The 115343-nt window shown below is 44.5% G+C and carries 120 protein-coding genes, 2 pseudogenes and 2 riboswitches (2 of these 124 running past the window's edge); of the genes and pseudogenes, 84 read left to right on the top strand and 38 right to left on the bottom strand.

Annotated features, from left to right (window positions below; translation table 11 throughout):
* On the top strand, positions 1–1109 hold the 3' portion of the coding sequence (locus MHB63_03495; protein ID MEK3805652.1) for a putative glycoside hydrolase. The gene continues 49 nt to the left of window position 1, outside the view; 1109 of the gene's 1158 nt are visible here — the last part of the coding sequence; its start codon lies beyond the left edge, outside the window; it ends in the stop codon at positions 1107–1109.
* 505 nt (positions 1110–1614) lie between these two features.
* Here MHB63_03495 and MHB63_03490 read toward each other — a convergent pair.
* Positions 1615–1800 carry a hypothetical protein gene (locus MHB63_03490; GenBank protein MEK3805651.1) on the bottom strand — a complete coding sequence of 62 codons (186 nt, stop codon included), beginning with the start codon at positions 1798–1800 and terminating at the stop codon, positions 1615–1617.
* Between the two features lie 119 nt (positions 1801–1919).
* On the opposite strand from MHB63_03490, the gene MHB63_03485 reads away from it, so the two are divergent.
* Positions 1920–2498, top strand: a complete 579-nt coding sequence (locus MHB63_03485) for a GNAT family N-acetyltransferase (GenBank protein MEK3805650.1) — start codon at positions 1920–1922, stop codon at positions 2496–2498.
* A gap of 260 nt (positions 2499–2758) precedes the next feature.
* On the top strand, positions 2759–3154 hold the full coding sequence (gene spxA, locus MHB63_03480) for a transcriptional regulator SpxA (GenBank protein ID MEK3805649.1): 396 nt from the start codon (positions 2759–2761) through the stop codon (positions 3152–3154).
* A 24-nt stretch (positions 3155–3178) separates the two neighbouring features.
* Here the strand turns inward: spxA and MHB63_03475 are convergent, their stop codons facing one another.
* Positions 3179–3853 carry a TerC family protein gene (locus MHB63_03475; GenBank protein ID MEK3805648.1) on the bottom strand — a complete coding sequence of 225 codons (675 nt, stop codon included), beginning with the start codon at positions 3851–3853 and terminating at the stop codon, positions 3179–3181.
* 322 nt (positions 3854–4175) lie between these two features.
* Between MHB63_03475 and mecA the strand changes: the two genes are divergently transcribed.
* The 5 genes from mecA (at position 4176) to pepF (ending at position 9842) form a co-directional block, all read left to right on the top strand.
* Positions 4176–4847: an adaptor protein MecA gene (gene mecA / locus MHB63_03470; protein MEK3805647.1), complete on the top strand. Its 672-nt coding sequence runs from the start codon at positions 4176–4178 to the stop codon at positions 4845–4847.
* An 86-nt stretch (positions 4848–4933) separates the two neighbouring features.
* Complete coding sequence (cls, locus tag MHB63_03465) at positions 4934–6457, top strand: cardiolipin synthase (protein MEK3805646.1); 1524 nt, start codon at positions 4934–4936, stop codon at positions 6455–6457.
* Between the two features lie 94 nt (positions 6458–6551).
* Positions 6552–7727 carry a competence protein CoiA family protein gene (locus MHB63_03460; GenBank protein ID MEK3805645.1) on the top strand — a complete coding sequence of 392 codons (1176 nt, stop codon included), beginning with the start codon at positions 6552–6554 and terminating at the stop codon, positions 7725–7727.
* Between the two features lie 63 nt (positions 7728–7790).
* Positions 7791–7943: a hypothetical protein gene (locus tag MHB63_03455; protein MEK3805644.1), complete on the top strand. Its 153-nt coding sequence runs from the start codon at positions 7791–7793 to the stop codon at positions 7941–7943.
* A gap of 81 nt (positions 7944–8024) precedes the next feature.
* The gene (gene pepF, locus MHB63_03450; protein MEK3805643.1) at positions 8025–9842 is read left to right on the top strand and encodes an oligoendopeptidase F; all 1818 of its coding nucleotides are present in this window, start codon (positions 8025–8027) and stop codon (positions 9840–9842) included.
* A 45-nt stretch (positions 9843–9887) separates the two neighbouring features.
* Here pepF and MHB63_03445 read toward each other — a convergent pair whose 3' ends face one another.
* The 5 genes from MHB63_03445 to MHB63_03425 all read right to left on the bottom strand — a co-directional run bounded on the left by MHB63_03445 (position 9888) and on the right by MHB63_03425 (position 13164).
* Entirely contained in the window at positions 9888–10064 is a 177-nt protein-coding gene (locus MHB63_03445) for a hypothetical protein (protein MEK3805642.1), read from the bottom strand.
* A 376-nt stretch (positions 10065–10440) separates the two neighbouring features.
* A complete protein-coding gene (locus MHB63_03440) occupies positions 10441–11313 on the bottom strand; it encodes a ClpXP adapter SpxH family protein (GenBank protein MEK3805641.1) in 873 nt (290 codons plus the stop codon).
* The gene (locus MHB63_03435) at positions 11313–11723 is read right to left on the bottom strand and encodes a hypothetical protein (protein MEK3805640.1); all 411 of its coding nucleotides are present in this window, start codon (positions 11721–11723) and stop codon (positions 11313–11315) included. The genes MHB63_03440 and MHB63_03435 overlap by 1 nt, the downstream gene beginning before the upstream one ends.
* 197 nt (positions 11724–11920) lie before the next feature.
* Entirely contained in the window at positions 11921–12559 is a 639-nt protein-coding gene (locus MHB63_03430; GenBank protein ID MEK3805639.1) for a lytic transglycosylase domain-containing protein, read from the bottom strand.
* A gap of 14 nt (positions 12560–12573) precedes the next feature.
* Positions 12574–13164, bottom strand: coding sequence for a CYTH domain-containing protein (locus MHB63_03425; protein MEK3805638.1), 591 nt, complete (start codon positions 13162–13164; stop codon positions 12574–12576).
* Positions 13165–13295: 131 nt separating this feature from the next.
* On the opposite strand from MHB63_03425, the gene MHB63_03420 reads away from it, so the two are divergent.
* The 4 genes from MHB63_03420 (at position 13296) to MHB63_03405 (ending at position 16107) form a co-directional block, all read left to right on the top strand.
* Positions 13296–13679, top strand: coding sequence for a hypothetical protein (locus MHB63_03420; GenBank protein MEK3805637.1), 384 nt, complete (start codon positions 13296–13298; stop codon positions 13677–13679).
* Between the two features lie 81 nt (positions 13680–13760).
* A complete protein-coding gene (locus MHB63_03415) occupies positions 13761–14393 on the top strand; it encodes a GTP pyrophosphokinase family protein (GenBank protein ID MEK3805636.1) in 633 nt (210 codons plus the stop codon).
* Between the two features lie 21 nt (positions 14394–14414).
* The gene (locus tag MHB63_03410; GenBank protein MEK3805635.1) at positions 14415–15209 is read left to right on the top strand and encodes an NAD kinase; all 795 of its coding nucleotides are present in this window, start codon (positions 14415–14417) and stop codon (positions 15207–15209) included.
* A 1-nt stretch (position 15210) separates the two neighbouring features.
* The gene (locus MHB63_03405; protein ID MEK3805634.1) at positions 15211–16107 is read left to right on the top strand and encodes an RluA family pseudouridine synthase; all 897 of its coding nucleotides are present in this window, start codon (positions 15211–15213) and stop codon (positions 16105–16107) included.
* Between the two features lie 636 nt (positions 16108–16743).
* On the opposite strand, the gene prpE is transcribed toward MHB63_03405, so the two are convergent.
* Together prpE and MHB63_03395 are read right to left on the bottom strand one after the other, a co-directional pair.
* Entirely contained in the window at positions 16744–17487 is a 744-nt protein-coding gene (gene prpE, locus MHB63_03400) for a bis(5'-nucleosyl)-tetraphosphatase PrpE (protein MEK3805633.1), read from the bottom strand.
* 121 nt (positions 17488–17608) lie between these two features.
* Complete coding sequence (locus MHB63_03395) at positions 17609–18784, bottom strand: FtsW/RodA/SpoVE family cell cycle protein (GenBank protein ID MEK3805632.1); 1176 nt, start codon at positions 18782–18784, stop codon at positions 17609–17611.
* Positions 18785–19063: 279 nt separating this feature from the next.
* Between MHB63_03395 and mgtE the strand changes: the two genes are divergently transcribed.
* The 13 genes from mgtE to MHB63_03330 all read left to right on the top strand — a co-directional run bounded on the left by mgtE (position 19064) and on the right by MHB63_03330 (position 30019).
* Positions 19064–20428 (top strand): magnesium transporter, encoded by a 1365-nt coding sequence (gene mgtE, locus MHB63_03390; GenBank protein MEK3805631.1) that lies wholly within the window; start codon positions 19064–19066, stop codon positions 20426–20428.
* A 22-nt stretch (positions 20429–20450) separates the two neighbouring features.
* Positions 20451–22304, top strand: a complete 1854-nt coding sequence (locus tag MHB63_03385) for a monovalent cation:proton antiporter family protein (GenBank protein ID MEK3805630.1) — start codon at positions 20451–20453, stop codon at positions 22302–22304.
* 82 nt (positions 22305–22386) lie between these two features.
* A riboswitch (TPP riboswitch) is annotated at positions 22387–22495 on the top strand.
* A gap of 68 nt (positions 22496–22563) precedes the next feature.
* Complete coding sequence (gene tenA / locus MHB63_03380; GenBank protein MEK3805629.1) at positions 22564–23250, top strand: thiaminase II; 687 nt, start codon at positions 22564–22566, stop codon at positions 23248–23250.
* Positions 23247–23867 carry a thiamine phosphate synthase gene (locus MHB63_03375; protein ID MEK3805628.1) on the top strand — a complete coding sequence of 207 codons (621 nt, stop codon included), beginning with the start codon at positions 23247–23249 and terminating at the stop codon, positions 23865–23867. The genes tenA and MHB63_03375 overlap by 4 nt, the downstream gene beginning before the upstream one ends.
* On the top strand, positions 23851–24966 hold the full coding sequence (thiO, locus tag MHB63_03370; protein ID MEK3805627.1) for a glycine oxidase ThiO: 1116 nt from the start codon (positions 23851–23853) through the stop codon (positions 24964–24966). The genes MHB63_03375 and thiO overlap by 17 nt, the downstream gene beginning before the upstream one ends.
* Positions 24963–25166, top strand: a complete 204-nt coding sequence (thiS, locus tag MHB63_03365; protein MEK3805626.1) for a sulfur carrier protein ThiS — start codon at positions 24963–24965, stop codon at positions 25164–25166. Before thiO ends, thiS begins: the two co-directional genes overlap by 4 nt.
* Before the next feature lie 3 nt (positions 25167–25169).
* Entirely contained in the window at positions 25170–25937 is a 768-nt protein-coding gene (locus tag MHB63_03360) for a thiazole synthase (GenBank protein ID MEK3805625.1), read from the top strand.
* Complete coding sequence (locus tag MHB63_03355; protein ID MEK3805624.1) at positions 25938–26954, top strand: thiazole biosynthesis adenylyltransferase ThiF; 1017 nt, start codon at positions 25938–25940, stop codon at positions 26952–26954.
* Positions 26955–27041: 87 nt separating this feature from the next.
* Positions 27042–27815: an enoyl-ACP reductase FabI gene (gene fabI, locus MHB63_03350; GenBank protein ID MEK3805623.1), complete on the top strand. Its 774-nt coding sequence runs from the start codon at positions 27042–27044 to the stop codon at positions 27813–27815.
* Positions 27816–27983: 168 nt separating this feature from the next.
* Entirely contained in the window at positions 27984–28433 is a 450-nt protein-coding gene (locus MHB63_03345; protein ID MEK3805622.1) for a GNAT family N-acetyltransferase, read from the top strand.
* 26 nt (positions 28434–28459) lie between these two features.
* A complete protein-coding gene (locus MHB63_03340; protein MEK3805621.1) occupies positions 28460–29047 on the top strand; it encodes a putative glycolipid-binding domain-containing protein in 588 nt (195 codons plus the stop codon).
* Positions 29048–29071: 24 nt separating this feature from the next.
* On the top strand, positions 29072–29521 hold the full coding sequence (locus MHB63_03335; protein ID MEK3805620.1) for an SRPBCC family protein: 450 nt from the start codon (positions 29072–29074) through the stop codon (positions 29519–29521).
* Between the two features lie 78 nt (positions 29522–29599).
* Positions 29600–30019: a CotO family spore coat protein gene (locus MHB63_03330; GenBank protein ID MEK3805619.1), complete on the top strand. Its 420-nt coding sequence runs from the start codon at positions 29600–29602 to the stop codon at positions 30017–30019.
* 66 nt (positions 30020–30085) lie between these two features.
* Here MHB63_03330 and MHB63_03325 read toward each other — a convergent pair whose 3' ends face one another.
* Positions 30086–31108, bottom strand: coding sequence for a CotS family spore coat protein (locus MHB63_03325; protein ID MEK3805618.1), 1023 nt, complete (start codon positions 31106–31108; stop codon positions 30086–30088).
* A gap of 679 nt (positions 31109–31787) precedes the next feature.
* Here MHB63_03325 and MHB63_03320 point away from each other — a divergent pair.
* From MHB63_03320 to MHB63_03310, 3 genes are read left to right on the top strand one after another with little or no spacing between them, the layout of a single operon-like run.
* Positions 31788–32921 carry a glycosyltransferase family 4 protein gene (locus tag MHB63_03320; protein MEK3805617.1) on the top strand — a complete coding sequence of 378 codons (1134 nt, stop codon included), beginning with the start codon at positions 31788–31790 and terminating at the stop codon, positions 32919–32921.
* A 15-nt stretch (positions 32922–32936) separates the two neighbouring features.
* A complete protein-coding gene (locus MHB63_03315; GenBank protein ID MEK3805616.1) occupies positions 32937–34037 on the top strand; it encodes a CotS family spore coat protein in 1101 nt (366 codons plus the stop codon).
* 13 nt (positions 34038–34050) lie between these two features.
* Positions 34051–34704 (top strand): hypothetical protein, encoded by a 654-nt coding sequence (locus MHB63_03310; GenBank protein ID MEK3805615.1) that lies wholly within the window; start codon positions 34051–34053, stop codon positions 34702–34704.
* 109 nt (positions 34705–34813) lie between these two features.
* On the opposite strand, the gene MHB63_03305 is transcribed toward MHB63_03310, so the two are convergent.
* The 3 genes and pseudogenes from MHB63_03305 to MHB63_03295 form a co-directional block, all read right to left on the bottom strand.
* Positions 34814–35956 carry a glycosyltransferase family 4 protein gene (locus tag MHB63_03305; GenBank protein ID MEK3805614.1) on the bottom strand — a complete coding sequence of 381 codons (1143 nt, stop codon included), beginning with the start codon at positions 35954–35956 and terminating at the stop codon, positions 34814–34816.
* Positions 35953–36909: an NAD-dependent epimerase/dehydratase family protein gene (locus tag MHB63_03300; protein MEK3805613.1), complete on the bottom strand. Its 957-nt coding sequence runs from the start codon at positions 36907–36909 to the stop codon at positions 35953–35955. The genes MHB63_03305 and MHB63_03300 overlap by 4 nt, the downstream gene beginning before the upstream one ends.
* Positions 36906–38195: pseudogene (locus MHB63_03295) on the bottom strand (UDP-glucose/GDP-mannose dehydrogenase family protein). The gene MHB63_03300 and the pseudogene MHB63_03295 overlap by 4 nt, the downstream one beginning before the upstream one ends.
* A 202-nt stretch (positions 38196–38397) precedes the next feature.
* Here MHB63_03295 and MHB63_03290 point away from each other — a divergent pair.
* Complete coding sequence (locus MHB63_03290; protein MEK3805612.1) at positions 38398–39480, top strand: glycosyltransferase; 1083 nt, start codon at positions 38398–38400, stop codon at positions 39478–39480.
* Between the two features lie 42 nt (positions 39481–39522).
* On the opposite strand, the gene MHB63_03285 is transcribed toward MHB63_03290, so the two are convergent.
* Together MHB63_03285 and MHB63_03280 are read right to left on the bottom strand one after the other, a co-directional pair.
* Entirely contained in the window at positions 39523–40299 is a 777-nt protein-coding gene (locus MHB63_03285; protein ID MEK3805611.1) for a HipA family kinase, read from the bottom strand.
* A gap of 20 nt (positions 40300–40319) precedes the next feature.
* Positions 40320–40595: a hypothetical protein gene (locus MHB63_03280; protein ID MEK3805610.1), complete on the bottom strand. Its 276-nt coding sequence runs from the start codon at positions 40593–40595 to the stop codon at positions 40320–40322.
* 152 nt (positions 40596–40747) lie between these two features.
* On the opposite strand from MHB63_03280, the gene MHB63_03275 reads away from it, so the two are divergent.
* Positions 40748–41098, top strand: coding sequence for a DUF1360 domain-containing protein (locus tag MHB63_03275; protein ID MEK3805609.1), 351 nt, complete (start codon positions 40748–40750; stop codon positions 41096–41098).
* Positions 41099–41190: 92 nt separating this feature from the next.
* On the opposite strand, the gene MHB63_03270 is transcribed toward MHB63_03275, so the two are convergent.
* Both MHB63_03270 and MHB63_03265 read right to left on the bottom strand, forming a co-directional pair.
* Positions 41191–41988: a hypothetical protein gene (locus MHB63_03270; GenBank protein ID MEK3805608.1), complete on the bottom strand. Its 798-nt coding sequence runs from the start codon at positions 41986–41988 to the stop codon at positions 41191–41193.
* A 105-nt stretch (positions 41989–42093) separates the two neighbouring features.
* Entirely contained in the window at positions 42094–42807 is a 714-nt protein-coding gene (locus MHB63_03265; GenBank protein MEK3805607.1) for a hypothetical protein, read from the bottom strand.
* A 212-nt stretch (positions 42808–43019) separates the two neighbouring features.
* On the opposite strand from MHB63_03265, the gene MHB63_03260 reads away from it, so the two are divergent.
* From MHB63_03260 to MHB63_03240, 5 genes are all read left to right on the top strand, one after another.
* On the top strand, positions 43020–43343 hold the full coding sequence (locus tag MHB63_03260; GenBank protein ID MEK3805606.1) for a hypothetical protein: 324 nt from the start codon (positions 43020–43022) through the stop codon (positions 43341–43343).
* Between the two features lie 88 nt (positions 43344–43431).
* The gene (locus MHB63_03255; GenBank protein ID MEK3805605.1) at positions 43432–43575 is read left to right on the top strand and encodes a hypothetical protein; all 144 of its coding nucleotides are present in this window, start codon (positions 43432–43434) and stop codon (positions 43573–43575) included.
* 45 nt (positions 43576–43620) lie between these two features.
* A complete protein-coding gene (locus MHB63_03250) occupies positions 43621–43902 on the top strand; it encodes a hypothetical protein (GenBank protein ID MEK3805604.1) in 282 nt (93 codons plus the stop codon).
* Positions 43903–43993: 91 nt separating this feature from the next.
* A complete protein-coding gene (locus tag MHB63_03245) occupies positions 43994–44128 on the top strand; it encodes a YjcZ family sporulation protein (protein ID MEK3805603.1) in 135 nt (44 codons plus the stop codon).
* Positions 44129–44269: 141 nt separating this feature from the next.
* Positions 44270–44524: a stage VI sporulation protein F gene (locus MHB63_03240; protein ID MEK3805602.1), complete on the top strand. Its 255-nt coding sequence runs from the start codon at positions 44270–44272 to the stop codon at positions 44522–44524.
* Positions 44525–44561: 37 nt separating this feature from the next.
* Here MHB63_03240 and MHB63_03235 read toward each other — a convergent pair whose 3' ends face one another.
* The gene (locus MHB63_03235) at positions 44562–46820 is read right to left on the bottom strand and encodes an ATP-dependent helicase (GenBank protein ID MEK3805601.1); all 2259 of its coding nucleotides are present in this window, start codon (positions 46818–46820) and stop codon (positions 44562–44564) included.
* A gap of 154 nt (positions 46821–46974) precedes the next feature.
* On the opposite strand from MHB63_03235, the gene MHB63_03230 reads away from it, so the two are divergent.
* Both MHB63_03230 and MHB63_03225 read left to right on the top strand, forming a co-directional pair.
* Positions 46975–47202 (top strand): hypothetical protein, encoded by a 228-nt coding sequence (locus MHB63_03230; protein ID MEK3805600.1) that lies wholly within the window; start codon positions 46975–46977, stop codon positions 47200–47202.
* Between the two features lie 24 nt (positions 47203–47226).
* Positions 47227–48120, top strand: coding sequence for an MBL fold metallo-hydrolase (locus MHB63_03225; GenBank protein MEK3805599.1), 894 nt, complete (start codon positions 47227–47229; stop codon positions 48118–48120).
* Here MHB63_03225 and MHB63_03220 read toward each other — a convergent pair.
* The 5 genes from MHB63_03220 to MHB63_03200 all read right to left on the bottom strand — a co-directional run bounded on the left by MHB63_03220 (position 48117) and on the right by MHB63_03200 (position 52116).
* A complete protein-coding gene (locus MHB63_03220; protein MEK3805598.1) occupies positions 48117–48803 on the bottom strand; it encodes a DUF421 domain-containing protein in 687 nt (228 codons plus the stop codon). The genes MHB63_03225 and MHB63_03220 overlap by 4 nt on opposite strands.
* A gap of 407 nt (positions 48804–49210) precedes the next feature.
* On the bottom strand, positions 49211–49639 hold the full coding sequence (locus MHB63_03215) for a GNAT family N-acetyltransferase (protein MEK3805597.1): 429 nt from the start codon (positions 49637–49639) through the stop codon (positions 49211–49213).
* Positions 49640–50161: a YjcG family protein gene (locus MHB63_03210; GenBank protein MEK3805596.1), complete on the bottom strand. Its 522-nt coding sequence runs from the start codon at positions 50159–50161 to the stop codon at positions 49640–49642.
* Positions 50162–50233: 72 nt separating this feature from the next.
* Complete coding sequence (locus MHB63_03205; protein MEK3805595.1) at positions 50234–50956, bottom strand: esterase family protein; 723 nt, start codon at positions 50954–50956, stop codon at positions 50234–50236.
* A 104-nt stretch (positions 50957–51060) separates the two neighbouring features.
* Positions 51061–52116, bottom strand: coding sequence for a hypothetical protein (locus MHB63_03200; GenBank protein ID MEK3805594.1), 1056 nt, complete (start codon positions 52114–52116; stop codon positions 51061–51063).
* Between the two features lie 156 nt (positions 52117–52272).
* On the opposite strand from MHB63_03200, the gene MHB63_03195 reads away from it, so the two are divergent.
* From MHB63_03195 to MHB63_03145, 11 genes and pseudogenes are all read left to right on the top strand, one after another.
* Positions 52273–53163 (top strand): DMT family transporter, encoded by an 891-nt coding sequence (locus tag MHB63_03195; protein ID MEK3805593.1) that lies wholly within the window; start codon positions 52273–52275, stop codon positions 53161–53163.
* Between the two features lie 294 nt (positions 53164–53457).
* Positions 53458–54534 carry an FMNH2-dependent alkanesulfonate monooxygenase gene (gene ssuD / locus MHB63_03190; protein ID MEK3805592.1) on the top strand — a complete coding sequence of 359 codons (1077 nt, stop codon included), beginning with the start codon at positions 53458–53460 and terminating at the stop codon, positions 54532–54534.
* A 1-nt stretch (position 54535) separates the two neighbouring features.
* Complete coding sequence (locus tag MHB63_03185; GenBank protein MEK3805591.1) at positions 54536–55789, top strand: extracellular solute-binding protein; 1254 nt, start codon at positions 54536–54538, stop codon at positions 55787–55789.
* Positions 55790–55848: 59 nt separating this feature from the next.
* Complete coding sequence (locus tag MHB63_03180; protein MEK3805590.1) at positions 55849–56724, top strand: sugar ABC transporter permease; 876 nt, start codon at positions 55849–55851, stop codon at positions 56722–56724.
* 17 nt (positions 56725–56741) lie between these two features.
* Positions 56742–57551, top strand: coding sequence for a carbohydrate ABC transporter permease (locus MHB63_03175; protein MEK3805589.1), 810 nt, complete (start codon positions 56742–56744; stop codon positions 57549–57551).
* A gap of 79 nt (positions 57552–57630) precedes the next feature.
* A riboswitch (SAM riboswitch) is annotated at positions 57631–57754 on the top strand.
* Positions 57755–57886: 132 nt separating this feature from the next.
* Complete coding sequence (locus tag MHB63_03170) at positions 57887–59011, top strand: methionine biosynthesis PLP-dependent protein (protein MEK3805588.1); 1125 nt, start codon at positions 57887–57889, stop codon at positions 59009–59011.
* Positions 58998–60185 (top strand): cystathionine beta-lyase, encoded by a 1188-nt coding sequence (gene metC, locus MHB63_03165; protein ID MEK3805587.1) that lies wholly within the window; start codon positions 58998–59000, stop codon positions 60183–60185. The genes MHB63_03170 and metC overlap by 14 nt, the downstream gene beginning before the upstream one ends.
* Positions 60186–60329: 144 nt before the next feature.
* Positions 60330–60662, top strand: a complete 333-nt coding sequence (locus tag MHB63_03160; protein MEK3805586.1) for a hypothetical protein — start codon at positions 60330–60332, stop codon at positions 60660–60662.
* A gap of 92 nt (positions 60663–60754) precedes the next feature.
* The gene (locus MHB63_03155) at positions 60755–61969 is read left to right on the top strand and encodes a threonine synthase (protein ID MEK3805585.1); all 1215 of its coding nucleotides are present in this window, start codon (positions 60755–60757) and stop codon (positions 61967–61969) included.
* Positions 61970–62049: 80 nt separating this feature from the next.
* Positions 62050–62424, top strand: a complete 375-nt coding sequence (locus MHB63_03150; protein MEK3805584.1) for a DUF948 domain-containing protein — start codon at positions 62050–62052, stop codon at positions 62422–62424.
* A 194-nt stretch (positions 62425–62618) separates the two neighbouring features.
* A pseudogene (locus tag MHB63_03145) lies at positions 62619–62996 on the top strand (peptidase E).
* Between the two features lie 228 nt (positions 62997–63224).
* Here MHB63_03145 and MHB63_03140 read toward each other — a convergent pair.
* From MHB63_03140 to MHB63_03130, 3 genes are all read right to left on the bottom strand, one after another.
* On the bottom strand, positions 63225–63857 hold the full coding sequence (locus tag MHB63_03140; protein ID MEK3805583.1) for a type 1 glutamine amidotransferase family protein: 633 nt from the start codon (positions 63855–63857) through the stop codon (positions 63225–63227).
* Positions 63858–63931: 74 nt separating this feature from the next.
* Positions 63932–64894, bottom strand: coding sequence for a WYL domain-containing protein (locus tag MHB63_03135; protein MEK3805582.1), 963 nt, complete (start codon positions 64892–64894; stop codon positions 63932–63934).
* A 68-nt stretch (positions 64895–64962) separates the two neighbouring features.
* Positions 64963–65166, bottom strand: coding sequence for a DUF1272 domain-containing protein (locus MHB63_03130; protein MEK3805581.1), 204 nt, complete (start codon positions 65164–65166; stop codon positions 64963–64965).
* 146 nt (positions 65167–65312) lie between these two features.
* Here MHB63_03130 and MHB63_03125 point away from each other — a divergent pair, with 146 nt between their 5' ends.
* A complete protein-coding gene (locus tag MHB63_03125; protein ID MEK3805580.1) occupies positions 65313–65732 on the top strand; it encodes an Lrp/AsnC family transcriptional regulator in 420 nt (139 codons plus the stop codon).
* Between the two features lie 110 nt (positions 65733–65842).
* Here the strand turns inward: MHB63_03125 and MHB63_03120 are convergent, their stop codons facing one another.
* Positions 65843–66784, bottom strand: coding sequence for a YafY family protein (locus MHB63_03120; protein MEK3805579.1), 942 nt, complete (start codon positions 66782–66784; stop codon positions 65843–65845).
* Positions 66785–66872: 88 nt separating this feature from the next.
* Here MHB63_03120 and MHB63_03115 point away from each other — a divergent pair, with 88 nt between their 5' ends.
* From MHB63_03115 to MHB63_03100, 4 genes are all read left to right on the top strand, one after another.
* A complete protein-coding gene (locus MHB63_03115) occupies positions 66873–67394 on the top strand; it encodes a dihydrofolate reductase family protein (protein MEK3805578.1) in 522 nt (173 codons plus the stop codon).
* A gap of 283 nt (positions 67395–67677) precedes the next feature.
* Complete coding sequence (locus MHB63_03110) at positions 67678–68955, top strand: glycosyltransferase (GenBank protein MEK3805577.1); 1278 nt, start codon at positions 67678–67680, stop codon at positions 68953–68955.
* 8 nt (positions 68956–68963) lie between these two features.
* A complete protein-coding gene (locus MHB63_03105) occupies positions 68964–69608 on the top strand; it encodes a TetR/AcrR family transcriptional regulator (GenBank protein MEK3805576.1) in 645 nt (214 codons plus the stop codon).
* Positions 69605–70882 carry an MFS transporter gene (locus MHB63_03100; GenBank protein ID MEK3805575.1) on the top strand — a complete coding sequence of 426 codons (1278 nt, stop codon included), beginning with the start codon at positions 69605–69607 and terminating at the stop codon, positions 70880–70882. The genes MHB63_03105 and MHB63_03100 overlap by 4 nt, the downstream gene beginning before the upstream one ends.
* Before the next feature lie 397 nt (positions 70883–71279).
* Here MHB63_03100 and MHB63_03095 read toward each other — a convergent pair whose 3' ends face one another.
* Complete coding sequence (locus MHB63_03095) at positions 71280–72509, bottom strand: AraC family transcriptional regulator (protein ID MEK3805574.1); 1230 nt, start codon at positions 72507–72509, stop codon at positions 71280–71282.
* 168 nt (positions 72510–72677) lie between these two features.
* Here MHB63_03095 and MHB63_03090 point away from each other — a divergent pair, with 168 nt between their 5' ends.
* From MHB63_03090 to MHB63_03080, 3 genes are all read left to right on the top strand, one after another.
* On the top strand, positions 72678–73043 hold the full coding sequence (locus tag MHB63_03090) for a hypothetical protein (protein MEK3805573.1): 366 nt from the start codon (positions 72678–72680) through the stop codon (positions 73041–73043).
* Complete coding sequence (locus tag MHB63_03085) at positions 73040–74608, top strand: cation acetate symporter (GenBank protein MEK3805572.1); 1569 nt, start codon at positions 73040–73042, stop codon at positions 74606–74608. The genes MHB63_03090 and MHB63_03085 overlap by 4 nt, the downstream gene beginning before the upstream one ends.
* A gap of 216 nt (positions 74609–74824) precedes the next feature.
* The gene (locus MHB63_03080; GenBank protein ID MEK3805571.1) at positions 74825–76216 is read left to right on the top strand and encodes a M28 family peptidase; all 1392 of its coding nucleotides are present in this window, start codon (positions 74825–74827) and stop codon (positions 76214–76216) included.
* 57 nt (positions 76217–76273) lie between these two features.
* On the opposite strand, the gene MHB63_03075 is transcribed toward MHB63_03080, so the two are convergent.
* From MHB63_03075 to MHB63_03065, 3 genes are read right to left on the bottom strand one after another with little or no spacing between them, the layout of a single operon-like run.
* Positions 76274–77845, bottom strand: coding sequence for a YndJ family protein (locus MHB63_03075; protein MEK3805570.1), 1572 nt, complete (start codon positions 77843–77845; stop codon positions 76274–76276).
* Positions 77832–78434: a DUF4166 domain-containing protein gene (locus tag MHB63_03070; GenBank protein ID MEK3805569.1), complete on the bottom strand. Its 603-nt coding sequence runs from the start codon at positions 78432–78434 to the stop codon at positions 77832–77834. The genes MHB63_03075 and MHB63_03070 overlap by 14 nt, the downstream gene beginning before the upstream one ends.
* A gap of 10 nt (positions 78435–78444) precedes the next feature.
* On the bottom strand, positions 78445–79350 hold the full coding sequence (locus tag MHB63_03065) for a DoxX-like family protein (protein ID MEK3805568.1): 906 nt from the start codon (positions 79348–79350) through the stop codon (positions 78445–78447).
* 95 nt (positions 79351–79445) lie between these two features.
* On the opposite strand from MHB63_03065, the gene MHB63_03060 reads away from it, so the two are divergent.
* The 4 genes from MHB63_03060 (at position 79446) to MHB63_03045 (ending at position 82852) form a co-directional block, all read left to right on the top strand.
* Positions 79446–80018, top strand: coding sequence for a histidine phosphatase family protein (locus tag MHB63_03060; GenBank protein ID MEK3805567.1), 573 nt, complete (start codon positions 79446–79448; stop codon positions 80016–80018).
* Between the two features lie 75 nt (positions 80019–80093).
* Complete coding sequence (locus MHB63_03055; GenBank protein MEK3805566.1) at positions 80094–80951, top strand: AraC family transcriptional regulator; 858 nt, start codon at positions 80094–80096, stop codon at positions 80949–80951.
* A 68-nt stretch (positions 80952–81019) separates the two neighbouring features.
* Positions 81020–81967: an STAS domain-containing protein gene (locus MHB63_03050; GenBank protein ID MEK3805565.1), complete on the top strand. Its 948-nt coding sequence runs from the start codon at positions 81020–81022 to the stop codon at positions 81965–81967.
* A gap of 267 nt (positions 81968–82234) precedes the next feature.
* Positions 82235–82852 (top strand): DedA family protein, encoded by a 618-nt coding sequence (locus tag MHB63_03045; protein ID MEK3805564.1) that lies wholly within the window; start codon positions 82235–82237, stop codon positions 82850–82852.
* Positions 82853–83045: 193 nt separating this feature from the next.
* Here the strand turns inward: MHB63_03045 and ftsW are convergent, their stop codons facing one another.
* Positions 83046–84221 (bottom strand): putative lipid II flippase FtsW, encoded by a 1176-nt coding sequence (gene ftsW / locus MHB63_03040; protein ID MEK3805563.1) that lies wholly within the window; start codon positions 84219–84221, stop codon positions 83046–83048.
* 294 nt (positions 84222–84515) lie between these two features.
* Here ftsW and MHB63_03035 point away from each other — a divergent pair, with 294 nt between their 5' ends.
* From MHB63_03035 to MHB63_02995, 9 genes are all read left to right on the top strand, one after another.
* Positions 84516–86105, top strand: a complete 1590-nt coding sequence (locus MHB63_03035; GenBank protein ID MEK3805562.1) for a long-chain-fatty-acid--CoA ligase — start codon at positions 84516–84518, stop codon at positions 86103–86105.
* A gap of 47 nt (positions 86106–86152) precedes the next feature.
* Positions 86153–86902, top strand: coding sequence for a hypothetical protein (locus MHB63_03030; protein ID MEK3805561.1), 750 nt, complete (start codon positions 86153–86155; stop codon positions 86900–86902).
* Entirely contained in the window at positions 86902–87534 is a 633-nt protein-coding gene (locus MHB63_03025) for an NUDIX domain-containing protein (GenBank protein ID MEK3805560.1), read from the top strand. The genes MHB63_03030 and MHB63_03025 overlap by 1 nt, the downstream gene beginning before the upstream one ends.
* A 49-nt stretch (positions 87535–87583) precedes the next feature.
* On the top strand, positions 87584–87784 hold the full coding sequence (locus tag MHB63_03020) for a hypothetical protein (protein MEK3805559.1): 201 nt from the start codon (positions 87584–87586) through the stop codon (positions 87782–87784).
* A gap of 41 nt (positions 87785–87825) precedes the next feature.
* Positions 87826–88980 carry an FtsW/RodA/SpoVE family cell cycle protein gene (locus MHB63_03015; protein MEK3805558.1) on the top strand — a complete coding sequence of 385 codons (1155 nt, stop codon included), beginning with the start codon at positions 87826–87828 and terminating at the stop codon, positions 88978–88980.
* A gap of 20 nt (positions 88981–89000) precedes the next feature.
* A complete protein-coding gene (locus MHB63_03010; protein ID MEK3805557.1) occupies positions 89001–89396 on the top strand; it encodes a hypothetical protein in 396 nt (131 codons plus the stop codon).
* A 256-nt stretch (positions 89397–89652) separates the two neighbouring features.
* Entirely contained in the window at positions 89653–90303 is a 651-nt protein-coding gene (gene sigH / locus MHB63_03005; GenBank protein ID MEK3805556.1) for an RNA polymerase sporulation sigma factor SigH, read from the top strand.
* Between the two features lie 226 nt (positions 90304–90529).
* A complete protein-coding gene (locus MHB63_03000; protein MEK3805555.1) occupies positions 90530–91378 on the top strand; it encodes a VOC family protein in 849 nt (282 codons plus the stop codon).
* A gap of 273 nt (positions 91379–91651) precedes the next feature.
* Positions 91652–92152 carry a DoxX family protein gene (locus tag MHB63_02995; protein ID MEK3805554.1) on the top strand — a complete coding sequence of 167 codons (501 nt, stop codon included), beginning with the start codon at positions 91652–91654 and terminating at the stop codon, positions 92150–92152.
* Between the two features lie 354 nt (positions 92153–92506).
* On the opposite strand, the gene MHB63_02990 is transcribed toward MHB63_02995, so the two are convergent.
* Positions 92507–92995 (bottom strand): DinB family protein, encoded by a 489-nt coding sequence (locus tag MHB63_02990; protein MEK3805553.1) that lies wholly within the window; start codon positions 92993–92995, stop codon positions 92507–92509.
* Between the two features lie 227 nt (positions 92996–93222).
* On the opposite strand from MHB63_02990, the gene MHB63_02985 reads away from it, so the two are divergent.
* The 3 genes from MHB63_02985 (at position 93223) to MHB63_02975 (ending at position 96082) form a co-directional block, all read left to right on the top strand.
* Entirely contained in the window at positions 93223–94242 is a 1020-nt protein-coding gene (locus tag MHB63_02985; GenBank protein ID MEK3805552.1) for a fatty acid desaturase, read from the top strand.
* Positions 94243–94361: 119 nt separating this feature from the next.
* Positions 94362–95486, top strand: coding sequence for a sensor histidine kinase (locus MHB63_02980; GenBank protein ID MEK3805551.1), 1125 nt, complete (start codon positions 94362–94364; stop codon positions 95484–95486).
* On the top strand, positions 95483–96082 hold the full coding sequence (locus tag MHB63_02975) for a response regulator transcription factor (GenBank protein ID MEK3805550.1): 600 nt from the start codon (positions 95483–95485) through the stop codon (positions 96080–96082). Before MHB63_02980 ends, MHB63_02975 begins: the two co-directional genes overlap by 4 nt.
* Before the next feature lie 646 nt (positions 96083–96728).
* Here the strand turns inward: MHB63_02975 and MHB63_02970 are convergent.
* Positions 96729–97214 carry a DinB family protein gene (locus MHB63_02970; GenBank protein MEK3805549.1) on the bottom strand — a complete coding sequence of 162 codons (486 nt, stop codon included), beginning with the start codon at positions 97212–97214 and terminating at the stop codon, positions 96729–96731.
* A gap of 127 nt (positions 97215–97341) precedes the next feature.
* On the opposite strand from MHB63_02970, the gene MHB63_02965 reads away from it, so the two are divergent.
* The 10 genes from MHB63_02965 (at position 97342) to MHB63_02920 (ending at position 111099) form a co-directional block, all read left to right on the top strand.
* The gene (locus tag MHB63_02965) at positions 97342–98073 is read left to right on the top strand and encodes a GNAT family N-acetyltransferase (GenBank protein ID MEK3805548.1); all 732 of its coding nucleotides are present in this window, start codon (positions 97342–97344) and stop codon (positions 98071–98073) included.
* 103 nt (positions 98074–98176) lie between these two features.
* Complete coding sequence (locus tag MHB63_02960) at positions 98177–98716, top strand: DinB family protein (GenBank protein MEK3805547.1); 540 nt, start codon at positions 98177–98179, stop codon at positions 98714–98716.
* Positions 98717–98814: 98 nt separating this feature from the next.
* The gene (locus MHB63_02955) at positions 98815–100674 is read left to right on the top strand and encodes a histidine kinase (protein ID MEK3805546.1); all 1860 of its coding nucleotides are present in this window, start codon (positions 98815–98817) and stop codon (positions 100672–100674) included.
* Positions 100675–100690: 16 nt separating this feature from the next.
* Positions 100691–102232, top strand: a complete 1542-nt coding sequence (locus MHB63_02950; GenBank protein ID MEK3805545.1) for a response regulator — start codon at positions 100691–100693, stop codon at positions 102230–102232.
* A gap of 120 nt (positions 102233–102352) precedes the next feature.
* Entirely contained in the window at positions 102353–103705 is a 1353-nt protein-coding gene (locus MHB63_02945; GenBank protein ID MEK3805544.1) for an extracellular solute-binding protein, read from the top strand.
* 176 nt (positions 103706–103881) lie between these two features.
* Entirely contained in the window at positions 103882–104880 is a 999-nt protein-coding gene (locus MHB63_02940) for a sugar ABC transporter permease (protein ID MEK3805543.1), read from the top strand.
* A gap of 12 nt (positions 104881–104892) precedes the next feature.
* The gene (locus MHB63_02935) at positions 104893–106212 is read left to right on the top strand and encodes a carbohydrate ABC transporter permease (GenBank protein MEK3805542.1); all 1320 of its coding nucleotides are present in this window, start codon (positions 104893–104895) and stop codon (positions 106210–106212) included.
* A gap of 37 nt (positions 106213–106249) precedes the next feature.
* Positions 106250–107350 carry a Gfo/Idh/MocA family oxidoreductase gene (locus MHB63_02930; GenBank protein MEK3805541.1) on the top strand — a complete coding sequence of 367 codons (1101 nt, stop codon included), beginning with the start codon at positions 106250–106252 and terminating at the stop codon, positions 107348–107350.
* Positions 107351–107462: 112 nt separating this feature from the next.
* Positions 107463–110465, top strand: a complete 3003-nt coding sequence (locus tag MHB63_02925; protein ID MEK3805540.1) for a glycoside hydrolase family 2 TIM barrel-domain containing protein — start codon at positions 107463–107465, stop codon at positions 110463–110465.
* Between the two features lie 142 nt (positions 110466–110607).
* Positions 110608–111099: a GNAT family N-acetyltransferase gene (locus MHB63_02920; GenBank protein MEK3805539.1), complete on the top strand. Its 492-nt coding sequence runs from the start codon at positions 110608–110610 to the stop codon at positions 111097–111099.
* Positions 111100–111130: 31 nt separating this feature from the next.
* Here the strand turns inward: MHB63_02920 and MHB63_02915 are convergent, their stop codons facing one another.
* The 3 genes from MHB63_02915 to MHB63_02905 form a co-directional block, all read right to left on the bottom strand.
* On the bottom strand, positions 111131–111391 hold the full coding sequence (locus tag MHB63_02915; GenBank protein MEK3805538.1) for a hypothetical protein: 261 nt from the start codon (positions 111389–111391) through the stop codon (positions 111131–111133).
* 36 nt (positions 111392–111427) lie between these two features.
* A complete protein-coding gene (locus tag MHB63_02910; protein MEK3805537.1) occupies positions 111428–111646 on the bottom strand; it encodes a hypothetical protein in 219 nt (72 codons plus the stop codon).
* Between the two features lie 391 nt (positions 111647–112037).
* The gene (locus tag MHB63_02905) at positions 112038–112793 is read right to left on the bottom strand and encodes an alpha/beta fold hydrolase (GenBank protein ID MEK3805536.1); all 756 of its coding nucleotides are present in this window, start codon (positions 112791–112793) and stop codon (positions 112038–112040) included.
* A 158-nt stretch (positions 112794–112951) separates the two neighbouring features.
* Between MHB63_02905 and MHB63_02900 the strand changes: the two genes are divergently transcribed.
* Both MHB63_02900 and MHB63_02895 read left to right on the top strand, forming a co-directional pair.
* Entirely contained in the window at positions 112952–114184 is a 1233-nt protein-coding gene (locus MHB63_02900; GenBank protein MEK3805535.1) for an MFS transporter, read from the top strand.
* 64 nt (positions 114185–114248) lie between these two features.
* The gene (locus MHB63_02895; GenBank protein ID MEK3805534.1) at positions 114249–114797 is read left to right on the top strand and encodes a hypothetical protein; all 549 of its coding nucleotides are present in this window, start codon (positions 114249–114251) and stop codon (positions 114795–114797) included.
* Positions 114798–114820: 23 nt separating this feature from the next.
* On the opposite strand, the gene MHB63_02890 is transcribed toward MHB63_02895, so the two are convergent.
* Positions 114821–115343, bottom strand: partial view of a TIGR02206 family membrane protein gene (locus MHB63_02890; protein MEK3805533.1) — the 3' portion only. The gene runs 71 nt beyond the window's last position; the window shows 523 of its 594 coding nt (coding positions 72–594); its start codon lies beyond the right edge, outside the window; the stop codon is at positions 114821–114823.

Below are 115343 nucleotides of genomic sequence, written 5' to 3'. Positions count from 1 at the left end.
CCGCATCCGTTCATGAGTCTAAAGAAATCGTTCATCAGCTGAAAGAGCTTCCGGAAGAAATGCCCCGTTTTCTGTTTGATTCAGGCCTCGTGTTTCAGTACCCTGATGCAATTAGAGGGATTTATGTGACAGGCCATTCAGCAGGAGGCAGCAAGTTCAGCCAGCTCACAGACCTGATTGATAAGACAGATTTAAATGCTATGGTTATCGATGTGAAAGATGATTTTGGAAACCTGACCTATATGCCTGAAAAAAAGTCGCCTTATTTCGGGATCAGTAAACAATACATAAAAGATCCGCGGGCCATACTTGAACAGCTTCAGAAGAAGAACATTTATCCGATTGCGAGAGTCGTTGTATTTAAAGATTCTGTACTTGCGCAGCAGAAGCCCGAGTGGTCGTTTCAGGACGGCAGCAGCGTATGGAAAAACGGCAGGGGCGAATCATTTGTTAATCCTTTTATGAAGGAAGTATGGGACTATAATGTGAATATCGCCATTGAGGCAGCTAAATTAGGCTTCCAGGAAATACAGTTTGATTATGTCCGGTTTCCGGAAGGGTTTGAAAACAAAGATGCAGCCCTTACGTACAGCCAGGGAAAATATGGTCAGTTAAAACAGGATAATGTTCAAAAAAGGGTAACAGCGGTAACGGACTTTGTAGCCTATGCAAAAGAAAAGCTGAAGCCATATGGCGTCAAGGTTTCTGTTGATATTTTCGGATATACAGCAACCCTTCCGGAAGCGCCGGGCATCGGGCAGAACTTCTCGAAAATTTCAAGCCATGTAGATGTCATCTCCTCTATGATTTATCCGAGCCACTGGACGGCCTATTTCGGCATAGAAAAACCCGATCTGAAACCTTATGAGCTGATTACAGAATATGCGAAGCTCGAAAAGAAAAAGCTGGCAGAGCTGAAAAACAGTCCCGTCTCAAGGCCTTGGCTTCAGGACTTTACCGCCTCGTGGCTTGGCTCCGGCAACTATAAAAAGTACGGAAAAGAAGACGTGGAAGCCCAGATCAGGGCGCTTCAGGATCAGGGAATCGATGAATATCTCATATGGAACGCAGGGAACAATTATACAAAGGGCGTTGATTATACTCCGTAAAAAAGAGGCTGGGACGTAGCTGTTTTTTAGTCATGAAAAAACCGAACCAGGTCTTTAGCCGGTTCGGGTTTTTTAAGTTTAAAAGACTAGGTATAGATCCTAATGTGTGTTGTGATATTACGAGTGCAGCCGCTTTTACCGCAGGCGGTTCCTCGATTGTGGCGTCATTCGTTGCAGTGCTGCCACTTTTACCGAAGGTGGTTCCTCGATTGTGGCGTCATTCGTTGCAGTGCAGCCACTTTTACCGTAGGTGGTTCCTCTTTGTGGCGTCATTCTCGTTAGTGCTGCCACTTTTACCGGAGGAGGTCCTCATTTGTGGCGTCATTCGTGGTAGAGCAGCCACTTTTACCGTAGGTAGGCCCTCGTTTGTGGCGCCATTCGCATTAGTGCAGCCACTTTTATTGGAGATGGCTCTTGTCCGTTCCCCTCTAACAGCAGCACTTTGTTTCGTCCATTAAACTAAGTAAGTGTTCTAATCCGCTTTTAACCTCACTTTGCCTTTAACCTATTTCTTCCGTCCGCCGACTTTTCTCCAGCCGGCCTGTGTTTTCAGGGTGTGATCCACGTTTTCATTCTTCTTTTTTCCGGCAAAGATGGTTTCTCCAATTCCATTTGCCATAACTCCCATAAAGGCGGTAATTCCGATAACGAGTGCTGCCACAATCAGAAAATCTATTGCATATTCAGCCAAATCCATCACCATCCCATTATTTACTATATTTTTATAGTAGCTCATGTTTAACACTAAGGAAAGAGGGTATATCTAATTTAGAGAGAAACGAACGTTAACGAACAGCAAGGAGCGGGTCAATGAACTGGTATGAGAAGCTTAATCAGTACTTTCCTGTTGAGGAAATGAAATCAAAAGAACATATGGAAACTCTTCTGAAAGAGCGGGGTGATATTTATCATAAAGATGAAGGGGAACATCACGTTCTCATGTATGCCGAGCTTGATGATTTTATCTTCATTGATTACTTATTTGTTGCCAAGTCAGCAAGAGGCCAGGGACTGGGCCATAAGCTGATTGCGAAACTGAAAGAACTCGGAAAACCAATACTTTTAGAGGTGGAACCTGTGGATGAAGATGTACTTGATACAGGCAAGCGGCTGAAATTTTACCAGAGAGAAGGCTTTCAGCATGCAAAAGCGATTGGATACAGAAGAAAATCCCTCGCAACGAATGAAGTCAATCCAATGGAAATTCTGTACTGGTCACCTGATGATGCAAGCGAAGAGAAGATCTATGAAGCGATGAAAAAGACGTATTTGCTTATTCATACTTACAAAGACAAAGAATTCTACGGGAAAAAATATCAGGATGTTCAGGATGTCCTGTCGATAAACGACCGGGATGATTCAAAAGACATTTTTGATAATCTGAATTAATTGAGAATCCTGCTGTCCACTTGCGAATGACAAAACCTGCAGAACGCAGGAATTGGCAAGTGTAAAGGGAGTTTTCCCGCCACTTTACGGAATTGTAACTGTTTTGTCAAACATTTGTATTTAAAAAGTGTATACTTACTTACTTTTCTATAGTATAATCCTTTATAGATATTACTTAATTAAAGTAATTTCAATCTAAATACAATTCATCTTACTTATATAGCAGTATGCTCATTTACACATAAAGGAGTGAAAGGTTTATGGTAACGTTATATACATCACCAAGCTGTACTTCTTGTCGTAAAGCTAAAGCATGGTTGGAAGAACATGAAATTCCTTATACAGAGCGCAATATTTTCTCAGAGCCTTTGTCGGTAGACGAAATTAAAGAAATTCTGCGCATGACAGAGGACGGAACGGATGAAATCATTTCAACGCGTTCTAAGATTTTCCAGAAATTGAACGTTAACGTTGAAACGATGCCTCTTCAAGATCTGTATGATCTGATTCAGGAGCATCCTGGTCTTTTGAGACGCCCGATCATTATTGATGAAAAGCGTCTGCAGGTCGGATACAATGAAGATGAAATCAGACGATTCCTTCCAAGAAAAGTACGCACATACCAGCTGCGCGAAGCACAGCGTTTAGTTAATTAACTGACAGAAAACCTTCCTTATCATTTAAGGAAGGTTTTCTTTTTTTTCCATGCGCTGATAGATAAAGCCCGCTGCTGTCAGGAAGAGGATAAGCAAGTACGGAAGCAGCGTACCCATGCTCGGGTGGGTATGGAAGATTGGTGCAAGCTTATGCTCATGGATAATCATTTTGCCGGCTGTATAGGCAAGCATGCCTCCCCCGATGTAGACGAGAGCGGGATATTTGTCCAACAGCTTTAAAATCAAATTGCTCCCCCAGATCATAATAGGAATGGAGATTAAGAGCCCGATGACGACAAGCACCGTTTTCCCTCCCGCAGCACCTGCAACGGCAATGACATTGTCCATGCCCATCAGCATATCCGCCGCCACAATCGTCTGCACGGCTTTTCTCAGTGACTGGTGGCTTTTAATTTCTCCTTCCTTCTCTTCTGACCCGACAATAAGATGATAGGCGATATAGAGAAGAAGAATTCCGCCGATCAGCTGTACGAATGGAATTTGAAACAAATAGACCGCGACTGTTGTAAGCAGAATCCGGACGACAATGGCAAAAACCGTCCCGAGCACCACAGCTTTTTTCCTCTGCTTTGGCGGAAGGTTGCGGCTTGCCATTGCAATGACAATCGCATTGTCCCCGCCGAGCAGAAGATCAATGCCGATAATCATAACTAAAGACATGAGAAATTCCTGTTCCATTCAAGTACCTCTTTCTGTGTATTAGACTGCTCGTACCAAGTATATGAACGAAAAGATGAATTATGAGCTTATCCTTCTGGGCAAATAACTGTTTTTGTAAATCCTGAGGTTTTTTTATTTCATTCAGAGCAGTTTTATCATAAAATAGGAGTACAAGAAGCTTGAAAGGCAAGTCTCATTTTCAAGACAAGTTTTAAACGCCTGCGAAGCGCTGCGCTGACGATTAAATAGGTGCTGATTTGGGTAAAGTGTAAAAAAGTGCAACTTATTTAGGGGTTTAGTTGTCCCTTCAACATCATATAAAGAAGGGAAGGTTGTAAAGATGGAGATAGAGCGTATTAATGAATATACCGTAAAGTTTTATATTTCATATCTTGATATAGAAGAGCGCGGTTTTGACAGAGATGAAATCTGGTACAACCGCGAAAGAAGCGAAGAGCTTTTTTGGGAAATGATGGACGAAGTGCATGACGAAGAAGATTTTATGGTCGAAGGACCGCTCTGGATTCAGGTTCAGGCGCTCGACAAAGGGCTAGAAGTAATCGTGACAAGAGCCCAGCTTTCAAAAGACGGCCAGAAAATCGAGCTTCCCCTGTCTGAAGATAAAGTAAAAGAACTGCCTATGGATGAAAATATTGAATCCATCCTCGATCATCATTTCAGCGATGACCTTGATGAAAAATCAGACAGCTCGCAGGATGAGGAGGAACAGCAGCTTGAGTTCCTTGTGAAGTTCAATGATTTTGAACACCTTATTTCCTTGTCAAAAGTACAGCTCAGCGGGTTTACAAACGCGCTTTATTCCATGGAGAACCGGTATTACCTCTTTGTGGAATTCAACGATGAGCACTCAGACGAAGACATTGAAAATATGCTCAGTGTTATACTCGAGTATGGACAAGAATCACGCATGACGGTTCACCGCGTTGCCGAATACGGCAAACAAATTATTGCCGAAAACGCATTGAGTGTTATTAAGCAGCATTTCAGCTGAAGATCTAAAAGCCGATTTCATTCTGATTGAAGTCGGTTTTTTTTAGCCAATAGCGGCCATCACCTTTATAGAGTCAGGGGAATCACATGAAGAATACAGTCCGTGTTTTTTTATTTACAGCATTAATAGGAATAGGCATCTACCTTCTTCAAAACGTGACAGGCAGTATTTCAAGCGAATGGCTTCTGACGGCTGTGACCGTTTTGTTTACATTTTCGATTATCTTCATCGGCTTTGTTATCTTTCTTGAAAACCGCAAGCCATCGCAGACGATTACATGGCTCGTTGTCCTTGGAAGCTTTCCGCTGATTGGTTTTTTGTTCTACCTTGTGTTTGGAAGGAATGTAAGGAAGCGGAAACTGTTTGACAGAAAGGCGCTTGTTGATGAAAAAATCATGTTTGAAATTGAAGGGAATCAGCGCTCTTATGAAGATAAGATCGACTTAATGGGAGACCACCAGCAAATGCTTTTTAATCTGGCCCACAGGCTCGGCCATACACCGATTTCATTTGCAACGCGGTCAAAAACATTAACGAACGGGAAAGAAACGTTCGACCATATCTTCAGCGAAATCGAAAAAGCCGAGCATCATGTCCACTTGGAATACTATATTGTCAGACACGATGAAGTAGGCTGCAAGCTTAAAGATCTCCTGATCAAAAAAGCGAAGCAGGGTGTTGAAGTCCGCTTCTTATTTGATTCAGTCGGCAGCTGGAAGCTGTCTAAATCCTACATAAAAGAAATGCGCGCGGCAGGCATCGATGTGGTCTCTTTTTTGCCTGTTAAAATGCCGTTTTTAAATAATAAAGTTAACTTCCGCAATCACAGAAAAATCGTCGTTATAGATGGAACTGCAGGATTTGTCGGCGGGCTGAATGTCGGAGATGAATACCTGGGGAAAGATGCGTACTTCGGCTTCTGGAGGGATACGCACTTAATGGTGCGCGGAGAAGCCGTCCGCACACTTCAAATGATTTTTCTGCAGGACTGGTACTATATGACCGGAGAAAACCTTGTGAAAAAGGAGTACATGACACCGACTGTGCAACTGGAAGAACATGAAGGCGGAGTACAGATTATTGCAGGAGGGCCCGATAATAAATGGGAAGTCATCAAAAACCTGTTCTTCTCCATGATTATCTCTGCCAAAGATTCCATCTGGATTGCATCACCTTATTTTGTTCCGGATGAGGATATTCTATCTGCGCTTAAGGTAGCAGCCTTAAGCGGTGTGGATGTCAGACTCCTCGTGCCGCGCCGTCCCGATAAAAAAATTGTCTTTTACGCATCAAGGTCGTATTTCCTTGAACTGCTTGAAGCAGGAGTAAAGATCTACGAATATAAGGAAGGCTTCATGCACAGCAAAATTGTCATCGTCGATTATGAGCTTGCCTCAATCGGAACGGCAAATATGGATATGAGAAGCTTTCATCTGAACTTTGAAGTCAACGCTTTCCTGTACAGAACACGAAGCACACAGAAGCTGGTCAATGACTATGAAAAAGATATCTTGGACTCTCATGAGATTATCATGGATGAATTTGAAAAACGGCCGTTCAAACAGAAATTGTTTGAATCCATGTCAAGGCTGCTTTCGCCATTGTTGTAGGGCATACCTAAAGAGGTGTGTCTTTTTTTGTGCTTTCTTTCTCCTGTATATTGTATAATGGAAAAGAATTCTAAATAGGAGCTGATAGATAAACATGCTGATAGCCAAAGATGCTGATGGCAGACTGATCAATCTGACATCGATAAGGAACGGTCATTCAGATCTGCATCGTATGCGCGGAAAAACGCATTACTGTCCCGTGTGTGAACATCCCCTTGACCTGAAAGCGGGCAGCATTAACATTCCTCATTTTGCCCATCAGAAACTGAAATCCTGCCTCATCGACCACGAGCCTGAATCAGACTATCACCTGAACGGTAAGATCCAGCTGTACGAGTGGCTGAAAAGTCAAAACATGGTCCAAACAGAAATGGAACGCTATTTTCCTGAGATTATGCAGAGGCCGGACGTTTATGCAGACACAGGGCAAAGAAAAATTGCCGTCGAATTTCAGTGTTCAGCCATACCTGCCGCCCAGTTTTATAAACGAACTTCGCAGTATAAGCAGGCAAATATTGAACCGCTCTGGATTCTTGGAGCAAAAAACGCGGTAAGATTAAGCAGCAGCACCTTTCGCATCTCTCCGTTTCAATGGCTTTTTGCAAAACAGGGGCCTGATATTCTTGGTCCACCATATCTCCTGTCTTATTGTTCGTCCCTTCAGGCTTTTCTTCTCATCGAACACCTCATCCCATTTTCCAAGCAAGTGTTCACATCCATTCCCTCAGTCAAACCCATCCGTCATATCTCCCTTCACGATGTAACTCCGCAGGCAGCGCCATCGCCAAAAAATTGGACACAGTGGCTGAACCTCGTCAAAATGCACCGGCTTAAGCCGCACATCCACTTATCAGAAGAACTGAAATCCCTTCAGCAAACTCTCTATGAAAAAAAGCAAATTCCGCTGTCATGTCTTCCTTCAGAAGCCTTCATTCCTGTCGCGACTGGATATCTTTTTCATACAGCTGTTTACGTTTGGCAGACAAAGATCCTGCTTTTTATAGACTCTTTATCTGTGCGTTCAGTCTTTCAGCTGCAAGATGCAGGAAATGAAATAAAGCGTGACCGCCAGATTGGAAGACGTGATATCAGCCATTTGAAGCACGTATCCATCGGAGCACCTGTCCGGGCTTACCTTGAGGCGCTGACTCAAACAGGATTGATCGCGAAGGAAACCACCTATTCATACAGAAAAACGGCAGAGCTGAACTGGACTCATAATCAGGAGGAGCTTTTAAAAAGAGACAATGAGCTTTTAAACAAAAGATAAATGAGTATGAACAGGGGGGAGATGCAGCAACCTAAGGACAAAACGAAAAATGGAGGAATGAGTATGTTTTATAAGAAGAAAAAGAAAGCGACTTTATTTGATTTTACTGTAACAGCAGCAAGCACGGGAGCCATTGCCTACATCCTTGCAAAATCGATGCAGAAACACGGGGGAGAAAATGACGGACCCCGTCGGGAAATGTCTGATGTTGAGTGAAAATAGCAAGACTCTTCAATTGATTTGATAGAAAATATAGAATATTATTGGAGTAATCATGTTTAAAAGGGGGATATTTCCATGACAGAACAAACAGCTGCAAAAACGCTGCCGAAACGGTCTGAAATTGCTGTAGAAGACACGTGGAGACTTGAAGATATTTTTAAAGACGACGAGGCATGGGAAGCGGAATTTAAAGAAGTAAAAGCAGCCCTGCCGAAAATGGAAGAGTTTAAAGGAAAGCTTGGAGATTCTGCAGATGCCTTTCTTGAGGCCTTAACGTATCAGGATTCAGTAATGGAGAGACTTGGCAAGCTTTATACATACGCGCACATGAGATACGATCAGGATACAGGGAACTCCCACTATCAGGGACTGAACGACCGCGCCGCAAACCTCTATACGCAGGCAAGCAGCGTGTCATCCTACATGATACCGGAAATACTTGAAATGGATGAAGCGAAGATCAAAGAATTCCTTCAGGAAAAAGAAGAACTGAAGGTGTACGGACATACACTGGATGAAATTAACCGCCAGCGCCCGCACGTGCTTTCAGCCGAGCAGGAAGCCATGCTTGCTCAGGCATCGGATGTTCTCAGTTCTTCAGGCAATACATTCGGCATGCTGAACAACGCAGATCTTGAATTTCCGTCCATCAAGGATGAAGACGGCGAAGAAGTGGAAGTCACCCACGGCCGCTATATCCGCTTTCTTGAAAGCGAAGACCGCAGGGTAAGAGAAGATGCATTCAAAGCTGTATACGGCACGTATGACAAATACAAGAATACATTCGCAAGCACGTTAAGCGGAGCCGTTAAAAAAGATAATTTCTACGCAACAGTAAGAAACTATTCTTCTGCGCGCGAAGCGGCACTCAGCAACAACAACATTCCGGAAGAAGTATACGAAAACCTTGTGAAAACGGTGAATGACAACCTTCACCTGCTGCACAAGTACATCGAACTCCGTAAAAAAGTGCTGGGACTTGAAGAGCTGCACATGTATGATCTGTTCACACCGCTCGTAAAAGAAGTGAAGATGAAGGTGCCGTACGCAGAAGCAAAGGATTACCTTTTAAAAGGCCTTGCTCCTCTTGGAGATGAGTACATCGCTATATTAAACGAAGGGTTTGAAAACCGCTGGGTTGATGTTCATGAAAACAAAGGAAAACGAAGCGGCGCCTATTCATCAGGCACATACGGAACAAATCCTTATATCCTTATGAACTGGCAGGATAACGTAAATAATCTCTTTACACTTGCACATGAATTCGGGCACTCTGTGCACAGCTACTACACACGCAATTCACAGCCTTATCAGTACGGGCACTATTCAATCTTTGTGGCAGAGGTGGCATCTACCTGCAACGAAGCACTATTGAATGATTACCTGCTGAAAACAATCGATGATAAGAAGAAACAGCTGTATCTTTTAAATCATTACCTTGAAGGATTCAGAGGCACGGTCTTCCGCCAGACGATGTTTGCGGAATATGAGCATGCCATTCATAAAAAAGCACAGGACGGAGAGCCGCTGACTCCTGATCTTCTGACTGAACTGTACTATGATCTGAATAAAAAATACTTCGGAGAACATTTGACTGTAGATGAAGAAATCGGGCTTGAGTGGGCAAGAATTCCTCATTTCTACTACAACTACTATGTCTATCAATATGCAACAGGGTTCAGTGCAGCTACGGCGCTCAGCAAACAGATCCTTGAAGAAGGGGAGCCTGCCGTTAAACGATACATTGAGTTCCTCAAATCAGGAAGCTCTGACTACCCGATTGAAGTCCTCAAAAAAGCCGGCGTAGACATGACTTCAAAAGAGCCGATTGAAGAGGCGCTGAAGGTGTTTGAAGAGAAACTGAACGAAATGGAACAGCTTCTGTCTGAATAAAAGAAAAACCTGCAGCGATCATTGCTGCAGGTTTTCTGCTTTCATCTAAAACCCTTTAAACGTATTCCGGTGATTCACAAAGTACAGAGTTACAAAAATGGAAACAAACAAAAGCGGCGAAGAAATCAGCAGCGGGAACATTTCCATCAGCCCAAGAACGTTCAGGAAAAAGCTGATAAGCAGGATTACGACGCTGATAAGCAAGGGGATGCGGTTATTCATAATCTCCTCCCGGATTGTCCTTTTTAAAAAACTATGAAGTGCCGGGCATTTTTATGTTTGTGACAAATTTGTGAAATGAAGATCAATGGGTTGTCATAAGTCGACAGAATCTGATATATTATAGATGTGAAATTAATCACAAACAAACATTTACCCCTTTGTTTGACCGTGAAAAATTTCTCCCATCCCCTTTGTTGTCGTTAAGACATACAGAAGACTCCGTATTACCCGTGCGGAGTCTTTTTAATGTTTATATTGTAAGCGCTTTCTATCTAAGGTGACGCTGAACTCTTTTTGGATCCTGCACATCATCTGGTTTTTTAAAGGTGTCCAAAGGGAATAAGAAAAAAGACCCGTACATATGTACAGGGTCCGTTCATTTGATATATCTCCAGAAAGTGCCGTGTTTGAGCGGGACACGTTCTGCTTTTTGAGCAAGCATGTACTTTTTCATTTCCCTATCCGCATCTTCATGGGTCAAATTGTAGACAGCGGCAATTTCGGCTGTGGCTACAAAACGGTAATAGCTCAGAAAGATTTCAAGAGGGGGAGCGACAGATTTTTTCGGCAGGTCCCCGATCATTTCAGACAGGATGCCTACATACATTTCGTAAGGATAGATTCCGCTTATCTTCAGTCCTTCTTCATCCACATTCTGATTGAAGAACGTAAGAGTGGGATTTTCCTGAACCTCCATCTCGGAAGAAATTTTCAAATCGCATTGAAGTGCTTTCGCGGCGCTTGGCGAATGAAGATCTCTTATGAATTCATCTTCGTCCAGTCCTACTTCTTTTGCAATCTCCAGGAGTACTCTTTCTTCTGAAATATTTCTCGTTTCAAGAAACAGAACTTCCTGAAGCTTCCGCAAATATTTGATTCCGGCTTTTCTTCCCTGAAGCTCGGCAGCTTTAACCGCCAGGGATGCTGCAAAAGGTGCTGAAATGTTGCTTTCTGACTTAAGGATGCCGTCGCAGGACATGCCGGTCAGACTGGCCGTTTTTTCCCATGCTTTTGACTGATTGACGGGTGTCCTCTTTTTGAATTGATTAAGCGTGTTGATACGGCCGCTGATAATGTGTTTCAAAGTGAAAAAACGCCCGTATTCAATCTGAAGTTTTTTAATAATCGGCTCAAGAGCCCAGCATTCAGGACATAAAGGATCGATAAACATGTAAATCTCAAGCGGTTTTTTTGAGTTTCCCTGGCAGTGAGAGAAAAAAGGTGCCGTATTCTCACTGTGGCTTATCATCATTGGTGTATCCCTTTCTCTTGCAGCTCTTTGTCAGGTGTGTTCACCATATGCCGGGCCGTCAGCTCCAGCCGTTCAAAAAACCATGCTTGAAATCGTTCATCCAGATCCAGTTCATCCATTGCTTCTTCCATGCAGGACAGCCACGCGCGTGCTCTCTCAGGCGTTATTTCAAATGGCAAATGCCTGGCGCGAAGCATGGGATGTCCGTGTTCTTCTGTATATAAAGACGGTCCGCCCAAGTATTGCGTTAAAAATTGTTTTTGTTTTCTGGCTGTTTCCGATAAATCATCCGGAAAAATCGGAGAGAGCAGAGGATGCTTATGCACTCTTAGGTAAAAGGCATCAACCAGCTGCGAAAGTGCATCTGCTCCGATCGCCTCGTACGGTGTTGCAAATTGATCAGCCATTCCAGTGATCTCCTTTATTTCGTAATAAGCTTATTGTAACAACTGACTTGCCATTGCTCAAACAAACTGCTCTGAGTGTCTTTAGTTCTTTCTCATTATATAAGGAATTATGCTTTTAGGCGACAGGGATTTTTCTGGTCTGTCCTGTATTTGAAACAGCATAAAAAAAAAGCCGATTCATTGGAATCAGCTCTTCATCAGGCGTAATAGGCATCTGTAATTTTTTGAACGTAGCTGCGTGTTTCTTTAAAAGGGGGAATTCCGCCGTATTTATCCACATTCCCCGGCCCTGCATTATAGGCAGCGAGAGCAAGCGATACGTTTCCGCTGTATTTCGTGAGCATTTGCTTCAGGTATTTCGTGCCGCCTTCCACATTCTGAACCGGGTCAAAAGCGTTGTATACGCCAAGTGACCTGGCGGTGGCAGGCATGAGCTGCATGAGTCCTGCCGCCCCCGCATGACTGACCGCATCCGGATTGAAGTTTGATTCCTGTCTGATGACTGAACGGATCAATTTCTCGTCCACACCATATTTGGCTGCCATTTCAGAAATAATGCCGTCAATATGTGAGGTTCTATTTTCCGGCATAGGCTTTGGAGCACTCTCTATTTGAACGTGATCATTCAGTAAAGGCGCTGGCTGAGTCAGCTGGACCGGCAGTCCAATTGGCGTACGGACAGCAACGGAATCGTTTTTCTGATCCTCATTGATAAAAGACTGAAAAACATCCTTGAAATAAGAATGGGAGGACAGGGGGGAAACCGTTGTTTCTTCTCCTGAAAGACTCCGCAATGCCTGCAGCTGCAGGGCTGATTTGAGATGGGCGATATCCATTTGCTTTTTACTCCTTACTTGTTTTCCGTCAGAAGTTTTTGGTCGTAAAAACGTTTGATTTTATTAGGGGTTTTGCGAACCGGAATATGGTGAGAGGCAAGCAGGTTCTGAAAAGAACGATATCCCTCTTCCGCATTTGTCACTTCAACCTCAATTTCGTAATCCTCTTTATTTAAATATCGGCTGTGATCAAGCACAATTAAGCCTTCATCTGTGTTTTTTTCAGCCCGTGAGGTGGACAGCGTCCCGAAAAACCTCAAGTCACCTGAATTTACTCCGAGGTTTTGGAGCTGTTTTGTAATGGCTCCCTCTCTCAGCCGTTCATTCGAAAACAAAAGCCCTTCCGCTTCTTCTTTGTGCAGCTGCTGGTGTGTTTCAAGCAGTCCGATCTCTGCAGGCTCTTTCAGTGTAAGCACATAGCTTCCATTTTTAAACCGGATGCGCAGGGCAGCATTTGAGGCTTTCAGCTGAAAATCAGGCGTGTCAAAGTAATGGTTTTCCTGAAGGCTGAATGCATCTTTTGTAAAGCCGAAAAAATCGGTCAATCTGTCAAATTCCTGTTTTGTAAGCAGGTTCTTATATTCAATTTCAATTTCCTGGTTCATATACGATGTTCCTTTCCGTTCTGACACTATCTTCTTCCATTATCGCAATTAAAAAACGGGTTTTCAATGTTTATCATGTAAAGGGGGAATATGTTAGAATAGACGTGGAATTGATTTGGAAGGAGATTGCTATGAAACAGAGAATTGAAGTAACAGGGGCAGTACGCGAAAATGACCGGATGATCTTTCAGGCACAGCCTTTTGAAGAGTCAGACCTTGCAGGACTTACTGCAGTGGGCCAGGTGCTTGCAGATTCGGATCAGCTTTCATTTATATACATATTGGATTATCAAGAAGAATTTATCTACGCTAATCTTCCTTCAAAGGTTTGGCCGGAGCTTAAAGAAACACTCGACAGCAGCATACCGGCATATTTGACGGTCAATGGGCTGACGATTGAGCTTAAGGATCTTCATGATGAATTATCAGCCCTGCTTGAAAACATAAAAGGAAATGCAAACTACGGGGAAGAAATGGAAAGAAAAGCAGTAGAAACGTTCGGTTTGGAAGATTGATACATAAGGAATTTTCTTAAAAAGAGATCAAATGCAGTGCACGCTGCAGCTTCGTTTTTTTACAAAAGGGGGAAGGTTATGATCGGAAGAAACTGGGAAGTGTTTTTAGCTCCGTACCGCCAGGCGGTGGATGAGCTGAAAGTAAAGCTGAGAGGAACCAGATCTCAGTATGAATTAGAAGGGACGCATTCCCCAATTGAATTTGTTACCGGCAGGGTGAAGCCAATCGCGAGCATTCTGGATAAAGCGAAGAGAAAAGAAATTCCGCTTGACGCTCTGGAACGCGATATGCAGGACATTGCAGGCATCCGCATGATGTGCCAGTTTGTTGATGATATTAAAATTGTAGTGGAGATGCTCAGGAAGCGGAACGATTTTAAAATCATTGAAGAACGGGATTACATTACACAGAAAAAAGCAAGCGGATACCGCTCCTATCACGTGGTGGCAGAGTATCCTGTCCAGACGGTTTCAGGGGAGAAGAGCATCCTTGTGGAGATTCAGATCCGGACGCTTGCGATGAACTTCTGGGCTACCGTTGAGCATTCCCTGAATTACAAATACAGCGGGAATTTTCCGGAGGACATTAAAATCAGGCTGAAAAGCTCTGCGGAGGCAGCATTTCTGCTCGATGAAGAGATGTCTAAAATCCGCGGGGAGATACGAGATGCACAAGTCATTTTTTCAAGGAAAACGGACAAGAATGATAAATGATGAAAAAAGGGGCATGCTGCTATGAAATTTGCAGTAACATCTAAAGGTGACACGGTATCAAATACTTTGATGCATAAAATGAAAGCCTACTTGATGGACTTTCAGCTTGAGTATGACGAGGACAAGCCTGATATTGTGATTTCTGTAGGAGGAGACGGAACGCTCCTGTATGCGTTTCACAGATACCGAAGCAGACTTGATAAAACGGCTTTTGTAGGGGTGCATACGGGACATCTCGGGTTCTATGCAGACTGGGTCCCTGATGAAATTGAAAAGCTTGTGATCGCCATTGCCAAAACGCCTTATCAGGTAGTGGAATACCCGCTGCTTGAGGTCATCATCAGACATAATGACGGCGGACGCGAAGCAAGATACCTTGCTCTCAATGAATGCACCGTAAAGGCCATTGAAGGCTCTCTTGTTATGGATGTAGAAATCAAAGGCCAGCTTTTTGAAACGTTCAGAGGAGACGGGCTATGCATGTCAACGCCATCCGGCTCGACAGCCTATAATAAAGCCCTTGGAGGAGCCATTCTCCATCCCTCTATCCCTGCCATTCAAGTGGCTGAAATGGCTTCCATCAACAACAGAGTGTTCAGAACGGTAGGCTCGCCGCTTGTGCTGCCGGACCATCACACATGCCTGCTGAAACCGGTTAATGATGTGGATTTTCAAATTACAATCGATCACTTAACACTTCTCCACAAAGATGTAAAATCGATTCAGTGCAGGGTAGCCAATGAAAAAATCAGATTTGCGCGGTTCAGACCGTTTCCATTCTGGAAGCGTGTCCGCGATTCATTCATATCGGAGTGACATGCCTGTGGACGCGTTTTTATTATCATGGACGATTCCTTCTGAAGACGAAGGAAAAACCATCAAAGACTATCTGAAAGAGAAAAAAATTTCAAAGCGTGCCTTAACCGACATCAAGTTTGCAGGCGGAAGCATTCTGCTGAACGGGGAACATGCAACAGTCCGTGCAGCGCTCTCTGCCGGAGATGACCTGAAGGTGACGTTTCCGCCTGAAGAGCCAAGCGCAGGGATTGTTCCGGAAAAAATGGATTTGGATATTGTGTATGAAGATGAATGGTGCCTTGTGATCAACAAACCTCCGTTTGTACCCACAATCCCGTCCAGAGAACACCCGGGCGGAACCCTTGCAAACGGCCTGCTGGACTATTACCGGGAAAACGGAATCGCTGCAACCATTCATGCTGTGAACCGCCTGGATAAAGATACTTCGGGACTCATGCTTGTCGCGAAGCACCGTTTTGCCCATTCGCTCTTTTCTTCCATGCAAAAGCAGGGAAGCATTAAGCGGACATATGCCGCTTTAGTAGAAGGGGCTTTGACCGAGGAGAGCGGAATCATTGATGCACCAATCGGACGCAAAGAGGAAAGCATCATCGAACGGACTGTGCGGGAAGACGGACAGGATGCAGTCACGCAATATCAGGTGATGTCTTCTGCGGAAAAGTACACCCTTGTAACTCTCAGGCTCGAAACCGGCCGCACTCATCAGATCCGGGTTCATATGGCTTATATCGGGCACCCGCTTTGCGGAGACAGCCTTTACGGAGGAAGCAGGGACCTGATTGGGAGACAGGCACTGCACAGCAGAGTACTCTCCTTTTTTCACCCGCTTCTTGAGAAGGAAATGACGTTTGAAGCGGAGATTCCAGCAGATATGCAGGCAGTGCTGAAAGGCTGATAATTGAAAGAAGACCGCCGTCGATTATGCCGGCGGTTTTTGATAGTTGGATTCTATAGAGTCAATTGGCAGAAATGCTGGTTTAAAGAGGGTTGGTAGTAAAACAAGGAAAGTTGGTAGTTATGCATGGATAGTTAGTTGTAAATCGGATGAAGCTGGTTGTGTTGGGCGGATTGTCGGCAGTAATGCATCCTGCCCAGAAGAGCGGATCTGCACCAGCCCAAGATTTAGCTGACTTGCATCATTCAGGGACGCAAATCAACTCAAAAATGCCCAAGATCTTGCTAGAAAAAGAGGTAGTTAGTGTGCCTGAAAAGAGTTTGGATAGCTGAAATGAAACCCTATTGAAATGCGCCCTCCGGAATATAGGGAAGTAAAACATGAAAATGCAACCCTATAAATAGCTCCCTCAGAAATATAGGGCAGCAAAACATGAAAATGCAACCCTATAAAATGCTCCATCTGAAAAATAGGCCAACAAAACCCTAAAATGCTGCCCTATAAAAGATTGCCGCAAAAATATAAGACACCATTACACCAATACGAAACCCTATAATTCGCCGCATCCAAAATAAAGGGCACCATTTTCATAGAAATGATACCCTTTCACAACAATATACTTCCACCTTCATCCCCTCACTCCGTCCCGTCCAGCTCCCTGAAACGTGTTTCAACGTAAGGCATGGAAGAGGGCACAGTCACCGTCTCTTTTTCCGGGTACCTGAGGGCTGTCAGCATTCCGCCAAATACTGCTCCGGTGTCAATGTTGACTGTGTTCCCGACGAATCTGGCTTTGCGCACCGGCGTATGTCCGTACACGATAAAGGGTTTTCCGCGGTACAGCTTGGCCCAGTCTCGTCTGACAGGGGTGCCGTCCGGATTCGTTTGGCCCGTAATATCTCCGTACAGAACAAATTCTTTGACCTTTTTGTTCGTTTTTCCTATGTAATCTGCCCGGATCCCGGCGTGGGCAATGACCAGTGCACCACCGTCAACCACCTGATAGAGAGGAGCCTGTTCGTACAGGTTCATGAAGCTTGCATAGATCTGTTTTCGTTCTTCTTCTTCCAGGGACTCAAGCTCTGCTGCGGTAGTTTCGAGTCCGTGGGCGACCTGGACTTTGTTCCCGAGCATGTAACGGTACAGTTTATTGCAGTGATTGCCGGGCACATAATAGGCTGCATTGTTCTCTATTAAAGCCACAACGGTTGCAATAACCTTGAGCGACTTTGGTCCTCTGTCAGCAAGATCACCTACAAACGCAAGCTTCCGGTCAGGGTGGAGCGGAAATCCGCCGGCCCAGTCGTACCCAAGCTTTTCCGTCAAGCTTTTAAACTCATCAAAACATCCGTGTATATCTCCGATAATATCGAGCTTCACACCTGCCACTTCCTTACTTTTCTCTTTTCTTCATCTTATCAAAAAAAGCATCTGGATTTATTCTTCCATTAAATGCACAATTGCATCCCATTATAAAGAAAAACCCGCTCACGTAAGCGGGTTAATCAAACATATACTTTCTCGTTCTTGAGCGGACATTCAGCACAATTCCAATGGCAATCATGTAAGTGGCAAGCGAGCTTCCTCCGTAGCTGATGAACGGGAGCGGAAGTCCTGTAATCGGCAGGAGGCCGACGGTCATGCCGACATTCTGGAAAACCTGGAATGTGATCATGCCGATTACGCCCGTGCAAAGAAAGCTGCCGAACGGGTCGTTGCTTTCAAGTGCGATGTGAACCATCCGGTAGATCAGAAGGAAAAACAGGGAAATGACAATACTTCCACCGATGAAGCCGAACTGTTCACTGATAATCGCAAAGATGAAGTCCGTATGTCCTTCAGGCAGGTATACTTCCAGCTGCTGATAGCCTTTGCCGTATAATTCTCCGGAGCCGATGGCAAGGAGCGATTTAATCAGCTGAAATCCGATATCGTTAGAGTATTCATAAGGGTTCAGCCAGCCGTAAATCCGGTCCAGCTTGTACGAGTTCGTATCAAGAATATACGTGTTGAAAAAACTCGGGAAGGCAAAATAGATGCCGACTCCCATGGCAAAAACGGCAGCACCTGAAAAAACGAAGCCGAGAATGATTTTCCATTTCACGCCAGAAACGAGGATCAGTGATCCGATGATGGCGCAAAAAACCATCGTCATCCCTGTATCCGGCTGTCTCATCAGCAGGAGTATGGGAGGTGCGGCTGCTGCAAATACTTTACCTAATAGGAGCAAGTCGTCTCTCACAGTATTGGTTGCGTATTTCTCCCTGTGATCTGCTATAATTCTGCTGAGCACAATAATCATGAAGATCTTCATTAATTCAGAAGGCTGGAAGTTTCCGATTCCGGGCAGTGTGTACCAGCTTGTCGCGCCTTTGATCGGCTCTACAATCGGCGGCGGAAGAATTTCAAGGCCGATGAGCAAAAGCATCCCGAATCCATATAAATACCATGAGAGCTGCTTGAAGCGGTCAAAGTCGATAATCATCGTTCCAATGACGGCGATAATACCGATGATGTACCATCTGAGCTGCAGAAACGCAAAGTTTATATTCTGCAATTTTTCGGGTAAAGTAGGCTGGGCACTGCTTATGGCGACGGCACTGGTCAGTGCCATTAAAAACATAATAAAAATCAGCGTGTAATCTAATTGCTGCTGTGGGGATTTATCTGTGTTCATACGGGATCCCTTTCTTGTACTTTCAGTCATTATATGGTTTGTGCTTAGCTTGCAAGCGAAAATCATCTTTTTCAATCTTAGCGAAAATTGACGGTTTTGCAAAGGATTCATTTGTAAATCAGTCAAAAACATGATACCTTATCACAATGAAAAAACGGTTGTGAAGACTGCAGAATGCCGTACCGGCGCATGTTTACAGCGAATAGACGATTTGTATCACAATTTCATGACATTTTGATTTCCCGGTGATTTAGCGACAGGGAGAGGAGGAGATTCTTTATGTCAGAAGAAAAAGAAAAAGTTGTCATTGAGACAGAAGCGCTCGTGACAGCATTAGAGAATGAAGACTTTGACGGTTTTCGCTCGCTGTTTTTGGAGCAGCATCCATATGACCAGGCAAAAATGTTCGTAAAGCTCGAACAGGAAGAGCGTTCAAGGGTCTATCAGTATTTGTCTCCTGAAGAGATGGCTGCCCTGTTTGAAAATATCGAAGATGAAGAATACAACTACGAAATGTATCTGTCAGAAATGGATCCAAGGTTTGCTTCGCAAATGCTTGAGCACATGTATGCGGATGATGCGGTAGATGTTCTGAATGAGCTCAACAAAGATCAGGTTGCAAGCTACCTGACCATTATGGACGATGAAGCAGCGAAGGAAATCCGCGAGCTCCTTCATTATGAAGAGTTTACAGCAGGAAGTATCATGACGACGGAATTTATCGCGATTCAGGCGAATCAAACCGTCAAATCGGCGATGCATATCCTTAAGCATGAGGCTCCTGATGCTGAAACCATCTATTATCTGTATGTCATTGATGAAGATAAGCACCTGGCGGGAGTTATCTCTCTCAGAGATTTAATCGTGAGTGACGACGATGTGATGATTGGCGAAATCATGAGTGAGCGTGTGTTTTCCGTCAGTGTTGGGGAAGACCAGGAAGAAGTTGCCCGGAAAATGCGGGATTACAACTTTCTTGCGCTGCCAGTTGTTGATTTTCAAAATCACCTTCTTGGAATTATTACGGTTGATGATATCGTGGACGTTATTGATGAAGAAGCATCTGATGACTATTCCAAGCTCGCAGGGGTTTCGGATGTGGACTCTATTGACAGAGGTCCTCTTTCCGCTGCTAAAAAAAGACTGCCATGGCTCGTGATTCTTTTATTTCTCGGGATGCTGACGGCCAATCTGATCGGGCAGTTTGAAGAGACCCTTGATAAGGTAGCAATTCTTGCTGTCTTCATTCCATTAATTGCCGGAATGGCCGGAAATACAGGCACGCAGGCACTGGCAGTTGCCGTCCGCCGAATTGCCATGGGGGATGAAGAAGGCGGAAACTTCAAAATCATTGCCCGTGAAGCGGGAACCGGCTTAATTAATGGTGCTGTCTGCGGAGTTCTTGTAACGGGCGTCGTGTACTTCTGGAAACAGGATCTGTATCTTGGTCTGCTTGTCGGTGTATCCATTCTTGCCACGCTGACTGTCGCGACAATTGCCGGAGCGTTTGTGCCTCTTATCATGCACAGGCTGAAGGTCGACCCGGCCGTTGCATCCGGCCCGTTTATTACAACGATTAATGACATTATTTCCATCCTTATTTATTTCGGAATGGCCACAATGTTTATGCAGTACTTAATCTAACTACAGAAATGAGGGAAAAACCTTGCACGGAGCTTCTTTTTCATCACTTGTTATTGTCCTGCTCGCAGCTTTTATCACTCCGCTCATACTGCACCGCTTCAAAATAAAAGTGATGCCGGTCGTCGTAGCAGAAATAATTATGGGTATTGTGATCGGCAAAAGCGGGTTTGACCTTGTTCAGCAAGATATGTGGCTCGAAACGCTGTCTATGCTCGGATTTATTTTTCTCATGTTTCTGAGCGGTCTTGAAATTGATTTCACAGCATTTATCGGGGGCAGGAAAAAAGAGGTGCTGCCATCCGGAAAAGAGGCGCCGAATACGTTCCTTGTCTCTTTTCTTGTTTTTGTCGGCATTTTTATTCTTTCCCTGCTGCTCTCTTATCTGTTTGTTCTGATCGGATTTATTGAAAATGCGTTCCTGATGACGCTGATCATCTCGACCATCTCACTCGGGGTGGTCGTGCCGACGCTTAAGGATGCAGGTATCATGAAGTCGAACATCGGACAGATTATTCTTCTTGTCGCCGTCATTGCCGATTTGGTGACGATGATTCTGCTTGCTGTATTTGCGTCTATTTATGGCGGGGAAAATACGAATATGTGGCTGATGCTCATTTTGTTCGGAGCTGGTGTTGCCCTTTATTTTATCGGCAAAACCTTTCAGAGCAGATCGTTTATCGAGACGCTTTCTAAAGGCACGATTCAAATTGGGACAAGAGCTGTTTTTACGCTGATTATTGTGCTTGTTGCGCTTTCAGAAACGATCGGTGCAGAAAACATTCTCGGCGCCTTTTTAGCAGGCGTGCTCGTATCTCTTCTTTCCCCGAACAAGGAAATGGTTCAGAAAATGGATTCGTTCGGGTACGGCTTTCTGATTCCGATATTCTTTGTCATGGTTGGAGTGGACCTTGATATTTGGTCGCTGTTTAAAGAACCTAAAATTCTTATGCTGATTCCGCTGTTGTTTATCGCACTGCTGATATCAAAAGTTGTTCCGATTTATCTTTTAAAAAGATGGTACGATACGAAAACGACGCTTGCTGCTGGATTTTTGCTTACATCCACATTGTCGCTTGTTATCGCCGCAGCGACGATTGGAGAACGGGTGAATGTCATTGACTCGCAGATGTCCGGGGCGCTCATTCTGACGGCCGTTCTGACAAGCATCTTTACGCCGATTGGATTTAAAAAGCTTTTCCCTGAAAAGCTCGGTTCCAAGAAAAGACTGAAGGTTGCGTTCATAGGGGCCAACCAAATGACGCTGCCTGTTACAAGAGAACTGAATCCGAATCTGTATGAAACAATCATCTATCATACGCATGTTGATAAAAACGAACAGCAGATTGCCGAATCTCTTTTTCAAATCGAAGAGGTTGAAGATTATTCGATTGAGACGCTTCAGGAAAAAGGGGTATTTGAATCGGATATTCTGATTGCAGCAACAGGCGATGAGGATGCGAATGCGGAAATAGCCCTGATGGCAAAAGAGCTTGAAGTCGACAGGGTCATTGCAAGTATTGCTTCGCCCCTGCTTGATGAGCAGCTGAAAGCAAAGAACATTGATGTGTTCTCTGTTCTGCTCTCGACCAAAACGCTGCTCAGAGCCCTGATCGAAGCGCCGGGCATCATGAAAATCCTGACGCACAGCGAATCTGCCCTTTATCAGATCAAAATGAACAACAGACGTTACGACGGCATGGTCCTCAGGAGCTTCCCGTTCACGGGAGACGTCATTTTTGTCCGGATTTTCCGGGAGAATGAGTCCATTGTTCCTCACGGCGATACGGAGCTGAAACGGGGAGATCTTCTGATTTTGACGGGATCATCCGAGTATATCGATGAACTGAGGCAGGAGCTCGAGTTTCACAAAAATTAAGCAGAAATTTCCTGAAAAAGCCTTGAAAGATATTTTTATCGTGGTATGATGGGCATGTAAAACATTCAGAAAATTTTATACGATAAACCGCTAGGGGAGCCCTTCAGAAGGGCTGAGATCGGAGTTTGCCACCGAGACCCTCAGAACCTGATCTGGTTAACACCAGCGTAGGGAAGTGGTGTAAGGGTCTATTTCATACACCACTTTTCTATGCGAAAAGTGGTTTTTTGCTGTTTAAAAAAGAAATGGAGGAGACGTCATGCTATTTTCAAAAGAATGCAGGGAGTACGCAAACGAGTGGTGGGAAGGGAGCTTTCACCATCCTTTCGTAAAAGGAATCGGTGACGGGACGCTGTCGAAAGAAAAGTTCAAATTTTATGTGATGCAGGATTCGTATTACTTGACCCACTTTGCCAAAGTGCAGGCGTTTGCCGGTGCAATGGCCCCGGATCTGCATACGACGTTCAGAATGTCCGTTCATTCTCAGGGAACTTATGAAGCAGAGCTTTCCCTTCATCAGCAGTTTTCAAAAATGCTCGGAATTACGGAAAAAGAACGCGCGGAATTTAAGCCTGCGCCGACAGCATATGCTTATACGTCTCATATGTACCGCGCAGTCGCGACCGGAAATCTCGGTGAAATCATAGCTGCGCTGCTGCCATGCTACTGGCTTTATTACGAAGTGGGAGAGCGTCTGAAGGATTGTGAGCCTGATGATGCCGTCTATGAAAAATGGATTGAGACCTATCATGGCGACTGGTTTAAAGAGCTTGTCCTTGAACAGGTGAACCGTTTTGATGAACTGGCCGAAAAAGCAAGCGCGCATGAGCGCATGATGATGAAAGAACACTTCCTGATCAGCTCCATGTATGAATACCGCTTCTGGGATATGGCTGAAAACCTCGAAGCGTGGGGCCGTGCAGACTCGCTGCAGCTTCAAAAGTGAAGCTTCATTTTGTAACGGATGGAAGGCATTCTTCAGAAATATTGGTTTCCATCATCACAGACGTACATAAATTTGCGGATGCCATCCACATAAGAGAGAAAGACAAGTCAGCAGAAGACCTGGTGGAGCTGGTTGAGCTTCTTGCGCGCAGCGGGGTTCCAAAATCAAAACTGATCATGAACGGCAGGGTGGATGCAGCGGTGAGGTCGGGACTGGCAAAAGTCCAGCTTCCGTCACATGGGCTGCCTGTGAAGTTTGTTAAAGAGCACTACCCTTACCTCGGGGCGGGATGTTCAGTTCATTCAGCAAAAGAGGCAATCGAGAGGGAGAAAGAAGGAGCAGACTGGTTGATTGCCGGACATATTTTTCAGACAAATTCAAAAAACGGTCTTGAGCCAAGAGGAATTTCTTTTCTTCAAACAGTCTGCGAATCTGTATCCATCCCTGTCTATGCAATTGGAGGAATCACTCCTGGTGTGCTGCCGGAACTGAAAAAGCTGAGAATCGCAGGAGCAGCAGCCATGTCTTATGTGTTTTCAGCAGACAAACCCGTGGAGGCGGCAAAAGAGCTTGCACGAAAGCTGAAAGGAGGAACGGCGGTTGAGGACATTTTATGATGCTGGAATTGTCGGGGGAGGAGTCATCGGCCTGATGTCTGCCTATTTTCTGTCAAAGGCAGGTATGAAAGTAGCTGTATTTGAAAAAGGGAAGATCGGCTGCGGGGCATCATCCGCTGCAGCAGGCATGCTTGGGGCTCATACAGAAACGGAAAGGGCAGATGTCTTTTTCCGTTTTGCCGAAGAGAGCGCGGCTCTTTATCCTAGGCTTGCAGCCGAATTACTTGAGGAAACAGGCATAGATATTCAGCTTGTTTACAATGGGATGCTGAAACTTGCCATGACGGCTGAGGAAGCTGCTTCCCTTAGGGATAGAGCAGGGAAAGAACCGGATGTTGAGTGGCTCTCAAGGGATTCTGTCCTAAAGAAAGAAAGCAACCTGACAGAGGATCTTCAAGGCGGCCTGTTCATTGCAAAAGACGGCCAGGTCTCCCCTTCCGCTCTTTGCCGGTCTCTGGCAAGGGCGGTACAAATAAACGGAGGAACCATCCTTGAAGGAGCTGCAGCGGGACGTATACAGCGGGCAGAGCCTTCTCACTATGAAGTTTCAGCTGCAGGAGAGATTCATTATTGTGAAGTACTTGTGATTACGGGCGGGACATGGAGCGGCCAGCTGTTTAAGGAATTAGGCATCTCAGCTCCTGTTCATCCTGTTAAAGGCGAATGTCTTTCCATCATGCCGGATGGGTTCCGTTTAGCGTCAACGGTCTTTCATGACAGCTGCTATCTTGTCCCAAAATCTGACGGGAGCATCATCATCGGCGCGACGATGGATGAGGGGAATTGGAAGGCAGAGCCTACAATTCAGGGGATGGCTTCCTTAATGGAGAAAGCTGTTTCCATTATGCCGTGCATAAAAAAGGGTGTTTTCCAAAAAGCATGGGCAGGACTGAGACCGGGAATACAGGATGAAAAACCTTATATTTTTAAGCATGAAGGAATGAAAAATCTTTATGCGGCAACAGGACATTACCGGAACGGCATTCTGCTGGCTCCGAAAACAGGCGAAATGGTAAGGGATTTGTTTTTGAATCGCCCGGTCAAGGAAGAGTATGAAAGAGAGTTTGGATTAAACCGGCGGACAGAGGTGAAATCATGAAAATCAAATTGAACGGCAGCACAGCTGAACTGGATTCGCACATAAAGACAGTTGAAGATCTTCTGGCATTTTATCAGCTGAGCCATAAAACGGTCATGATTGAACATAATGAAACAATCCTTGATAAGGAATGCTATCATCGCGCAATTTTAAGTGACGGTGATGTTCTTGAAATGGTTCATTTTGTAGGAGGAGGATGACACATGTTAAAAATTGCAGGGAAAGCGTTTAAATCACGGCTCTTGCTTGGAACAGGGAAATATCCGTCTTTTGACATTCAAAAGAAAGCGGCAGAAGTGTCAGAAGCGGAGATCCTGACGTTTGCTGTCCGCAGGATGAATGTATTCGAGCCGTCTCAGCCAGACTTGCTTGAGAAGCTTGATTTGACCGCATATACACTGCTTCCCAATACGGCAGGCGCCAAAACGGCCGGGGAAGCCGTCCGGATTGCAAAGCTCGCTAAAGCTTCAGGTCTGTGTGATATGATAAAAGTAGAAGTGATTGGGTGTCAGAAAACACTCCTGCCGGATCCGGTGGAAACGCTTAAAGCAAGCGAAGAACTCGTAAAAGAAGGATTTATCGTTCTTCCTTATACTTCTGATGACGTTGTACTTGCCAGAAGACTTGAAGAGACAGGCGTCCACGCCATCATGCCCGGGGCATCCCCAATTGGATCAGGGCAGGGAATCATCAATCCACTCAATCTCACATTTATTATCGAACAGACTGACTTGCCGGTTATTGTGGATGCAGGAATCGGATCTGCCGCTGATGCAGCGAAAGCGATGGAACTTGGTGCTGACGGCGTGCTGCTGAACACGGCTGTCTCCGGAGCAGCAGATCCCGTGAAAATGGCCAAAGCCATGAAGTTTGCGGTCGAAGCGGGACGGCTGAGTTATGAAGCAGGCCGTATCCCTGTTAAATCCTATGCTGTTGCAAGCAGTCCTGAAGAAGGAATGATCACAACGTAAATGGAACGGTACTCAAGACAGCAACTATTCGCCCCTATTGGGGAAAAAGGCCAGAAAGAAATCATAAACAGTCATGTGCTCGTCATTGGAGCCGGTGCACTCGGCACAGCCAGCTCTGAAATGCTTGTCAGGGGAGGCGTTGGCCGAATCACAATCGTTGACCGTGACTACGTCGAGTGGAGCAACCTTCAGCGCCAGCAGCTCTATACAGAGCAGGATGCAAAAGAACGGATGCCGAAATCAGCAGCTGCTGAACGGAGACTTGCCTCCATCAACAGTGAGGTGAAAATCAGGGGCGTTATTGATGATGTGACGGCGGATTCCATCTTTGATTACTGCCATGATGCGGATATGATTTTGGATGCGACGGATAATTTTGAAACCCGCATGCTGATCAACGATGCTGCTTTGAAGCAGGGAATTCCCTGGGTTTACGGGGCATGTGTCGGAAGCTACGGGCTGACCTATACAGTTATACCGGGGGAGGGTCCCTGCCTGAGCTGTCTGATTAAGCAGATTCCGATGGAAGGCCAGACGTGCGATACGGCGGGAATTATCAGTCCTGCCGTTCAAATTACGGCTTCTTACCAGACGGCAGAGGTGTTGAAGTGGCTGACAGGAGAAAAATCAGCGATGAGAAGAGAGCTTCTTTCCTTTGATGTCTGGCGTAATCAATTCAGCAAAATCAGCGTTGCCAAAGTGAAAAGTCCATCGTGTCCTTCGTGCGGAGAAGATCCTCTCTATCCATATCTGACCTGGGACAAGAGCGCAAAAGCATCCGTTCTATGCGGAAGGGATACAGTTCAGATCAGGCCCGCAGAAGCCCGAAGCCTTGATTTTCAAAGTCTCGCCAAACAGCTGGAACGTGCGGCCCAAAAGATAACGGCCAATCCGTATCTGCTCTCTTTTCAGGCAGGTGAAAACCGGGTGGTTGTTTTTCGTGACGGCCGGGCGCTTATTCACGGCACAAAAGACCCGGCTGAAGCAAGGAAGATTTATCAGAAGTATTTGGGTTAGAAAGCAACGCGAGATTGTTCCCGCTTCAATTACATGCTATAATTATAACCAGGTACTAATAACATGTATTAATCGGGAGGATTCCAAATGAACTTATCATTAGCTGGACGCAATGTTGTCGTAATGGGCGTCGCAAATAAACGAAGCATTGCCTGGGGAATTGCACGTTCTCTTCACGAAGCGGGAGCGCGTCTTATTTTTACATATGCAGGGGAACGTCTTGAAAAATCAGTTCGTGATCTCGTTGAGACGCTTGACCGCAGCGATTCGATCGTTCTGCCGTGCGATGTGACAGACGATGCGGAGATTGAAACATGTTTTGAAGCGATTAAAAATGAAGTCGGCGTTATTCATGGCATTGCGCACTGTATCGCGTTTGCCCATAAAGAAGAATTAAGCGGAGAATACATGAATACGACTCGTGACGGATTTCTGCTTGCCCACAACATCAGCTCCTATTCCCTCACGGCTGTTGCAAAAGCGGCAAGAGGCCTGATGACAGAAGGCGGCAGCATCGTCACACTTACGTATCTTGGAGGAGAAAGAGTTCTTCCGAATTACAATGTAATGGGTGTGGCAAAGGCGTCGCTTGATGCAAGCGTGCGCTACCTTGCAAGCGACCTTGGAAAAGACGGCATCCGCGTGAATTCCATTTCAGCGGGACCAATCCGCACTCTTTCAGCAAAAGGCATCAGCGACTTCAACTCAATCCTTAAGGACATTGAAGAGCGTGCCCCGCTCCGCCGCACAACGACTCCTGAAGAAGTCGGCGACACTGCGCTGTTTTTGTTCAGTGACCTTGCACGCGGCATGACCGGAGAAAACCTTCATGTTGATTCAGGCTATCATATTCTTGGATAAAAGATCAGAGCTTCCTGCATGTGTGCGGGAGGCTTTTTTTGTGTCCTTTTTTATAACATGAGCGTTCGGTACAAACAATTTCGCTTAATCCGGCAGCATGACCTTTGCTAATGGGGAATTGTGATAAAATGGAAACAGCCGAGCTAATTAATTGAATGGGTGATAGACATGATTATAAAAATGGATATAACAGATAAAAAAACAGCTGAAGAAGTTTTAACGATTCAAATCCCTTCTTATAAAGTTGAGGCAAAATTAATTGGCTCTTATGACATACCTCCATTAAAAGATACAATTGATACCCTGCAGCGATGCGGAGAATGCTTCTATGGCTATTTTTCAGAAAATAAGCTATGCGGGGCACTAGCTATGAAAATAGAAAATGAAGAAATGGATATCCATCGTTTGATTGTAGACCCTGACTACTTTCGAAAAGGAATTGCCCAGAGCCTGCTGAATTATGCTGAAAGACAGGAAGGGATTAAAAGAATCAACGTTTCGACTGGTTCAAAAAATACGCCGGCAGTAAGATTTTACGAAAAGAATGGATTTCAGAAAGTGAAAGAAGTCATTGTAAATGAACAGATCTCCTTAACGTTTTTTGAAAAGAATGTATAAATGAATAACTGCAGAGGGGGAAGAACATGCAGCAGCAAGCTGTTAGTTGGAACAAGATAGACTCGTCTGGGACAGAGCATTTCAGTTTGGCTCGCGAAGGCGGGCTTTTTCGCGGATATGGAAAAGTTACTTATGAAGAGGGAAATGTCCTTTTTTATGTCAATTATGCTGTAGAACTGGACTCAAATTGGCGGACAAGGAATGTGAAAATAGCGGCTTCCGGCGCAGGAGAACTCGAGATCCTTTCAGACGGTGAAGGACGCTGGTTTCGGCCTGATGGAAAGGAAATAGGGGAGTTAAACGGTGCAATCGATGTAGATCTTTCCGTCACACCTTTTACTAATTCTCTCCCGATTAACCGGAATGAGTGGGAGCCTGGCCAGAAAAGGAATTTTGAAATGGTCTATGTGGATGTTCCCCAATTGCGCTTATTTAAAGTATCACAAACGTACACGTTTCTTGAACAGATAGACAGTACGAGAACATTTGCCTATCAGTGCCGGGATTTTGAGTCTTTGATTTATGTAGACACTGAGGGTTTTGTACTTGAATATCCGGATTTATTTATACGCAAGTCAGACATCCCAGCAGGAGAGTTTGATAGAATAAGATAAAAACCCGCATAGAAAGGACAAACAATGAGCGCATTTCATGATGAAGTAACCGTTGAAGCCCCAATTGAAGAAGCATTTGCATTCGCAGCAAATCCGGAGAATGCTCTGCAGTTTATGGAAAACGTGATAAAAGTTGAAAAGCTGACAGACGGGCCTGCTGCAAAAGGAACACAGTACAGGGAAACGCGGGAAATAAGAGGAAGACAGGCATCTGCTGTTATTGAATTTACAGAATACGTACCCAGTGCAAAATTTTCCGTAAAAAGTGAAATGAACGGAATGGAAACCGAGTATCACTACACATTTACCAAGGCGGGAAATCAGACTGTCATCCGCTTTGTGTGCGAAATCACTGCAAAGACGTTCAAAATGAAACTGATCAAGCCTGTCTTTGCGAAAATCATGATAAAAGAAGACGGCGATCATTTGAAACATCTGAAAAAAGCGATAGAAGCACAAAAGCAAAGCGAATAGTCAGCCCCTTTATAATCATAAACCCTGGTACCCCGCATATACTTTCTTGTAAAGCATTTAAACCGGGAGGGAAGCCTGTTGAAAAAACATCAATCTGTGAAAAATCCCCCGCTGCTGTATATTGTTCAGCCGGAATTTGAGCCAGTGCTAACGTCCATGCAGAAAACCTATGTGATGAGAAAAAATCCGCCGGCCGAAGCGGCTGCTCCTGTGCCTGCAGAGCCTGCAGCGAATGAGGCAGCAAAAAAAGATGCGCCGGTTCAAAAAGAGCAAAAACTCTCAAAGCCCCTGCATTCCTTCAATGACTTATCAAACGAGGAAAAACTGCAGCTGCTTCTTCATTTGCCGGAACGCTTATCGGGACTAAACTGCAGCATCTCCACCAATAAGCAGACCTATATAGGCAAGGTAACAGATTTTAAAGATAACTGCGCAACAATAAACGGTGAAAAAGTAAAGCTTGAAGACATTCAGTCTATTACGCTGAAAGGCTTATAAAAGTGTCCTGCCGGGACGCTTTTTTTATTGCAAAAAAGAGCGCCGTTTCCGGCGCCCTTTGCCATGCTATTGTCCTGACTTAATCATGGAATTCAAATGTGCTTCCTTAATTCTTTCGTACTCAAATGCCTGAGCAAGTTCTTCCGGCAGCATATCTGTTTTTCTGACAAACTTTTCCCGGGCAATGTCGTACATTTCATACGGGAAAAGCATGTCGATATACATAACCTCTTTCTGTTCGTCAGTCAGCGGGTTGACGCTTTCATATGCATTCATCATCAGCTGAAATCTCGCTTCATCCCACTCGCCTGTTGTATCGAGGAGAGGGATAATCATTTTGCGCAAGTCGCGGATCGGCAGGTCATATGAGACTGTATCAAGGTCAATTACCCATATTTTACCATCATTTCCGAGCACCGTATTGCCTGCCCCGTAATCCTGGTGGCACAGAGTAGGGTTAGCGGACTGCTGTTCAATCCACGGAACATACTTGGAGTTCATCAGACGGTCAAGCGTTTCCCGTCCCTGCTGGATAAAGTAATCAATCTCCTGAAGATACAGCTGGGAAAAAGGATTGTCTGGAGTGCTTTGTGCGATGAGCTTCCATGACTCAAGCTGCTGGCACCTTTTAATGTAATGGTTCGGCCAGCGTCCGAGCTTCTTAAAGACAGGGATCCCTTCAGGCGGATGATAGCCTTCTGACCAAAGATGAAATTCAGCAAGACCCTTCATGACCACTTCAAGGTCCGGATCAACGGCTAAATCAAATACTCCGCCTTCAATCCAGTCATACAAAACAAACAAAAACGGCCCCTGTTTAGTAAAAAGCACATCGTTTTTGTTTCGGATAATGCCGGGAACCCTTCCGCCTTTTTCTGCTAAGTAGTTTTGAGCATTGATGGAAAAAAGAGCTTTTTTCTCCGGGCGGTGAATTCTCTTAAGACAGACGGGTCCATTTGGAGTATGAATTTTCCATACGAGGGCCATTTGGCCGCCTTGAATAACTTCTATCCGGTCGACAGACACGTCCCAGCTTGTGATAATATATTCAGCGAGTTTAACAAGCTTTGCTTCCTCTTCAGGAGACATCACATACACGTCTTCTTCTTCTTTTTCTTCCTTGTTCTCCGCTTTTATTTTCTTGGGTTCCATTACGGTTTTACTTTTAGCCGCCTCAAGCGGAAAAGCGTTTTTTTTCTTTTTTTCTTTTTTTTGCTTTGGTTTTTCCTCTGTTGCAGGGGAGACGTTCTCTGCAGTCATGCTGCTCTTTTGCATAGATTCCTTCTGAACTTCAGCCTTTGGTACATCTTCTTCTGACTCTGGAGAAAACTGCAGCATGGCGTTCTTTCTGGATTTGCTTTTTCCTTTGTTTTTCTGTCCTTTTCTTTTTCTCTCGGTCATCAGCTGCTCTTCCTCAACACCAGGTTCCGCCTTTTCTTCTGGAGTTACCGTCCGCTGCGGAGTGTTTTTACGGTCAATGAGTGAAAAAACATTGACCGTTCCCTCTGAAGACTTCGAGAATCTTGTGTTTTTGTTTTCCTCCAATATGGTCACCATCCCATCCTTTTATTTCATAGACTATGAAACAAAGCCGGTTTTTGTCATGGGGTAAATGCCGGCGTTTTATTGATGAGCTGTCCTTTTTTAAAAATGATTCAGCTTAATAGGGATTCCGCCTTTTTTAAAATAGTTCCACAGAGAAAGGCACACAGCCTCCTGTGTTTCCGTATTTTAGGATAAGGGCTTACTAGATGAATGGAGGTAACGTATGAAGATTGCATTAATCGCAACAGAAAAACTTCCTGTTCCCGCGATAAAAGGGGGAGCGATACAGATTTATCTGGATGCCATTGCTCCTCTTATTGCTCAAAGGCATGACGTGACTATACTTTCCATTACTCATCAGGATCTTCCTGATCAGGAAACACGGAACGGGGTTCAATACATCCGATTTGCTGAAGGCGAGTATTTATCTTCGCTTGGCGCGCACTTGAAAAATGTGAAGTATGATGTGATTCACTTATGCAACAGGCCGGCGTGGGTACCTGTTTTGCAGGCAGCAGCACCAAACGCGCGCTGGATCTTAAGCGTACACAACGAGATGTTCGCTGTTGAAAAAATGTCTGATGAAGAAGGAAAAGCTTGTATTGCAGCTGTGTCGCAGATTGTGACGGTAAGCGACTATATCGGACGAACGATTACAGACCGTTTTCCACAGGCAAAAGGCAAGGTGAAAACCGTTTACTCCGGAGTGGATTTAAAGACTTATTTTCCGGACTGGACGACTGAAGGGCGCAGGCTGAAAGAAAAAGTCCGCTCTGAGCTGAATTTGAAAAACCAGAAAGTGATTTTGTTTGTAGGAAGGCTGAGCAAGGTAAAAGGCCCTCATATTCTTCTGCAGGCCATGCCTGAAATCTTAAAGAAGCATCCGGACACAGTGATGGTTTTTATCGGATCAAAATGGTTCGGGGATAATGAAGTAAATAACTATGTAAGGCATTTGTATACGCTTGGCGCCATGTATCCTGAAAATGTTCAGTTTATTCAGTTTGTGCAGCCGAAAAACATTCCGACTCTTTACGCCATGTCCGATATTTTTGTCTGCTCTTCGCAGTGGCAGGAGCCGCTTGCACGTGTCCACTATGAAGCAATGGCATGTGGTTTGCCGATTATTACGAGCAACCGGGGAGGAAATCCTGAAGTGATCGATGAGGGCAGAAACGGCAATGTTATTAAGGATTTTGAAAATCCCGATGCTTACGCACAAGCCATTATTTCTCTTCTGGACAGTCAGGGCAAGCGGAATGACATGGGGAAATACGGCCGTTCAAAAGTGGAGCGGGATTTCAGCTGGAGCAATGTATCAGGCAATTTGCTCAGTGTATATGAGAATAGAAGATAGAGAGGGGGAAGCATTTTGGATACAGAAGTCAATCAGCATGAACTGCAAATGAACATTATGAATTTATACCCGTTTGAGGTGGAGTCGATCACCCTGCTGACAAATAAAAGCGGAAGAACAACGTGGAAGGTTGAAACCGCCCAGGGTGTAAAAATTTTAAAACGCGTTGTGATGAAGCCTGCAAGAATGCTGCTTATTGCAGAAGCACATGAACATCTGCAGGAAAAAGGACTGCCGATCGCCCGAATTCACCGGACCAGAGCGGGTGCCATTTGTGTTGGCGCCGGAAAATCCGCCTATGTCCTTTATGACCTGCAGCAGGGAAAAGAAGTACTTTACTATGATAAAGCGCAGATGCTTAATATTATGGAGTTTATTGGAACGTTCCACCATACGTCACAAGGATATATGCCGGATGAGATGAGCAAAAAGAGAAGCAGACTAGGCAAATGGCATAAGCTTTTCAGATGGAAGCTCCAGGAGCTTGAAGGCAATAAAATGCTTGCTCTTAAATCCGACCAGGAAAATAATCTGCCGGCGCCTGCTGTAATTGATCCGGATGCAGAACAGACATGGCTGCAGGATCCTTTTTCAAAAATGGTTATTGAGACAATCGATGACATGATTTTGCGGGGAAAACAGGCACTCCAGGAACTTGATGCAGGCCAGTACGATCAATGGACGCTTGAATGCATTGAATCAAGAATGTTCTGCCAGCAGGATTTTACGCTTGCCAGGTTCATTGAAACAGAAGACGGCCTTTCGATGAAAGAACTGCACTCGATTACATCTGATCTGCCGTCAAGAGATCTGAGAGTCATCTTAAATAAAATGATGAAAAAGATGTCAGTCTGGGATTCAGAACTTGTCATTGAACTTTTGAGAACCTATGACAGCATTCATCCTTTGACGAAAGATCAGTACAAAGTGCTGTGGACCGATTTGAAGTTCCCTCATCTCTATTGTTCTATTGTCCATAAATATTTTCTTGGACAAAAGACTTCATGGTCGGATGAAAAATATATCTGGGCCCTGCAGAACATCGTTTCTGTTGAACAGTCCAAACAGGCATTTCTATCTAACTTTGAAGAATTCTATTCTAAGATAAAGGCGTAGGGAGGGTGATACAATGAGTACAAATGAATTTCAGGAGATTCCTAAAGTCGAGCTTGTAAACTTCTCTTTTTCTCCTCCCGGGCCGATGGGATGGAGTGCTGCAGAGTATGAAACGATGCTCGAAGATCCGGAAACGTTTCTTTCGCAGAATAAGTACCGCAAAGCAGAGCCGCCAACGGGAGACGTTGAACTGATCGAACTTCCCATAAAGACGAGAAAGCCGCAGGAAGCATACGTCTTGGCACGTTCAGAAACGGACTTGGCCGCAGCAGCCGTTCAGGAAGAAATGCCGGAAGCAGAAACAGCCGTTCCTATAGCAGCTATGCAGAAAGAAACACCTGAAGCAGAAGCAGCCGTTCCTATAGCAGCTATGCAGAATGAAACACCTGAAGCAGAAGCAGCCGTTCCTATAGCAGCTATGCAGAAAGAAACACTGGAATCAGCAGCAGACATCATTTCAATGTCAGATACTGTTTTACAAGATCAAATGGAAAAAGTTCAGAACACAATCAATACCTCCATGAGTCTAATTGAGATGTTCAGCGCGGTCAATAAGAAGGAGCATTTCAGCAGCGAGCTTGATGATAAGCAGGAGTCACGGTTCAGATCAAAGAGAAAATCAAAACACCGCAGCTCAACGAGAAAAAATAGAGTGTTATTTATGTAAGAAGAACGATTTCAAAAAAAGCACATCATCATGGTGTGCTTTTTTTCTTAGTTGTGTTGATGTCCTGGTGGAAAAGCAGTTGAAAATGGATGCAAAAAAAAAACGGCTCTCAGCCGAATTTCTGCGCGTTCACATAGATGGTTTCAAGTTTTGCCGCAGTATGCTGAAACGTAAAGTTCTTCTCAGCATACTGCCTTCCGTTTTTCCCTAGAGAAACGGCGGCGGTGCTGTCAGCAAGCAGCTGCGAGATAGCTTCAGCAAACGCATTTGTCTGGTCGTATTCTTGGATGATGAGGCCGTTCACATGATGATTGATCACTTCCGCATTGCCTCCGCGGTCGGTTGTAATGATCGGAAGGCCTGCTGCCATGGCTTCGTAATGAATCCGGGCAAGCGGTTCATGCCATTGTGAGCTGCAGACGAGAAGGTCACCCATGAGCAGGATGTTTGGAATGTCTTCGGATGGAATGTATTTTGTAAACAGTACATGCTCGCCTAATTTGGCTGCTTCATCGTACAGGAACTGAACATAGTCGTTGATTCCGTCTTCGCTGAACCATTTGCCTCCAACGATGACAAGAACGGAATCGGGGTGTTCCCGGATCACTTGCTTCATCGCTCTGATCAGCAGGTGAGGACCTTTCGTTCTGCTCAGCCTGCCAATGAAGAGAATGGCTTTTTTTCCGTTCAGTCCGTATTTCTCGCGCCAAAGAGCTCGTTTTTGTTCTCCTTCCGCTGATTCCCTTGGCAAAAAGGAAGAGAAATCAACGCCTGAATAAACCACGTGTGATTTAGCCTCTGCATCCGGATAGCGGAAAGTGACCGTCCTCTTGATATATTCGCTGACTGTCGTAATGGCGTCGCACATGCTCAATGCCTCAAGCGCCTGCTCCCGCTTCAATTTTCTTGTGGAAAACATGTCGTTGTGAAGGCTGACAAACAGCTTGCTTGTCGGAGAAGCCTGTTTGTATCGCCACAGTTCGCCCGGCCGATTGAAGACGTGAATATGAGAAAAGAATTTGCCTTCGATATCGTTGGCAGTTTGTTCGTGAAAGGACGGTCTTGGAAACCGGATATACTGTATTCCGTTATGTTCATTTGAATCAGGCAGCAGAGGATCTGTAATGGAGTAGACCGTAACGTCGTGATTCCTGCTGAAATAAGGGAGAATGCCATCGAGCATAAGCTGGATGGCACCCCCTTTTACAGCAGGTGACGGCAGTTTTTCTGTGCAGATAAAGGCAATCTTCATAGCGGATCCCCATGCAGGATGCGTTTCATATAGTCATATTCTTTTCGCAGCCCCTCTTTCAGCGGCACATCCGGGGAATAGCCGAGCACATTTTTTGCAAGAGCAATATCTGCATGGGTGTGTTTCGGTTCGCCGATTGCCGCAGAAAGGAAATGAATATCTGCTTTCCGGCCTGTAATCAGCTCTATCTCTCTGATCAGGTCAATCACAGATGCCCTTTCTTTTCCCCCGATATTAAAGATCTTGCCAATTGTATGATCAGCATGCATCACAGCAGCCGTTCCTTTTACACAATCATCTATATAAGTGAAATCCCTCGTTTGAGAACCGTCCCCAAACAGAGTAAGCGGCTGATCTGTCATGATTTGCTTAAAAAAGCGGTGAAAGGCCATATCAGGTCTTTGCCGCGGACCGTAGACGGTAAAATACCTGAGAATCACAGCAGGCACTCCAAAATTGTTTTTGTAGACAGAGCACAGGTGCTCACCCGCAAGCTTTGTGACGCCATAGGGGGAAAGCGGATCAGGCATTGCGTCCTCAGAGACCTTTCCATGTTTGTATCCGTAAATGGAGGAGGTAGAGGCGTAGATGAATTTTTTAAGTGATGTATCTTTTGCCGCTTCCAGCAGTTTTTGCGTTGCCAGAATATTATTTTCTACATAAGGATTAAAATCTTTTCCCCAGCTTGAACGAACCCCGGGGATTCCGGCCAGATGATAGACTACATCCGCTTTTTCTATTAGCTTTTTGCAGTCAATTTCCATGATTGATTTTCTAATGAGCTGAAACCGGGGATGGGTTAAAAGGTTGTGCAGATTTATGTGTTTTAAAGGTTCCGGCACAGGTCCGATCATGCAATCAATGCCGGTAACGGTATTTGCCTCATTTTCCAGCAGTTTTTCGCATAAATGAGATCCGATAAAGCCTGCACAGCCGGTTACAAGAATGTTCATAGGCGCCCAACTCCTTCGTAGGTAAGTCCTGATGCGCGTATCACTTCCGGCACAAGGCAATTTCTCGCATCCAGAAGCGTCTCGCCTTTCATGAGCTGTTTAACCCGCTGCCAGTCAAGATTCTTGATCTCCTGCCAGTCCGTTGCAAGAATCACGATGTCTGCTCCTGTAACCGCATCGTACGGATCACTGGTCTGTTTCACGCCGCTCAAGTGTTCAGGAAGAGCTGCTTTCGGATCATAAGCAGATACTTCACACCCCGCTTTATTCAGGGCATGAATCAGTGCTGCAGCGGGAGATTCGCGGATATCATCTGTTTCAGGTTTAAAGGCAATACCTAAAACTGCGGTCTTCACAGCCGGGAATGCCGGAACAAGTGATTTCAGTTTTTCAATATATATTGTCAGCTGGCTTGCATTTACTGATTGAACAGCATCAAGAATAAGCGGTTCCAGGCCGCTGCTTTTAGCTGTGTAGCTTAATGACTGAAGATCTTTCGGAAAACACGAGCCTCCGTAGCCGATTCCAGCCTGCAAAAAAGCAGGTCCAATCCGGTTGTCAAGGCCGATTCCCCTCGCCACATGCGTAATATCCGCTCCATATTTTTCGCATACTCTTGAGATCTCATTGATAAAGCTGATTTTTGCGGCAAGAAAGGCATTGGATGCGTATTTGATCAGTTCAGCCCCTTCATAGTTCGTGACTACATCAGGAGCATCAATTCCTGCGTACAGCTGTTTCAGCAGCTGCAGGACCCGCTCATTTTCCTCAAATAGTCCATAGACCATTCTGTCGGGGAAAAGCATATCCTTCAGGGCAGATCCTTCTCTTAAAAATTCGGGATTAGAAACAATGTCAAGAAGATCAGGGCCGTAGCCTTTTTCTCTGAGTGAGTTCAGAACAGCCCGGTTCGTTCCCGGTGGAACCGTACTTTTAATGAGGATTAATTTATAGGCTGCAATGTTTGCAGCAGCATCTGCCAGCGCTTTATAAAGAAAGCTTAAATTTGAGCTGCCATCTGGAAGGGAAGGTGTTCCGACTGCCAGAACGATTATGTCGGCCTGGTTTATACCTGAAGCGAGATCATCAGAAAAACGGAGCCTGTTTTTATTTTCTTCAATCAGATCCTGAAGTCCAGGTTCATAAATGGGTATCCTTCCGGCCTGCAGCATGGTGACTTTCTTTTTATCCTGGTCGATGCATGATACCCGGTGGCCAAGACTTGAAAGAACGGCTGCCGTTGTCAGGCCCACATAGCCTGCACCAATCACGCACACATTCATAGTAGAAACCCCTTTCTAAAAACCTTCTCCCATAACCTATTATGAAACATGCATAAAACGTTACTGAATCAGGATAAAAACTTGTGAATGGGTGCTTTTTCTCTGGACAATATGCACCAAAGTCCATAGATGAATAGGCTGACAGCATAAAAGATGAGTGAAGAGGCACAGCTGTGCACTTAAGAGGAGGAGTGAAACGTTCCAGATGGAAACGATCGCGCACTATCTTATGGAAGATGTGAAGGTCAATCAGCGGTTTATCTACAATCAGATGGTCTATCAGGGAAAATACCGGTCAATTGTCATCGGGCCTTTTCAGAGAAAGGAAGATACCGAGTTTCCAATGGACCATTTCTATAATTTGAATGAAATTTCAGATTTGGCGTCTTTTTTCAAGGAACAGGAAGTAGCCGCCATCCATGCACATCACGGAAAGCATGCAGTGGATGTGTTTCCGCTTGCCATGCAGCAGCAGCTTCCTTTTATTATCAGCATTCGGGGATCAGACGGATCTTCTCAAAGTGAGGTGTTATATAATAAGAACTTTTCTCGTTACCGGACGATGGTTGCTTACAGCAGCCTGTTTGTTCCTGTATGCGAATACCTTGGAAACGAGCTTCTGAAGCTTGGGGTGCCAAAGGGTAAGATGAATGTGCTTTACGGAGGAATCGATTTGGATGTGTTCCCGTTTCAAAAACGGATTCCGCCTGAGGACGGCGAATTTGTCATGATATCGGTCGGAAGGCTAGTCCAAAAAAAGGGCCATGAAACACTGATTCGTGCTTTTAAAAAAGCCCATGACCTATTTCCGAAGATAAAGCTAAAAATTATTGGCGGCGGGAAAGAACGGCTGAACCTTGAAGCGCTGATAAGAGAATTGAATCTGGAAGAGGCGGTTACGCTTCCCGGGAAAATGAGCTTGTATGACATTGCGGAAGAGTTGAAAAAAGCCCATCTCTTTTGTCTGCCGAGCGAAGTGGCTCCAAACGGTGACGTTGAAGGAATACCTAATGCTCTTAAAGAGGCAATGGCAATCGGGCTCCCGGTCATTTCTACCAGACATGCAGGAATACCCGAACTGATTGCGCATCTGAAGACGGGGTATCTAATTGAGGAAAGAAATGTGCAGCAGCTTGCAGACGGGATGCTTTCCTTTCTGCGGTCAAGTGATGCATGGGCAGAGTATACACATGCAGCAAGAGCGGTCATTGAGGAGAAATTCGATTTAAGGAAGCAGCTGATCAGACAGCACGAAATGTATGAGCGGTTTTTGAAGATGAGCAAATGAAAACGCAGACCGGGGGCTGCGTTTATTTGCGTTTTCATTTAATCAGCCCCGGTTTGCCCCAATCACTAAATCTGGAAGGTCAGAGATATCCCTGCGTGTTAAAAAAGCCGTCAGCAATTCTTTTTCCCGTTCTGTCACTTCCCAATTTTCAGGTATGGCGTGAATGATTTCAGCTATTTTCTGTTTGTTTATCTGCATAATTTTTTCTGCAAATTCATACAGCGGATCAGCATCAGGGAGCAGAGAACTGGCCCATTTGTAAACAGGCATATCAACCCGGTAGACAGGCGGATCCTGAAGAGTCTGTACATCCCAGCTGTACATGCCGGGAAAACACCTGCCATGATCAATCATCCAAAAGAAAACGCTATCATCCTTCTTTTCTTCAAAAAGAATATTCGTGCGGCTTCTGTCGTTGTTATTCAGCCACTGATCAAAAATAAGCATGCCGGCAAGGTCATTTGCGTTTAGCACATTTAAGTGCGCTTGGGGTTGATGAAGATCCAGATAGGATTTCGCCCGATTCAAATAAGGAATGGCGAGATGTGTTCCCGCCCGGTACGTTCCCCGGCTGCTTTCGGGGATTTCCTGAAGTGATTTTTGAGGCATATCTACTGCAGCAACGGGCAAGACGGGAAGCCCGAGAATCTCCCCGAGCTTTGCCGCAAGCCATTCATTCACAACTTCCCGTTTCCGATATTCCCGCACTTTGTAAAATTTCACAACATACATACCATCATCAGTGAACTGAAACAGATGAGCATAATTTCCTTCAAGTGTCTTTACGTATTTGACAGGCTGAACCCCCTGGTGAGACATATCCCATCCCCCTTAAGCGATTACTCGTCTTCGCTTCCGACCGTTTCATCTCCGAGAGGCATTTCAATGCCGGTGATTTCATCCAGATCAAAAGAAACGCTTTCTCCTCCATTTTTATAAAAGCGGTCAATTAAGAAAGAGGCTGTGCCGGATTGTTCATCAAAAGATTCAAAGGCTGCCTCATAATAGACTTTTTCTCCGGCGTGGACATTCACTTCGTCGCCTGGTGCAAGTTTTGCAAGCTTCATAGAAATATCATCCTGACTTTCATTGTTGAAAAACAATACTTTTCTCATAATATCCTCCTCAAACGTCCATTTACTAAACAGTATATGTAGGTAAGCACCGGAAAGTATGGATATTTGACCAGTAAACAGATAACTTCGGCATAAACACTAAAGCAGCTCATAAAATGTAACATCATTCGCTTGAAGAAAAGGAGACATCTATGATAGCATGGATCGATTTTCTATTATTGTTTCTTGCGGGCTTCAGGCTTACAAGATTGCTTGTATACGATAAAATAACGGCCTTCATCAGACGTCCTTTTCACAGGGAAGCAGAAGAAACGCTTCCCGATGGCAGTACGGTTGCCTATATTGAAATAAAGGGAACGGGCCTTCAGAAGTGGATCGGTGAATTGCTCAGCTGCTACTGGTGCACCGGCATATGGACATCGGCCTTCCTGTACGGAATCTATGTTTACATGCCTGATCTTGCCTCACCGCTCATTTTGATTCTTGCAATTGCCGGGTGTGCAGCGATTGTTGAATCCATTATTGAAAAACTGATTTTTTAATAGAATCCGGGAAGGAGTCTTTTTAAGGAGGCTCTTTTTTGTTTTGTTGTTTGCCGCTTCTGTATAAAAAATGCCGGCGGATTCCCGGCCGGCTATTGTATGCTTATTTTATTCAGTGAAGGAATTCCATTTGGGAGCTCTTTTGCATAAACAAATCCGTTTACCGCTGCCGCGCGTTCAGGAGGGAAAGGGAAGGAAATTTCAAAACTTGAAAAGACGAGCGTCTGGCCGGGCTCAACCAGATTTTCTTTTAGGGGTTTCAGCCAGTATTGGCCGTCTGTCCGCACGCGTTCCCGCCAATTTTCATGAACATGCCTCCAGAGAGGTCCGGGTGCGTCATCAAATAGGTTCGTGTCCTCCATCTTACGCTGAAGAATGATTTTTCCGCTTAGTGAACCGTAGGAAACAGGCGTAATCTGCAAGCAGATGACCGGCTGCTGAAGGGGCTGATTTCCGATGTTTTTTATCACAAAATCCCCGAAAACAGTCAATGGCTCATCGTCATCTTTTGGCAGGAGAACGGAAGCCTGAAAGTGGGCGGATGCCCCGATGACCGGCTCAATGACAGCGGGTTTTGCCTGTTCTTCCTGCATGAGCAGTTTTTTCCGGAGATCAGCTGCCCGTTTTTTTTCTTCCTCAAGCGAAACCTCAAGCGTCAGAACTTTTTTTTCCAGCCTGAACACTTCTTTTTCAAACTGATCAGTATGAGTGTGAAGAGCCTCATTCAGCTTTTCCTGTAGATACTGGTTGCGGATCAGCTCTTTTTTCACTTGATTGTCTGCCTCGTTCACAAGCTGCTGCATACGGCTCAGTTCAGAACGGTAGTGGAGGATTTGCTGCTGCAGCTGCAGCGTGCGTTCACCTGCATTTTGGCTATCCTGCTTTTTCATGGCGTGAAACTCCTTTCTGAACTTCCTACTGCATATGTATGAAGAAAAGGAGCAAATCAAACCAAAAAAAATAAGAGGCTGTTTAAGAACAGCCATCTTATGTTTTTAGTGCACTGGGAAAATATCAGGGCATTGCGGCGGGAATTTGTCTTTCATGTCACATACATTGATTGCTTCTGTCAGCTCTTCGCGAGGCTTGCAGATTTTAGCTTCTACTTCAAGTTTCACATCAGCTTCCATTTGTACGTCTAAGCAGAATGTAATGGATACATCAAGCTGAGAGAATACGTCTGTGCAGACTAATGTTGCGTCACATTCGAAGTAGTTTACGTGACATTCAAGCTCAGTTCCTTCTGGAGCGCAAAGGATGAATGTTTGAGCAGTTGCAAACGGAATCGCTTTTGATTCACAGATGACATCGTCATTTGCGTCAAGAAGCTCAACTGTTACAAACCCTTTTACAAGAACTTTTACTTTTTGCAGCGTTACTTCATCACCATTTGGAAGGTTTACTGTTACATCTGTGCGTTTGTCATATGGTGAAATTTCCATGCAAAGGAATGATTTGCTGTCGTCGCCTGTTTCGATGCGGTGTCCGTCTTTATCGCTTAGGAAGCAGTTCACTGTAACGTCCTTAGAACGTCCCTTTTTCTTAAGAAATTTACAGATGTCGTCTGTCTTGCCATCGCAGTCAAACAAATTATCTAGATCGCAGTCATTTACACTGATTAGCGGCAGGTCCACTGGACGTGTAACCCAGTCATACACTTTGCGTGTTTTGATGCATACTTTTTCTTTTTCTTTTCTGGAATGACTCACTGTTGTTTTCCTCCTATCTTAATTTCTCCCGTCCATTTTAATGAACAGATACATTAGGTGTCGGGACTAATGTATAGTATGTTTTTTCCCAATTTGTGTGCCGTGATAAGAGCGGAAATTTAGGTGAATGTCAGTTTCCTGCATAATTCGCCTGCTGGCTGAATTTCATATTAGTAAGGGAATAATTCAATATATGGATGGGGGAGAGGAATGTGACAAATCAGCAGACGGAAAACATCAAAGCCCTTAAAGCAAGAATTACTTATTTGCAGAGAGAGCTTTCCCATACAAGGGCACAGCTGCTTGACTATGAAGATGACGGTTCTTATCAGGAGCTTCTTAAAGAAAATAAAGAATTGAAGGAAAAGGTATCTCTGCTAGAAGGAGAAAACCTTGTTCTATTTGAACTTCTAAAGAAAAACAAGAACTCTGAAGAAGAATATGATGCAGTCCATGCGGATAAATACTATGATTCCTGGTTTATCAGCAATCTGAAAAACCAGGCGGCAATAGACAATAAAAAGACAGAAGAATAGGCTTCAAGCAAGATTGGTACTTTCGCTGAAGTCAAAGCCCTTTCTTCTGACATAATGTAGAAATAGGAACAGCAAAGGGAGGATCAGCATGATTTATAAAAAAAGCTCAAAAGCGCCAAAAGTAAACAGTGCCGTGTACCATGGCTCTTCCCAATACAGTCAGCAGCAATTAAGCGGCGGCAAAAAAGCAGGCTGCGGCTGCGGCAAGAAAAAAATTGTTGTAAAAGATTAATGGAAACAAATAAACGTCCCCTGATGCTCTCAGGGGGCTTTTATTTTGTCTATGATCTCTTGCGAACAGTGTATAGTCGGCGGGAATAGGCTGGGAGTAGAGGTGAAGGAAATGAGCAAGCTGAGCGGTGAATTTGAAAAGTTTATGGATAATCTGTACGGCCGTCATGATGACATCCAGAAAAAACACTCACAATGGATGGGACAAAAGGAAAAGGATCTTGGTTCCCTCGAGCGAACGGCTGATTCATTTGAGAAGCGGATGGAACAGATGGCAATCGATGCAGAAAGATGGATGTCAGATCAGGAAAAACGCCCTAAAAAGTAAATTTCCGCATATTGCCTGATGAATATGTCCAGCCATTCAAAGCTGTCTGACATATGATGTATAGACGAAAGGCAGAGGGAGGTGGCTAGATATGGGTTACGGATATTATGGCGGCTGTGGTTACGGCGGCGGTTACGGCGGTGGCGGCTACTACGGTTCAACATTTGTACTGATCGTAGTATTGTTCATCCTATTGATCATCGTAGGTGCTTCTTTCTACAACTAATTGAACAGCTTTAACTGAGCAGAAGGTACGGGCGCGAGTCCGTACTTTCCTCTTTTTACTGATTAAAACGATTATCAAAAAAGATAGGCACACACAAGAATCATTTTCATAGGATATATCATCATAAAGGAGGCAGCAAAAATGGATAATCACTTCTTTAAAAACCTTGAAAAGAAAACAGGTGTAAACATGAAGGAAGTTCTTGATCTTGCCAATTCCCTTCAAAACGCCAACTTCAAAGATGAAAATACAGTTCGAGGCGTCATCCGCCGTGTATCCCAAATTGCCAACAAGCCGGTTAATAAAGAAATGGAAGACAAAATTGTAAACAGCATCGTAAACGGCAAAGAAAAACTTGATTTCGGCACAATCTCAAAAATGATCAATAAGAAATAACGAAAAGACCTCTCGCGTGAGAGGTCTTTTTGCGTATTTAAGGAGTAATCAGCCCTCTGATAAACCTTGAAGGTATCGCTCTGCGCCCTCTTCTGTACTGGGGCACGGAAACGGCAAGAGACGTCCTCGCTCGTGTCATCGCTACATACATGAGCCTGCGTTCTTCTTCAATCGGCTTTTCATCCCCTTTTCGAAAGGCATCAAGGGCAAAGTCATGAGGCAGTCCGCCGTCAACGGCGCCTAAAATATAGACATGCTCATACTCAAGCCCCTTTGCACGGTGCACTGTCATAAGCTGAACCGCATGGGGATCCCGTTTTTGCCGCCACTCTTTTGACTTTGCGGTCATATGATCTGCATGTTCAAGAAGCTCTGCAATCGTCTCGAACTTCCCGGCAAGCACTCTGACATCCTTCAGGTCATCTGAGCCCTTTTCAATGGCGTTGCCTTCATTTCCCCGTTTTTTCAGGAAATCAGAAAAGCCCATTTCCTTTTCAATGACATCTATGGCAGCTGCCGGCCGCATCAGACGGAGCTTTTTAAACAGCGGAACAATTTTCTTGATTTTTGCTTTTTGAAACGGCTGCAGGGACTCAAGCTTGGCGAGGGCTTCTACAAAGGTGCAGTCATGTGTAATGGAAAAGGCTTTTAAGTCATTTAACGCGCTTTGTTTAATAAACAGCGCACTCATGACGTGAACGATCGCTGCCGAATCGTCGGGATTCAGTCCAAGCCGCAAATAGGCAAGGAGAGATTTGACCATTCTTCTTTCATAAAAAGACAGTCCCTCCTGTTCGATCGTAAACGGGATGCTTGACTGCGCAAGCCGTTCAAAAATGGCCCGTCCCGACGTGTGGGTCCGGTAAAGAACGGCAAACTCACCGGGCTTTGCCCCGCTTTCAAGCTTTTCCTTCATATCATTCACAACAAGCGTTGCCTCTTCTTCTTCATCAAATGGAAAGAAAAACAGGGGAGGTGTGTCGTTTTGATATTGCGCGTTCATCGCTTTTTGATGCCGCTGCTTATTTTTGGAGATAACGGAATTCGCGCTTGCGACGATCTCATGGCTTGAACGGTAATTCTCAGCCAGTGTCACGATTTTCGCCCCCGGAAAATCATGCTTGAAATTCAGAATGAAGGAGGGATCGCTTCCTCTGAACGCATAGATCGACTGATCATCATCCCCGACAACACAAAGCTGCTTTGTATGGGAAGAAAGCATCTTTAAAAGCTCATATTGCACAGGGTTAATATCCTGAAACTCATCGACGAGAAAATACTCAAACCTTGCCTGGTAGGCCTTAAGGATCTCCGGATTTTCTGAAAGAAGCTCATAGCATTTGATAAGCATGTCATCAAAATCGAATTGTCCCTGGGCACTTTTCATTTCTTCGTAGTTTTTATAAAGGGTCAGCACCTGTTCTTCAAATTCGTCAGCAGGCTTGATTTCGCCTGCTGTCAGGTAGGTGTTTTTCCAGTAGCTGATCTGCTGGAGCGCCTGGTCATAAGGGAATTCCTTCTCATTGAGACCTAATTCTCTGCCGGCCGTTTTAATGTACTGTTCTTTCTGCCAGTCCCATTTAATCAGATGCTGTCCATTCCATCTTTCTGGATCGCTGTGCATCAGAATCTTGTAAAAAATGCTGTGAAACGTTCCGCAAACAAGTCTTCCGGCACCATTTACGGCATGTTCGCTCAGCCGGTGCTTCATTTCCTGCGCAGCTTTGGACGTAAATGTGACGAGCATGATTGAGCCTGGGTCAATGCCCTGCTTTTCCATCATGTATAAAGCCCGTGTTGTCAGAACTCTTGTTTTGCCGCTGCCTGCCCCCGCAAGGACAAGAAGCGGTCCTTCTATTGTTGTTACAGCTTCAAGCTGGGTATCGTCCAGGCGTATTTCAAGGATGCTGTTTGCCGCTGATTGTTCTTTGATCTGAAGCGGTCTGTCCATCTTTGCAAGCTGATAAGATTTCCAGCCGGTTTCTTTTTTATCACTGTTCTCTGAAATGGACCTTCCAGCAGGCAGTCTGAAGCCGTTCATTTCCTTATAAACCGTCTCTTTGGATGCTGCTGACTCCTGAACCGCCTGACTGTACTGCTCGCACTGTTCGTGAACGGAATGATCCGCGTGAATAAAAGCGGGATCCTGTTTAATGCTCATCTGCATTTTCAACGGCTGGCCGCAGCATGCACAATGAAGTTTTCCGTGCAGGCTTGCTTCATATATCTGCTGATAGCGTTCTCTTGCAAGGTACGGGAGCTGAATGTATTCATCTTTATATTTTCCGCAAATCAATGAAAGTCCCCCCGATTCATTTATGTAAACATCTATTCTCATTTTAAAGTCACAAACCTTATCTTATCAAAAGGAGAGAAAACAAAAAAGGGGCAGGATAATTCGTTTTAAAGGACGAATGTATGGGAATAGTCTCTTAAAAGGGGTGATGATTATGAGTTTTGCAGTACCGCCAGTCCCTGAGCAGTATGTGCAGTATGCAAACCGCATGGTTAAACATCAGCAGGATTATGCAAAAGTACCGGGTGCAGCACGCATCAGTCTTTCCCTGTATTCAAGAGAAGAGTTAAAAGAAAAAGCCCGGCCGGAGGAAAAACGGACGGACCAAAAGGCTGTAAGCAAGGTGAGCGGAAAGGGACTGCTTTTCAGCGAATCCATTTAAAGAGAAGGAAAGAAGTTGAACGCGATGAAATTCATGCAGCTCAGCGAAACATGCTACTACTTTGAATCGCCGGTAAATATCGGGTATATAAAAAGCGGAGAGAGCGGTATGCTGATTGATGCCGGCCTAGATCGGCAAGCTGCAAAAAAGGTGATCAGCCACCTTGAAAAAAATACGCTGCCGATGACGCATCTCTTTATCACACATGCCCACGCCGATCATTACGGGGGAGCCTCATACATACAGGAACAATTGACTGTTCATACGTTTGCATCAAAAGAGGAAGCTGCGATCCTGCGGAATCCCGTTTTAGAACCGATTTATTTATTCCATGGCGCGATGCCGCTGCCTGAGCTGCGGAATAAATTTCTTGAAGGCCCGCCTATTGTCGTCGATGAAGAGGTGACAGAAGGGACTTTCCGGTTTGGGGACCGGTCATTTGAATGCATCGCTCTTCCTGGACACAGCCTCATGCAGATGGGCATTCTTTCGGATGGCATTCTTTATGCTGCAGACTCCTATTTTGGAGCAGAACAGCTCAAAAAGCACAAAATTCCGTACATCATTGATGCGGAGGATACGCTGCATTCCCTGCACAGGCTTTTGGAACTGGATGCTGCAGGTGCTGTTCCGGGGCATGGAACCTTTGAGGAATCGTTTCAAGATACGGTAAAAGTGAATATTTCCTATCATTTAAATGTTCTTGAATCACTTGTAAAAAAATTGACCCCATCAGGTATACCTTTTGATGAGGTCATTCAAAGCATGTGCGAAGAATATGATGTGGCTGCTGAAAAACTGTCTTCGTGGCTTTTATACCGCACGGCCATTACAGCGTATTTGACAAAACTGATGAAAGAAGAGAAAGCAGAACTCGAAATCAGGGATGCAAAGCTATTTGTGAGAAGCAAAAATTAGGAAGTCGGTTTGAATTTCTGGAGAAAAAGGCCGTCGCCTTCCAGCCACTCGGCATACAGAACTTCCCTGTATGCGGTAATGCTGCGGGCTGCAAGTTCTTTTTTCAGCCATTCCTCTGAAAAGCCGGCTTCATGGACATTATCAAGCAGCACCTCACCGTCAATGATCATCGTGAAGGGGAGAACTGCGCGTTCTACAGGCAGATTAAAATCACTCTTTGTAGGGGATTCAAACTGCTGCTTTTTCATAAGATTGATCGTCCCGTCCGTTTCCAGTACCGCATAAGCCACTTCTCTTATTGAAAATGCACCTCTTGCACGAAGCAAATGCTGAAGCTGGTTGATATCAAGCTTGCTCTTCTTAAGGGCTTCACGGTTAATTTCACCCTTGTGAATAACAATAGTAGGCCTTCCTTCAAGAAACGCCCTCGTTTTTTTCCACTTTTGCGTGATGATCTCAAGCAGATAGATAAGAACTCCCCACACCCCAATGGCAAACAGAATTTTCAGGATGCCAGTGTCATCATCAAAAACCGCATTTCCCACAAGCTCTCCAAGCACTAAGGCGGAGATAAAATCAAACGTTGTAATTTGGGTGATCTGCGTCTTCCCAAGCATTCGGGTCAAAAAAAACAGACCAAAAAACCCAATAACCAGATCCATGCCAGTATGTACAAATTCCATAGGATTAAAATGCAACAGATCCACGACTTCACCCGATTTCAATAGGAGATGCCATTAGCATGCGCATTTTTGGGGATATTCATGATTTTGTTTTGGGTGAATGGGGAGCTTGTGGGGTGCCATATAACCCTTTGGAATATCCGGTCTGACTGGAAAGGTCATAAACGGGAAAGAAATAACCCTTCAGCGCATCCGGTCCGGTGTGAGAAGTCATAAAGGGAGCAGGAATGACCTTTCAGCGCATCCGGTCCGGTGTGAGAAGTCATAAAGGGAGCAGGAATGACCTTTCAGCGCATCCTGTACAGTGTGAGAGGTCATAAAGGGAGCAGGAATGACCTTTCAGCGCATCCTGTACCCGTAAACCGCACAAAAATAAAAAAGCAGCGCATTGCTGCTTTTTTATCTGATCATTTTATTTCTTTCATCATCGTCACGTGAGGAATTCCCGCATCCAGGAAGGTTTCTTTGGAGATTGTGCGGTATCCGAGTCTTTCGTAAAACGCCTCTGCATGTGTCTGGGCGTTGAGTTTTAATGTCTGCATGTCCTTTGCAGCGGCAATTTCCTCAAGCTTTTCCATAATCATTTTGCCGGCGCCTTTTGAGCGGTATTCAGGGAGCACGCAGATCCGCTCCATTTTGCCGACGCCATTTAATATTCTGAAACGGCCTGCTCCAACGGGCTGATCGCCGTCGTATAGAACAACGTGGGAAGCTTCCCGTTCAAACTGGTCAATTTCTTCTTCTTCAGGGACTTGCTGTTCTTCTACAAATACTTTCGTCCGGACATCATATGCATCCTGAAGCTCTTCATCCGATTTTACAATGCGTACGTTCACTTAGAGGCCTTCCTTTCCAAGGAGAAATGTTTCAAAAACCGTCCATGATCCATTTTCCAGCTGATAGAGAAGGTGGAAACGGTCAACTGTTTCTTCGTGCTGAAAATCAGTCATCTTCAGACTGCCAAGCACGTCCGAATGTTCATCATCCGAGAGCTTCTGTCCGATTGTGATGTGAGGGACAAATGCATATTCCGGCTCAACATCAGAAAAATACTCATCATGAAGCGCATCATACAGGCTTAAGATCTGCTCTGTCGGTTCTACTTTTAAATAAATAACGTTGTTTACTGGAGAAAAGGAACTGAACTTTCGGATTGACAGAGTCACAGGCTGATGGTTCTGCGCAATCTGGCGCAGTTCTCTAGAAATATCGCGGATTCGCTCGTCTGTTGCTTCAAATGGCTGCTTCAGCGTCAAATGCGGCGGAATCAGTGCGTAATTCGGATCGTAGCGCTTTCTGTACGAATTGGCTGCATCCTGCAGTTTTTTTGATGGAAAAATGGCTATGCCGTATTTCATTTTAGTTCCCTCCCATGTATGAATATGTAAGTAAAGTATATCAAAATCAGCGGCCGAAGCCTATTAAAGCAACTAAAACATGAACTGAAGTATTTTTTTAATGGCCGGCTGCCAGTAAGTCCATTTGTGATCGCCTTCGAATTCTTCATACTGAACCGGAATGCCTCTGTCTTTCATGGTCTGATGCAGAGCTCTGTTCGGCTCAAGGAAATCCTGTACAGCGCCGTCTGTGGTCTTCACCTCTGTCTCGTTCACACCAATCTGGTGATACACTGACAGCAATTCAGGCGAGGAGCATTCCTTCACCATTTTGAGTACCGAATCATCCGAGTATGGTGACTGCATGATGACTTTTCCGAATGTGTGCGGATAGGTCAAAGCCGTCATAAAAGATACTGTGCCTGCAAGGGAATCACCAATGAGCGCACGTCCCGCACCCATTTGATAAGTTGGAAATTCCCGGTCTAAAAATGGGACGAGCTCATGTGCCAGAAAGCGGATGTAGGCCGCCTGCCGTCTGCCGTCAGGATGATATTTTTCCCTGCGGTCATGTACATCACGATAGGGAATGCCGACTATGATGACATTTTCCATTTTGCTGTCTGCGAGCAATTCCTCAGCCTGTCTCGAAATGCGCCCCAGTCTGAAATAATCCTGACCGTCCTGAGCGATCAGGAGGCTGTATTTATATAGAGGTGAATAATTTTTGGGCAAGTAAATGAGCAAGGTTATTTCTTCTTTTAATTCCTGCGAATACAGCAGCGTCTCCTGTACAATACCTGATTTGACTGTCATGTGTGATACCCCCAAAAGATGACGGACTAACATCCGAAAATAATGATTAAAACGCTTCCATCATTTTAACATGAACAGCGGGAAAATACCTGCATCTTGAGTCATTAGCTTACGGTTCGTCTCCTGATTTCACGGATAAATGACTCCGCCTCATCCGCATTAAGCAAAACGATCGTGACTTCTTTCTTAAAACCATACAGCAAATCCGCTGAAACAGGTTCTTTTAAACTGATTTTAACAGCGGGTTTCTCTTTCACGAGATCCTGGAGGCTTAAATCAAGAATCTGCCGCTCTTGTTCCTTCGGCCGTTTTTCGGGAAGATCATTCAGCCCTGCATCACTTATGAGCGCAAGCGGAATGCTGATTTTTCTTGAGATGCCTGCCTGCAGATACAGTGTGTCGTCTGACAGGTGATAAGGACACAATCGCACAGCCTGCATGTCTGCGAGAAGAAAAAGCACTCCATATAGATTTAGAATAAGCAATACCCACGATAGGACGGGGCTAAACGAGTGGAGAAAAAAATGTATCGCAGCCGTTTCCAGCACGATTGCATGAATCAGCATGAACGACAAAGCAACCGTGCTCGTTTTATGGTGGGCAGAAAAGAACGTTCCGCTCTGAACGGGCGCTTTTTTCTTCCATGAAAGAAGCGCGTAATAGAACAGGGAAGCTTCTGTTAAAAGGACGTCAGTCAATTTGTTCCGGGAAATATGATTGTAGGCAGCAGATTCTGCTTTCAGGTGAAAATAGGGAAGGCCGGCTGCTGACTGATAGTCTCTTCTAATGAGAGGAATCTTTCTTAATACAAGCACAAGAAGGAACAGCTCTGCAGCGATAAAGATTGATTCAAAAGCCAGAACGGCTGCAGGGAGAAGGGGCTGCGCTGCAAGCTGTTCTTCAGGCAGCACAAAATGGGCAAATAAATAGCCGGCTAAAACAACAGGTCCGATATAAGTCAGGGAATAGCGTTTTCTTAAAATGAAAAAGTAAGTTAAAAGGGGAATGACAACAAGTAGATCAAGAAGGGATCCGATCAGCGCACCATCAGGAACAGGCTGCACTATTGGAAGCCGGTATAGAGCCGCATTTGAAGCAAGAATCAGGGCCACAAGAAACAGATACAATCCCCATTTAGGCCTAGTCAGTGTTTGGTTCATATCCATCGCCGCCTTTCTATATAGGATAAATATACCATATAATAGTGTAATAAATTGGAAGAGTATGTGGATGAAATATGACAGATTTCAACGTGTCATATTTCCGGGGAGCAGCTCATACTCCTTAAAAGAAGACAAGCTCCGGGAGTGCTGAAGGTGAAAAAACCGTTCCAGTTTATTGCAAGTATCTATGCAGCCGTTTCTATTTCTTTTTGGGGCATCTCCTTTGTGTCTACAAAAGCTGTTCTCAGCCAGCTTGAGCCGTTCACGCTCCTTGTTGTCCGCTTTGGAATTGCTGCGGTCTTTTTGTTTTTTCTGCTGGTTCTTCTAAGACATCCGCTTAAGATGAGCCTGTCCCAAATGCCCGCCGTTTTCATTCTTGCCGTGCTTGGGATTTTTGTGCATCAGGTTATTCAGGCATCCGCCCTTCAGTCGATCGGGGCTTCTGAAGCAGGCTGGATTATTTCTTTTTCGCCGATTTTTACAGCTATCCTTGCTGCCTTCTTTTTAAAAGAGCGGTTTACGCTGTTTAAAGCGGCCGGTATGACGATTGCCATTCTAGGGGTGCTGCTGATTACGTCTTACAGGCAGGGCGGATCCATCGTGTTTCATGTGAACTTCGGTTATATCCTGATGATTTTAAGCACGTTAAACTGGGCGGTTTATTCGATTTTGATCAAAAAACTGGCGATACCGTATTCGGCTTTGACGGTCACCTTTTACACGAGCTTTTTCGGCTTTTTGATGACGCTCCCATTCTTCATCAGGGGAGAAGGCTGGAAGCAGATGTCCGCTCTGACAGGTGAAAACTGGACACATCTATTGTTTCTAGGGATTTTTGTATCAGCCGTAGCCTACTGGTTCTGGGGGAAGGCGCTGGAAGTCATGGAAGCAACGAAAGTATCATCCTTCCTTTACTTTGAGCCGCTTGCAACCGTCATTGCCGCCGTGCTCCTGTTGAATGAACCTGTTCTGATCGCAAGCGGTGCCGGGGGCATGCTGATCATTGCCGGTGTGATGCTTGTGAATTTTAAGAAAAAAGGTTAAAGGAATTTGTCATTTTTTGAAGAATGTATGTTAACAGGGAAAGCCTTTTTTCACCAATTTATGCAAAATAAATTGACAATCTTGTAAACTCTCACTATTATAAAAATTAATTCTGACTAAACTTATATGGATTGAGCTGATTGGAAAACCAAAGGCTCCCGCCCCATGTCTATTTGGGATGGGAGCCTTTTTAAAAAGGAAGCGGATCCATCTGACAGATCGTTTACTTTTTATACAGGCAGCTGAAATACAGCAGTGCATTTGAGCACAGGCAATTTACTTAGGAGGATATATATGGAAATATTCTGGTTTTTACCGACAGCAGGCGACAGCAGATACTTAGGAACAGATAAAGGCAAGAGGGAGGTCACCATTGAATATTTGCAGCAGGTGGCAAAAGCGGTTGATACGCTCGGGTTCAGCGGAGCCCTCCTGCCTACTGGAAAAGCATGTGAAGATTCTTGGGTCATCGCATCAAGTCTTATTCCTGTAACAGAACGGATGAAATTTCTCATTGCTCTGAGACCGGGCTTTACGCCTCCAACGATTGCAGCCCGGATGGCTTCTACTCTTGACCGGATTTCAGGGGGAAGACTTCTTTTGAATATCGTACAGGGAGGGGACCCTGTTGAACTGGCGGGAGACGGTCTTCATTTGAGCCATGACAAGCGTTATGAGCAGACAAAAGAATTTTTAACGGTGTGGAGAAGGCTTTTTGAAGAAGAATCGGTTGATTTTAAGGGAGAGTACTTTGACATCGCCGGCGGCGGCATCCACCATCCTCCGGTGCAAAAGCCTTATCCTCCCCTGTATCTAGGGGGAACCTCTCCTGCAGCTCATGAAGTTGCAGCTGAACACGTTGATTATTATTTAACGTGGGGAGAGCCGGTGGAGATTGTAAAAGAGCGAATTGACAAAGTCAGGGAGCTTGCCGCCAAAAAAGGACGCGAAGTGAAATTCGGCATCAGACTTCATGTAATCGTCAGAGAAACAGCTGAAGAAGCATGGAAAGCGGCAGACGAACTCATTCAGTATGTTGATGAAAGCGTAGTGGAAGCGCAAAGACAAAAATTTGCCCGCTTTGACTCTGTCGCCCAGCGCCGGATGACAGATTTGTCGCTGGACAACAAAAATGCGCTTGAAATCGCACCGGGACTCTGGGCAGGAATCGGCCTTGCGAGGGAAGGTGCGGGAACTGCGCTTGTCGGGGATCCGGACAGCGTGGCGGAAAATATGAAAAAATACGCTGAAGCAGGCGTAGACACATTCATTATGTCGGGGTATCCGCATCTGGAAGAAGCATACCGCACAGCGGAACTGCTGTTTCCAAAGCTGCCCCTGAAACATAAAACCATCAAACAGGAGGTATAAGATGAACAAAAAGCTCAGCAGCTTCTTAGCGGCAATTTTCGTAATGGTCCTTGCTTTAGCCGGATGCTCCTCAAATGAAACAGGAGGGAGCGGGAAAGACGGTGTGACAGAAATCAGCTTTATCCACTGGCGCGGGGAGGATGCTGAAGTTTTCAAAGAACTGATCAGCAAATTCGAAAAAGAGAATCCGAAAATCAAAGTGAACATGACAGTCTATCCATCTGAGGAATATCAGTCTACTGCACAGACGCTGCTCAGAGACGGTTCAACGGGAGATGTGTTTACTTCATTCCCGGGCTCTCAATTTGAAATTATTAAAAAAGCAGGCTTTTTCGCTGACCTTTCCAATGAGGAATTTGTTCAAAATTACAATGAAAACCTGATAGAATCAGGAAAGGCAGACGGCAAACAGCTTGCCGTTCCGCTGCAGCTTGTCTACAACCAGCCTGTCTATAATGCAGGTATTTTCGAAGAGCTCGGTCTTGAGCCTCCTAAAGACTGGGAAGGGTTTTTAGCTCTTTGCGAAACTCTTAAAGAAAATGGCTATACCCCTATCGCCTTCCCTGGAGCTGACATTGGTCCCGGACAGCTGATGAACAGCATGATGATGAACAATGCGCCGGACGAAGAGATTTTTGCTAATCTTATGGCCGGCGATGCGAAATTGACAGAAGAGTGGTGGGTCAAAACACTTTCTCAATTTAAAGAGCTGACGGATAAAGGCTATATTACAAAAGAAGCCCTCGGCACAAAGCATGACGGCGCCATTGCGCTGATGGCCCAGGAAAAAGCAGGAATGCTTGCAAGCGGATCATACGCTATGGCCGGCATTAAGCAGCAAAATCCGGACATCAAGCTTCAGCTTCTTGCCCCAATCACTGTTGCTGAAAATGAAGCGAAATACGAGGGTGTCCATACAACCACGTTCATGCTTGCAGTCAACAGCAAATCAGAAAAGCAGGATGCAGCAAAGAAATTCGTGAGTTTCCTTTCTGAATCAGAAAATGCAGGCGAGTATGCAAATAAAACAGGCCAGCACGTTACGCTTAAGGATGTCACGTATGAGTCTGAAGAACTGAAAGATACGGCTGTCTGGATGGAAAAAAACACACGGTTCCAGCCCCGCTTTCTAATTCCGAATGCAGATGTTGAAAAAGCGGTGATCGCGTCCATACAAGCTGTCATCGGCGGAACGGATCCTGAAAAAGCAGCTGCAGAAGCACAAAAAATCGTTGAGCAGAACTTAAGCAAGTAATCCGGAGAAGAGGGGGAAAGCCCCTCTTCTTCTCATCATGAAAGGAGGCCTTTTCATTGCTGAAACATAACAAATCACTGCTGTTCTTTCTGGCACCCGGCATTCTTGTGTACAGCATCTTTTTTATCTACCCGACACTGAGCGCCTTCTTTTACTCATTTACTAACTGGGACGGCATATCTCCTGATTTTGATTTCGTCGGAGTGACCAATTATATCAATCTGGCGACAAATGATTCTATTTTTGCAAAAGCACTTGGAAACAACGTGAAATTCATGCTGTTTGTCGTTGTCTTTCAAACGCTGTTTTCCCTTGTATTTGCCCTGTTCCTGATTAAAAACACAAGGACCAATGTTTTTTTCAGGGCGCTGTTCTTTTTTCCTACGATTCTATCCTCTGTTTCAGTCGCCTTTATCTGGTCGTTTATTTACGATCCAAACCTTGGGCTCCTTAAAACCATTCTTACAGGGCTGCAGCTTGATTTCCTGGCACAGAACTGGCTAGGTGATGAGAAAATCGCCATCTTTTCAATTGCTGTCGTGCAAGTATGGTTTCATACAGGACAGATGATTATCATTTTTGTTGCCGGTCTTCAGAGTATTCCTGCCGATCTTTACGAGGTGGCAAAAATAGAAGGGGCAAGCAGATGGCAGACGTTCAAAAAAGTCACATGGCCGCTTGTAGCTCCCGCAGCAACCATCGTTGTGGCCTACACAACGATCCAGTCCTTTAAGGCGTTCGATCTGATCTTTGCCATGACTCGGGGTGGTCCGAACTATTCAACGGAGATTATCGCAACCCTGATCTACACAACCGCATTCAGAAGCTTTAAATTCGGCTATGCATCAGCAGAATCAGTTATTTTTATGGCCGTTATTGCCCTGATTACGTTTGTGCAGTTTAAAGCATTGCGCGCAAACAGGGTCGACTACTGAGGAAAGGGTGACGAACGTTGAAAGGAACAAAGTACGGACTCATATTGATCTATGCAGCCATTATCATCATTCCGATTTTCGCCATCTTTTTAACAACGTTTAAAACGATTGCTGAAATGTATGAAAATGTGCTAGGACTGCCTGAACGGTTTTCGGTGTCAAATTACATATCTATTTTTCAAGAGCAGTCGATGGGCCTTTATTTTCAGAACAGCTCGATTGTCACGCTTGTATCCGTCTTTCTGACGCTGTTTTTTGCAAGCCTGATCGCCTATGCCATCACGCGAATCGGCGGTGTGTTCAGCGCTGCTGTGTTCGGTTTCTTTACACTTGGCATGATGATTCCTGCGCAGGTGAACATGATTCCGCTCTATCAGCTGATTTTTCAGCTGAAGCTGACGAACAGTCTTGTGGGGCTGATGATCGTCAACATTGCGGCTACCTTGCCCGTTGCTGTTTTTATCCTCACCGGATTCATGAAAACTCTGCCGAAATCGTTATTTGAAGCAGGATCCATTGACGGCGCCGGGAACTGGCTGATGTACCGCAAAATTGCCTTGCCGCTCTCGCTTCCATCGCTGTCGGCTACAGCCATTTTTCTGTTCGTGATGCACTGGAACGACCTGCTTTATCCCTTGCTTTTCATCACGAAAGATGAATATAAGACCTTGCCGCTTGCTCTCCTTGAATTCCAGGGGGAGTACATGACAAACTATCCGATGCTGTTCACAGGTGTGATGATCGCATCTGCTCCGCTGATTATCGCCTACATCTTCCTTCAGAAATATTTCATTGCGGGAATGACAGCAGGCTCAGTGAAGGGCTGAGTTTTTTGCCTAAACCTCTTGCATTTATGAAAAAAGTGAGGTAAGGTAATAAAAACATTTAAAAAATTCATACTATTTATTCTTATCCAGAGAGGTGGAGGGTTCTGGCCCTGTGAAACCTCAGCAACCGGAAAAGATCAGGCGGATGCCTGTTCGAACCAAGGTGCTAATTCCAGCAAGCTTGTATGCTTGGGAGATAAGAGGAAGCCAGTTTCGCAGAACCAAGCGTCTTCTTCTTATATGAGGAAGGCGCTTTTTATTTTTCCAATGTATACAAGACAGCCCGGTCCAGGGCGTGTAAAAAGAAGAAATGACAAACAGGATGGTGTTTAAACATGTCGGAACGCATTGAAACAACTTTGGCGCAAATCGGGAATCGCAGTGAAAACATAACGGGAACGGTAAACCCCCCCGTCTACTTTTCAACAGCCTACAGACATAATGGAATCGGGGAATCAACAGGGTTTGATTACATCAGGACGGGGAATCCGACGAGAACGATTTTAGAAAAAGCAATTGCAGATCTTGAGCACGGCGATCAGGGGTATGCGTTCAGTTCTGGAATGGCGGCCATTCAGACGCTGATGGCCCTGTTTAAAAGCGGGGATGAACTGATCGTCTCCTCCGATTTGTACGGCGGAACATACCGCTTGTTTGAGCGTGAATGGCGCAAATACGGCCTTGTTTTCCATTATGCGGATTTTAAAGACGGGGACTGTACAAAGCAGCTGATCAATGACCGCACAAAGGCGATTTTTCTGGAGACTCCGACAAATCCTTTGATGCAGGAAACAGAGGTCAGCGATATAGCCGAAATTGCACGGGAACACAATTTGCTGCTGATAGTTGATAATACGTTCTACACGCCGATTCTGCAGAAGCCGATTTTAGACGGAGCCGATATTGTCATTCACAGTGCAACCAAATATTTGGGCGGACATAACGATGTACTTGCAGGCCTTGTCGTCGCAAAAGGCAAAGAGCTGTGCGAAGAGCTCGCACAGCATCATAATGCAATAGGCGGAGTGCTCTCCCCGTTTGATTCATGGCTTTTGATCCGCGGGATGAAGACACTTGCTTTAAGGATGAATCAGCATGAAAAAAATGCAGGACAGCTTGCGGCATTTTTGGAGAGCCAATCCGAAGTAACAGATGTTTTGTATCCGGGTAAAGGCGGAATGCTTTCGTTCAGGCTGCAAAAGGAAGAGTGGGTCAACCCGTTTTTAAAAGCTCTGAAGACGATAACATTCGCAGAGAGCCTCGGAGGCGTGGAGAGCTTTATCACATATCCGGCCACACAGACACATATGGATATTCCTGAAGAGATCAGAGCAGCAAACGGCGTATGCAACCGCCTCCTGCGCTTTTCAGTCGGAATTGAACACGCAGGTGATCTGGAGCGGGATCTGGTTCAGGCATTTGAACTTATGAAGGAGGCAGATAAAGTTGAGCAGCGGTAAGTGGACATTTGAGACGAAACTGCTTCACAACAGTCATAAGGCGCAGAAAGACACAGGGGCGGTCAGCGTTCCCATCCATCATTCATCAACGTTTCACCAGTTTGATTTTGACGATTACGGCAAATTCGACTACGGGCGTTCGGGCAATCCGACGCGGGAAACACTCGAGCAGGCCATCACTGAACTTGAAGGCGGAACGAGAGGCTTTGCTTTTGCATCCGGGATGGCAGCAATCTCCACCTGTTTTCTGCTCCTGTCAAAAGGCGACCACGTCCTGATTACAGAGGATGTGTACGGCGGAACGTACCGGATCATCACAGACGTTCTCAGCAGATTCGGCATTGAGTACAGCTTTGTTGACATGACCGATCTTCATGAAGTTGCTTCTCATATCAGGCCGAATACAAAAGTCATTTACGTTGAAACACCGTCCAATCCTTTGTTGAAAATTACGGATATCCGCGGAATTACAAAGCTTGCAAAGGCAAACGGATGCCTGACGTTTTTAGATAATACGTTTTTGACTCCAGCCCTGCAGCGGCCAATTGAACTCGGTGTGGACATCGTCCTTCACAGCGCCACCAAATTCCTTGCCGGACACAGCGATGTCCTTGCAGGCCTTGCCGTTGTTAAAGGGGAGGAGCTTGCAGCGAGAGTACAGAAACTGCAGAACGCATTCGGGGCCGTGCTCGGCGTCCAGGACTGCTGGCTCGTTCTCCGCGGTATGAAAACATTGAACGTAAGGCTGCAGCAGTCCAGTGAGTCTGCACGAAAACTCGCAGACTATTTATCCCGTCATAAAGCGGTCCGGAACGTCTACTACCCGGGACTAACCTTTCATCCGGGACACTCGATCCAGCGGTATCAGGCAGACGGTCCCGGGGCTGTCCTGTCTTTCACACTGGCAGACGAGGATGCCGTCCGCACGCTCGTTAAAAATGTGGAGCTGCCGGTATTTGCGGTAAGCCTTGGAGCGGTCGAATCCATATTGTCCTATCCGGCCAGAATGTCTCACGCTGCGATGCCAAAAGAAGAGCGGGAGCGCCGCGGAATAACGGACGGACTTCTCCGCATCAGCGTCGGGCTGGAAAATGCGGATGATCTGATCAAAGATTTTGAACAGGCGCTTGCAAAACTGCCGGCGAGTGCTGTGGAGAATAAATTAAGAGCTTAATAGAAAACATGACGCTTGCAGCAGACGGTTTTCAGAGAAGAGGATATGGCCTCGAATGAAAGAAAAACATCTGAAAAAACAGAGAAAACACATTTTTCCATCTTTGAAAGAATGATATAGTTTTAGGGAAAGGTGGGAAAATGTGTGGGCTGTTTAGGTTTTTTGTTCAGGATTTTCTTTCTGCTTGGAGCTTCATTTCTGGTGTTTTTTACAGGATTAGTCGCATTTATCGAATTCGTAACGCTACCTTTTGACGGTACATTCAGCAGGTTTATCACGTATTACGCCTTCTGGCTTGCAGGGAGTTATTTCATAGGGTGGTTTATCGACGTGAAAATGCGGAATGATGAGATGGATACGACCGGCAGCTTCATTCTGGATGCACTGATCTGGTTCAATTTACTGAATTACAAATTCATGAACCGGTTTGTTTTCAGAAGAAAAAAGGCAAGTGCTGACCGCGTTCCGCCGGTGTAAGCTTGCTTTCTTTACATAAAGCAGACCGAAAAAAACGGAAGACCCTTGACTCGATGTTGAGGGTCTTTACTAGTAGTTGGAGGGAATGCAGAATGAGTTACAGCTATGTTTCACACTTGGAATGCCCGAAGTGCGGGACCGAGTATTCAGTTAAGGATGTGCAGCAGCTTTGCACATGCGGATCTCCTCTTTTGGTGCGCTACCATTTAGATCAAGTGAAGAGTATGTTAACAAAAGAAGAAATCAGCAGACGGGAAAACAGTTTGTGGAGATATCATGAACTGCTGCCGGTTGAGGACGCAAAACATGTGGTTTCAATGGGCGAGGGAATGACTCCGCTTTTGAAAATGGACAGGCTTGGAGCTGAGTACGGTCTTACTCAGCTGCTGATGAAGGATGAAGGGCTGATACCGACCGGTTCCTTCAAGGCGAGGGGAGCGGCTGTCGGAATTTCAAAAGCGAAGGAGCTTGGCGTAAAGACCTTTGCCATGCCGACAAACGGAAATGCAGGTGCAGCCTGGTCGCTTTATGCTGCCAGAGCGGGTATGGAGCCATATGTCATCATGCCGCTTGATGCGCCGATGATCACCCGGAAAGAAACCGCCATTTCAGGGGCGAATCTGCATCTAATTGACGGACTGATCAGCGATGCCGGAAAAGTTGTGGCAGAGCTTGTAAAGGAACAGGGATTTTATGATGCCTCTACCTTAAAAGAACCGTACCGCATTGAAGGGAAAAAGACGATGGGATATGAAATTGCCGAACAGCTGGGCTGGGAGGTGCCGGATGTCATTCTTTATCCGACAGGAGGAGGAGTGGGGATCATTGGCATCTATAAAGCACTGCGGGAGCTGCAGGATCTGGGCTGGATCAGCAAGGATAAAATGCCTCGCCTTGTTGCCGTTCAGGCAGAGGGATGCGCGCCGATTGTCAAAGCTTTTGAAGAAGGAAAAGCTGAATCTGAGTTTTGGGAAAATTCGCAGACGGATGCGTTCGGCATTAACGTTCCGAAGGCAATCGGTGATTTCCTCGTTCTTAAGGGAATTTATGAAACAAACGGGAGTGCCATAGCTGTATCAGAAGAGGAAATTAAAGCAGAACAAGCCCTGACTGCACAGCTTGAAGGATGCTTTATATGCCCTGAAGGTGCGGCAACATTTGCAGCTGCCCGCAGATTGAAGGAGAGCGGATGGATCAAGGAAGACGAGAAAGTGGTCTGCCTGAACACCGGTCAGGGCATTAAATATCCGGAGACGGTACGCGCAGAGGCGCCGGTTCTGAAAATAGGCGAAAAGCTCTCACTCTAAACTTCTACTCCATCAGACAGGTTCATATACTGTAGTAATGTACAGGCAGTCTTGTGCATAATCCGTTTTGGAGGTGCAAGATGATTTTTGAAGTAAGTGCTGCAGGAGCCGCGCTGGCCTTTATTTTTCTAGTAGGCTATTTAATTCAGACTCTCCGCAAGGGCATGACTACTCTTGAAGAAACGAACGAAACGCTTGCGGAAGTGAGAAAAGCGGTCCATGATCTGTCGGGGGAAGCAGAAGAACTCATCCAGTCTGCCAATCAGATTACGGTTGATGTGAAAAGCAAGATGAAAACAGTGGAACCGCTGTTTGAATCCGCACAGGACATGGGAGAAGTTCTGAACAGTGTGACCCATACCGTAAAACAGGCGGCATCGGGCTACGGATACGGACTTCCTCCTGTGAAAAACGATGATCCGCCAAACCGAGAGATGAAAATCAGGCTTAAATGAACGTTTCCTCAGCTTGCTTTTTGGCTGCGGGAGAAATGGAATGACACATAAAACAGCAGGCACATTCTTAGCAGAATAGTGCCTGCTGTTTTTGTTTTATATGATATTATTATAAAAAACAGATAATTTGAAAACCTGCAGTTTTTAAAGGATAGAAGCCTTTAAAATTACGAAAAAAGATAATGAGTGAAGGTGTGAAATTTCTGCTTACATCTGGAGGTGTAACGAACAAGAGTATACACAATGCCCTTGTTAACATGCTGGACAAGCCGATCGCAGACTCCACCGCCCTGTGCATTCCTACAGCAATGTACGGACACCCCTGGGTCGGGCCCGGCGTCAAAGTCTGGGAGTTTATCACAGGGAAACCCGGAAATCCCATGGTGGATTTGGGCTGGAAATCTGTAGGAGTGCTGGAGCTCACCGCGCTGCCGAGCATTGATAAAGACCGCTGGGTGCCGCTCGTTCAGGAGACGGATGTCCTGCTGGTGTCCGGAGGCGACGCCCTCTACCTGTGCCACTGGATGCGGCAATCCGGGCTTACAGACCTCTTGCCGTCGCTGAACGCCGTTATTTCTGAAGGGAATTGGAAGCAGTTCTAGAAGGTGGGGAAGAAGGTTCTTGAATCGGAAAAATTAACTTCCAGTCATCAAAGGCTTGAAAATCTTATATCACACAGGAATTAGCAGGACTTCGCTTTTCAACAAAGTCCTGCAAATTGTGGGGTTATTTTATACTGCCATTAGTCACCCGGATACTGTGAAAAAAGAAAAATAGAGAAATTGAGCTTTTCCGTACCTTCATTTATTTATTGAATTCATTAACTGGAAGAAGTATTCAGGTTTATGAGTCTTATTTAGGTTATACCATGAATGTAATGCATCTGGTGTAAATACATCTATTTTTTTCAGTACTTCCATTGCAAATTCCAGAGGAGCTATTCCAGATGCAGTAACTAAATTCACATCAGATACCGCAGATCGCAACTCATAGAACTTTTCTCCTTTATAGTTAGGACATGTCATTTTAGTATAGTCTAAGTTATTACTTGTATGCTTTCTAGTATCTAAGTATCCCATATTCGCAAGGGCATCAGTTGCTCCACAAATTGCAGCAACAATCGTGCCAAGCTTTAAAGCTCGGCCAATTCTTTCCAAGATAGGCTGATGAATTTCTTCACTCCAGGTAGTCCCTCCTGGTAAAATTAAAAGATCTTTATTCTCAAGAGTACATTCATCAAGGGAAATATCTGGTTTTATGCTCAGTCCTCCCATAGTAGTAATCATTTCTTTATTAGCTCCTACTGTCATTACTTTTAAAGGTGCTAAATCTTTTTTGAAATATCTTCCTGAGTTTAGTTCAGCCATTAAATATCCATATTCCCAGTCCGACATTGTATTAAATACATATAGAAAAGCCTTTTTTGTTTGCATCCAATAACACTCCAATCACAATTGATAGAGCAATTATAAAATAACTTCCCTGACAGGTAGCGTCAGGGAAGTTATCATACTTGATGAAAATCTATTAATTCCGACAGAACTTCAATAAGTCTTTCCTTAAGGCTTATTGGCTCAATAACTTTAATCGATTTATTGTACGGTAAAAGGAAATAAGGTACATATGTATGTATTACATCTTTTTCAAGAAGAAAAACTGCTTGATTTGAAGTCCGTTCTTGTAAGTAATGTCCTAAAAACCAATGTTGGCAAATATCAGCCAATACATTTTTATCCCCATTGATAACCAATGAAATAATCCCTTCCTTATCTTCTATAGCTGGAAGAAGGCTATTTGTAAAAAAGTCACGTGCTGAAAAATTTTCTGGCCGGTTAAACTTATTTTCTGTTAGCATTAAACTTTCAATTCGATCGACTCTAAAACTGCGGATTTCATTTCTAAGATGACAAAATCCAATCACATACCATTTATTATTCCAATAGATAATTCTGTACGGATCGACCAATCTGTCATTCAATTGCTTTTCGCCACTTTTATGGTAAAGAATTTTTACTGAGTACCCGTCAGCTACGGCCTGCTCCAACTCCTTCAAAGAAGGTTCTATAGAGAGTGAACTTAATCGACTTATTACTTCAAGACTAGTTTTATGTTGGTTTATCTTTGTTTCCTGCTCTTGATTTGAGTATTTACTTAGTTTTGAAATGGCCCTGTTTAGTGCCTCACCACCATAATATCCCGCTTCTTCTGCAAAAACAGCAGCGTGATATAGTGAAGTTTGCTCCTCATAATCAAAAAAAAGAGGAGCCTCAATAAAATTGTTCAGTAAAGTGTATCCGCCGTTATGTCCTGGTTCTGAAATGATAGGTACGCCACTTGTTGAAATTGTATCAATATAACGATACACAGTCCTTATATTCATCTCTAACTTTTCTGAAATTTGTTTTGCAGTTATTTTTTCACCTGAACGAAGCATCCATAGAATGGCTAACATATTGTCGATTTTAGGCATATAATTCTACCTCTTCATGAAATTTATTTACTATTATATATTTCTTATTTTTTAGGTCCTATAAAATGTCACCCGCTGACAGGTAGGGTATTAATAGGACAAAAACCAGCCCTCTCTGGCCTTCTGACAAGTTCTCCGGAACAATTTGGACAAACGTTTGACATTCCATTCGTGCAGTCTTCGCAAAAAGTACATTCATGCACACAAATATATGCATTTCCTTTTAATTCTCCATCACATTTTTCACATATTGTCTTCATTTGTAATCCCATATAAAAAACCTCCAGTGTTTGAATACTCCTTATTTTAGTTTATCAATGCCCCTTGAAACATACTTTTCTTATGGAATTCAGCCAGTTATACTTAAGAAAATAATGAATTTTAGTAGATTGAGATAAAATAATAAAGGTGGAAGCAAATGGACCCAATTAATCGTCAAATACTTACTATTTTGCAGGAAGATGGAAGAGTTTCAATGACTGAGCTTGGAAAGAAAGTTTCTTTATCCGTTCCTGCGGTCACAGAAAGAGTCAGGAAGATGGAGGATCAGGGTATTATTAAAGGGTATAAGGCTGAAATTGACAATGGGAAGATTGATAAACCGGTTCAGGCTTTCATCTTAATGAAAACGCACCGATGCAGCGCATTTAGAGAATTTTGCAAAGAAAATCCTCTGGTTATTGAATGTCATCGATTAACTGGAGAGTACAGTTATCTTGTTAAAGTTGTGACTGAGTCGAATGAGTTATTAGAAGGGTTTATTGATTCATCCATGGAGTACGGCGAACCGCTCACGATGATGAACCTGTCTTCTCCTGTTCCTGATAAAGTTTTATAGCCGGATTGAAGTAAGAAGCGGTTCAAACCTGTGAACCGTTAAAGGTATGGTGAGTCATGCTGCTGAGTGAATAACGGGACAGGTCATTCACTCAAAAAGCAGAATCTCAACTACCCATCTGTTTTATATATCCTCAGCACATTCTCAGCACGCTCAACCATTTCCTCAATCAGTTCAGCCGGTTCTTCTACATATACATCTTCTCCGAGCAGGATGAACTGCTTCGCCATGAACGGAACTTCCTCAAGCGGTGCAAAAGTGTCGATAAACCCGGTTCCGTCCTCATTTACCTTCAGATGATCTGATAGAAAAGGCAGCGTTTTGCACTCTCTGACCCCGTTTTTTGAGAGCCGGACTTTAAGCGGCGCCTGTTTACGCGTTTCTTCTTTTTCCATCCATTGACTTAAGGTTAAAGAACCGTTCCGGGCAGGAGCCAATTTTTCAAAAGAAAGAATTCTGTCTGCCCGGAACAGCCGGTCCCCGCCGGATTTGCGGTCATTAGCAGGACAGTACCAAAGCCCTCCGGATGCGTATATACCGTATGGCACGATGACACGATTAGATTGACCATTTCTGCTTTCATAGGCAATGCGGATTTCAATCTGCTGAACGGCAGCGTCCAGAAGCTCGTTTAAAAAAGGCACATCCGCTTTAGAAGGCGGAGCCCAAAAAGAGACCCTTTCTTTTAACTGATCAATTTTCTCCTTAACAGCAGCAGGAAAAGAAGCATAAAGTTTGTCAGATGCAGCCTTGATTTCGGATTGAAACGGCAGGGCGTGCAGCAGCAGGAGGTGCTGATAGGAGAAATAGAGCGCAATTCCCTCATCCTCTGTAAAAAAAGACGGCGGCAGGATATTGTTTTTGAGAACCGTGTATCCTCCGCCCGGCCCCGGTTCACTATATAAAGGAACCCCCCATTCTTCCAGTTCGGCGAGATCGCGCTGAACCGTTCTGACGCTGATGCCGAATTCCGCAGAGAGTTCGCCGGCCGTCACTTTTCCCTGCCTGTTGATGTAAAAGAGAATGTTTAATAATCTTTGTGTTTTGGACATGTCAATTTCCTCCGCTATTCACGACAGAATCTGTCGTCATTATCTGCTAGGATGATAAGGAAGTCAATTTTTAGAAGGAGCTGGAGATATGAGAAAAGTGGTTTTATATATAGGAGTCAGTCTTGATGGGTATATTGCACGCAGGGATGGAAGCATTGACTGGCTAGAAGAAGCACAGGGAGAAGGGGACAACGGGTACAGTGAGTTTTTGGAAACAATCGACACGGTCATCATGGGCAAAAAAACATATGATCACGTTTTGGAGCTGACAAATCATAAGTATCCGTATGAAGGAATGAAAAGCTTCATCTATACAATAAGCGAATCCCGGACAGAAAGTGACCTGATTTTTACTAAGGAAGAACCGGAATCACTGATCAAACATCTCAAAGAAGAAAATGGCAATGACATCTGGATGGTCGGCGGCGCGGATCTTCTCGATGATTTCATGAAAAAGAATCTGATTGATGAATACATCATCACGACCGTTCCAGTCCTTCTTGGAGAGGGCATTCCTTTATTCAGACCGGGTAATCCCGAAACAAAACTTGCGTATAAACGAACTGTCCGCTATGGGGACTATGTTCAGTCCCATTATACCCGTTCATAAAAAACAGGCATCTTCCTTTAGGAAGGTGCCTGTTTTTAATCGAGAGACCTCAAAACACAGGATTCATCTGACAGGAATCGTACGCATGCTGCGGTTCATTCTTTAAGAAAGAGTACAACTTTTCTGTTTGCAGTTTAAAGAGACATTTTAAAGGACTTGCAAACCTTCCTGAAATAAAAACGACACTGTTGTCATTTTGTTGTTGTGTTTCTCGAAGTGGTGTTATACAATAAAAACGACAACAATGTCGTTTATTTGAATTTAACCCCAGGAGGTTTTATATATGTTAATCACAATGCTCTCAACTGGAACAAGAGGAGATACCCAGCCGTTTATTGCGCTCGGAACAGAACTGATAAAGAAAGGGTACCGAGTACGCATTGCTGCATCAGAATCCTACCGGCAGCTTGTCGAGGGGTATGGATTTGAATATGCACCCATGCGCGGTGATGTTGCCAAAATCTTAGAAAGCGGAGTTGTAAAGGATGCAGATAATCCACTGAAATTTTTTACAAGCTTAAACTTTAAAAATGACGATTTGACAGAGCTGATGATCGGCGGTCAAGAAGACATGCACCAAGCCTGTGAAGGTGCAGATGCCATCGTGTACCATCCGGGAGCTACTCTAGGGTATTTTGTTGCAAAGGAAATGGGCATTCCAAGCATCCTGGCCGCACCTTTTCCAATGACACCTACAAAAGAATATCCTGCCCTCATCTTTTATGACCGTCTGCGGCTTGGCAAAACCGTAAATAAACTAACTCATTACATCTTTGAAAAAGGTTTTTGGAAGATGGCCAATACGGGTGTAAAGAAATACTGGGTTAAAAAGTATGGACAGCTCCCGAAAAATTTTTCGAATCCCTATCCAAAACAGCGTACAGCTAGTCATCCAACAATCACTTCATTAAGTCCAAGCGTTTTCCCTGTTCCAGGTGACTGGCCGGAGCATGTCCACTCTTTTGGATACTGGTTCATTGAAGATCAATCCGATTACAAACCGTCAAAAGAAGTAGAGGAGTTCCTCAAAGACGGAGAGCAGCCGGTATACATTGGATTTGGAAGTGTGGGAGATAAGGCTAATGCTTCGGAATCAACAGAAATGGTCGTAAAGGCGCTTGAGAAGAACGGTAAGCGGGGAATCATCAATGCCGGCGGAGGCATGGAGGAAAGAGAAAATACAAAAGATATTCTGTATGTTAAAAGTGTCCCACATGAGTGGCTTTTTCCCCAGCTGTCTGCTGTTGTCCATCACGGAGGAGCGGGCACGACCGCTGCAGCATTACGGTCAGGTGTGCCTCAAGTTGTGATTCCGTTTGGAAACGACCAATTTGCCTGGGGAAAGAGAATGGTTGAGCTGGGTGTAAGCGGAGGATCGATACCGCGAAAGGAATTGACTGCTGAAAAGCTTGCAGACGCTATTGCTTCAACCCAATCAATTGAAGTTAAAAATCAGGCAAGGGAAACAGGGGTAAAGGTAAGAGCAGAAAAAGGTGCCCAAAAGAGTGCTGACCTTATTCATAAAACAATTGAAAATTATTATAGAAAAGAAAGGAACTGAATACAGTTATGCCTAAAGTCAGTGAAAATCATGCACAATTGAAAAGAAAGGAAATATTGGAAGCAGCCAGAAGAGTATGCATGCAAAAGCCCATTTTTGACGTATCGATGAGAGATATTGTAATAGAAACCGGCATGAGCCAGGGAGGCGTATACAAATATTTCTCCAATATTGACGAGGTGTTTGGAGCTTTACTGAATGAAGAAAATATAAACGGAGAAGTGAAAGAAGAAGTGAATGAAATATTTGGAGGCAAAGAGGAGCCTCTGCAAAAACTTGAAAAGATTCTGATCTACATTGGTGATTATATGCAGAAATCTTTACTGGACCGGGGGTCTGTTTATTATAGCATAATGGCTCTTTATTCAAGGGATCCAGAACGATATGGGAAGGTGCAGAGCATTGTGAAGGACGTTTCTAACCTCCAATATCTGCATGAAAAGTTCTGCTCCTTTTTAGAAGAGCAGATTAATCATGAAACATTCGTGCCTGCAGTACCAAAGGAAGATATCATTATGCTGATTGAAACCTATATGTCAGGCATTTTGAATCAGGTAAGCATCGGAAATAAACCAAAACAAGAGCTTTCAAGTGAAATACAGAAAAAATTGAGGATTTTGTTCGTGACTCTAAAGCGTGTGTTGGTGCAATGAAAGGTTTTAACCGTGATTTTAAAATACTGATATTCGGACAGATCATATCGATATTCGGTTCGTCTGTATTACGATTTGCTTTGTCTTTATATGTGCTTGATTTAACGAATTCAGCCACGATTTTTGGAACAATCATGGGTCTTTCCATCGTGCCTGCAATCATTATTTCTCCAATCGGGGGAGCAATTGCAGATCGATTTGATAAGAAAAAGATCATGGTCATCTTAGACCTGTGCAGCAGTATTCTTATCATCCTGTTTGCCATGCTCCTCTTTAGCGGAAACGGAACGGTCATTTCTATAGGTGTTCTTCTGATGGCTTTGACATTGATTAGCTCAATGTATCAGCCTGCTGTTCAGGCCAGTATTCCTGCACTTGTCCCTAAGGAGTTGCTCTTGAAGAGCAATGGCATCGTTTCAGGAGTCGTGTCCGCTGCAAACTTTGTTGGCCCGATTGCCGGCAGTGTGCTCTACAGCTTCACAAGCATTAATGTGATTGTTGTTGTCAGCGCCATCTTCTTTATTGCAGCAGCCGTTATTGAAATCTTCATGAAGATTCCGTTTGACAAACGGGCACCGGAGCCTTTTGCTCAAATGGTCATAAGCGACATCAAACAGGGGATTTCCTATGTCATTCACGATGATCGATTCATTTTAAAAAGCATTGGAATAGCATTCACTGTCAGTCTTTTTGTTGCCCCCATGTTTTTTGTAGGTTTGCCATACATGATTAAAGTGCTTTTTAATATGCCCGATACTTATTTTGGATTTGCCCAATCAGGCATTTCACTAAGTATTGTTTTCTCGGCCATGGCCATTGGGCTTCTAAAGAGCAAAATTCGGGGTGATAATCTTTATCTGTGGATTACAGGGTGTGCAGCTGTCTATTTCGGAATGGCGTTCGGCACCAGTCCATTCATTGAAAGTGCTTTTGCAAAATACGTGTTCGTCAGCATCAGTTCTATGCTCGTCATGTTTGCCTTGACGGTCGTTAACATTTATCTGAATACAATTATTCAGGAGAAAACCCCTGGTAATATGTTGGGTAAAGTGATGTCGATACAAGCAGCTGCGGCTACAACGGCCGTACCAATAGGGCAAATCCTATTCGGCTTTTTGGTTGACGTGTTCTCAAGCCAAATCTATATCTTGATTGCAATTATTGGGGTGTTATCACTTCTAATAAGCTTGATGGTGAAGCAGATTTACAACGTGAAATCAGTACAAAATGAACATGAACGGATGGGAATTTACGATGATCTTAAAAGTCGTTAAAAAAATTTGTATAGTAGTGGGAACAGCTTTGCTCATTCCTATTGTAATCGGCCTATTCATTGGAGGAGGATATATTCTGTTTTCTTCAGTAAATGGATCCACCCTTGATGAATCGCTAAAAAATCTGCCTCGATTCACCCAGACAATTCAGCCGCTTTTTAACTATTTGATTCTTCTATTTTTAATCCCATTGCTGATCAAAGGAATCAAAAAAGGAAAATTGTCAAAAGGGTAAATACCATTTGGATTGTGTTGTGCGTTGCTAAGGACGTGAGAAGCTGGAATTAAAGCCAGCTAAGAGCAGAAAAAAGTGAATTTGAGCTTGCTCAAATTCACTTTTTTCTATTTTAATAAGTACGGCGATATATGTGTAAACAGTTCATTTCTTCATACTTGATCAAACAAACAAAATCTCATCCGTCATCCGGTATTCGCTGGGTGTAATGCCGACATATTTTTTAAAGGTTGAGCTGAAGTAGTTCGGTGTGTTGAAGCCAAGTTCTTCTGCGATCTGTTCAATGGTTTTGTCTGTGTGCCGCAGCATCCATACGGCACGCTGCAGGCGGACGAAGGTGACATATTCAACAAAGCTGCGGCCTGTTTCTTTTTTGAAAAGTCTGCAGAAGTAGGGGACACTGATGTTTATTTGTTTGGCTACTTGTCTGGTGGTTAAATCATTCTGGCAGTTTTCAGCGATGTAATGGGTGCATGACGTGATCAGCGGGTTCTTCGTTATTTCCTCATAATATCGGAGTGACAGCCTGTTATAGTGAGGTGTGCGCCTCGCTTTTCGTGCTTCCCTGTATGACTGGGAGAGCATAAGGGGTTCTCTGCAGATCGATCCGACGCCGGTGAAAAGGTGGATGCCGTGTTTTTCCTTCAGCTCATCAGATGCTCTTAGGAAAGTCTCTTCGCCTTCCTGAAAGTGCTGAAGGGACGTATAGCCATGCGGAACCTGGATCAGCATGAGCAGATGTTTTTTATAGGCCAGAAAAGAAGGGAGTACACCTATAGCTGAAAAAGCATCTTTAAAAGCAGCCTGAATCAGCATGGGCGCATTTACTGCTGTTTCCCGCGGCTGATTGTGAATGAATCCCTGGATAAAACAGACCATGTTTGGGACGCTGTGATCAGGAAAATAGGGCCGTGCAGCAAACAGTTCCTCCTCAGATTTGACTTCTGCTCTGAGAAGTCTTCTGAGAAAGGCTTCCTGAAAGGGAAGAAGCTCGCTGTTTCCCTGCTTGTATGTTTTGGTCATATCGCCGTAGTTAGTTATGATTGCGCTTTCATTTCCGGCTGAAGTCAGCACTTTTTTTATGCTTTTAATGAAGGTGTGTTTTTTGACAGGCTTAACGAGCATGGTGTGAAGCTTCATCTCAAGTGCAAGGGGCGATGTTTTCAGCATGGATGGCTCGATAAGCGGGAAGATAATGCAGTTCTGATGGTGTTTTTTGAGCCGGTGAATTTTTACCCAGTCGAACAGTTTCGTGATTTCGACTACTTTTATCGTAAGCGGATCGCGTCTATGGCCTGAAACAGATAACTCCCCTTTAAGCTCTTCCTGGATCCACGAGGCCATTTTCTCTTTTTCGGCAGGTTCCTTAACTTCGAATGTTACGGTATACACGCTTATATTCCCCGTTTCTATCATTATGACTCTAGCACTAGTATACATGAAAGTAGGAATATATTAAATATTTATACATTTCTGATAATTTATTGTAAGGTAACGCAGGTTTTGGTCATGTACAATACAATCAAGCAGCAGATTACCAGATAAAAGGGGGAAAGGATCGTGGCAGCAGATTATAAAGATTATGAGTATGTAGAGGCAGGGACGGTTGACGTCCGGGAGCTCACGCCTCTTGATGAGGAGACGCGTTATTTGATGAAAAGCGAGTTCAGCATCGGGTCAAAGCTTACACTGTTTTATTTTGCATTTATTTTGATTATCCCAGCCTTAAACTGGTTCGCTCCGGATTTCATGTTCTCATCTTTTTACGGAGGCATGACGTACGCCTGGTTTTTCACCGGAATCTTTGCGATGGGCATGGCCTTTTTAATTGCATTTATCCATACTTCGCTGTATGAGAAGCGACTGAAGAAGAGTCAGACTCCGGCAAGCTCTGTTCAAGCTTCTGACGGAAGGAGTGTTAACTGATGGCTGCGTTACTTGAACCGAAAATGCTTTTGACGATTTTCCTGATGGGTACAATCGTGTATATTACGTATCTTACAAAAAGAAACGCAACGGCATCTGAATTTTTCGTAGGAGGCAGAAGCTTCGGGTGGTTTACCAACGGCTCGGCCATTGGAGGGGACTACCTTAGTGCTGCAACGTTTCTCGGAATTGCGGGGCTGACGTTTCAGCTTGGGTATGACGGTGCGTACTATGCGTTCTGTTTCTCGATCGGTCTTACTCTTCTGGCTATATTTGTAGCGGGTCCTCTTAGAAGATTCGGTGCTTATACAGTAGCTGATTTCCTCGGCTACCGATTTCACAGCAAGCGTGCAAGACTTGCGGCTGTAGCAGTCGTTCTTGCCATTTCAGGTTTCTATGCAGCCCCTCAGCTGCTCGGTGCCGCCCAGATTTTAAGCATGTTCTTTGGAACAAGCTATGAATTTGGCATAATCTTTACGTGCAGTGTCATGATTTTCTACGTTGGTGTCGGAGGGATGAAAGGCACAACGCTGAATCAGGCGCTGGAGCTGTGGATCCGTCTGGGCGCTTTTATCCTTATGGTTGTAGCGGCTGTTTACGGCGGTTTATATTATGAGCGCATTCTGGCATCTGTCACTGAATTTACCGGAAGCATTGCCGGAACGGCTGAATTTGCCCCTGATGGAAAAGATATCGCCCATGACGGTCAGACATGGATTGGAACAGGAAACTATTTCCCTTCTTTCTGGCAGACCATTTCCATGACGATCGGTCTTGCGCTTGGTACAATCGGCCTTCCGCATATTCTCCTTCGCTTTTACACGAATCCGAGTGCAAAGGCTGCCCGGAAATCCGCTCTTATGGCGATTTTAATTGCAAGCGTTTTCTTTTTGTTCGCTGTCTATCTTGGAGCTGTCGGCAGATCGATCTTCCTGAGCGGTTCGGCTGATCCTCAAGTAATGAAGGATCTTGTTGCAGGCGGTAACAACATGGTTATTCCGTCCACAGCACAGGCTCTCGGAGGAGAGTGGCTGCTTGGTCTTGTTATTGCCGGCGCGTTTGCGGCCGTTTTCTCGAATCTTTCAGGCCTTTTCATCGCAAGCTCCGGTGCATTGGCTCATGATTTGTATGCTACATTCTTGCGGAAAAACATCTCCCAGAAAGAGCGCGTTATCGCAGGGAAAGTTTCGATTATCATTCTCGGTATTCTTTACGGGGCACTTGGTCTTCTTGTAAAAGAAGCCTCGATCGGCCACTTGGTTGCACTGGCCTTTACAGTAGCAGCAAGTACGTTTACCCCGATCTTCATTCTCGGCATCTGGTGGAGAGGCATGACGGAAAAAGGAGCGATCGCAGGTCTTGTGCTCGGACTTCTTTCTTCCATGTACATGATCTTCCTGCCGGCAACTCTTCCTGAATTCCTGCAGTTCAGGGTGCCTGGCCTGATTACGGTGCCGATCGGCTTCTTATCCGTCTATATCGTTTCAAAACTTGACCGGAAAGTGCCGGCAGACGTAAATGACTTTATGAGAAAAGTGCATTCAAAAGAATCAGAGATTGCTTGATGGAAAAACGGGGGACCTTCTAAAGTAAGGTCCTCTTTTTATGCGTTTTTATACCATTCATATAACCCGTTTATTCAATAAGATTAATAGGAATAATAACCTATTTTATAGGAAAAATGGTTATATTTAGATAGTTATCTTGGCACTTATTTCGTCTGACGAAATAAAGTAAGATACACATTAAGAATCTATCTCTAACCATCAGGAGGCTATGCTATGAAAAAACCGATCCTATCTCTTACTCTGGCAGCATCTCTGGCAATTGGAGCTGTCAGTGTACAGGCTGCTGTAAATCAGGAGCCTGCGGCGAAAGCGGCTCAGCACTTCCAGGACCCTTTTGAAAAGAAGATCCTAAAGGCAATCAGCGCAGAAAACATCTATGAAAATATTGATTACCTATCAAAAGTTCCGCGTGTGGCTGGAACGGATTCTGAGGCTAAAGCTGTTCAGTTTATAAAAGAGGAATTTGAATCATACGGGTATAAAGCCGATGTTCAGCCGTTCACATTTTACGGTTATACTCCGCCAAGCAGCATCTCCCTTTCAGTAGATGGCTACGGCGGTGAATTGAAGCCTCAGGCGTTTACTTATTCTGTGAGCGGAAATGTGTCAGGAGAACTCGCTTCAGCTGGCCTTGGCAAAAAGGACGAGCTTTCTTCACTTGATTTGAACGGGAAAATTGCCCTTATCAAACGCGGGGAAATAAGTTTTGCTGAAAAAGTGCTCAATGCAGCGGAAAAAGGAGCTGCAGGGGTCATTATCTATAACAATTCTGAGGGAGCACTAAGCGGAACCCTCGGAGAACACAACGACAAATTCGTTCCTTCAGCTGCATTATCAAAAGCAGAAGGTGAAGCGCTGCTGTCACATATCGGGAAAACGGTTTCCCTCTCCATTGTGGGAGCAGAAACGGGCGAAAAAACGTCCCACAATGTAATAGCCGTGAAAAAACCGACAGGCAAAAAGTCTGAAGCGAATGATATTATCGTTCTCGGTGCACATCATGACTCTGTTGCGGGTGCCCCGGGAGCAAATGATGATGCCTCAGGAACTGCAATGACTCTTGAGCTTGCACGCGTTCTGAAGAATGTACCGGCAGATACAGAAATACGCTTTGTGACATTTGGTGCGGAAGAAGTAGGATTGCTTGGATCAGAACACTATGTAAGCATGTTATCAGACGATGAAATCAGCCGCACAGTTGCTAACTTTAACCTTGATATGGTTGGCAGCAGAGATGCCGGCGATCTTGTTATGCTGACACTTGACGGCAAGCCGAACCTTGTCACAGACCTTGCTCAAAAATCAAGCGGAAAACTAAACGGCGAACCGACGCCATATGGACAGGGAGGACGCAGTGATCATGTTCCTTTTGCGGAAGCGGGAATTCCTGCTGCGCTGTTTATTCACAGTCCCTCCGAGCCTTGGTATCATACGCCTGAAGATTCTATAGACAAAATCAGCAAAGAAAAGCTTCAGGATACAGCTGAAATTGTCGGAACAGCCATTTATGACCGTGCCAGATTGGATCAGATCGGACCAAAACCGAAAAAAGCTCCAAAGGTTAAAGCACCGGATGAGCTCAAAACAGAAGAGAATATCAAGTAAACAGAAAAAACAGCCTTCACATGCATGAAGGCTGTTTTTGTCCTGGAAAGCCGTCTTTTAAAAGGAGCCCTCATTTTTAGAGATGTTGTAGCGGATTGTTAAAAAAGGGAGGCGGGCTATTTTCATCTGATGAATGGCTGCAAGCTTTCCCTTTTCAGTCTCTTCTACTCTGAAAACCTCATCTAAGGGAAGCTTGAACAAGTGATCTTTCCAGGCGAGATAGATGCCTGCATCAGAGGAAGGATTCTGTTTTCTGCTTGTCAAAAGCAGGGCATCTAAAGTTTTATGGAGTTCGAGTATACCGATCATAGAGCATCCCGGCAGAGGGAGCGCAATATTCATATAGGTCTCGCCGTCTTTCTGATGATAGGAATAAAGGGCAAGAAAAACCGTTTTTCCGTCAATTTGTCTGTGCCATGCTCTAACAGATTTTCTCCCGTCAAGGCCCTCTTTTACCGTATAAATACCGCCGGTCATTTCTTTTGGGTCAGAGGAAAGCGGCAAATGGATTTGTTCTGTGCGGCTGCTGATTAGACGATAGACAAATGCAAATGGCTTAAACCAGCCATGCCAGTGCACTTCAGCAAACAAGCTGTATTCTTTCGTATGCTCATAAAAGTCAACTATGGTTTCAGAAATAGGGCCAGTCCCGTAGATTTTCATATCATCAACAAGCCCCTGATGAATCTGAGCTTCAGCAGCGAGATCCGCCACATGCTGTCTTCCGCGTATTTTGCTTACAGGGAAGGAAGGCAGCGCTGCAGGTGCAGGCTTAAATACATGCCAACCGATCACTCCAGCCAATGCAAAGCCCCCCCCATTTAACACGCCATGAAACTTCAGCATGAAGTCTATGGAAACGGCATATTCGCCGAAAGCATTGCCTGATGCGTATGCAAGAGAAAACGGGATGGTGATTCCAAGAGATAGGAAGGAGAGGCGAATGAGCCATTTACCACCTGGAATGTCTGCTTTAAAAGAAAGCCAGATAAGCGCATAAATTCCGGTGATGTATAGAACTACTGAAAAAAGCTCCAGCCATACTGAAAAAGCAATGCCTGCAGCCACGATGCCAGGTGAAATAATCAGGATACTGACTGCAGCCCGGTAAACTGTCCCTTTTAAAATTCTTCCGAGAAATCCTGCAAAAATCGGAAGCAAAAAGGAAGAGTAGTGAAAATGAATGCCCGTTAGCCACGTGATGATTGGAGAGAATCCCGTTTCAATTCCAGCAATATGGGCAAAAAACCATCCGCCCCCGATCATTAATGAAATCAGGCCCATGTCGATGGAAAACTCCTCAAACCGGACAAATCCCCTTTTTAGAAAACGCGTAATGCCGTAACTTGCGACAAGGACGGTAAAAAGCAGATAAATACCTGCAAGGATTGGATCAGCCGGTGACGGACCCAGAATATGCAGGAGAAGAACGGAGCCAAACCCGAAAGGTGCGATCCATTTATAAAGTTTGTAAAACCAGTCCTCTTTTTGCATGACAAGCTGGAGGACGAGGGGGACGTAGACAAGCTGGGCTGCAGTAAGAAGCAGATAATACCAGGGCCCTTCGTGAAAAGCGGCTGCCAGCAAAAACATCAAGCCGCATAATAAGGCAGATTTATAAACGTTCATCAGAAACAAACTCTCCTTCATAGGAAAATACAGGACCGATCAGCGGATTTGTCACTTCTACCCGGATGGTAAAGATCCCTTTCGTTTCATCGAACGATTCAGTAACAGATGCCAGACCCTGCAGGATCTTAGGCAGGGGTATCTCAAGCTTTCCGATGACAAGCCTTTGATTTCCGGACTCAATCCTGAGGTTTCCGCAGTCCGTAACATGAAACGTTAAATCAGAGTAAAACAGGCCCGGTTCGCCCAAGTAATCTTTGATGACGTTCCGTTCACCGTCCAGGCTCATCAAAGCGTTAAACCACCTCTTTTTGCCTGGGAAATAAAACACTCTCTCCCAATGAACCTGCTGTTCACCGCCCGTGCCGGTTCTCATAGAATTCACAATCGTAAACGGAATGTTCTCTCCTTTTTCAGGAAAAAGAAGCTTGTATGCGACTCCGCCTAAGAAGAGCGGATACAGCCATTTCGGGCCCCCTGTTATTTGATGCATCATCCCGCTCCCCCTGAACGGAAACTGATATCTTTGCTTTAGAGCAGGGTGCAGACGGTGATAGTCTTCTCCTAATACTTGCTGATAAATGGCCATCTGTTTCTCCTTATCTTTTTCGATTGCAGCTCTTTGCTGAAGGCACGTCTCTGCTTTGAAAAAAGCCGATTCCCGACAGGACAAAAAGCGCTGCATTAAATGTAATTGGTGTAAAAGGATGAGTAAGGACACCCGGGTCTGCTAGAGCGGCAGACAGAGCAAGCATCGGGAAAGCAAGAAGCTGGATCCCGAACAGCCATCTCTTTTTAAGCGGGAACAGCCACAGGCATCCAAATAAGATTTCAGCGATTCCAATACCTGCAGTTAACCGGGCTGCTTCCTTAAATGGCATCTCCAGCAGCTTTTCAGCCATTCCGATTTCTTCAGGGTGCTGGAAGAACAGCTTTGGGACAGCCCCGTGGTATGTCCAGACAAAGAAGAAAAGGAACGAAATCACCCAGACGCTGAAAAAACGGAGGTACTGGCTCTCAGGAGCCTCCCCTTTTACCAGCCACCTTCTTAACACATCAAAGCTTAATGCGGTTGCCCAGCCGATCATCGGTCTGAACAACATTTTGTCAAAAAAAGTTCCGGCTTTGCCAAATCTGACATCATAGTCATATTGGGTCAAAAATGTGATGTTTTCTTGATTTGGCTTGTATTTCCAATAACCTCTACCTTCCCTGATCAAAGACCGTTTCTGATCCGTTCCAAAATGCAGGGAGGAGGTTCTCGACCCGTCTCCGGCGTGAAATTCCCCGGCGCTTTTTCCGAATCCTTCTATGCTCATGCCAAAACCAATATTGGTTTTGTACTTGAAATGCTGGGGCTCGCTTTCTTCTTTTTTAGGAAGATATGTAATAGAGGAAAACCGGAGATCCCATCGTGCATGCAAGTCGGGAGACTGCGTGGCGTCCCATAGTTTATTCATATCCGCTTCTATAGGAATTTCCACATAGACCGGCTTGTTTTTCATCGTATTCACCTCTTTTTTAGAGTATCATATTCATAGACGGATAAATGAGAGATTTAGAGATTTTGTCCACATTTTTACAAAGGGGCTGGACGTAAATGACACAAATAGGAATTATACGCCACGGGAGAACCGCTTGGAATGTTGAAAGAAGAGCTCAGGGCAGCTCAGATATTCCGCTTGATGAAAATGGCATGGAAGAAGCGCAGAAGCTTGCAGACAGACTGGGTGAAGAAGAATGGGATCTGATCTATGCAAGCCCGCTGAAAAGAGCAAGGCAGACAGCAGAATGTGTCTCAGTAAAGCTTGGGGATCTGCCGATTATATTTGATGATCGTTTAGTTGAAGTAAATGGGGGACTCATTGAAGGAACGACCGAAGCTGAACGTCTGGAAAAGTGGGGAGAGGGATGGCGCGGTCTTGATCTTGGCATTGAAAAGACCGATGCTGTCATAAAAAGAGGCAAAGAGTTTTTGGAAGACCTGCTGAATGAACACCCTGATAAGAACATTCTGATCGTCAGTCACGGCCTCTTCATAGCCCACTTTCTTAAACAGCTCGTCCCTCAGTTTGAGATGAAGGAAGCTCTGAATAATACCTCTGTTTCTACCCTGATTAAAGGGGAAATGGGCTGGTCCTGTGAGCTGTACAACTGCACGAAGCACCTTTAACCTGTCATCTAAAAGCAGAAAAAGACAGGAAGCTGCAGCTGGATGCCTGTAAAATAAAGTCAGGAGGTGAGTCATATGCCATCATGGATAGAGTCGATTCAAAACGCGATTAATTACATGGAAGACCATATGCTTGAAGAGCTTGCCATTGAAGATATTGCGGCTGCCGCCAATGCGTCAGTCTTTCATTTTCAGCGGACGTTTGCCATTTTGACAGATTCAACAGTCGGCGAGTATATTCGGAGGAGAAGGCTGACTTTCGCAGCGCATGACCTTGCGCATGGCAGCGCAAAAGTCATTGATCTTGCTTTGAAATATGGCTATGACACTCCTGAATCGTTTGCGAAGGCTTTCAGAAGACAGCACAAAATTTCTCCGAGCGAAGCTAAAAAAGCCTCATGCCGTTTTACAAGCTACAGCCGCCTGGTGATTCAGGTGAGTTTGAAAGGAGCAGATCCGATGAAGTACAGAGTGGAAGAAAGAGAGAGTTTTCCTGTGATTGGAGTAAAGAGAAGCTTTTCCTGTGTAAATGGGGAGAATCTGATCGGGATTCCGCAATTGTGGAAAGACATTCATGAGAACGGAACGAATGACAGGCTGCTTGCGCTGAATAACGGCGGTGTGAAAGGAATCATGGGAATATGTGAACCGGGTCCTGACAGTATGATGACGTATTGGGCGGCGTGCAGCTACAGCGGCGAAACGCCGGAAGGACTCGCTTCAGCGGCCGTCCCTGCTTCAAAATGGGTGATCTTTGAAGTAAGAGGCGCGATGCCAGGTGCGATGCAGGAGGCGTGGAAAAAAATCTATTCAGAGTGGTTTCCGGCTAGCGGGTATGAACATGCAGGAACCCCGGATCTTGAAGTTTATACCGAAGGTGATGCATACAGCAGCGACTATTATTCAGAAATTTGGATACCGGTTAAAAAATAAGACATGACAAAAAACACTCGTGATCGAGTGTTTTTTGCGTTACACGAATACGCAGGGATATGCCTTAGATGGTAATATTTTTTAAAGCCAATTGGCATAAATGGTTTGAGATTCTTACTGAAACGTACTATCCTTATAAAAAGAACATTGTTTTGGAAAGGAGAACCATGCAAACGAAAAACAATTTACAAGAGACCCTTAAAAAAATAAATGAAAAAGTTATAGATGAAAAACAAACCTTAATAAATGCCATTAAAAAAGAAAGAACGATCCAATACCCAAACAGCATTCAATCGAATACTGCTGAACTGGCGGAGTGGAGAAACAAGCTGATTGATGTTTATGCAGAAGCGTTAACACTTCCAAAAGAGAATGCGGTTGGTCTGATTAATAATTGGGGAAGAGAGACGGCTAATCTTCTGGTTATGATTCAGTTTCCCCTTGATCTTGCTGTTGAGGAAATCAGATTCTACAGAGATCTTATCGGAGAAATGATCAAGGATCAGGCTTCTGCAGACAATCTATCTTTAGATGAGTTTTATTTGCTGCTTTCAGCGTTTGATTACGTAGTGGACCACGCTATTCATTTAATCAGCGTCTTTTACATGAAAAGCTATTCAGCCAACATTGATTCGGCCAAAAGTGCGGTAGATGAATTATCTGTGCCGATTGTGAATGTTTCTGAAAAAACAGGCGTTCTTCCGCTGATAGGAGATCTTGATACACAGCGTGCCCAGGTGTTAATGGACGTTGCTTTAACAAAGAGCGCTGAGTGCGGCTATGAATATTTGATCATTGATTTATCAGGTGTTCCGGTTATCGATACAATGGTTGCCAATCAAATCTTCAAAGTGCTCGATGCCCTCTCACTTCTTGGTGTTGATACAAAACTCAGCGGGATCCGCCCTGAGATTGCCCAGACGATGACTAGCCTGGGACTTGATTTCAAAGGAACAGAATCGTATTCAAGCCTCCATCTTGCGCTGAAATCAATTGGTTTTGAGCAGGTTGACTGAAAAAACGGCATCTCTTTATAGAGGTGCCATTTTTCTAATCGTTAAGGAAATTATAGAGTATAAGGTTGTGGATAATATAATAATGTTATCCTCGTCCAGCTCCAGCGCCTAGATCCTCTGTCAGAACAAATCCGTCAAAAAAGTCAAACCCGGACTTTTCTGCCTATCGGAGCGGGCCTTGGCGCTTGCGCTTTTGTTCTGACGTTTTAAAAGATGATGCACAGGGAAGAATTTTACCAAAAAAGCTTCACGAGAGGAGCCGCCGCTTTGGAAAACTGGATTACAGATTTTATGGAGCAGTACGGATATTTTGGCATATTTTTGATGATTGCACTTGAAAATATTTTCCCTCCCATTCCTTCTGAGGTTGTTTTGCCTTTTGGAGGATTTATGACAACCAATTCGGATTTGACGATTCCGGGTGTCATCCTTGCTGCCACAGCAGGATCTGTGGTCGGTGCGGTCATCCTGTTCTGGATCGGCCTTCAGCTTGACGTTGAGCGCCTTGAAAAAATCATCGACAAGTGGGGGCATATTCTTCGGGTAAAGAAAAAAGATGTGCACCGGGCTGATGCCTGGTTTGACAAATACGGGATTTGGACCGTCTTTTTCTGCCGGATGGTTCCGCTGCTCCGAAGCCTTATTTCTATTCCGGCCGGGATGTCCAATATGAATTTTGTAAAGTTCCTGATTTTCACGACTGCCGGAACCCTGATCTGGAACATAGCCCTTGTGCTGCTTGGAGCTTCCCTAGGCGAAGCATGGCCGAAGATTAATGAGTACGTAGGTGTTTATTCATCCGTAATCTACGCTGTGCTCGGAGTCGCAGCTGTTGCGGTAATCATTTGGTTTGTGCGCAAAAGAATGACAAATCGGACGAGTTAACAGGAAAAGCCAGATCCATTGAGGATCTGGCTTTTTTTTGATGGTCTAAACGGGCGGTTCCGCATTTCATGGTGTCCAGCTTCACCCCCCAGCCCCTCTGTCAGAACAAAATCCCCCAAAAAGTCAAAATCGGACTTTTCGTGTGATTTCTTATCTGACTGCCGGGTCTAAACGGGCGGTTCCGCATTTCAGGTTAAGCTGCCGCTTTATTCTCTTTTTGGTACGTCTCCTTAAATGTATTCATCATGGAAATATTCACAAGCATTCCGGCAGCTATGCAAAGCAGAATAAGGGATGAACCCCCATAGCTGACAAAAGGCAGAGTCACGCCGGTTATCGGCAGAAGCCCTGCAACGGCACCGAGGTTAATGACAGACTGAATGCCAATCATAGAAGAAATGCCGATGGCAAGCAGCGAACCGAATGGATCTTTGCACGATCTGCTTATGAAAAATCCTTTTAAAACAATAAAAGCAAGAAGTCCAATAACGATCAGGACCCCTGTTATCCCTAACTCTTCACTGATGACCGCCATGATGAAGTCAGTATGGCTTTCTGGGAGATACCCGTATTTTTGAATGCTGTTTCCTAGACCAAGCCCCGCAACACCTCCGCTGCTGATGGCAAAATAGGAGCTGACAAGCTGATAGCCGGAATCGGCCATATTTTCAAAAGGATCCATAAACCCAGTAAACCTTGAGATCCTCTCGGGTGAAAACACGTCTGCCAGTTTATCCGACACAAATAAAAGCAAAAGGCCGAGACCTGCAGCCGCAATGGAAAATACAAATAGTCTTATAAAACTCCTAAGCGTCATTCCCGAGCACAGAAGAACAATGAATGCGTTCAGCAGAAGGATCAGAGCCGTCCCGAAATCAGGCTGAATCAGGATAAGCACAAATACAATTACGACAAAAATGACGGGAGGCAGAATGGCATGACCGAAATCATCCATGTACCGCTGTTTTTTAGCAAGCAGGGCTGACAGGTAAATGATGACCCACATCTTGGCAAATTCAGCAGGCTGAATGGCCATTCCTCCAAGCTTGATCCAGCTCTGGGCATTGCCGGCCGTATGGCCGAAAACAAAAACAACGAGCAAAGACCCGATGGTCCCATAAAATAAAAGTTTGATGATCCTTTTCTGAAGAAACAGCTTATATGGCAAGAGTGCAATGACAATAAACGCCGCTATTCCGATCAAAAGGGACAGACTCTGCTTTTGAAAGAAATAGCTGCTCGTTACCTCGTACCGCAGGATGGATGTAATCATACTTGAGCTGTATACCATGACAAGGCCGAAAGCACTCAGAGCAAATACAGCGGCAATCAAAGAATAATCGTAGGATTTTAAAATTCTGATGAACATGGTGCAGCTCCTTAAGGTTTCATAATGACCAAGATTGTATACCCATAAACGTCTCTAAAATAACATGTTTATAAAAAAACTTATCCTTCTTTTGTATCGGCACGGAGGGACGGCATTTTAGGAAATTGTGTGGAGTGAAATCAATTTGAAAGGAATTTTTGTGATATTAGTCAGGATGATGGATTTTCTTTCGATTTTGATTGAGGCTGAACCCTTGTTATATAACACATTTTAGTACTTGTGGTATACTAGCAGTGTAAAATAGTGAATATTTAGACAAAGGGGATGCGGACGATGAAGGTGCCTTTGCTGCTGACAGATTTTTTGGATCGGGCTGTAAAGCTATATGGGGAGAAGACAGCCATCATTGATGATGGGAAAGAATTTACATATGCACAGGTTGGAGAAAGGGTAAACCGGCTTTCACGGGGACTTGCAGATTTAGGGGTGCAAAAAGGGGACCGTGTGGCGTATCTTGCGCCGAATTCATCTGAGATGTATGAGGGTTTTTATGGAGTCCTTCAGCTTGGGGCTGTGATGGTGCCTCTGAATACACGGCTGATTCCGGATGATTATGTGTACATTTTAAATCACAGTGAAACAAAAGTATTATTTGTTGATCAAGAATTATATGCTCAAATAGAGCCGGTGCGGGACCAATTGAAAACGGTTAAATCCATTCTTGTCCACGGGCTTGAAACGGGGAATGACGATACGTTTGCTTATGAGGAATGGCTCAGTTACTACGAAAGCAGTGATATCGGCCGTCCGGAAATGGATGAAGAGGACCTCGCCACTCTTTTATATACAAGCGGAACGACCGGCAAACCTAAAGGTGTCATGCTGACTCACCGCAGTAATTACCTGCATGCGCTGACCTCTATGCATCATCTAAGAGTATCTGACAGAGATGTGCTGCTGCACGTGCTCCCGATGTTTCATGTAAACGGGTGGGGATCTCCTTTTTACTACACGGCAAATGGGGCAGTACAGGTTTGCCTGCGGAAAGTACAGCCTGCAGACATCTTTAAAAAGATCAATGCCTATGGTGTAACGGTCATGCATATGGCACCGACGGTCTTAAACAGTCTTTTGCAATATGCAGATGCCCATGGCTATGAAAAACCGCGGCAGGAAATGAGAATTGTTGTCGCAGGCTCTGCCCCTCCTCCTGCTTTTGTCAAAAGAGTGGAAGAAGAGATGCAGTGGGAATTTATCCAGGTGTATGGCATGACTGAGGCTTCCCCTCTCATTACGACGTCCATCATCCGGGATACTCAAAAGCACTTGGAGCCTGAAGCAAAATACCGTTTAAAAGCAAAAGCAGGCTATTCGTTTATAGGCAGTGACGTGCGTGTTTTCACCGAAACCGGTGAAGAAGTGCAGCACAATGGCCGCGTGATCGGGGAAGTGGCAGTCCGCGGAAACGGCGTTATGGAAGGGTACTGGAACAACCCGGAAGGAACGGCGGAAGTCATCCGGGACGGCTGGTATTTTACAGGGGATATGGCAGTGGTTGATGAAGAAGGAAATATTGAAATTGCCGACAGGAAAAAAGATATTATTATAAGCGGAGGCGAAAACATTTCGTCGATTGAAGTTGAAGGAGTCTTATATGATCATCCTGCAGTGCAGGAAGCTGCCGTTATCTCCGTGCCTCACGAAAAGTGGGGAGAAACGCCGCTTGCCATCGTCGTCATTAAAGAAGGGCTTCTCACAAGTGAAGAAGAACTGATTGCCTTCTCACGCAGCAAACTGGCTCACTTCAAGGCTCCTACAAGAGTCATATTTGCAGACGAGCTGCCTAAAACCGCCTCAGGAAAAATTCAAAAAGTGCATCTGAGGAAGGAATTTTGGAGAGAAAAAGAGAAATTTGTCAATTGAGACATCCAAGAACCAGGGCAGCCTGGTTCTTTTTTAGGAGGGAAAAAATGAAAGCACCGAACGAAATCATACAAGTATGGAGAAAATTTGACGATTTTCCGATGGAAACACTCACCAAGGTCTGGCACCACAGGAGAGCAGGCCGGAAAAAACAGCGATCCCTTTCAGAGATGAAAGAGCACAGGGAGCAGTACGGCATCTCAGGCAATTGCTTTGATTTGTCCATCTGGCTTCTTGATGAATTCGACAGGGCGGGAGTTGAAGCGTATCCGATTGGCCTGGACCACGGTGCGGTTATAGCACGCGATCAAAATGGAAGACGCTTCCTGTGTGATCTCGGGGATCAGTGGCTCATGCCGATTTTAATAGACACGGATGACGAACAGTTTACAAATGCACGATTGAAAGAGTATTTTCCGGGTGCAGAAATCTCAGCGGAGCCTGCGGGTGAAGGGGTCAAGGTCACCTACCACCGCCCGAACGGAAAACACTCATCCCAGATCTATCAGACGGCACCGCTTGATCGGAATGAGTTTCTTGCTGCAGCCGAGCATTCCCAAAATACCATTCACCCTAAGCCGCTCGTTGAGACACGCGTGCAGCTGCCTGGAGAAACCGCACACTGGGAGTTTTATGACTGGAGGAGCTTCTTAAGCACAAACTCCGGTCTGGTGCATGACAGGGATGCAGATTCGCTGGAAGAATGGGCAGACAGAATTTGCGGGAAAACCGGATATGATGAGGCATTCGTGATAGAGGCCCTCTCAATCTATGAAAAAATGACAGGAGAAAAATGATGGAACAGGAACTGCTTCGCATATTCAATGAGAAAAGAGAGCCCATCGGTACGGCACCGCGGGAAGAAATACATAGAAAAGGCTATTGGCATGAAACCTTTCACTGCTGGTTTGCTGGGGAAGAGAAAGAGAAAATCTTTCTTTATTTTCAGCTTCGAAGTGCAAATAAAAAAGATTATCCTGACATGCTCGATATTACAGCCGCCGGACATTTGCTGGCAGATGAATCTGTAAAGGACGGCATTAGAGAGGTCGAGGAAGAGATCGGTGTCAGTCTGATGTTTTCAGAGCTGAAATTACTGGATATCATTGATTATTCTGTAACTAGAGGTGAACTCCGCGACAATGAAATTGCCCATGTCTTTCTGTATTCGTTTCATGGAACAAGCTCTGACTTTGTTCTGCAGAAAGAAGAAGTATCAGGGATTTACAGAACAGAACTGGCCGCATTTAAAGAGCTGATTGAAGGAGTCAGAAAAGAAATTGTCATGGAGGGATTTGAAGAGAATCCGGATGAGAGCAGGAACGATAGACAGCTGACAGCAGGAATGGAACGATTTGTTCCTCATGAAGATTCATATTATAAGAGCGTTTTAGCGCTGATTGAGCAAAAAATGGCTGGTGTTCTTTGAAACTTTTTATCTTGAATGTTCGTATGTAATGATAGGGAGGTGTATGAAAATGATTCCAATGTGGGCTGTCATATTAAGTGTAGTAGTTCCAGCCATTCCGGTGTTTTATTTTGGCAGAAAAGTAATGGACCAGCTCTATGATGTGAAGCCGGTTATATGCCCGGGCTGCGGAACTGCCATAGCTCAGACTGGGAATTTTATAAATGCACCCGGTAAAAGAGACTGCGGTAAGTGCGGTACGTCGTACTGACAGAATCGAAACAGCTCTGCATGCGAAAGGATTTGCAAAGTATGGAGAAAAACGAACATCCTTTTGATTTTAGTCTTGTCTTTATCATTTTCCTGTTTTCCATCATCAGTTTTATCTCAATCAGCACGGCTCAGGAATTTGGGCAGTATAACGAAAATTTCCTCATGAAACAGATTGCGTGGTATATAGTCGGATGCATCATCATTTTAACAGTGATGTATTTTGATATGGAGCAAATACAGCGGATTCAATGGTTTGCCTATGGTTTTGCGATGCTCCTTTTACTCTTTCTTATTGTGGCGCCGGAATCTATTGCAAGGCCGGTCAATGGGGCGAAAAGCTGGTTTCAGATAGCAGGCAGCGTTTCGCTCCAGCCCTCAGAACTGTCGAAGATTGCTTTGATACTTACCCTCAGCCATCTCATTTCAACTCATCATGAAAAAGTGGTATTCAGCGACTGGAAGAGCGATCTGCAGCTGTTTGGAAAAATGCTGCTGGCAACGTTTGCCCTTATTGCCATCATCATGCAGCAGCCTGATTTGGGAACATCGCTTGTCCTGCTGGCTATTTTCAGCGGAATGATGCTCGTTTCGGGCATCACATGGAAACTGATTGTCCCCATCTTTCTGTTCATGCTCTCAGCCGGAAGTTTGATCATCTATCTCATCGTCTTTCAGCCGGAAATGCTCAGCATCATCGGTGTCAGGCAGTATCAGTTGGGCAGAATTTATGCCTGGCTTGATCCTGAGACATTCAGGGACGGAGAAGGCTATCACCTGTATCAATCCATGCTTGCCATTGGATCGGGATTGATTACGGGCAAAGAAGCGGGGCTTGGAAATGTCCATCTCCCTGAGGGGCACACTGATTTTATTTTCAGTGTCATTGGCGAAAAATACGGCTTTGCCGGTGCAAGCTTTGTGATCAGCCTCTATTTTCTGCTGATCTACAGGATTGTCAGTTTATCGCTGGATGTCAAAGATCCGTTTTCCTCCTACGTTTGTACAGGAGTCATTTCCATGATTGCGTTTCACGTTTTTCAGAATGCGGGAATGACAATCGGACTTTTGCCGATCACAGGGATACCGCTGCCGTTCATCAGTTACGGCGGAAGCTCGATGATCAGCAACATGCTCGCAATCGGACTTGTGTTCAGCATCAGCTTCCGCAATAAGAAATATTTTTTTGATTCGTAGATCGGGAAAAGAGGTTCGTTATGAAAATCGTCCTGGGTATCATGAAGATCTTTATTTTCATGGTTCTTTTCTGTATGCTGCTGTTTTCAGGCTTTATGGCGTATGAATCAGTTTCTCTTGGAGATCACTTTGGAAGTGTGTTTTTCTCCATAATCGCCATATGCTGCATGTATTTTCTCGGCATGCTGATGGAGAAATCAACCTTTGATGACGGTTTAGGCATTTGGGATATTTGGGCTTCCATTGCTTTTATTCTTTTTGTTCTACTTGGCGGACTTGTGTATCACGGAATAAATGCAGCCGGAAAAAACATGTACTGGCTGCTCTTTCCCGGCCGCAAGCCACAGCCTTCTAAACGGAGAATGAGTCAGACAATGCCTTACAGAAACAAAAGAAAAAATCGTTCATTCAAGTGAAAATTTCACAAAATACACTCTCTAAACCTCTTTCGTATACAAAATAGCGACATTTCATCCTTTTGTTCAGCACCATTCGACAGCTTTTTTATCAATTCTTGCCTTGTTTTCTATTTTTATGGCTCCCGCTGTAAACAAGAGTCGATAACTTTGAATATCTTTAAGGTTCTATCTGGGTTATTATAATCATACTCATTGTTGCTAGTTTTTGGATAGGGACCACCATCATCATCACGAAGTCTGCGGAGGGATCTGTATGAGTGTTACATTAGAAGCGAGGAAAATTGAGAATTATGCTGACTTGCCAGATGAAGTATTGCTTGAGCTCGTTCAAAAAGGAGATTCAGAATCGACCGACTTTTTAATCAGCAAATACCGCAATTTCGTCCGTGCAAAAGCGAGCCGCTACTTTTTAATCGGCGGTGAAAGAGAGGATATTGTGCAGGAAGGCATGATCGGCCTCTATAAAGCAATCCGTGATTTTAAAGTGGACAAGCAGGCATCATTCAAGGCTTTTGCAGAATTGTGCATTACAAGACAAATCATTACAGCAATCAAAACAGCGACGCGTCAGAAGCACACCCCTCTAAATTCCTATGTCTCTTTGTACAAGCCCCTGTTTGAAGATGATAACCATACGCTGCTCGATGTGATTCCCGGAACAAAAACAATGGATCCGGCTGCCCTAATCATCAATCAGGAAAAAGCGCTGGATATCGAAATGAAAATGGCTGAAATGCTAAGTGATCTTGAACGAAAAGTGCTCGCCCTCTATATGGACGGACAATCATATGTTGAAATTTCAGAAGAGTTGAACAAGCATGTCAAATCCATTGACAATGCTCTGCAGCGGGTGAAAAGAAAGCTTGAAAGATACATGGAAATGCGTGATTACAGCCTTGTATAAAACAGCTATAATAGCAGGTAATTCTGGGGGCATGACTTTAACCGGTGATGCTTTTATTTTTTGCAGATTAACTCTGACCGCTACAAATGGAAAAGGAGAATAATGGATGGAAAGATAGAGATCTGCGTATAGCGCAGGTCTTTTTAAATGGAATAAGTAATTGACTTTAAAAGCTTACTAAAATATAATTACTTACATAAAGTAAGTTAAATTAAGGAGGTTTAACATGGGCTTTCATCATGCGCCAAATACGTATACAGGAGAAGTAAGAATAAAAGTAAAGGATCTAAAGCGTTCTTTAGCATTTTACAAAGAAGTCATCGGGTTTAACGTGCAAAATGAAACAGAACACACAGCAGAACTTACAGCTGATGGAAAAAACGTGCTTCTTTCAATCGAGCAGCGTCCAAACATTGCTCCCAAACAGCAAGGAACCACGGGCCTTTATCATTTTGCCCTGCTTCTTCCTGATCGTTCAGACCTTGGAAGAGTGCTGCAGCACCTGGTAAACTTGAATATTCCGCTTGGTGCTTCGGATCATCAAGTGAGCGAGGCTCTGTACTTAAATGATCCGGACGGAAACGGCATTGAAATCTATTCAGACCGTGACGCTTCCAAATGGATTTGGCAAGGCAGCCAGGTGGCAATGACAACAGAAACACTTGATGCGCAAGATGTGCTCGCAGAAGCGAAGGGTGAACTGTGGCTTTCTTTGCCTGAAAATACAGTGATGGGGCACGTTCATCTGCATGTATCCTCCTTAAAAGAAACGGAAGCGTTTTATGATCAGGGCCTTGGATTTAAGACCGTTGCCAGGTACGGAAGACAGGCCATGTTTATGTCCACAGGCGGCTACCATCACCACCTCGGCCTGAATACTTGGGCAGGCGAAGGAGCACCTGCACCAGATTCTCAAAGTGCCGGCCTGGAGTGGTTTACACTCATCTATCCTGATGCTGATGCACTTGAACAGGCTGTTGCACGGTTAAAGAATATGGGTGCGAAAACGTTTATTGAAGATGGCACTGTGATGACTGCTGATCCTTCAGGAAACCGGATCAGATTAACATATTGATGTGATAACCTTGACGGCTGGGCTGTTGAGGTTTTTTTGCTGTGGGGGATGGAGTATCTGACTGGGAGACTTGAATGGTCTGAGCTGTCTAAATAAAAAATATTTTGAACACTTTGTGAAAGCGGTTGAATAGTTGATAGTGCAGGAGTATAGTAAGAGTAAGGAAAGTTAGTGAAAAACTTCACAAACTTTCCGGAGTACAACCAGCTGGCAGGGCTCATATATTTTTTTAATTACTTATGTGAAACTTTTCACAAATAGGAGATGGAAATGATGGCTTGGTTAAGAGAACCGAAAATGGCAATCGTTTGGACCGTTCTTCGCATTTGGCTGGGCGTTCAGTGGCTCGAAGCAGGAATAGCGAAAATAGCAGGAGGCTTTGATGCCACAGGCTATTTGCAAGGTGCTATTGCAAAAGCAGGCGGCGAGCACCCGGCTGTTCAAGGATGGTACGCTACATTTCTCAAGCACGCGGCGCTCCCGAATGCCGACCTTATTAACATTCTTGTTCCATGGGGAGAATTACTGGTCGGAATAGGCTTGATCATCGGACTTGCAACACTTCCGGCATTGCTTGCCGGAGCGTTTATGAATCTCAACTTCATGCTGGCAGGCACGACAAGCACCAATCCGGTCCTCTACACAGCAGCCTTTCTCCTGATTGCGGCTGGTGCTGCAGCCTGGTTTTACGGATTAGACAGACTGGTATGGCCTTATTTTAAAAAAAAATTTAAAGATAAAAAAAGGACCAGAAAACATGCAGCTGTTCATTGAAGATGGATGCTGGAAAGGTATTTAGGAAGTGGTGCCAGAAATGGTGATCGGGACAGAGAAAAGTGGCTTCACTATGGCGAGTGCTGCCACAAATGATGATCGGGAACAGAGAAAAGTGGTAGCACTGAGGGGAGTGTCGCCAGAAATGGTGGCCGGAAACAGAGAAAAGTGGCGTCACTAAGGGGAGTTGCGCCAGAAATGGTGGCCGGAAACAGAGAAAAGTGGCGTCGCTAAGGCGAGTGGCGCCACAAATCCCGCATCGATACAGCATTAATAGAAAAAATCCGAACAAATTCCTTATTTAAAAAGGAATGCAGTTCGGATTTATTTGGTTAAACTATCCATTGTACTTGTTTAAAGGGAAGGGATATTCATTCCAGCCCATTCTTCCTTTGATGGTCCGTACGCGCCGTAAACAGGGAGCCCGGCCTGACGCATCAGCACGGTCAGCTGTCCGCGGTGGTGAATTTCATGCTTGAGGAAGAGGGACAGTGTCAGTCCGTTTTGCCACTCGTAGCCAAACACTTCATTTGTTTCCTGAAGTTTTTCGTCGTCCCATTTGCTGACAGCTTCAATGACTGAATCTGCACCGATCCGGTACTGTTCTGCGATGTCAGAAGCGCTTACAGGCACCTCGCTGCTTTCTGGATTTTTAATGCTCAGCCCCATCGGTTTGAACATGGAATCGTTTGGCACAAGGTGCCATGCGAGTTCCCCGAGTGTCCGGTAACCGGGAGCCGTTTCCTGTTTTAAACAATCATCTGTCAGGGCATCAAGCAATTTTTTAGTCAAGACCGACTCATTTTTGTAATCTGCGAGAAAATTTTCTACGGTAACAAACATCATCATCTCTCCGTTTCAATTAGTATTTTTCAGAACGTATGTGCTGTTTCGTAAACTAATTCTCCGCAGAATCTTTCTTTTCCTCCTAAAAAATATAAAAAATATAAAAGTGTGGAAAAACCTATATGACATTTATCATGTATGGTCTATGACACATATGTCTGCACAGACGTTTGAAACCCCTTTATAATTTGAAGTACCTTATTTGAGAAGGGAATCAATAAACTATGAGCAAAGAATTACAGAAAAACTTACGTAAACAAGTAGCTCCATATGAAAAAGCCAATACGAAAGCAAGCATCATGCAGATGATCAACACACTCGGACCCTTTTTTATTCTATGGATCCTGGCTTATCAGAGCCTGCAGATTTCTTATGTCCTCACGCTTGCCTTTACGACAGTAGCCGCCTTTTTTCTGACGCGGATTTTTATCATTTTCCATGACTGCTGTCATCACTCGTTTTTTAAAAGCAGAAAAGCAAACAAATTTGTTGGAACCATAACTGGCGTTTTAACTCTATTTCCTTACAGCCAGTGGCAGCACGATCATTCCATCCACCACGGAACAAGCGGAAATCTGGACAAACGCGGAACCGGTGATATTTGGGTTTTAACAGTGGATGAGTATCTTGCTGAGCCGGTGTGGCGCAGAATTGCTTACCGTTTATACCGCAATCCTCTCGTTATGTTCGGCCTCGGACCTACCTATGTATTTCTTTTGAAAAATCGTTTTAATAAAAAAGGCGCGAGACGCAGCGAGCGTTTAAATACCTATCTTACAAATGTTCTGATTGCCGCAGCAGTTGCTGTGCTGTGTTTGACAATCGGCTGGGAAGCATTTTTGCTTGTCCAGGCACCGCTGTTTTTGATCTCAGGATCGCTTGGAGTATGGCTGTTCTACGTGCAGCATACATTTGAAGATTCTTATTTTGAAGAAGACGAAAACTGGGATTATGTGAAAGCGGCAGTTGAGGGAAGTTCTTTTTATAAGCTTCCAAAGCCTCTTCAATGGCTGACAGGAAACATCGGCTACCACCATGTTCACCATTTAAGCCCGAGAGTCCCTAACTACAACCTGGAAAAAGCTCATGTAAACACGGAGCCGCTTCAAAACATCCCGACCATCACCCTTAAAACAAGCCTTCAGTCTCTGAAGTTCCGTTTATGGGATGAGCAGGGGAAGAAGTTTGTCGGCTACAAAGAAATCCGTGCTTACGCAAAAGTGAGAAGAAGTCAGACTGTATAAATGAAAATGGCATGCAGCCAGTAGGCTGCATGTATTTTCTTATGAAGTCAGATAACAAATATATTGCGGGAGCTTCCGCTTTTCTTGTGATAAAATAGGTAAAAAAAGGAGTTTCCATCATGCTGAAGAAATACATTAACAACGGAATATCTCCTTATATCTGGGCCGTCCTCAGCATATTGCCGTTTTATTTTATCCTGCAGTCTTCATCGACAGCTGAAATTGCAGTGGGTATATCGCTGACCATCTTGTTTTTTATTATTTTCCGCCTCGCCTTTATTTCAAAAGGTTGGCCTGTCTATCTTTGGAGCTGCCTCTTAATGGCCATCTCCTTCACATCGATGTACTTGTTTACCTATATTTATTTTTCTTTTTATATCGCCTATCAAATTGGCAATATAAGAGACAGGGTTGCTTTTATCACGCTTTATGTCGTTCATCTTGTCGTGACAACTGCAGCCATAAATTTCAGCCTGATTTTAAAAGAATTCTCCTTCCTGCAGCAGCTTCCGTTTATTATCATTACATGCATCAGCGTCATTCTTCTTCCATTTAATATTTATAATAAAAAGGAAAGAGGCCAGCTTGAGGAAAAACTTGAAGATGCGAACAAGAAAATTTCGGAGCTTGTAAAGCTTGAAGAACGTCAGCGGATAGCGCGCGACCTGCATGATACGCTTGGCCAGAAGCTCTCGCTGATCGGCTTGAAAAGCGACCTTGCCAGAAAACTTGTGTACAAGGATCCTGAAAAAGCGAGAGAAGAGCTGAAAGACGTACAGGCGACTGCCAGAACCGCTCTTAATGAAGTCAGAAAAATGGTTTCTCAAATGAGGGGCATCCGGCTGAAAGAAGAAATGGTCCGGGTTAAGCAAATTTTAATGGCTGCCGAGATTGACTTTAAGATTGAACAGAATGCGGCACTTTCCAATGTGACGCTTCTCACTGAAAATATATTGAGCATGTGTCTGAAAGAAGCTGTAAACAATGTCGTCAGGCACAGCGGGGCAAAAACGTGCTATTTCAAAGTGGAGCAAACGTGGGACGGGATTATCATGACCGTCAGAGACGACGGAAAAGGCGCCATCACTGAAGGTGATTTTACAAAGGGCAACGGTCTGAACGGCATGAAAGAACGGCTTGAGTTTGTAAACGGAAGTCTTGATATTCAGTCTGAAAATGGGACCGTTCTTATTATAAAAGTGCCGAATGATGTGAAACAAAAGGAGAAGGAGGATCTCATATGATCCGGATTGTAATTGCAGAAGACCAGCAAATGCTGCTCGGTGCTCTAGGATCGCTTTTGAATCTTGAAGATGATATGGAGGTCGTTGGAAAAGCAAATAACGGGGAAGATGCAGTCTCATTAGTAAGAAAACTTAAGCCGGATGTATGCATTACAGACATCGAAATGCCTGGAATGAACGGTCTTGAGGCTGCTGAGGCACTTAAAGAAGATGCATGCAAAGTCATTATTCTGACGACCTTTTCACGAACCGGGTATTTTCAGCGGGCGATTAAAGCCGGCGTCAGTGCATACCTCCTGAAGGACAGCCCGAGCGAGGAACTTGCAAACTCCATCCGCAGCGTCATGGAAGGCAGAAGAATTTATGCTCCGGAACTGATGGATGACGTCTACAGTGAAGAAAATCCGCTGACAGAGCGGGAAAAAGAGGTACTGGAACTAGTTGCTGACGGAATGAATACGAAAGAAATTGCAGAAGAACTCAGCATCAAAGCCGGCACCGTCAGAAACTACATTTCCACCATCTTTGAAAAACTCGAAGTCAAAAACAGGATTGAAGCCATTTCTCAGTCGAAGGAAAAGGGATGGTTTAAATAAACGTGAAAAACCTTGAGAACCGGGAATTTAGGGGCTTGAGGTTTTTTGTTTTGGCAGCGGGCAAAGTGTTGCAGATAAGCACACTTTTCCGGTGAGCAGTAAACCTGGGATAAGAGCACTTTACACATGAGCCGGAAACCTGAAAGTGTTATAAACCTGGGATAAGAGCACTTTACACTTGAGCCGGAATTCTAAAAATGTTGTTAACCCGAGCTAAGAACACTTTCCACGTGATCAGGCATCCCGAAAATGTCACAGACCCGAGCTAAGAACACTTTCCCCGTGATCAGACATCCCAAAAATGTCGCAAACGCATGTTAAGAACACTTTCCCTCTGACCAGGCATCCCGAAAATGTCGCAAACCCAGTTTAAGAACACTTTCCCCGTGATCAGGCATCCCGAAAATGTCGCAAACCCAGTTTAAGAACACTTTCCCCGTGAAAAGGCATCCCGAAAATGTCGCAAACGCAGGTTAAGGATACTTTCCCCCTGATCAGGCATCCCGAAAATGTCACAAACGCAGGTTAAGAACACTTTCCCCGTGAAAAGGCATCCCGAAAATGTCGCAAACGCAGGTTAAGAACACTTTCCCCATAAGCGGGAATCCCCCAAGTGTCATAAAAGTCCGCCAAAAAAAGCAGCCGGTCAAACGGATGCTTCTTCTCTTTTAATCGCTTTATGGATCTGCTTAATCGTTTCAAGGTGCATGGCTTCGTGGAAGAAGCTGAACAAAAAGGTTTCTCCTACTGTATAGAACGTAATGCCTGCACTGTTCGTGAACGGTTGTTTTAGATCTTCATGATAGTGCTCCGGGATGAATGCTTTAATGCGGTTTGTCTGGTCCTGCAGAACGGCCCTGATTTCACTCAAGGGTGGAACGTGCTCTCCCCAGTCGGCAGGAGATGTTCCTGCACTGAACAAATCCTTGTATTCGGCGGGAAGCTCAGGTGTTCCGCCTGAAATGCCGAAGACGATTTTCTCCTGAACAAAGGCAATGTGGCCGAGATTCCAGCGGATATTGTTGCTAAAGCCTTGCGGAATGACATCTGCGCGCTCTTCTTTTATTTTTCCAAGGGTATTCAGCGTAATATCCCTTACCGTTTCCATATGTTTAATCATAATCTGATCCACGTTAATCCCTCCTCACGTTCTTCAATTCTAGGTTTATTCTCTATTTCCTTCCTGTTCATGAAAAAGGAATTTTCGGGGGTGATACAGAATACTTTTAGTGAAAATATTTATACACCGGAGGATTTACATGCTTACAGAGAAACAATTAAAGGAAATAAAAGAGCTGCAGTCAGAATGCGAGGAGCTTGACGGCATTCAGTTAAAGCTAAACTGGGATATGCTGCAAACCGGAGAGAATGAGCATCTTCTTCACTATGAAAATGGCATTCTTGCCGCTTTCCTCGGAATTTATGGATTTGGCAGCAAAGCAGAGCTGTGCGGGATGGTGAAGCCTTCTTTCCGCAGAAGAGGTATTTTTACTCGCATGCTGAATCAGGCTCTCACTCGATGCAAAGATACATATAGAGAGATTCTCTTAAACGCTCCGGCTGAATCCCGGGCTGCAAAGGAAATACTGAAAAAAATGCCTTGCACATATTCGATATCTGAATACCAGATGAAATGGGCTGAAACGCAGCTTGAAGAAGGAAATCTCGTCAATCTGAGGCCTTCTGATCCGGCAGATTTAAACCTTGAGACACAGCTTGATGTTCTCTGTTTTGGATTCCTTGAACACGAAGCAGGACCTTATAATCGTTCTCTTAAAAGAGAAGCAAATCAGGATTTTATCATCATTGAATATAAGGGGAAATCTGTTGGGAAACTGCGTGTCTCGCATTCTTCAGGAGAAGCGTGGATTTATGGCTTTGCCGTTCTGCCCGACTATCAGGGAAAAGGTATTGGGAGAGACACGCTGAAGAAAATTGTCTTAAAAGAAACAGGGGAAGGCTATCCTGTTTTTTCTGGAAGTGGAAGCTAAAAATGAACATGCTCTGAGACTCTATGAATCATGCGGATTCAAAGCGTTTCATGTCCAGGATTATTATCAGGTGCAATTTTAGAAAAAGAAAAGGATGAAGACGATGAACACTCGCCCAGAGCAAAATGAATTTCCGGTCTACTATACAGACTATATCGGACTTGTTCCGGAAGGTGATATTGAATATAACCTGAAACACCAAATTTCAGAGACGTTAAAGCAGCTGAATGATTTATCCGAAGAAGAAGGAACCTTCAAGTATGCCCCGGGAAAATGGAGCATCAAGGAAGTCATCGGCCATATAACGGATACTGAGAGGATCATGGCGTACCGCCTGCTGTCTATCGCAAGGGGGGAAGCTGCAGAGCTTCCGGGGTTTGATGAAAATGAGTATGTTGCAAAAGCTGATTTTAACAAGGTAAGCATGGATGATCTGCTGCAGAATCTTTTTGTTGTAAGAGAGGCCACTCTTCTCCTGTTTAAGACACTCGGTGATTCAGACTGGAAACGAACCGGCATTGCCTGCGGCCAAACTGTTTCTGTAAGAGCCATCGCCTATATCATCGCAGGTCATGAGCTTCATCACAGGAGGATTCTTGCTGAGAGATACTTGATTGGCCAGAGTGTTCCTAAATCCCTTTAATATGATTATTTTAAAACCGTGCCTATCAGGCGCGGTTTTTTTCAGAAAATAGGATCAATTCATCTGTCATTCTTTCGGAAAATTGGTACTATTAAATCATGAAGACTATCAATAATCCTCAAAATCGGACAAACACACTAACGGGAAAGGTTCGCAGCCTTTCCATTTTTCACAGGCTATTACTGGCTTTTTTTCTCGTCATTATCATTTTCAGCACGGTGATTATTACGGTTGTTTATGATGTTGTCGAAGACAGGATCTATGAAACAAATATCAATTATGTTTCGCAGAATGTTGAAGCCGTTAAAAGGCTGATCAATAAAGAACTTGATTCATACATGTCAGATGCAGCCGAGTTTGCTCAGGAGACTTCTGCCGCCTTAAAGGCAGCTGAAGCACTGGAGCCGGAATCGGAAGAATTTCGGGAAAAAGAAGCTGAAATCAATGATAAACTGTATTCTTTTTTTTCCAATCCTTATGTGAAAAATGCGCAAATTGTTACGAAGGAGAATGAATATGTTCAGCGCTCGATAGAGGGAGAGGAAAGAGGGGCGCGTCTTGCTGATGACGCACAATTTGCAGAATCACAAGTATACAAAAGGGGAACGTCCATCCCCTATCAGCCGGCCTTTCATAATACGATAAGGGAAACCGGCGTTTATTATACGGGCAAAAACATTTCTCTTGGAAACTATCTCACCATAACCACCCCTGTTCTTTCCGATTCAAAAGAATATCTTGGTCTGCTGATTTTAAATGTGGACATCTCATTTTTAACAGGATCGATGGATTTTAAAAAGCAGTTTAATCAGGATTTGTACATTGCGGATCAGAAAGGCATTATTTCATCGTTAAGCAATCATTATTCATTCCTCTATTATCCGGAAGAGATTTGGAAACGCATTTACTCAGAAGATGTCGGGGTTGCTGAATTTTCCCTTGAGAAGGGTAACAGGATTGCTGTTTATGACCAGCTCGGTGTAAGGGACTGGAAGGTGATCAGCCTGTTGAACGTTGACGACTTAATGGCGGATGCCCATACAATCAGAAACCGCATTCTCCTGCTTACTACGATAGCCCTGGTCCTGTCAGCCGGCATTTGTATTTTTGTCACCTCCACCATTTACAATCCTCTGAAAAAACTGGTCCAATCCATGAAAAGCTTTGGTGAGCACAATGTGGTGACGGTGTACGATGACCCGTATCAGGATGAAATCGGAAGTGCAGGAAGACAATTTCTCACTATGGTCAAGCAAGTGAACAGGGCTGTACAAAAAGAACTGGAAATCGAAAAGCTCCATCACAGCGAAAAAATGAAAAGAAAGGAAGCAGAGCTTAAAGCACTCCAGATGCAGATAAATCCTCATTTTATCTACAACACGCTTGATATTATCAGATGGAAAACAATGCGCCTGGAAAATGGAGCAGGTCCTGTAAGCAGTACAATCGGCGGGTTTGCCAAGCTTCTCAGATATAACATTTCAATAGAGGAAGGCCTGGTAAACGTCCATGAAGAGCTTGCGCACATTGAGCAGTATATCGGCATTCTTTCTCTGCTGCATGATACTGAAATCTCGCTTCAGAAAAAAATGGAGCCGGAGGAAGTTGCAAACTGGCACATCCCGAAATTTATTTTTCAGCCGATAGTTGAGAACGCTGTCATTCATGGGAAAATCCATCAATCCGAGAATGGAATAATCAATCTGATAATGAGAGAAGAGAAGGGTGCTCTCTATATTGAGTTCAGTAACAACGGCAAATCAATCACACGAGAAAGAGCAGAGCATATTCAAAATAAGCTCATGAAACCGGAACATGAAAAAGGGAGCATCGGCCTTGTAAACATTCATGACCGAATACGTCTGCTTTTCGGAGAGGAATACGGCATTAAAGTCAGCTTATCAAATGACGAAAAACTAAAAGTTTCAATCATGCTGCCCATTATTAAGAACAACTGAAAGAGGAGGAAGACGCATGCTGAAAGTAGTCATTGTCGATGATGACAAAATTGTGAGGGATGGCTTAAGAGAATTCGTTGACTGGAAAAGCATGGGGTTTGAAGCGGTTCAGACGCTTGCTTCTGCTGAAGATGCGCTTCATTTTCTTGAATCAAATGAAGCAGATGTGGTGCTGACTGACATCGTCATGGATGAAAAAAACGGAATTGATCTTGTCCGGGAATCGGCAAAACAGAATGAACAGCTAAAATTTGTGCTGCTGAGCGGACACGGAGAATTTAATTATGCGAAAGAAGCGTTTAAACTCGGAGTTTTTGATTATCTGACAAAACCGGTTCAATTTGATGAACTGCAGGAAACCTTTGAAAAACTAAGAGATGTTGTCACGAAAGAAAAGATGAACATGATTAATCATAAGCTTTACCGGAACGCACGGATCAGCCAGCTGCTGAATCAGCTTGTTTCCAATCATTATGATCTGACGCATTCAAAACTGGATGAAATGTCCCTGTTATTCGGAGGGAAGTCATTTACTGTCATCAGACTCTACATCACTAACCTGCATTCCATTTCTCTTTCCAAAGAAGAAATAGAAGCTTCCCTGCAGAAAATGATTTCAGCGCACCCTTATTGTTATCTTTTCAATAACAGACTGTCTGAACTTGCCATATTCGCCTCTTCAGACTCCAAAGACCGTATTATCCAAAAGCTTGCTGGTCATTTGGAGGAGCTTGATAAGAACTTCGGCGTGACAGTCTCCGCCGGAATAGGAAAAAGCTATGACTCTCTTGAAAAGATTGCTCAATCTTATAGAGAGGCAGGAGAAGCCATCACCTACAGGTACTATCTTGAAGATGAAAAATTCATAGATTATGAGGCAATGGAGAAGCAAAAGATGAATATCTATATGCCTGAAGAAGCAAAGGAAAAGATCATTGCCTTTTTAAATCACGGGGAATTCAGTGACCTTCAGGAGTATGTCAGGGGCATGATTGAAGAAAACGCCAGAATTAACAGCGAAGACAGGAGTATTTTTTACGATATCAGCATGGAGCTGTTAAGACTTGTCAGAGAGTTTCTTGAAAGCAGGTCTCACATTGATTCAATTACCGGTGAAATGGAACGGGAATTTATGTATACCGTTTTAAAGAAACAGACGGCAGGAGAGGTGATGGAGTACCTTGAATCCTTTATCAAAAAGCTTCATCAGTCTCTGCAGCGCTCACAAAATGATTCGTCTCATGCCATCATCCATCATGTGAAAAAATACATTCATGACCATTTCGGGGATGAACTCAGCCTGCAGAGGCTCGCAGAGGTTGTCTATGTTCATCCTGCGTATTTAAGTGCTTTGTTTAAAGATAAAACAGGTGAAAACATCCTGCACTACATCTCTAAAGTAAGAATGGAAAAGGCGAAAATTCTCTTAAAAGATTTGTCGCTCAGGATATACGATGTCAGCAGTTTAGTAGGCTATGAAAGTTCAAAGCACTTTTCAAAGGTGTTTAAACTGTTTACAGGAATGACGCCTAAGGAATACAGGAACAGCCTCTCCTGAAAATGTCCGCAGATGAACAACGTTAAAAATGAGGACCAAATCTTAATTTTGTGCCATTGTAAGCGCTTTCTCACCTTCTTATAATTGGAGTATCAACGTTTATAAGGGGTGGAATGGGGGATGAACGTATTGAAGAAAAAGGGGATCATCATGATTTTGGCCGCTGTACTATTGCTTGCAGCTGGCCTCGCCGGCTGTTCTAATGGAACGTCAGGATCAGCAGACAGCAAAAAAAGCAGCGGTAAAAACGGGGGATTTGAGCTTACATACTGGGTAGGTCCAGATGGTCTTGACGAGTACGAGCAGTCCGTTGTCGATGAGTACAATGAGCTTTATCCGGAGCATCCGATTAAACTGGTCACAATGCCTGAGGGCGAAGGCGGCGAGCTGATGGCGGCCATGATGTCCGGGACGGCTCCAGACGTATTGATTCTTGCATACGGAGAGATTGAAAAGTTTGCTTATGCAGGTGCGCTTCGTCCAATGGATGAGTTTTTTGACGGCTGGGACGACTACAAAAACATCAACAAGGACATGGTGGAGAAATTCAAGCTGAACGGCAGCCGTTATGCACTTCCTGCAGGAGAATATGCGATGGGCTTTTTCTACAATAAGAAAAACTTTGAAGCTGCAGGCATCACTCCTCCTGAATCCTGGACATGGGAAGATTTGATGAAAACGTCTGAAAAATTGACAAAACCTGAAGACGGGCAGTACGGGTTTGCTTTAAACTGGGGCCAATGGGCTGACTGGTGGTTTAATATGTTTGTATGGGGAGCCGGCGGGGATTTGACGAAAGCAGGTCCTGACGGCGAGCTGATTCCAACGTTTACAGATCCTGCCGTTATCAAAGCAGCACAGTTTTACCGTGATTTGAAAGAGAGCAAATCGATTCAGACTGATATGTCAAGCAAGCTTGATCAGCTTCAGCAGGACTTTGCTTCCGGCAAAGCGTCAATCATTTATCACGGCATTGATGATGTGAAGAAGTTTGTGCAGCTTGGCATGAACCCTGATGATTTCGGCGTTCTTCCTATTCCGGAAGGACCGGCGGGAGTAAACCCTACACAGGTAGGCGGCTCAGCTTATGTTATTCATTCAAAAGTGCCTGAGGAAAAAATTGACGCTTTGACAAAGTATTATGAACTTGCTTCAAGCAAAAAGTTCTATGAAGGAAAGATTGAATACTTCCAGGATCAGGGCTTCAGCTTAACGAATACCCTTCCTCGTACAGATATTGATACAGATAAGTATTTTGCAGATACAGCTCCGGATATTCTGCAGGCGATGGAAAACTCGTCAGCAAACGGAAAGTTATCATGCTACGGCTCATCGGTTGTATCGCAGTTTATTGACCAGGCCGTGCAGAAAATGTTTGTAGATACAGATCTCGACATCGAGAAAGTGTTTGCAGAAGCTGAAAAAGAAGCCAATAAACAGGCAATACCAGAGTACAACAAAACCATTAAGTAAAAGCACAGCCGGGCCGATCAGGTCCGGCTGTTTCGTTTTTTTTGCTGATTTGTATACCTTTAAAATGAGCACCAAATCTTAAAATGGTGTCATTGTAAGCGTTTTCTTTTACTCCTATACTAGAGTTATCAGAGAATTAACTCACAGTAGCTGAACTAAAGAAACGGGGTGGGGGCTTGTCAAAAACAAGAGACGGGGGAAATTTGCACGCTTTGTCCAATACAGAAATGGTGCCAACTGCACCTGAGCAGCCGCTTCAACTGAACAAGAGTCTGCTAGCGGCAAAGAAGCGAAACAAAAGAGAATTCATCACAAATAAGCGGCTGGTTCCATGGCTCTTTCTGCTGCCTGGTATTTTAGCAACCCTGTTGCTTAAATACGTCACGATCGGCACGAGCGTCACATGGTCTTTCTTTAATGTCACCGTGCAGGACATGCCGGGGGAATTTGTCGGCCTGCAGAACTATATCAATCTCTTTACGGCTCCGGATTTCGGCATAACGTTCGGAAATACACTAGTCTATCTCGGACTGACCCTGCTGTTATGTTTCCCGGTTCCAATCATTCAGGCAGTCATACTAAATGAGATCAGAAGCAAAAAACTGAAAAACTGGTTTTCTACGTTATACATCCTTCCAGCGGTTATTCCGGGCACAGTCATTATTGTCATCTGGAGATGGATCTGGAATCCGGAATATGGCGTGGCAAACTACATATTCGGCTTGTTCGGGCTTGAAAACCAGGCGTGGCTAAGCGACCCTGAACTTGTCAAACTGTGCATCGTGATTCCGGGAATACTTGGCGGCGGGTTATCCGTGCTTCTCTATTATGCGGCTATTCTTGGAGTCCCGAAAGATATTTATGAAGCAGCAGAGCTTGATGGCTGTTCAGGATGGAAAAAAGTCAGATATATCATTCTGCCAAATATTAAATTTATCATACTTGTTCAGCTGATTATGACTGTCATCGGAACATTTCAGATAATGGATGTCATTTTCCAGTTTACAAACGGCGGCCCTGCAGGGGCATCGAACTCACTTGGTCTGAACATTTACAAGCTGTTCAATGAACAATTCCAGTACGGACAGGGCAGCGCATTATCAACTGTCTTGCTTCTCATCATTGCCATCATTACACTCATTCAGCTGAAAGTCAGCAAAACGGATGCAGACTAAAAGGAGGGCCAAATGAAAAAGCGAAAATGGACACATTATGCGACGGTAAGTGCAACGGTCATCATGATAGCGGCTCTTCTTTTTCCATTGTTTTATGCGCTCAGCATTTCACTGCAGGATGAATTTTCAATCTATAAACCAAAGCCGCAGTTCCTACCCGAGAAGGGGAAAAATGTTGTGCTGGAAGTGGACCTTGCTTCTCTTAAAAATGAAGGCAATTTAGAAGATGCCATTCTTCAGGATGCGACTCTGGCAATTTTCTCAACCTTTATCGAACAGAGAAAAGAAGGAATTACAGAGATTGATTTTATCGGGAAAATGGATGGTAAAGTCATCTTCCTTTCCGAGGCCCATACGTCAAAGTTAGCACTTGAAAATGATTATGGCGTTTACAAACGAACAAACCCGACGCCAAAAGTTCTTCTTGGAAAAGACCGCTACAAGCAGTTCATGGAGAATATGGGCTACGAATTTGATCCCGCCGGAATACAGAGCGAAAACGTCAAGAAAAGTGAAAATGAATCCGCTCTGGTCCAGGCGGTGAGTGAAAACTTTAAAGAGAAATATCCGCTGAAAGGCGAGCTTGCAAATGTGCATGTTACGTATTCATGGATGCAGGTCATTGAAAAATATGCCTACTACTTTGCGCTGCCTAAATACATGTTCAGTGATTCAGAAGCCGTCGCGAAATACGGACTGCTCGCCTTCGCTTTCAATACGTTTCTGACAACGGTATGGGCGATTTTGTGCCAGGTATTCCTGCCGGCACTGACAGCCTACCCGCTTGCGAGACTCCTGAAGAAAAGAACATCAGACGCCGTGACGATGTTTTTCCTGATCACGATGATGATTCCGTTCGTCAGTATTATGGTGCCCCAGCTCATTCTCATGAAAAATGCGGGGATGTATGACAACTATTGGGCGATGCTTGTTCCGTGGCTCGTACCGTCACCGTTTTATATTCTCCTGTACAAGGCCTTTTTCCAGAGAATCCCGCACAGCCTGTTTGAGGCGGCAAGAATGGACGGGGCAGGAGAATTCTATATCTTTACAAAAATCTGCATGCCGATCTCAAAACCAATCATTTCGCTTATTGCCATTCAGGCGTTTATTGCAGGCTGGTCCGATTTCTTCTGGTATTTTATTTCAACAAAGCAGGCTTCACTCTGGACCTTGAATGTGGCGATCTTCAACATGAGCGAATCCCAGGCAATCAAACAGAATTTCCTGATGGGCATTTCGGTTGCTTCTGTTATTCCGATTATTATCTTCACCTTTATTTTTGCAAGGCAGCTGAAAGAGGGAGCGCTTGGCTCTTCTGTAAAAGGCTGAAAACGCTGGAATCATACTTGAACTGGAGGAAAAAAAGATGTCAAACAAAATTCTTAAGGTTGGAATCATTGGATGCGGGGGGATTGGAATTCAAAAGCACCTCCCTGCTCTTTCAAAACAAAAAAATGTGGAACTCACTGCTTTTTGCGATCTTGTTGAAAGCCGTGCGCAAGACGCTGCTGAAACGTTTGGAACAGCTGGAGCGAAAGTGTTTACGGATTATCAAGAGCTTTTAAAAGAAGAGCTGGATGTTGTGCATGTCTGCACGCCAAATAAATCGCATTCTTATATCACGATTGATGCCCTTGAGTCCGGCAAACATGTGATGTGCGAAAAGCCGATGGCAAAAACGGCTGATGAGGCAAGAGCGATGGTAGAGGCAGCAAAAAGAACCGGAAAAAAACTGACGGTCGGCTATCAGAACAGATACCGGGATGACAGCATGCATTTGAAGAAAATCTGCGAATCGGGCCAGCTTGGAAACGTCTATTACGCAAAAGCACATGCGGTCAGAAGACGGGCAGTGCCGACCTGGGGAATCTTTTTAAACAAAGAAGAACAAGGCGGCGGGCCTCTCATTGATATCGGTACACATGCACTGGACCTGACTCTATGGCTGCTGAATAATTACGACGTGAAATATGTGGTCGGCAATACATACAAAGCGTGGGACGGCCGAACAAGTGAAGCGAATATATTCGGTGCCTGGAAACAGGAAGATTATGAAGTGGAAGACTCGGCCTTCGGTTTTATCACGATGGAAAATGGCGCAACCATAGTACTTGAATCAAGCTGGGCTTTAAACACACTTGATATTGGCGAAGGGCAGACAACGCTTTGCGGGACAGAAGGCGGTGCCGATATGAAGGACGGCCTCAGAATCAACGGAGAAGAATTCGGGAAGTTCTTCATGAAAAAACCTGAGCTGAATGACGGATCGGTCGCTTTCTTTGAAGGCGAGACAGAAGAACCTCAGGACAGAGAAGCAAGAATGTGGATTGAGGCCATTTTGGAAGACAGGGAGCCTCTTGTAAAACCGGAAGAAGCTCTCCGTGTGAGTGAAATTCTTGAAGCCATTTACGAATCAGCTAAAACAGGAAAACCCGTTTATTTTAAAAAAGAAGAAGCATTTGCCTAAAGAAAAAAGGAAACCGGCACGTTCTAAAGAAATAGGAAAAGAGCTATCCGCTGCTGATAACGGGGATAGCTCTTTTCAGTCAATCAAATTTTAGCAGAGAGAGGTATCTGATATGACCCTTGAAAAAGTATGGGAAAACCCTCAAATTCTTCAGATAAACCGTGAAAAGCCTAGAGCATATTACATACCCTACCATGATGAGAGCGCGAAAAGCAGAAATCGCCAGCTTTCAGATCACTTCCGCATTTTAAATGGGGAATGGAAATTCAAGCTTTTTTCCAATGTTAACGGCATTAAGGATGAGCATGTTTCTAGTGATACAGATGTTTCGGACTGGGACCGCCTCCTGGTTCCATCATGCTGGCAGACAAACGGCTATGATCAGATGCAGTATGTGAACGTCAGATACCCCTTTCCATTTGATCCGCCGCACGTTCCGAATGAGAATCCGGCGGGGGTTTATGTAAAGGATATTCAGATATCAGAACTCAGGGAAAGCAAGGAACAGTTCATCGTTTTTGAAGGAGTCAGCGCCTGCTTATATTTATATGTAAACGGGACATTTGCCGGATACAGCCAGGGAAGCAGAATGCCTGCCGAATTCAACATCACCCTTTATCTGAAAGATGGAAAAAACAGACTGACAGCCGTTGTCCTGAAGTGGTGCGACGGAAGTTACCTTGAAGACCAGGACATGTGGAGATATACCGGGATCTTCAGAGACGTTTACTTGCTCAGCCGGGATGTATCCCGCATACAGGATGTGTTCAGCAGGGCAGTCTTGTCTGAAGACCTCACTCAGGGAGAACTTCAAATCGATTTAACGGCGAAGGGACGCTGCCATGCAGAGGTTCTGCTGAAAGATGAAACAGGAGAAACGGTCGGTCATATAGCCAGGGAAATAAATGGAACTGAATCATTAAGCATGACTGTGGACAGTCCGGTTCTCTGGAATGCTGAAAACCCTGTACTGTATGATCTGTATGTAAAAAGCGGCGAGGAAGTCCTGCACTTTCACGTAGGGTTCAGGCGGATCACAATTGAAGACGGAGTCTTTAAGATTAATAATGAAGCAGTCAAATTAAAGGGTGTGAACCGCCATGATTCTCATCCGCTGCTTGGCCATACGATCCCTCTGAATCATATGAAAAAAGATCTGCTTCTGATGAAAAAACATAATATGAACACCGTCAGAGCTTCGCACTATCCGAATGATCCAAGGTTTTTGACCCTTTGCGACCAGCTTGGTTTTTATGTCATTGATGAAGCGGATCTTGAATGCCACGGTGCAGGAGAAGCGGGCGATATTCACTGGCTCAGTAAACAGGAGGACTGGCAGGCTGCGTTTTTGGACCGGATGGAAAGGCTTGTCGAGAGAGACAAAAACAATCCTTCCGTCATCATTTGGTCACTCGGAAATGAGGCAGGGTACGGAATCAATCATATCAAAATGGCGGAATGGACGAAGAAAAGAGATACAACAAGGCTCACTCATTACGAAAGTGCCGCAGAAGGATACAAAGGGCATGAAAATACAGAAGCCCTTGATATGGAAAGCAGAATGTACCCTACTCTTAAGTATGTAGAGGACTATGCCAAAAATGAAAACAAGACAAAGCCGATGTTCCTATGTGAATACTCGCATGCCATGGGAAACGGGCCGGGAGATGCGGCTGACTACTGGGAGCTGATTTACAGGTATCCAAAGCTTATGGGCGGATGCATCTGGGAATGGAATGACCATGGAATCAGCAGGACAGATGACAGCAGAAACGTGTCGTATGCCTATGGCGGGGATTTCGGCGAGAGCATTCACGAGGGAAATTTTTGCATAGATGGACTCGTTAAGCCGGACAGAACCCCTTCAACTGGCCTGAAGGAAATAAAGGCCGTGTATAAACCGGTCCGTTTTACAATGAAGAGCGCCGAAGAAGGATTGGTTGAAGTAACGAACCTGTTCGACTTTACCAATCTCTCAGACTATGAAATTCAATGGATGGTGGAACGGGACGGTAAAGTAGTTCAGCAGGATGTCATTTATGATCTGGACCTTGACCCGAAAGCGTCAAAAGTCATTCAGATTCCTTACGACATTCCGGAAACATCAGTCAGCAGCTATTACCTGACCGTTTCCCTCCTTCAGAAAAAGACGACTCTTTGGGCTGGAAAAGGTCATGAACTCGGTTTTGAACAGTTCCAGCTGCCGGTCATTAAACAAGTTCCAGAAAAACGAACAGGAAAGCATCCTCTAAAAACTGAAAGAAACGGCAATAAACTTGTAATTACAGGTCTTGATTTTACTTATCACTTCAACCTTGAAGAGGGACAATTTGAAAAGTTGTCGCTCAATGACTATGAATGCCTTGCGGGAATTCCGTCCTTTACGGTTTGGAGGGCGCCGATTGATAATGACGCACCTATTATACAAGAGTGGAAGAAACATGGCTTTGACAAGCTGAACCCGCACATTTACAAGTCGGAAGTTGTCCAGGAAGATGAAAGCTTGATTGAACTGCAGGTCCATTTTTCATTAAGCGCATTCAGCCGTTTCCCGGTAGTGAAAGGAACAGCAACCTGGAAGGTGCACAGCAGCGGAGCCATTGCGGTTACCTGTAAGGCTGATGTAAACGGAGATAGTCCTTATCTTCCGAGGTTTGGCCTTGAAATCCCGATGCCAAAAGAAAACGATGAAGTGGAGTATTTCGGATACGGTCCTCACGAAAGCTATATCGATATGAAGTCATCCGTACGGAAAGGCAGGTATCTCAAAACCGTTCAAAGCATGCACGAGCATTACATTTATCCGCAGGAGAACGGATCCAGGTACGGGACAGACTGGGCGATTGTGTCCAATGAACTCGGGATGGGACTGAAGTTTTCTTCAAACGAAAGCTTTTCCTTTAATGTCTCCAGCTATGCGCTTGATGATTTGACTACTGCGTCACATGATCATGAATTGAAGCTGGACGACAGCAGAACATGGGTTTATATTGATTACAAAATGAGCGGTGTAGGTTCAGGAGCTTGCGGGCCGGCGCTTGCTGAAAACTATCAGGTGAACGAGAAGAAAATCAGCTTTTGGTTTGAAATGGAGCCGGTATTTAAAGAGTATTAAGGGTGAGGCGAAAAGACCAACCGGGATGACGGCTGGTCTTTTCGCTTTTTATACAGTGTTCGTCATTCTCAGTAAAGCAGTAAAATAGACTGATGGTATAAGAACTTCATTAAAACAAGAGTTCGGACGGGGGAAGCGTAATATGGATGTTTTAATTGAAAAAGTGGGCCGCCAAACGGCTGTTGAAATTCTGGGGTGGCGCTATGAGGCACCGTACGACTTTTATAACATGGAAGTAAGCGAAGAGAACATTCATGGAATGCTTTCACATCCCTATTATGCAATAAAGAACAAAGCGGGGGAGATAGCAGGCTTTTTCTGTTTCGGCATCACGGCTCAGGTTCCAAGCAGATTCATGGCTCAAATCTATTCGGCAAACATGATTGATATCGGCCTTGGCATGAATCCTCACTTAACCGGAAAAGGGCAGGGATCTGCATTTTTTGCCTTTATTCTCAATCAGGCAAGAGCAGGCTTTCCGAATACCCCGCTCCGGCTGACGGTGGCCTGCTTTAATGAGCGTGCTTCGCGCATTTATGAGAAAGCGGGCTTTAATGAAGCGGCAAGGTTTGAGAATGAGGGGGTCACGTTCAAAGTTATGGTGCTGCAGGAGCCTGGATTTAAGAGGATCTAGCAAGCTCTGATATTGGTGAGCTTGCTAGTGTTTACCCTTTAAGTGATCCGAAAAAATACAGGATCCCAAAGACAAGAAGTGCTCCAATAATCAGCAGCAGGGCAATGATGCTGAAGAGGATCCATCCAAGACTTTTTCTGCCGGTCTGGATAAAGAAAATACATAGAGCGAAAATGGTAAAGAAATAACCAAGCACCGCCCACAGCCACCTGTTTTTATTGTATTTAGGAGCTTTTATGAATAAGTAAACCGCAAAAACAGCACTAAAAAGAAAATTGTACAGCCATTCCATAGATTAAAACCTCTATTTCTGTTTAGTTATAAATCTTTATTTCTTCTGAAAAAATCGTATCCGCCCCTTTTGATCAAACTGAATTCCTTTAAAATCTTTTTTGACGTTGATGCCGATCGTCATGTAGATAAAAAGCGGAAGCCAGAAGATCAATAAAATGATTTTGGTCAACAGCGGCAGATCCCCCTCAAAAGGAATCAAGCTGCCGATTTTAAGGTAGATGAGAAAGCAGATCAGCCCTATAATCATTTCCATACCCGTATCACCCTTTCTATTCATTCATTGTACCGTTTGCTTCCTGAAAACGGCAATAATAAACGAGTGAAAACCCCGTGGTAAGGTTGAAAAGTGGAAGAAATGCCTGTTGAGCCGTTAGGGAGTGATGTGAAGGGTTGTAAGTACGTGTGAAATGCCTGTTCAGCCCGTCGGGAGTGATGTGAAGGGTCATAAGAAAGTGTGAAATGCTTGTTCAGCCCGGCGGGAGTGATGGGAAGGGTCATAAGAGAAGAGGAAATAACCCCTCATCCCAGCTGGAGTGATGTGAGGGGTCATAAGAGAGGAAGAAATAACCCTTCAGCGCAGACTGAGCGATGTGAAGGGTCATAAGAAAACAAGATGCCTCCTGCTGCCGGCAATGCCGGCCGGGTCATACAGCTGTCTGATTCAATACATGCTCGATAAACGCAAGCGTCTGATCAATAATGATCTGCTGATCATGATCAAGTGTAGCCACATGGTAGCTGTTTTCAAGGACAATCATTTTTTTATGCTCGGACGAGATTTCATCCATGATGAGCCTGGAGTTATCCGGCGGAACGACGTGATCCTCTGTTGATACAAAAACGAGTGCCGGGCATTTGATTTCATGTAAGTTTTGTCTTACCAGCGCCATAAGCTTATTAATTTCTTTTATGGATTGAACCGGTGTTTTATCGTACGCAAGCTCGGTAACAGCAGGATTTTTGATATCCGATCCGATGGCATCAAGAAAACGGGCCTGAATCTGCTGGGCGCCTGCCATAGTAGGGATTTCAACCGCTGCGTTGATCGGGATAATCGCTTTTATTTCCGGATGTTTTTGGGCAAGGTAGAGTGTCAGTGTGCCGCCCATGGACAGGCCGGTCACAAAGATCGTGCTGCAGCGGTCTTTAAGCCACTGGTAGCCTTCTTCTACAGAAGCAGTCCAATCCTCATAAGTGGTTCCTTCCATTTCCTCATAGTGCGTGCCATGGCCTTTCAGCCTCGGACCGCAAACCGTGTATCCTGCTTTTGCATAAGCCTCGCCGAGCGGACGCATGCTTTGGGTGGAGCCGGTAAATCCGTGTGATACGAGAATACCTATTGAATTTCCTTCAAAGTAAAATGGTTCTGCGCCTTCTAATACGGGATAACGTTCTGACATCCTCATTCCTCCTTTAAAAATGAAAATCCTTTCTCAGAACGATTCGATACCGGACATACAATCTCCTACTTAAGAATGAGAATCTTCGTTCCATTTAAGGATTCAAAAATTGTGAAATTGTGGTAAACTTTCTCTTATTACAGGACGGAGGAACCAAAATGAATCAGCTTAAACACGTCCATCCGCTCGGCTGGAACATCCTGATCGGAACCATTTTCGGGCGCATGGCAACATCTATGAGTCTTCCATTTTTAGCAATCTATTTAACGCAGGTGAAGGGCGTATCGGCCGCTATGACCGGAACCATTATTGCCGTAAGCTCGCTTGCAGGTATTTTATCAAGCTTCTATGGCGGATATCTGTCAGACAAACTGGGCAGGAAAAAAGTGCTGATCACATCTATTTTCGGATGGGTATTCGTTTTTATCGGCTTTGGCGCTGCTGATACGGTTTTCGCATTCTTCATTATGAATGCGCTGAACGGAGTATGCCGATCCGTATTTGAACCGACATCAAGAGCCCTTTTATCCGACCTGACAGAGCAGAAAAACAGACTTCTTATCTTTAATTTAAGGTACGCCGCAATCAATGTGGGGGTCGTCTTTGGACCGCTGCTCGGTATTTACTTGGGTTCGGCAAAAACTACATCACCGTTTTTTATAGCCGCCATTATCTATGCCCTCTACGGGTTTTCCCTTTTGATTACGTTTATGAAAACATCTCATAAAACCGAAACGAAGGCGGCTGTGCGGATTTCTTTTAAAGAAGCTTTGCACGTGACAAGAAAAGATAAATTGCTTCTTTTATCTCTGGTCGGCCTCATCCTGTGCATCACCGGATTTTCACAGCTGACCTCGACACTGCCTCAATTCTTTGCGATGTCGCCTGACATTAAAGACGGGGCTAAAACATTTTCAATCCTGCTGTCGCTAAATGCCGTGACAGTGCTGGTGATCCAGTATCCGATTGTAAGAGTTGCAAAAAAACATCCTCCCATTTTTTCTATTATTCTTGGGAATATGCTGGTCGGAATCAGTCTTTTCAGTTTTGCATTCGCCCACAGCATCTGGCTGATTGCACTTGTGGTCATCTTGTTTACAGTAGGAGAGGTTCTCCTCTTCTCCATGATGGACGTCCTCATCGATGAACTGTCAAACCCTGAGATGAAGGGAACGTATTTTGGAGCTATGGGCTTTACCCAGCTTGGAAATGTCATCGGCCCCTGGATCGGCGGAATCCTGCTTGATGCATACGGAATAAGCAGCCCTGCGGCCGTCTTCAGCTGTCTCATGCTTGTGACCCTATCAGGAATTCCGGTTCTTTTTCTGGTGAAAAAAGAAATGGAAAGAAAAGTCGAAGCGAGCGTTCTTAACCAACAGGCATCCCTGTAAAAATGTTAAAAAATTGAAACTTATAGATCCCCTGGTCGTATTACTTAAAAAAGGGGGACCAAACATGAAAAAACTTAGCGCATTGTTTGTTGTTGCCGCTGCACTGCTTTCGGGAGGATGTTCGCTTGAGGCGAATGCCGTGCCGAAAGATGTTAAAAGTGATATTCAAAAGGAATTTGGTAGAGACATTTATGTCCCGGAATTTGATGAGTATCCGGTGGTATATGCCGAAGTTTTTTACCCGCCGGCGGAAATAAAGAACGGAAAGAAGGATCTGGAACTGACCTATGCATCTGAGATTGGGGAGCTGGAAAAAGAGGAGAAAAAGTCACCTGATTCGGCAGATTCCAAGCTTTTTTACGGTCCTTACAGCGGTGAACCGAAATTCAGACTTACCTACAGCTCCTATAAGCTGGATTTAGATAAAGACGAGAGCAGGGTTGTGGATGGTGAAAACGTTCAATACAACAAACTTGAAGATAAATTTCTTTTAGTATCCTTCAATGCAGAGGGAGGATCCTACAGTTTTGAATTTTTACTGAGCAGTGATTTTTCAGAAGAGGATGCGCTTGATGTTATAGAGGAAGTGATTAAGCATACAGAAGAGAAGTGATTTCGGTCACTTCTCTTTTATTTTTATAAAGATCTTTCTGCCTTGCTGTCTTTCATTTTGCCAGTGTAAAACGGAAGGGCAAGAAGCATAAACAGGCAAAACGCAACAGCCTCCAGCGAAAGAATATACCACGGATACGGACCAAGGAAATCAATCGGAGTCGGATTCACCGGCTTTTGCGAAAGGAACATATAATTTCCGCCAAGTGCGTGATTGATGAAAAAGATACAGACAGCGGCCAAATTCAGAAAGCCCATTGTTTTGAAAACGGACGTAAACGTGACCTGATATCCCTCCGTCCATACAAAAAAGAAACAGGTCATCATGATAACCGAGTGGGTCAGGAAAAAATGAAAATAACGCAGATGAGGGAAACTGTAGTTGAGTTCAGGAGTCAGGAGGGCAAGTCCTGCGCCTGCAATTCCGATAAAATAAACAACCTCAAAAATACGTCTGTCTTTTGTGATCAGCAGGATGATGCATAAAAACAGACTCATGCTGCACAGTTCAAGCGGCAGTGTATAGGCGGCGTTCCACGTTCCATTC

Origin of the sequence: Bacillus sp. FSL H8-0547, from assembly GCA_038002745.1 — a bacterium.
Taxonomy (GTDB): domain Bacteria; phylum Bacillota; class Bacilli; order Bacillales; family Bacillaceae; genus Bacillus_P.
The sequence above is the reverse complement of the archived record's forward strand: the minus strand, read 5'-3'. Positions and strand labels throughout refer to the sequence as shown.

What these genes read in the sequence shown, in the direction of transcription:
- fabI (MEK3805623.1), top strand. Translation starts at nt 27,042, where the DNA reads ATGAACTTATCATTAGCTGGACGCAATGTTGTCGTAATGGGCGTCGCA.
- MHB63_03435 (MEK3805640.1), bottom strand. Translation starts at nt 11,723, where the DNA reads ATGGCTGATCAATTTGCAACACCGTACGAGGCGATCGGAGCAGATGCA.
- mecA (MEK3805647.1), top strand. Translation starts at nt 4,176, where the DNA reads ATGGAGATAGAGCGTATTAATGAATATACCGTAAAGTTTTATATTTCA.
- MHB63_03240 (MEK3805602.1), top strand. Translation starts at nt 44,270, where the DNA reads ATGGATAATCACTTCTTTAAAAACCTTGAAAAGAAAACAGGTGTAAAC.
- MHB63_03070 (MEK3805569.1), bottom strand. Translation starts at nt 78,434, where the DNA reads ATGGCCATTTATCAGCAAGTATTAGGAGAAGACTATCACCGTCTGCAC.
- MHB63_02910 (MEK3805537.1), bottom strand. Translation starts at nt 111,646, where the DNA reads ATGGAAATGATTATAGGGCTGATCTGCTTTCTCATCTACCTTAAAATC.
- MHB63_03185 (MEK3805591.1), top strand. Translation starts at nt 54,536, where the DNA reads ATGAACAAAAAGCTCAGCAGCTTCTTAGCGGCAATTTTCGTAATGGTC.
- MHB63_03445 (MEK3805642.1), bottom strand. Translation starts at nt 10,064, where the DNA reads ATGAATAACCGCATCCCCTTGCTTATCAGCGTCGTAATCCTGCTTATC.
- MHB63_03485 (MEK3805650.1), top strand. Translation starts at nt 1,920, where the DNA reads ATGAACTGGTATGAGAAGCTTAATCAGTACTTTCCTGTTGAGGAAATG.
- MHB63_02905 (MEK3805536.1), bottom strand. Translation starts at nt 112,793, where the DNA reads ATGTCAGAACGTTATCCCGTATTAGAAGGCGCAGAACCATTTTACTTT.
- MHB63_02965 (MEK3805548.1), top strand. Translation starts at nt 97,342, where the DNA reads ATGCTTACAGAGAAACAATTAAAGGAAATAAAAGAGCTGCAGTCAGAA.
- MHB63_03255 (MEK3805605.1), top strand. Translation starts at nt 43,432, where the DNA reads ATGATTTATAAAAAAAGCTCAAAAGCGCCAAAAGTAAACAGTGCCGTG.
- MHB63_03280 (MEK3805610.1), bottom strand. Translation starts at nt 40,595, where the DNA reads ATGAGAAAAGTATTGTTTTTCAACAATGAAAGTCAGGATGATATTTCT.
- MHB63_03300 (MEK3805613.1), bottom strand. Translation starts at nt 36,909, where the DNA reads ATGAACATTCTTGTAACCGGCTGTGCAGGCTTTATCGGATCTCATTTA.
- MHB63_03320 (MEK3805617.1), top strand. Translation starts at nt 31,788, where the DNA reads ATGAAGATTGCATTAATCGCAACAGAAAAACTTCCTGTTCCCGCGATA.
- MHB63_03360 (MEK3805625.1), top strand. Translation starts at nt 25,170, where the DNA reads ATGTTAAAAATTGCAGGGAAAGCGTTTAAATCACGGCTCTTGCTTGGA.
- MHB63_03060 (MEK3805567.1), top strand. Translation starts at nt 79,446, where the DNA reads ATGACACAAATAGGAATTATACGCCACGGGAGAACCGCTTGGAATGTT.
- MHB63_03270 (MEK3805608.1), bottom strand. Translation starts at nt 41,988, where the DNA reads ATGAAAAAGCAGGATAGCCAAAATGCAGGTGAACGCACGCTGCAGCTG.
- MHB63_02900 (MEK3805535.1), top strand. Translation starts at nt 112,952, where the DNA reads ATGAATCAGCTTAAACACGTCCATCCGCTCGGCTGGAACATCCTGATC.
- MHB63_03110 (MEK3805577.1), top strand. Translation starts at nt 67,678, where the DNA reads ATGTTAATCACAATGCTCTCAACTGGAACAAGAGGAGATACCCAGCCG.
- MHB63_03010 (MEK3805557.1), top strand. Translation starts at nt 89,001, where the DNA reads ATGAAAATCGTCCTGGGTATCATGAAGATCTTTATTTTCATGGTTCTT.
- MHB63_03420 (MEK3805637.1), top strand. Translation starts at nt 13,296, where the DNA reads ATGAAACAGAGAATTGAAGTAACAGGGGCAGTACGCGAAAATGACCGG.
- MHB63_03065 (MEK3805568.1), bottom strand. Translation starts at nt 79,350, where the DNA reads ATGAAAAACAAGCCGGTCTATGTGGAAATTCCTATAGAAGCGGATATG.
- ssuD (MEK3805592.1), top strand. Translation starts at nt 53,458, where the DNA reads ATGGAAATATTCTGGTTTTTACCGACAGCAGGCGACAGCAGATACTTA.
- MHB63_03285 (MEK3805611.1), bottom strand. Translation starts at nt 40,299, where the DNA reads ATGTCTCACCAGGGGGTTCAGCCTGTCAAATACGTAAAGACACTTGAA.
- MHB63_03440 (MEK3805641.1), bottom strand. Translation starts at nt 11,313, where the DNA reads ATGATAAGCCACAGTGAGAATACGGCACCTTTTTTCTCTCACTGCCAG.
- MHB63_03275 (MEK3805609.1), top strand. Translation starts at nt 40,748, where the DNA reads ATGATAGCATGGATCGATTTTCTATTATTGTTTCTTGCGGGCTTCAGG.
- MHB63_03405 (MEK3805634.1), top strand. Translation starts at nt 15,211, where the DNA reads ATGCCTGTGGACGCGTTTTTATTATCATGGACGATTCCTTCTGAAGAC.
- MHB63_03050 (MEK3805565.1), top strand. Translation starts at nt 81,020, where the DNA reads ATGGTAATATTTTTTAAAGCCAATTGGCATAAATGGTTTGAGATTCTT.
- MHB63_03355 (MEK3805624.1), top strand. Translation starts at nt 25,938, where the DNA reads ATGGAACGGTACTCAAGACAGCAACTATTCGCCCCTATTGGGGAAAAA.
- MHB63_03015 (MEK3805558.1), top strand. Translation starts at nt 87,826, where the DNA reads ATGGAGAAAAACGAACATCCTTTTGATTTTAGTCTTGTCTTTATCATT.
- cls (MEK3805646.1), top strand. Translation starts at nt 4,934, where the DNA reads ATGAAGAATACAGTCCGTGTTTTTTTATTTACAGCATTAATAGGAATA.
- MHB63_02930 (MEK3805541.1), top strand. Translation starts at nt 106,250, where the DNA reads ATGTCAAACAAAATTCTTAAGGTTGGAATCATTGGATGCGGGGGGATT.
- MHB63_03225 (MEK3805599.1), top strand. Translation starts at nt 47,227, where the DNA reads ATGAAATTCATGCAGCTCAGCGAAACATGCTACTACTTTGAATCGCCG.
- MHB63_03100 (MEK3805575.1), top strand. Translation starts at nt 69,605, where the DNA reads ATGAAAGGTTTTAACCGTGATTTTAAAATACTGATATTCGGACAGATC.
- MHB63_03120 (MEK3805579.1), bottom strand. Translation starts at nt 66,784, where the DNA reads ATGTCCAAAACACAAAGATTATTAAACATTCTCTTTTACATCAACAGG.
- MHB63_03475 (MEK3805648.1), bottom strand. Translation starts at nt 3,853, where the DNA reads ATGGAACAGGAATTTCTCATGTCTTTAGTTATGATTATCGGCATTGAT.
- MHB63_02980 (MEK3805551.1), top strand. Translation starts at nt 94,362, where the DNA reads ATGCTGAAGAAATACATTAACAACGGAATATCTCCTTATATCTGGGCC.
- MHB63_02945 (MEK3805544.1), top strand. Translation starts at nt 102,353, where the DNA reads ATGAACGTATTGAAGAAAAAGGGGATCATCATGATTTTGGCCGCTGTA.
- MHB63_03410 (MEK3805635.1), top strand. Translation starts at nt 14,415, where the DNA reads ATGAAATTTGCAGTAACATCTAAAGGTGACACGGTATCAAATACTTTG.
- MHB63_03460 (MEK3805645.1), top strand. Translation starts at nt 6,552, where the DNA reads ATGCTGATAGCCAAAGATGCTGATGGCAGACTGATCAATCTGACATCG.
- MHB63_02975 (MEK3805550.1), top strand. Translation starts at nt 95,483, where the DNA reads ATGATCCGGATTGTAATTGCAGAAGACCAGCAAATGCTGCTCGGTGCT.
- MHB63_03210 (MEK3805596.1), bottom strand. Translation starts at nt 50,161, where the DNA reads ATGAAATACGGCATAGCCATTTTTCCATCAAAAAAACTGCAGGATGCA.
- MHB63_03155 (MEK3805585.1), top strand. Translation starts at nt 60,755, where the DNA reads ATGAGTTACAGCTATGTTTCACACTTGGAATGCCCGAAGTGCGGGACC.
- MHB63_03105 (MEK3805576.1), top strand. Translation starts at nt 68,964, where the DNA reads ATGCCTAAAGTCAGTGAAAATCATGCACAATTGAAAAGAAAGGAAATA.
- ftsW (MEK3805563.1), bottom strand. Translation starts at nt 84,221, where the DNA reads ATGTTCATCAGAATTTTAAAATCCTACGATTATTCTTTGATTGCCGCT.
- MHB63_02950 (MEK3805545.1), top strand. Translation starts at nt 100,691, where the DNA reads ATGCTGAAAGTAGTCATTGTCGATGATGACAAAATTGTGAGGGATGGC.
- MHB63_03340 (MEK3805621.1), top strand. Translation starts at nt 28,460, where the DNA reads ATGCAGCAGCAAGCTGTTAGTTGGAACAAGATAGACTCGTCTGGGACA.
- MHB63_03200 (MEK3805594.1), bottom strand. Translation starts at nt 52,116, where the DNA reads ATGAACCAAACACTGACTAGGCCTAAATGGGGATTGTATCTGTTTCTT.
- MHB63_03325 (MEK3805618.1), bottom strand. Translation starts at nt 31,108, where the DNA reads ATGTCTCCTGAAGAGGAAGCAAAGCTTGTTAAACTCGCTGAATATATT.
- MHB63_03130 (MEK3805581.1), bottom strand. Translation starts at nt 65,166, where the DNA reads ATGGGATTACAAATGAAGACAATATGTGAAAAATGTGATGGAGAATTA.
- MHB63_03290 (MEK3805612.1), top strand. Translation starts at nt 38,398, where the DNA reads ATGGAAACGATCGCGCACTATCTTATGGAAGATGTGAAGGTCAATCAG.
- MHB63_03035 (MEK3805562.1), top strand. Translation starts at nt 84,516, where the DNA reads ATGAAGGTGCCTTTGCTGCTGACAGATTTTTTGGATCGGGCTGTAAAG.
- MHB63_03245 (MEK3805603.1), top strand. Translation starts at nt 43,994, where the DNA reads ATGGGTTACGGATATTATGGCGGCTGTGGTTACGGCGGCGGTTACGGC.
- MHB63_03125 (MEK3805580.1), top strand. Translation starts at nt 65,313, where the DNA reads ATGGACCCAATTAATCGTCAAATACTTACTATTTTGCAGGAAGATGGA.
- MHB63_03455 (MEK3805644.1), top strand. Translation starts at nt 7,791, where the DNA reads ATGTTTTATAAGAAGAAAAAGAAAGCGACTTTATTTGATTTTACTGTA.
- MHB63_03335 (MEK3805620.1), top strand. Translation starts at nt 29,072, where the DNA reads ATGAGCGCATTTCATGATGAAGTAACCGTTGAAGCCCCAATTGAAGAA.
- MHB63_03020 (MEK3805559.1), top strand. Translation starts at nt 87,584, where the DNA reads ATGATTCCAATGTGGGCTGTCATATTAAGTGTAGTAGTTCCAGCCATT.
- MHB63_03230 (MEK3805600.1), top strand. Translation starts at nt 46,975, where the DNA reads ATGAGTTTTGCAGTACCGCCAGTCCCTGAGCAGTATGTGCAGTATGCA.
- MHB63_02935 (MEK3805542.1), top strand. Translation starts at nt 104,893, where the DNA reads ATGAAAAAGCGAAAATGGACACATTATGCGACGGTAAGTGCAACGGTC.
- pepF (MEK3805643.1), top strand. Translation starts at nt 8,025, where the DNA reads ATGACAGAACAAACAGCTGCAAAAACGCTGCCGAAACGGTCTGAAATT.
- MHB63_03425 (MEK3805638.1), bottom strand. Translation starts at nt 13,164, where the DNA reads ATGAACCAGGAAATTGAAATTGAATATAAGAACCTGCTTACAAAACAG.
- MHB63_02915 (MEK3805538.1), bottom strand. Translation starts at nt 111,391, where the DNA reads ATGGAATGGCTGTACAATTTTCTTTTTAGTGCTGTTTTTGCGGTTTAC.
- MHB63_03150 (MEK3805584.1), top strand. Translation starts at nt 62,050, where the DNA reads ATGATTTTTGAAGTAAGTGCTGCAGGAGCCGCGCTGGCCTTTATTTTT.
- MHB63_03055 (MEK3805566.1), top strand. Translation starts at nt 80,094, where the DNA reads ATGCCATCATGGATAGAGTCGATTCAAAACGCGATTAATTACATGGAA.
- MHB63_03220 (MEK3805598.1), bottom strand. Translation starts at nt 48,803, where the DNA reads ATGGAATTTGTACATACTGGCATGGATCTGGTTATTGGGTTTTTTGGT.
- tenA (MEK3805629.1), top strand. Translation starts at nt 22,564, where the DNA reads ATGCTATTTTCAAAAGAATGCAGGGAGTACGCAAACGAGTGGTGGGAA.
- spxA (MEK3805649.1), top strand. Translation starts at nt 2,759, where the DNA reads ATGGTAACGTTATATACATCACCAAGCTGTACTTCTTGTCGTAAAGCT.
- MHB63_02925 (MEK3805540.1), top strand. Translation starts at nt 107,463, where the DNA reads ATGACCCTTGAAAAAGTATGGGAAAACCCTCAAATTCTTCAGATAAAC.
- MHB63_03030 (MEK3805561.1), top strand. Translation starts at nt 86,153, where the DNA reads ATGAAAGCACCGAACGAAATCATACAAGTATGGAGAAAATTTGACGAT.
- MHB63_03075 (MEK3805570.1), bottom strand. Translation starts at nt 77,845, where the DNA reads ATGAACGTTTATAAATCTGCCTTATTATGCGGCTTGATGTTTTTGCTG.
- MHB63_03135 (MEK3805582.1), bottom strand. Translation starts at nt 64,894, where the DNA reads ATGCCTAAAATCGACAATATGTTAGCCATTCTATGGATGCTTCGTTCA.
- MHB63_03140 (MEK3805583.1), bottom strand. Translation starts at nt 63,857, where the DNA reads ATGCAAACAAAAAAGGCTTTTCTATATGTATTTAATACAATGTCGGAC.
- MHB63_03310 (MEK3805615.1), top strand. Translation starts at nt 34,051, where the DNA reads ATGAGTACAAATGAATTTCAGGAGATTCCTAAAGTCGAGCTTGTAAAC.
- MHB63_03430 (MEK3805639.1), bottom strand. Translation starts at nt 12,559, where the DNA reads ATGGATATCGCCCATCTCAAATCAGCCCTGCAGCTGCAGGCATTGCGG.
- MHB63_03115 (MEK3805578.1), top strand. Translation starts at nt 66,873, where the DNA reads ATGAGAAAAGTGGTTTTATATATAGGAGTCAGTCTTGATGGGTATATT.
- MHB63_03170 (MEK3805588.1), top strand. Translation starts at nt 57,887, where the DNA reads ATGTCGGAACGCATTGAAACAACTTTGGCGCAAATCGGGAATCGCAGT.
- MHB63_02995 (MEK3805554.1), top strand. Translation starts at nt 91,652, where the DNA reads ATGGCTTGGTTAAGAGAACCGAAAATGGCAATCGTTTGGACCGTTCTT.
- MHB63_02895 (MEK3805534.1), top strand. Translation starts at nt 114,249, where the DNA reads ATGAAAAAACTTAGCGCATTGTTTGTTGTTGCCGCTGCACTGCTTTCG.
- MHB63_02920 (MEK3805539.1), top strand. Translation starts at nt 110,608, where the DNA reads ATGGATGTTTTAATTGAAAAAGTGGGCCGCCAAACGGCTGTTGAAATT.
- MHB63_03305 (MEK3805614.1), bottom strand. Translation starts at nt 35,956, where the DNA reads ATGAAGATTGCCTTTATCTGCACAGAAAAACTGCCGTCACCTGCTGTA.
- MHB63_02955 (MEK3805546.1), top strand. Translation starts at nt 98,815, where the DNA reads ATGAAGACTATCAATAATCCTCAAAATCGGACAAACACACTAACGGGA.
- MHB63_03080 (MEK3805571.1), top strand. Translation starts at nt 74,825, where the DNA reads ATGAAAAAACCGATCCTATCTCTTACTCTGGCAGCATCTCTGGCAATT.
- MHB63_03205 (MEK3805595.1), bottom strand. Translation starts at nt 50,956, where the DNA reads ATGACAGTCAAATCAGGTATTGTACAGGAGACGCTGCTGTATTCGCAG.
- thiS (MEK3805626.1), top strand. Translation starts at nt 24,963, where the DNA reads ATGAAAATCAAATTGAACGGCAGCACAGCTGAACTGGATTCGCACATA.
- MHB63_02985 (MEK3805552.1), top strand. Translation starts at nt 93,223, where the DNA reads ATGAGCAAAGAATTACAGAAAAACTTACGTAAACAAGTAGCTCCATAT.
- MHB63_02960 (MEK3805547.1), top strand. Translation starts at nt 98,177, where the DNA reads ATGAACACTCGCCCAGAGCAAAATGAATTTCCGGTCTACTATACAGAC.
- MHB63_03025 (MEK3805560.1), top strand. Translation starts at nt 86,902, where the DNA reads ATGGAACAGGAACTGCTTCGCATATTCAATGAGAAAAGAGAGCCCATC.
- sigH (MEK3805556.1), top strand. Translation starts at nt 89,653, where the DNA reads ATGAGTGTTACATTAGAAGCGAGGAAAATTGAGAATTATGCTGACTTG.
- MHB63_03345 (MEK3805622.1), top strand. Translation starts at nt 27,984, where the DNA reads ATGATTATAAAAATGGATATAACAGATAAAAAAACAGCTGAAGAAGTT.
- mgtE (MEK3805631.1), top strand. Translation starts at nt 19,064, where the DNA reads ATGTCAGAAGAAAAAGAAAAAGTTGTCATTGAGACAGAAGCGCTCGTG.
- MHB63_03000 (MEK3805555.1), top strand. Translation starts at nt 90,530, where the DNA reads ATGGGCTTTCATCATGCGCCAAATACGTATACAGGAGAAGTAAGAATA.
- MHB63_03395 (MEK3805632.1), bottom strand. Translation starts at nt 18,784, where the DNA reads ATGAACACAGATAAATCCCCACAGCAGCAATTAGATTACACGCTGATT.
- MHB63_02990 (MEK3805553.1), bottom strand. Translation starts at nt 92,995, where the DNA reads ATGTTTGTTACCGTAGAAAATTTTCTCGCAGATTACAAAAATGAGTCG.